86 protein-coding genes, 1 rRNA gene and 1 pseudogene are annotated in these 99,380 nt (G+C 70.2%); 39 read left to right on the plus strand and 49 right to left on the minus strand.

Features of this window, described 5'->3' with window-relative positions:
- Positions 1-42: 42 nt before the first annotated feature.
- The 8 genes from KBC94_RS21895 (at position 43) to KBC94_RS21930 (ending at position 7,207) form a co-directional block, all read left to right on the plus strand.
- Positions 43-588: a DUF3304 domain-containing protein gene (locus tag KBC94_RS21895; protein WP_294375114.1), complete on the plus strand. Its 546-nt coding sequence runs from the start codon at positions 43-45 to the stop codon at positions 586-588.
- 23 nt (positions 589-611) lie between these two features.
- Entirely contained in the window at positions 612-830 is a 219-nt protein-coding gene (locus KBC94_RS21900) for a hypothetical protein (protein ID WP_294375116.1), read from the plus strand.
- Complete coding sequence (locus KBC94_RS21905; protein ID WP_294375119.1) at positions 827-1,369, plus strand: DUF3304 domain-containing protein; 543 nt, start codon at positions 827-829, stop codon at positions 1,367-1,369. Before KBC94_RS21900 ends, KBC94_RS21905 begins: the two co-directional genes overlap by 4 nt.
- Positions 1,370-1,391: 22 nt before the next feature.
- Positions 1,392-3,224 carry a DUF2235 domain-containing protein gene (locus tag KBC94_RS21910; protein ID WP_294375121.1) on the plus strand — a complete coding sequence of 611 codons (1,833 nt, stop codon included), beginning with the start codon at positions 1,392-1,394 and terminating at the stop codon, positions 3,222-3,224.
- Between the two features lie 54 nt (positions 3,225-3,278).
- A complete protein-coding gene (locus tag KBC94_RS21915) occupies positions 3,279-3,542 on the plus strand; it encodes a PAAR domain-containing protein (RefSeq protein ID WP_294375124.1) in 264 nt (87 codons plus the stop codon).
- Positions 3,543-3,868: 326 nt separating this feature from the next.
- On the plus strand, positions 3,869-4,843 hold the full coding sequence (locus KBC94_RS21920; protein WP_294375128.1) for a tripartite tricarboxylate transporter substrate binding protein: 975 nt from the start codon (positions 3,869-3,871) through the stop codon (positions 4,841-4,843).
- Between the two features lie 9 nt (positions 4,844-4,852).
- A complete protein-coding gene (locus KBC94_RS21925) occupies positions 4,853-6,604 on the plus strand; it encodes a thiamine pyrophosphate-requiring protein (protein ID WP_294375130.1) in 1,752 nt (583 codons plus the stop codon).
- A gap of 84 nt (positions 6,605-6,688) precedes the next feature.
- Positions 6,689-7,207 carry a MarR family transcriptional regulator gene (locus KBC94_RS21930; RefSeq protein ID WP_294375132.1) on the plus strand — a complete coding sequence of 173 codons (519 nt, stop codon included), beginning with the start codon at positions 6,689-6,691 and terminating at the stop codon, positions 7,205-7,207.
- A gap of 87 nt (positions 7,208-7,294) precedes the next feature.
- On the opposite strand, the gene KBC94_RS21935 is transcribed toward KBC94_RS21930, so the two are convergent.
- Positions 7,295-8,155, minus strand: a complete 861-nt coding sequence (locus KBC94_RS21935; protein ID WP_294375134.1) for a LysR family transcriptional regulator — start codon at positions 8,153-8,155, stop codon at positions 7,295-7,297.
- 123 nt (positions 8,156-8,278) lie between these two features.
- Here KBC94_RS21935 and KBC94_RS21940 point away from each other — a divergent pair, with 123 nt between their 5' ends.
- Positions 8,279-9,121: an oxidoreductase gene (locus KBC94_RS21940; protein WP_294375137.1), complete on the plus strand. Its 843-nt coding sequence runs from the start codon at positions 8,279-8,281 to the stop codon at positions 9,119-9,121.
- 48 nt (positions 9,122-9,169) lie between these two features.
- Positions 9,170-10,579, plus strand: coding sequence for an MFS transporter (locus KBC94_RS21945; protein WP_294375141.1), 1,410 nt, complete (start codon positions 9,170-9,172; stop codon positions 10,577-10,579).
- 52 nt (positions 10,580-10,631) lie between these two features.
- Here the strand turns inward: KBC94_RS21945 and KBC94_RS21950 are convergent, their stop codons facing one another.
- The 7 genes from KBC94_RS21950 to KBC94_RS21980 form a co-directional block, all read right to left on the minus strand.
- Positions 10,632-11,870: a PrsW family intramembrane metalloprotease gene (locus KBC94_RS21950; RefSeq protein WP_294375144.1), complete on the minus strand. Its 1,239-nt coding sequence runs from the start codon at positions 11,868-11,870 to the stop codon at positions 10,632-10,634.
- Positions 11,867-12,487 carry a hypothetical protein gene (locus tag KBC94_RS21955; RefSeq protein ID WP_294375147.1) on the minus strand — a complete coding sequence of 207 codons (621 nt, stop codon included), beginning with the start codon at positions 12,485-12,487 and terminating at the stop codon, positions 11,867-11,869. The genes KBC94_RS21950 and KBC94_RS21955 overlap by 4 nt, the downstream gene beginning before the upstream one ends.
- A 106-nt stretch (positions 12,488-12,593) precedes the next feature.
- Positions 12,594-12,926 (minus strand): hypothetical protein, encoded by a 333-nt coding sequence (locus KBC94_RS21960; RefSeq protein WP_294375149.1) that lies wholly within the window; start codon positions 12,924-12,926, stop codon positions 12,594-12,596.
- Between the two features lie 60 nt (positions 12,927-12,986).
- Positions 12,987-13,685, minus strand: coding sequence for an HAD family phosphatase (locus tag KBC94_RS21965; RefSeq protein ID WP_294375151.1), 699 nt, complete (start codon positions 13,683-13,685; stop codon positions 12,987-12,989).
- Positions 13,686-13,840: 155 nt separating this feature from the next.
- Positions 13,841-14,614: a citryl-CoA lyase gene (locus tag KBC94_RS21970; RefSeq protein ID WP_294375344.1), complete on the minus strand. Its 774-nt coding sequence runs from the start codon at positions 14,612-14,614 to the stop codon at positions 13,841-13,843.
- A 104-nt stretch (positions 14,615-14,718) separates the two neighbouring features.
- Entirely contained in the window at positions 14,719-15,918 is a 1,200-nt protein-coding gene (locus tag KBC94_RS21975) for a CoA transferase (RefSeq protein WP_294375153.1), read from the minus strand.
- A 3-nt stretch (positions 15,919-15,921) separates the two neighbouring features.
- Complete coding sequence (locus KBC94_RS21980) at positions 15,922-16,890, minus strand: tripartite tricarboxylate transporter substrate binding protein (RefSeq protein WP_294375156.1); 969 nt, start codon at positions 16,888-16,890, stop codon at positions 15,922-15,924.
- A 185-nt stretch (positions 16,891-17,075) separates the two neighbouring features.
- Here KBC94_RS21980 and KBC94_RS21985 point away from each other — a divergent pair, with 185 nt between their 5' ends.
- Positions 17,076-17,978, plus strand: a complete 903-nt coding sequence (locus tag KBC94_RS21985) for an IclR family transcriptional regulator (protein WP_294375158.1) — start codon at positions 17,076-17,078, stop codon at positions 17,976-17,978.
- 60 nt (positions 17,979-18,038) lie between these two features.
- On the opposite strand, the gene KBC94_RS21990 is transcribed toward KBC94_RS21985, so the two are convergent.
- The 10 genes and pseudogenes from KBC94_RS21990 to KBC94_RS22035 all read right to left on the minus strand — a co-directional run bounded on the left by KBC94_RS21990 (position 18,039) and on the right by KBC94_RS22035 (position 36,696).
- Positions 18,039-18,815: an alpha/beta fold hydrolase gene (locus KBC94_RS21990; protein WP_294375160.1), complete on the minus strand. Its 777-nt coding sequence runs from the start codon at positions 18,813-18,815 to the stop codon at positions 18,039-18,041.
- The gene (locus KBC94_RS21995) at positions 18,799-19,965 is read right to left on the minus strand and encodes a DUF3182 family protein (protein WP_294375163.1); all 1,167 of its coding nucleotides are present in this window, start codon (positions 19,963-19,965) and stop codon (positions 18,799-18,801) included. The genes KBC94_RS21990 and KBC94_RS21995 overlap by 17 nt, the downstream gene beginning before the upstream one ends.
- Before the next feature lie 70 nt (positions 19,966-20,035).
- Positions 20,036-20,275, minus strand: a complete 240-nt coding sequence (locus KBC94_RS22000; protein WP_234197810.1) for a DUF3606 domain-containing protein — start codon at positions 20,273-20,275, stop codon at positions 20,036-20,038.
- Between the two features lie 95 nt (positions 20,276-20,370).
- Entirely contained in the window at positions 20,371-25,470 is a 5,100-nt protein-coding gene (treY, locus tag KBC94_RS22005) for a malto-oligosyltrehalose synthase (protein ID WP_294375168.1), read from the minus strand.
- A 189-nt stretch (positions 25,471-25,659) separates the two neighbouring features.
- Positions 25,660-27,570: a malto-oligosyltrehalose trehalohydrolase gene (gene treZ / locus KBC94_RS22010; protein WP_294375171.1), complete on the minus strand. Its 1,911-nt coding sequence runs from the start codon at positions 27,568-27,570 to the stop codon at positions 25,660-25,662.
- Positions 27,571-27,853: 283 nt separating this feature from the next.
- A pseudogene (locus tag KBC94_RS22015) lies at positions 27,854-28,510 on the minus strand (hypothetical protein); the annotation flags it as partial.
- A complete protein-coding gene (gene treS / locus KBC94_RS22020) occupies positions 28,507-31,860 on the minus strand; it encodes a maltose alpha-D-glucosyltransferase (protein ID WP_294375174.1) in 3,354 nt (1,117 codons plus the stop codon). The pseudogene KBC94_RS22015 and the gene treS, both read right to left, overlap by 4 nt.
- A 33-nt stretch (positions 31,861-31,893) precedes the next feature.
- On the minus strand, positions 31,894-33,963 hold the full coding sequence (locus tag KBC94_RS22025) for an alpha-1,4-glucan--maltose-1-phosphate maltosyltransferase (protein WP_294375177.1): 2,070 nt from the start codon (positions 33,961-33,963) through the stop codon (positions 31,894-31,896).
- Positions 33,960-35,894: a 1,4-alpha-glucan branching protein GlgB gene (gene glgB / locus KBC94_RS22030; RefSeq protein ID WP_294375179.1), complete on the minus strand. Its 1,935-nt coding sequence runs from the start codon at positions 35,892-35,894 to the stop codon at positions 33,960-33,962. Before glgB ends, KBC94_RS22025 begins: the two co-directional genes overlap by 4 nt.
- Positions 35,895-36,147: 253 nt before the next feature.
- Positions 36,148-36,696: a DUF3455 domain-containing protein gene (locus KBC94_RS22035; protein WP_294375181.1), complete on the minus strand. Its 549-nt coding sequence runs from the start codon at positions 36,694-36,696 to the stop codon at positions 36,148-36,150.
- 236 nt (positions 36,697-36,932) lie between these two features.
- Here KBC94_RS22035 and KBC94_RS22040 point away from each other — a divergent pair, with 236 nt between their 5' ends.
- From KBC94_RS22040 to KBC94_RS22050, 3 genes are all read left to right on the plus strand, one after another.
- Positions 36,933-37,511 (plus strand): sigma-70 family RNA polymerase sigma factor, encoded by a 579-nt coding sequence (locus KBC94_RS22040; protein WP_294375182.1) that lies wholly within the window; start codon positions 36,933-36,935, stop codon positions 37,509-37,511.
- Between the two features lie 43 nt (positions 37,512-37,554).
- The gene (locus tag KBC94_RS22045) at positions 37,555-38,310 is read left to right on the plus strand and encodes an anti-sigma factor (protein ID WP_294375184.1); all 756 of its coding nucleotides are present in this window, start codon (positions 37,555-37,557) and stop codon (positions 38,308-38,310) included.
- A 765-nt stretch (positions 38,311-39,075) separates the two neighbouring features.
- Positions 39,076-39,642 carry a fasciclin domain-containing protein gene (locus KBC94_RS22050; protein ID WP_294375187.1) on the plus strand — a complete coding sequence of 189 codons (567 nt, stop codon included), beginning with the start codon at positions 39,076-39,078 and terminating at the stop codon, positions 39,640-39,642.
- Between the two features lie 178 nt (positions 39,643-39,820).
- Here the strand turns inward: KBC94_RS22050 and KBC94_RS22055 are convergent, their stop codons facing one another.
- Both KBC94_RS22055 and KBC94_RS22060 read right to left on the minus strand, forming a co-directional pair.
- Positions 39,821-42,355, minus strand: a complete 2,535-nt coding sequence (locus KBC94_RS22055) for a YbcC family protein (protein WP_294375189.1) — start codon at positions 42,353-42,355, stop codon at positions 39,821-39,823.
- Between the two features lie 35 nt (positions 42,356-42,390).
- Entirely contained in the window at positions 42,391-43,944 is a 1,554-nt protein-coding gene (locus KBC94_RS22060; protein ID WP_294375192.1) for an NADH-quinone oxidoreductase subunit L, read from the minus strand.
- Positions 43,945-44,041: 97 nt separating this feature from the next.
- Here KBC94_RS22060 and KBC94_RS22065 point away from each other — a divergent pair, with 97 nt between their 5' ends.
- Positions 44,042-44,950: a LysR substrate-binding domain-containing protein gene (locus KBC94_RS22065; protein ID WP_294375198.1), complete on the plus strand. Its 909-nt coding sequence runs from the start codon at positions 44,042-44,044 to the stop codon at positions 44,948-44,950.
- 21 nt (positions 44,951-44,971) lie between these two features.
- Here the strand turns inward: KBC94_RS22065 and KBC94_RS22070 are convergent, their stop codons facing one another.
- From KBC94_RS22070 to KBC94_RS22090, 5 genes are all read right to left on the minus strand, one after another.
- Positions 44,972-45,238 carry a hypothetical protein gene (locus KBC94_RS22070; RefSeq protein WP_294375201.1) on the minus strand — a complete coding sequence of 89 codons (267 nt, stop codon included), beginning with the start codon at positions 45,236-45,238 and terminating at the stop codon, positions 44,972-44,974.
- 105 nt (positions 45,239-45,343) lie between these two features.
- A complete protein-coding gene (locus KBC94_RS22075) occupies positions 45,344-46,342 on the minus strand; it encodes a TRAP transporter substrate-binding protein (protein ID WP_294375204.1) in 999 nt (332 codons plus the stop codon).
- Between the two features lie 56 nt (positions 46,343-46,398).
- Positions 46,399-47,679 carry a TRAP transporter large permease subunit gene (locus tag KBC94_RS22080; protein ID WP_294375207.1) on the minus strand — a complete coding sequence of 427 codons (1,281 nt, stop codon included), beginning with the start codon at positions 47,677-47,679 and terminating at the stop codon, positions 46,399-46,401.
- Positions 47,680-47,689: 10 nt separating this feature from the next.
- Positions 47,690-48,184 carry a TRAP transporter small permease gene (locus KBC94_RS22085; RefSeq protein WP_294375211.1) on the minus strand — a complete coding sequence of 165 codons (495 nt, stop codon included), beginning with the start codon at positions 48,182-48,184 and terminating at the stop codon, positions 47,690-47,692.
- A gap of 131 nt (positions 48,185-48,315) precedes the next feature.
- Positions 48,316-48,993, minus strand: a complete 678-nt coding sequence (locus tag KBC94_RS22090) for a TetR/AcrR family transcriptional regulator (protein WP_294375214.1) — start codon at positions 48,991-48,993, stop codon at positions 48,316-48,318.
- 61 nt (positions 48,994-49,054) lie between these two features.
- Between KBC94_RS22090 and KBC94_RS22095 the strand changes: the two genes are divergently transcribed.
- Entirely contained in the window at positions 49,055-49,366 is a 312-nt protein-coding gene (locus tag KBC94_RS22095; RefSeq protein WP_294375216.1) for a 4Fe-4S dicluster domain-containing protein, read from the plus strand.
- Here KBC94_RS22095 and KBC94_RS22100 read toward each other — a convergent pair.
- The 9 genes from KBC94_RS22100 to KBC94_RS22140 form a co-directional block, all read right to left on the minus strand.
- A complete protein-coding gene (locus KBC94_RS22100) occupies positions 49,342-49,791 on the minus strand; it encodes a YchJ family metal-binding protein (protein ID WP_294375219.1) in 450 nt (149 codons plus the stop codon). The two genes, KBC94_RS22095 and KBC94_RS22100, sit on opposite strands and share 25 nt — an antisense overlap.
- An 11-nt stretch (positions 49,792-49,802) precedes the next feature.
- Positions 49,803-51,605 (minus strand): hybrid sensor histidine kinase/response regulator, encoded by a 1,803-nt coding sequence (locus tag KBC94_RS22105; RefSeq protein WP_294375222.1) that lies wholly within the window; start codon positions 51,603-51,605, stop codon positions 49,803-49,805.
- A 30-nt stretch (positions 51,606-51,635) separates the two neighbouring features.
- Positions 51,636-52,766, minus strand: coding sequence for an acyl-CoA dehydrogenase family protein (locus tag KBC94_RS22110; RefSeq protein ID WP_294375225.1), 1,131 nt, complete (start codon positions 52,764-52,766; stop codon positions 51,636-51,638).
- Positions 52,767-52,815: 49 nt separating this feature from the next.
- Positions 52,816-53,448 (minus strand): pyridoxamine 5'-phosphate oxidase family protein, encoded by a 633-nt coding sequence (locus tag KBC94_RS22115; protein ID WP_294375228.1) that lies wholly within the window; start codon positions 53,446-53,448, stop codon positions 52,816-52,818.
- 13 nt (positions 53,449-53,461) lie between these two features.
- On the minus strand, positions 53,462-54,712 hold the full coding sequence (locus KBC94_RS22120) for a glutamate carboxypeptidase (protein ID WP_294375230.1): 1,251 nt from the start codon (positions 54,710-54,712) through the stop codon (positions 53,462-53,464).
- A 252-nt stretch (positions 54,713-54,964) separates the two neighbouring features.
- Positions 54,965-56,149: an acetyl-CoA C-acyltransferase gene (locus KBC94_RS22125; RefSeq protein WP_294375233.1), complete on the minus strand. Its 1,185-nt coding sequence runs from the start codon at positions 56,147-56,149 to the stop codon at positions 54,965-54,967.
- A gap of 35 nt (positions 56,150-56,184) precedes the next feature.
- Positions 56,185-58,101: a bifunctional isocitrate dehydrogenase kinase/phosphatase gene (gene aceK / locus KBC94_RS22130; RefSeq protein WP_294375236.1), complete on the minus strand. Its 1,917-nt coding sequence runs from the start codon at positions 58,099-58,101 to the stop codon at positions 56,185-56,187.
- Positions 58,102-58,135: 34 nt separating this feature from the next.
- Entirely contained in the window at positions 58,136-58,846 is a 711-nt protein-coding gene (can, locus tag KBC94_RS22135) for a carbonate dehydratase (protein WP_294375238.1), read from the minus strand.
- Between the two features lie 33 nt (positions 58,847-58,879).
- Entirely contained in the window at positions 58,880-59,284 is a 405-nt protein-coding gene (locus KBC94_RS22140; RefSeq protein ID WP_294375239.1) for a MerR family DNA-binding transcriptional regulator, read from the minus strand.
- Positions 59,285-59,423: 139 nt separating this feature from the next.
- Here KBC94_RS22140 and KBC94_RS22145 point away from each other — a divergent pair, with 139 nt between their 5' ends.
- Both KBC94_RS22145 and KBC94_RS22150 read left to right on the plus strand, forming a co-directional pair.
- Positions 59,424-60,512: an MBL fold metallo-hydrolase gene (locus KBC94_RS22145; protein ID WP_294375241.1), complete on the plus strand. Its 1,089-nt coding sequence runs from the start codon at positions 59,424-59,426 to the stop codon at positions 60,510-60,512.
- A 106-nt stretch (positions 60,513-60,618) separates the two neighbouring features.
- Entirely contained in the window at positions 60,619-61,941 is a 1,323-nt protein-coding gene (locus KBC94_RS22150; RefSeq protein WP_294375244.1) for a leucine-rich repeat-containing protein kinase family protein, read from the plus strand.
- 51 nt (positions 61,942-61,992) lie between these two features.
- Here KBC94_RS22150 and KBC94_RS22155 read toward each other — a convergent pair whose 3' ends face one another.
- Positions 61,993-62,637 (minus strand): MSMEG_1061 family FMN-dependent PPOX-type flavoprotein, encoded by a 645-nt coding sequence (locus tag KBC94_RS22155; protein WP_294375246.1) that lies wholly within the window; start codon positions 62,635-62,637, stop codon positions 61,993-61,995.
- Positions 62,638-62,707: 70 nt separating this feature from the next.
- Here KBC94_RS22155 and KBC94_RS22160 point away from each other — a divergent pair, with 70 nt between their 5' ends.
- Complete coding sequence (locus tag KBC94_RS22160) at positions 62,708-63,484, plus strand: helix-turn-helix transcriptional regulator (RefSeq protein WP_294375249.1); 777 nt, start codon at positions 62,708-62,710, stop codon at positions 63,482-63,484.
- 40 nt (positions 63,485-63,524) lie between these two features.
- On the opposite strand, the gene KBC94_RS22165 is transcribed toward KBC94_RS22160, so the two are convergent.
- Complete coding sequence (locus KBC94_RS22165) at positions 63,525-65,123, minus strand: glucan biosynthesis protein (RefSeq protein ID WP_294375251.1); 1,599 nt, start codon at positions 65,121-65,123, stop codon at positions 63,525-63,527.
- A gap of 169 nt (positions 65,124-65,292) precedes the next feature.
- On the opposite strand from KBC94_RS22165, the gene KBC94_RS22170 reads away from it, so the two are divergent.
- Positions 65,293-66,063: an SDR family oxidoreductase gene (locus KBC94_RS22170; RefSeq protein WP_294375254.1), complete on the plus strand. Its 771-nt coding sequence runs from the start codon at positions 65,293-65,295 to the stop codon at positions 66,061-66,063.
- On the opposite strand, the gene KBC94_RS22175 is transcribed toward KBC94_RS22170, so the two are convergent.
- Complete coding sequence (locus KBC94_RS22175) at positions 66,009-66,983, minus strand: DMT family transporter (RefSeq protein ID WP_294375256.1); 975 nt, start codon at positions 66,981-66,983, stop codon at positions 66,009-66,011. The genes KBC94_RS22170 and KBC94_RS22175 overlap by 55 nt on opposite strands.
- A 66-nt stretch (positions 66,984-67,049) precedes the next feature.
- On the opposite strand from KBC94_RS22175, the gene KBC94_RS22180 reads away from it, so the two are divergent.
- From KBC94_RS22180 to KBC94_RS22195, 4 genes are all read left to right on the plus strand, one after another.
- On the plus strand, positions 67,050-67,973 hold the full coding sequence (locus KBC94_RS22180) for a LysR family transcriptional regulator (RefSeq protein WP_294375259.1): 924 nt from the start codon (positions 67,050-67,052) through the stop codon (positions 67,971-67,973).
- Positions 67,974-67,980: 7 nt separating this feature from the next.
- Positions 67,981-68,874 carry a LysR substrate-binding domain-containing protein gene (locus tag KBC94_RS22185; protein WP_114804658.1) on the plus strand — a complete coding sequence of 298 codons (894 nt, stop codon included), beginning with the start codon at positions 67,981-67,983 and terminating at the stop codon, positions 68,872-68,874.
- Positions 68,875-69,164: 290 nt separating this feature from the next.
- The gene (locus tag KBC94_RS22190) at positions 69,165-70,826 is read left to right on the plus strand and encodes an L-lactate permease (protein ID WP_017760114.1); all 1,662 of its coding nucleotides are present in this window, start codon (positions 69,165-69,167) and stop codon (positions 70,824-70,826) included.
- 54 nt (positions 70,827-70,880) lie between these two features.
- On the plus strand, positions 70,881-72,035 hold the full coding sequence (locus tag KBC94_RS22195) for an alpha-hydroxy acid oxidase (RefSeq protein ID WP_294375271.1): 1,155 nt from the start codon (positions 70,881-70,883) through the stop codon (positions 72,033-72,035).
- Between the two features lie 645 nt (positions 72,036-72,680).
- On the opposite strand, the gene KBC94_RS22200 is transcribed toward KBC94_RS22195, so the two are convergent.
- The 5 genes from KBC94_RS22200 to glyQ all read right to left on the minus strand — a co-directional run bounded on the left by KBC94_RS22200 (position 72,681) and on the right by glyQ (position 78,261).
- Entirely contained in the window at positions 72,681-73,610 is a 930-nt protein-coding gene (locus tag KBC94_RS22200; RefSeq protein ID WP_294375278.1) for a SprT family zinc-dependent metalloprotease, read from the minus strand.
- Between the two features lie 26 nt (positions 73,611-73,636).
- Complete coding sequence (locus KBC94_RS22205) at positions 73,637-74,371, minus strand: 1-acyl-sn-glycerol-3-phosphate acyltransferase (RefSeq protein ID WP_294375280.1); 735 nt, start codon at positions 74,369-74,371, stop codon at positions 73,637-73,639.
- Between the two features lie 118 nt (positions 74,372-74,489).
- Complete coding sequence (gene gmhB / locus KBC94_RS22210; RefSeq protein WP_294375282.1) at positions 74,490-75,137, minus strand: D-glycero-beta-D-manno-heptose 1,7-bisphosphate 7-phosphatase; 648 nt, start codon at positions 75,135-75,137, stop codon at positions 74,490-74,492.
- 43 nt (positions 75,138-75,180) lie between these two features.
- Positions 75,181-77,319 (minus strand): glycine--tRNA ligase subunit beta, encoded by a 2,139-nt coding sequence (glyS, locus tag KBC94_RS22215; RefSeq protein WP_294375285.1) that lies wholly within the window; start codon positions 77,317-77,319, stop codon positions 75,181-75,183.
- A 3-nt stretch (positions 77,320-77,322) separates the two neighbouring features.
- Positions 77,323-78,261 (minus strand): glycine--tRNA ligase subunit alpha, encoded by a 939-nt coding sequence (gene glyQ, locus KBC94_RS22220; protein ID WP_294375287.1) that lies wholly within the window; start codon positions 78,259-78,261, stop codon positions 77,323-77,325.
- Between the two features lie 200 nt (positions 78,262-78,461).
- On the opposite strand from glyQ, the gene KBC94_RS22225 reads away from it, so the two are divergent.
- From KBC94_RS22225 to KBC94_RS22245, 5 genes are all read left to right on the plus strand, one after another.
- The gene (locus KBC94_RS22225) at positions 78,462-79,430 is read left to right on the plus strand and encodes a diacylglycerol kinase family protein (RefSeq protein ID WP_294375289.1); all 969 of its coding nucleotides are present in this window, start codon (positions 78,462-78,464) and stop codon (positions 79,428-79,430) included.
- A 17-nt stretch (positions 79,431-79,447) separates the two neighbouring features.
- The gene (locus KBC94_RS22230; RefSeq protein WP_294375297.1) at positions 79,448-80,296 is read left to right on the plus strand and encodes a metallophosphoesterase; all 849 of its coding nucleotides are present in this window, start codon (positions 79,448-79,450) and stop codon (positions 80,294-80,296) included.
- A gap of 39 nt (positions 80,297-80,335) precedes the next feature.
- The gene (locus KBC94_RS22235) at positions 80,336-81,166 is read left to right on the plus strand and encodes a phosphatase PAP2 family protein (protein WP_294375300.1); all 831 of its coding nucleotides are present in this window, start codon (positions 80,336-80,338) and stop codon (positions 81,164-81,166) included.
- An 84-nt stretch (positions 81,167-81,250) separates the two neighbouring features.
- On the plus strand, positions 81,251-81,550 hold the full coding sequence (locus KBC94_RS22240; protein ID WP_294375303.1) for a type II toxin-antitoxin system RelE/ParE family toxin: 300 nt from the start codon (positions 81,251-81,253) through the stop codon (positions 81,548-81,550).
- A complete protein-coding gene (locus KBC94_RS22245; RefSeq protein WP_294375305.1) occupies positions 81,547-81,864 on the plus strand; it encodes an addiction module antidote protein in 318 nt (105 codons plus the stop codon). The genes KBC94_RS22240 and KBC94_RS22245 overlap by 4 nt, the downstream gene beginning before the upstream one ends.
- Before the next feature lie 289 nt (positions 81,865-82,153).
- On the opposite strand, the gene KBC94_RS22250 is transcribed toward KBC94_RS22245, so the two are convergent.
- Positions 82,154-83,224, minus strand: a complete 1,071-nt coding sequence (locus KBC94_RS22250) for a type II asparaginase (RefSeq protein ID WP_294375308.1) — start codon at positions 83,222-83,224, stop codon at positions 82,154-82,156.
- Between the two features lie 231 nt (positions 83,225-83,455).
- Between KBC94_RS22250 and KBC94_RS22255 the strand changes: the two genes are divergently transcribed.
- From KBC94_RS22255 to KBC94_RS22290, 8 genes are all read left to right on the plus strand, one after another.
- Complete coding sequence (locus tag KBC94_RS22255) at positions 83,456-84,136, plus strand: TetR/AcrR family transcriptional regulator (protein ID WP_294375310.1); 681 nt, start codon at positions 83,456-83,458, stop codon at positions 84,134-84,136.
- A 124-nt stretch (positions 84,137-84,260) separates the two neighbouring features.
- Positions 84,261-84,848: an NAD(P)H-dependent oxidoreductase gene (locus tag KBC94_RS22260; RefSeq protein WP_294375313.1), complete on the plus strand. Its 588-nt coding sequence runs from the start codon at positions 84,261-84,263 to the stop codon at positions 84,846-84,848.
- 81 nt (positions 84,849-84,929) lie between these two features.
- Positions 84,930-86,225 carry an amidohydrolase family protein gene (locus KBC94_RS22265; protein ID WP_294375316.1) on the plus strand — a complete coding sequence of 432 codons (1,296 nt, stop codon included), beginning with the start codon at positions 84,930-84,932 and terminating at the stop codon, positions 86,223-86,225.
- Positions 86,226-86,256: 31 nt separating this feature from the next.
- Positions 86,257-87,111: a creatininase family protein gene (locus tag KBC94_RS22270; protein WP_294375319.1), complete on the plus strand. Its 855-nt coding sequence runs from the start codon at positions 86,257-86,259 to the stop codon at positions 87,109-87,111.
- A gap of 311 nt (positions 87,112-87,422) precedes the next feature.
- Positions 87,423-88,385, plus strand: a complete 963-nt coding sequence (locus KBC94_RS22275) for an ABC transporter substrate-binding protein (protein ID WP_294375346.1) — start codon at positions 87,423-87,425, stop codon at positions 88,383-88,385.
- Positions 88,382-89,200, plus strand: coding sequence for an ABC transporter ATP-binding protein (locus tag KBC94_RS22280; protein WP_294375320.1), 819 nt, complete (start codon positions 88,382-88,384; stop codon positions 89,198-89,200). Before KBC94_RS22275 ends, KBC94_RS22280 begins: the two co-directional genes overlap by 4 nt.
- Positions 89,201-89,274: 74 nt before the next feature.
- A complete protein-coding gene (locus KBC94_RS22285) occupies positions 89,275-90,198 on the plus strand; it encodes an ABC transporter permease (RefSeq protein WP_294375322.1) in 924 nt (307 codons plus the stop codon).
- Positions 90,199-90,223: 25 nt separating this feature from the next.
- On the plus strand, positions 90,224-91,582 hold the full coding sequence (locus KBC94_RS22290) for an FAD-binding oxidoreductase (protein WP_294375324.1): 1,359 nt from the start codon (positions 90,224-90,226) through the stop codon (positions 91,580-91,582).
- 27 nt (positions 91,583-91,609) lie between these two features.
- Here KBC94_RS22290 and lnt read toward each other — a convergent pair whose 3' ends face one another.
- From lnt to KBC94_RS22315, 5 genes are all read right to left on the minus strand, one after another.
- Positions 91,610-93,154 (minus strand): apolipoprotein N-acyltransferase, encoded by a 1,545-nt coding sequence (gene lnt, locus KBC94_RS22295; protein ID WP_294375326.1) that lies wholly within the window; start codon positions 93,152-93,154, stop codon positions 91,610-91,612.
- A complete protein-coding gene (locus KBC94_RS22300) occupies positions 93,154-94,032 on the minus strand; it encodes a transporter associated domain-containing protein (protein ID WP_017758362.1) in 879 nt (292 codons plus the stop codon). Before KBC94_RS22300 ends, lnt begins: the two co-directional genes overlap by 1 nt.
- Before the next feature lie 97 nt (positions 94,033-94,129).
- Complete coding sequence (locus tag KBC94_RS22305) at positions 94,130-94,876, minus strand: GNAT family N-acetyltransferase (RefSeq protein WP_294375330.1); 747 nt, start codon at positions 94,874-94,876, stop codon at positions 94,130-94,132.
- A 110-nt stretch (positions 94,877-94,986) separates the two neighbouring features.
- Positions 94,987-95,460: an Lrp/AsnC family transcriptional regulator gene (locus KBC94_RS22310; protein ID WP_017758360.1), complete on the minus strand. Its 474-nt coding sequence runs from the start codon at positions 95,458-95,460 to the stop codon at positions 94,987-94,989.
- Positions 95,461-95,565: 105 nt separating this feature from the next.
- The gene (locus KBC94_RS22315; protein WP_294375332.1) at positions 95,566-96,516 is read right to left on the minus strand and encodes an alpha/beta fold hydrolase; all 951 of its coding nucleotides are present in this window, start codon (positions 96,514-96,516) and stop codon (positions 95,566-95,568) included.
- A gap of 33 nt (positions 96,517-96,549) precedes the next feature.
- On the opposite strand from KBC94_RS22315, the gene KBC94_RS22320 reads away from it, so the two are divergent.
- Both KBC94_RS22320 and KBC94_RS22325 read left to right on the plus strand, forming a co-directional pair.
- Positions 96,550-98,256 carry an AMP-binding protein gene (locus tag KBC94_RS22320; protein ID WP_294375335.1) on the plus strand — a complete coding sequence of 569 codons (1,707 nt, stop codon included), beginning with the start codon at positions 96,550-96,552 and terminating at the stop codon, positions 98,254-98,256.
- 11 nt (positions 98,257-98,267) lie between these two features.
- A complete protein-coding gene (locus tag KBC94_RS22325; protein WP_294375337.1) occupies positions 98,268-99,260 on the plus strand; it encodes an MBL fold metallo-hydrolase in 993 nt (330 codons plus the stop codon).
- Positions 99,261-99,283: 23 nt separating this feature from the next.
- Here KBC94_RS22325 and rrf read toward each other — a convergent pair.
- Positions 99,284-99,380 (minus strand): 5S ribosomal RNA (rrf, locus tag KBC94_RS22330); the annotation flags it as partial.

The following is a 99,380-nucleotide window of genomic DNA, read 5'->3' on the forward strand; positions in this document are numbered from 1 at the left end:
TGTCGCGTCTTCGCCGCGCTCGACGCCCAGCCAGGAGACCGCATGAAGCTCGCACGACGTCTTGCGCACGTACTGGCCGCCCTTGCCCTGGCCCTGCTCGCCGCCGGCTGTGCAGGCTCCTCCGAAGACCTCTTTCCCGACAAGCGGACCATCGGCGTGCCCGTGGGCGCCGTGGGGCACTACGGCAAGGGCATCGGCGTCCCTCTCTACACCATCAACGACAGGTTCAAGGATGGCGGCGTCTCGACCTGGGGCGGCGGCGGCGCGGGCAATTGCTGCGTGCTTCTCCCACGCAAGATCACCGGACCTGTGATGGTCACCATCCGCTGGCAGACCTACCGCAGCAGCGTCGACGAACTCCTCGAACACGAAGCCACCGTCCCCATCCACTTCGCCGTTGACCCAGGCGAAGGCGGCTCCGGACTCTATGTCCACTTTCTGCCGGGGCACACGGTGGCGGTCTGGTATGCCGAGCCAACCCCACTCAGCTCTGAGTACCCCGGCCCAGCGTTCCCTCGCGGCCCCGCCCCGCCCTACCGCCCACTACCCGGAGAAAAGCCCTCACCCCAGCCCACCAAAGCCAACTGATCAGCATCCACAGGGAGAACAACATGAGCACCTACAAGACCATCCTCGAACCCGCCACGATGCAGTACGCCAAGCCATTGGCGTTCCCACAGGCCGCCTTCTGCGAGCAGATCATCAACATCGGCCTGTTCTTCGACGGCACCGACAACAAGCTCCGCCTGCGCGCCGCCCGGCATCACAGCGTGCCTGCGCAACCCGCCTCAGGTCAGCCGCACTCGACACCCTGCCAGGAGGCCGCATGAACCTCGCACGCTGCCTGACCCGCGCACTGGCAGCCCTTGCCCTGGCCCTGCTCGCCGCCGGCTGTGCAGGCTCCTCCGAAGACCTCTTTCCCGACAAGCGGACCATCGGCGTGCCCGTGGGCGCCGTGGGGCACTACGGGGACGGCATCGGCATACCACGGTTCTCCATCAACAACCAATTTCGCGGCCCCGGCATCTTGGGCTGGGGCGGCGGCGGCGCAGGCGATTGCTGCGTCCTGCTTCCTCTCCATATCACCAAGCCCATCCTCGCCACCGTCCGCTGGCAGACCTACCGGGACGACGTCGACGAACTCCTCGAACACGAAGCCACCGTCCCCATCCACTTCGCCGTTGAGCCTGGCGATAGCTCCGGCATGTACGTGCACTTCCTGCCAGGGCATCAAGTCCAGGTGTGGGTTAGCCGCCCATATCCCAACAGCTCGATCTATCCGGGACCTGCCTTTCCAAGAGGGCCTGCCCCTTCTTACAGCCCACTACCTGGAGAAAAGCCCTCACCCCAGCCCATCAAAGCTAACTGACAGCACCCACAGGGAGAACAACATGAGCGCTTACAAAACCATCCTCGAACCCGCCACGATGCAGTACGCCAAGCCATTGGCGTTCCCACAGGCCGCCTTCTGCGAGCAGATCATCAACATCGGCCTGTTCTTCGACGGCACCGACAACAACCACAGCTTTCACCCCTCCAAGTTCGACACGAACGTCTGGAAACTTTCCCTGGCCTATCGCAACGCCCCAGAGGACGGTTGCTTCCGTTACTACGTATCCGGCGTGGGCACCCCGTTCACCGAGATCGCACAGGAGGCGGCCGACGCAATGGGTGGTCCCTTTGGCGCAGGAGGTGAGGCGCGGATCGTCTATGGGCTGCTGCAGGTGTGCAACGCGCTTCATCGAGTCATCAATGCCGACGCCCCAAGGTTCGACGGAAAGGCCCTCGCCGCCCTCTGCTCGGAAACCCGACTCCCCGATACCAACGCCGGCGATGCCAGCACCGCACCCCCTCGCCTGACGCCCGAGCAGAAGATCCTCGAGCAACTCGGCCTGCCCTGCGGCCTCGTCGGCGCCAGCGACCGCAGCTTCCTGGGCGCCTCCATCGCCGGCGAGCGCCGCAAGTTCCTCTCTCGCATCTGCGGCGAGTTGCGCCAGCAGATCGCCCAGCGCGCCACCCGGCCTCGGCCCAAGGCCATCTACCTGGACGTCTTCGGCTTCTCCCGCGGCGCCGCCCAGGCCCGCGTCTTCGTCTCCTGGCTGCACCAGTACCTCATGCTCCAGGGCCAGCTCTTCGGCGTGCCCGCCTATGTGCGCATGCTCGGCATCTTCGACACCGTCGCCTCCGTCGGCCTGACCGATGCCATCGGCTCCGACGGCCACAACGCATGGGCCACCGCCGAGGACCTGCGCATCCACCCCGAGGTGCGCAATTGCCTGCATCACGTCGCGCTGCATGAGCTGCGGACCAACTTCCCTTCGGACAGCGTGGCGCAGGCCGGCGGCCTTCCGCTCAACTGCCAGGAGCACCACTGCCCCGGCGCGCACAGCGACGTGGGGGGCGGCTACGCCGCGGGCGAGCAGGGCAAGGGCATTCGTTTCAAGCGCCAGCGCGACCAGTTGGGCCAGTTCTTCGAGCAGCCGGAGCTGGCCGACGACCTGCGCCTGTCAAACCTGACGCTCAAGCACATGTACGACGCGGCCGTGCAAGCCTGCGATGGGCATGTCTTCGTGCCTTGGATCGCGCTCGACAGTTCTGCGGCTGCACGCCTTATGCTGCCGTCGCAGTTCGGCCTCGACTCCCAACCCCAGATCCGCAAGGCCGTAGAAACCTACTTCTCCACCTGCGGCGTCCCCACCGGCCTGGACACCCGCGAGGCCCTGCGCCGCCACGGCCAGTGCTACCTGGCCTGGCGCTATGCCGTCACCCGCCGCAAGAACGGCTTTGCCGAGCTGGCCAGCGTCAAGCAGGCCCGCCGGTTCGACGCCGAGGGCCTGGACTACTACCTGCGCGGCCAGCAGATCTTCGAGCAGCAGGTCGACCTGCTGGAGCGCCCGCCCGGACCCATCGACTTCATGGGCAACCGCGAGGTGATCCGCGGCTTCCACGCCAAGGCCTTGCAGATCTACAAGGAGATCAAGACGGGCACCGTCTCCTACGACCTGGGGCGCTTCTTCGACGAATGGGTGCACGACTCCTACGCCGGCTTCATCGGCAAGTTCCGCAGCCCCGGTGTCAACTGGGTTCAGGCCACCGGCAGCAACATGATTCACCTCGTCGCCGAGGGCCAGCGCTACATCCGCTGGCGCCAGATCTACCAGGGCAGCAACCAGGGGCTCAATGCCCAGCGCCAGATGAGCGTCGAGGAGGGGGCGGTTGCATGAGGCGCGGACCGGAAGATTCCGAGAGCGTCGTGATCGTCAAGACGGGGGGCGCCAATGCGTGATTCGCGAAACCGGCCCGTGGTCCGCCTGGGCGACCCCACCGACCACGGCGGGGAAGTGCTGACCGCGCTGGACATGATGGTGCTGGGCAAGCCGGTGACCGGCGAAGGATGTGTGGCGCGCTGCCCCAGCTGCGGTGGCATCTTCCGGATCGTGCCGGCGCACACCGAGCGGCGCCACCGCGGGCGCGTCGTTGCCTTCGAGGGCGACCTGACCGAATGCGGGGCCCGGCTGCTGTCGACCTTGCCGGGGAGCTAGCCAGAAGGGCTGACCGACAGGCAGATGGTTGCGACGCTGTCGCAACCATCGAATAGCACCTGCGGCCTCGACATGGTTTCGGCCCGCCTCATGGCGGCCGCCCACCCTCGGCTCCACCACCACCCGGAGCGTCTGCCGCAAGCGGCGGATCCGCCGCTCGTTGTGGAGCATCCCCCGCCCATTCAGCCCCGAGCAAAGAACGCTCTGCGGGTAACTGCTGAACCTGTCTCCCCCCTTCCCCCCTAGCATCCCCAAATCGCTCACATATTAGTGATCTGCCCCCCCGAGCGACGCCCCAGGCAGTCACGACTCAGGAGACAGACATGGTGAAGCTAGTTCGTTGCGTCCTCGCGGTCGCGCTGTCCGTGGTCGCGGGGGCCAGCCTGGCCCAGGAGGCCTATCCGTCCAAGCCCGTGCGCATCCTCATTCCCTACGCCCCCGGCGGCGGCGTGGATGCCGCCGCCCGCCTGGTGGCCCAGTCCCTGGGGACGGCGATGGGCCAGAGCTTCGTCGTCGAGTCCAAGCCCGGCGGCAACACCGTGATCGCGGCCGAGGCGGTGGCTCGCGCGGCGCCGGATGGCTACACGCTGCTGCTGACGGGCGGCTCCACCATGACGCTGCTGCCGCTCACGCAGGCCAAGCTGCCCTTCGTGCCGCTCAACGACTTCGTGCCGGTGGGCCAGGTGTCGCGCCTGCCCTACTTCCTCGCGGTGTCGGCCACGCAGCCCTACAGGAGCGCGAAGGACCTGCTCGCCGACCCGAAGGCGCGCGACGGCGCGCTGGCCTATGCGAGCAACGGTATCGGCTCGATGGCGCACATCGGCACCGAGATGCTGATCCAGCGCGCCGGTGCCAGGATGATCCACGTGCCCTACAACGGCTTCACGCCCGCCATCGCCGATCTGGTGACGGGACGGACGGTGATGGTGATGGCCGACCTGGCCCCGCTCAATGCGCAACTCCAGGACGGCAAGCTGCGCCCGCTGGCCGTCGCGTCCGAGAAGCGCTCGCCCTTCCTGCCGGACGTGCCGACCCTGGCCGAAGCCGGCTTCCCCGGCACCGAGTTCGAGGTGTGGCTCGCGCTCTACGCACCGGCCAAGACACCGCGGGCCGTGGTCGACAAGCTGTCCGCCGAGCTGAACAAGGTGCTCGCCAACCCCGCCACGCGCGAGGCCTTCGTGCGCCTGGGCCATGAGGCCGACTACGCCGCACCCGATGCCGTGCGCAAGCGCATCCAGGCCGAGCAGAGTGCCTTCGCGCCGGCCGTGCGGGCCGCCGGACTGGCCGCGCAGACCAACTGACCACGCCCCATGGAATTCCAACGCTCCCCCGACGACGACAACACCACCCCCCACACCGCCTCGCACCACCTGCTGCAGGCGCTGCTGGACCACGGCGTCGAGTACCTGTTCTGCAACCTCGGGACGGACCACGCGCCGCTCATCGAAGAGATGGCGAGGTGGCGCGAGCAAGGGCGGGCGTTGCCCCAGGTGGTGCTCTGCCCGCACGAGAACACGGCCCTGCACATGGCCGGCGGCTACGCCATCGCCACCGGCCGCGGCCAGGCGGTGCTGGTGCATGTGGATGCCGGCACGGCCAACTCGGCCATGGCCATGCACAACCTGTTTCGCGCGCGCGTGCCGGTGCTGCTGATGGCCGGCCGTGCGCCGGCCACCACCTTCAACCAGGTGGAGGGCGGGCGCGACACCTATGTGCACTTCGTGCAGGAGCCCTTCGACCAGGGAAGCGTGGTGCGCCCCTACGTCAAGTGGGAATACACGTTGCCCTGGCCGTCGATGGCGGCCGAAGTCATCGCCCGCGCGCACTCGGTGATGCAGAGCGATCCACCGGGCCCCGTGTACCTGATGCTGCCGCGCGAGATGCTGGCCGCGCCCTGCCCGCCGCAGGAGCTGCATCCCTTTCCGGCGGCCAGCCACAGGCCCGTCAAGGCCGGCGGCGCGCATCCGGCGCCGATCCAGCAGATCGCGGAAAAGCTCGTCGCCAGCGAAGACCCGCTGCTCGTCACCGCCTACGCGGGCCGCCATCCGCGCACGCCCGCCCTGGTCGACGCGCTGGCGCGGCTCATCGGCATGCGCGTGTGCGAGTTCAACAGCGTGCACCTGAACATCCGCCGCGACAGCCCCTGCTTTGCCGGCTACCTGCCCGGCCCCTTCGCCGAGAAGGCCGACGTCGGCCTGATGCTGGACGTCGACGTGCCCTGGGTGCCCAAGACCACGCGCGTCAACCCGAACGCCTGGTGGGCGCAGATGGACCTCGACGCCATCAAGCGCGACATGCCGATGTGGGGCTTTGCGACCCACGCACGCATCGAGGGCGACAGCGAACTGCTGCTGGCCCAGCTCATCGACGCCGTGAAGTCGCTCGCCACACCGGCCTTCGAGGCAAGGGCGGCCGAGCGGATGAGGAAGCTCGAACGCGAACATGCCGAGCGCCAGCGCAGGATCGACGCCGCGGCGCAGGCGCCCGGCGAACGCGGTGCCATCAACCCGGCCTACCTGTGCGCCGCCATCCACCGGGCGCTGGACAGCCGCGACACCGTGATCAACGAAGGCATCCGCAACACGCTCACGGTGTTCGACCAGGTGCCGCGCAACGAGCCCGGCACGCTGCTGGGCCTGCCGGGCGGGGGGCTGGGCTTTTCGGCCGGCACGGCGCTGGGCGTCAAGCTGGCGCGGCCCGACGCCCGCGTGGTGCATTTCGTGGGCGACGGCACCTTCTACTTCAGCAATGCCACCTCCACGCTGGCCGTGGCGCGGGAGTGCGGCCTGCCGATCTTCACCGTCGTGCTCGACAACGGCGGCTGGTCCGCGGTGAAGGAAGCCACCCTGCGCATGTACCCCAAGGGCCGGGCCTTCGCGACGGACGAGTACGCCTCGGTGCTGCCCACCGGCATGGACTTCGCCGGCGTGGCCGAGGCCGCCGGTGCGCATGGCGAGCGGCTGGTCGATCCGGCCGATGTCGAGGCGGCCATCGCCCGCTGCATCCGCGCGCTGGACGAAGGGCGCAGCGCCTTGCTGCACGCGCGCATCGCGCCGCTCTGAGGGGTGCTGGACAAGGGGGCTCCAGTACCATCCGGGCGACCCGCAGGCCGCCCCATCGGGAGGCCGCCCGACCGAAGCCGCATCTTGACGAACAAGCCCGCCGCGCGCAGCCGCCAGCGTCGACCCTCCCCCGCCCCTTCAGCCCGTGCGCAGCCGCGGCGCAACCTTCCCTTGCTGCTGCTGCAGGTGCGCGCCGCCGTCGTGGGCCGCTTCCGCCATGTGCTCAAGAAGACGGGCCTGACGGAGCAGCAGTTCCGCATCCTTCGCGCGCTCCATGTGCGCGGCACGCTGGAGCCGCGGGAGCTCTGTGCCATCTGCCATATCTCCAGCCCCAGCCTGAGCGGCGTGCTCGCGCGCATGGACAGCATGGGACTGGTGCAGCGCGAGCGACACAAGGACGACCAGCGCCGGCAGCATGTGTCGCTCTCGCGCCGGGCGCAGCAGATGTTCGCGGACGTGAGCGAGGACATGGAGGCCGTCTACCAGGAACTCGAAGCGGCCCTGGGACCGGCCTTCGTGGACCAGATGTACGCCATGTGCGACACGGTGCTCGAGGTGCTCAAGGGTCCGGAGGGCGAGGCCCCGGCCGAGGACGACGCCTGAAGACGGCACCGGCCTGATCTGCCCGCCTCGATAAGGACAAGCCGCAACGTACCGCCGCCGGCGGCCGCTCGGCAAGTGCGCGGCGCCTCAGCCCTGCAGCCCCGCCACGTGCTCATTCACGATCGCAATGAACGCCCGCAACCGGTTCAGCCGCCGCAGGTCGCGGTGGTAGCCCATCCAGATCTCCCGCGCGGGCGGCTCCTCCGGCAGGCTCAGCCGGCGCAGGCCGCCCACCTGGTTGCCCACCACCTGCGGCAGCACGGCGATGCCGATGCCGTGGCTGCTCATGCGGGCCTGCACGTTGCGGTTGTTGGACGCCAGCAGCGGCCGGGCATTGGGAAAGCGGCTCTTCAGCCACGCGATGTCCGGGAACTGGCCGGTCGAGGTGTCGTGCGTGATGAGCCGAAAGCCCGCGCCGTCGCCGAACACCGGGTCGGGTGAGGCCGTGGCGACATAGACGCCGTAGGGCAGGCGCACCAGCTTTCGCTGCACCACGTCGGGCGCATTGAAGGGGACGATGCGGAACGCGATGTCGGCCTCCCGCTGCGCCAGGTTGAACAGGCGCGTGCCGGTCAGCACTTCGAGATCGACGCGCGGGTACGACCGGGCGTAGTCCGCAATGATGGGCGGCAGGACGAAGGCGCCGAACCAGTCGGCCGACGAGATGCGCAGGCTGCCCTGCAGCTTCTCTTCCCCGCCTGCCAGGCGCCGCTGCATGGCGAGCGCGCCCTCCTCCATCTGCTCGGCCAGCGCCACGATGCCGGCGCCCTCGTCCGTGGGCACAAAGCCGTCCGCGGTGCGCTGGAACAGCGTGTGGCCCACGGCCTGCTCCAGCGCCCGGAGCCGGCGCCCGATGGTCGGATGGCTCAGCTGCAAGGCGCGTGCGGCACCGCCCAGGGTGCCCGCGCGCACCACGGCCAGGAAGATGCGGACATCGCTCCACTCCACGGCACGACCCCTTTCAGAAATGAACGGGCAGCGTACAGCACTGTCAGTTGTCGAACAGATTCAGATCGCTAGATTCCTTCCATGCCGGCGCCTCGGCCGGCACACCGCATCGAAAGGAAAAGCATGCAGAAGAAGACCTGGTTGATCACGGGCTGTTCGGCGGGCCTGGGCCGCGCATTGGCCGAAGCAGTGGCCGCGCGCGGCGACCGGCTGGTGGCCACCGCGCGGTCCGTCGCTGCGCTGGACGACCTGCGCCAGCGCTACCCGCAGACCGTGCAGGTGGTCGCGCTCGACGTCACCCGCCCCGGCGACGCCGCGCAGGCTGTCGCGCTGGCCGAGCGCACCTTCGGTGGCCTGGACGTTCTGGTCAACAACGCGGGCATCGGCTTCATCGGGGCCATCGAGGAAGGCGAGCCCCACGAGTACCGGCCGGTCTTCGAGATCAATGTGTTCGGCCTGATCGAGACCACCCGCGCCGCGTTGCCCGCGCTGCGCCAGCGCCAGGGGGCGCGCATCGTCAACCTGTCGTCCGGCGCCGGCATCGCGGGCTCGGCCGGCTCGGGCTTCTACAACGCGACCAAGTTCGCGGTGGAAGGGCTCTCCGAAGCGCTGGCCGAGGAACTCGCGCCCCTGGGCGTGAAGGTGATCATCGTGGAGCCCGGGCCCTTCCGCACCGAGTTCCTGGGGCGCTCGATGGCCACGGCGGCCCGCCGGATCGACGCCTACGCGCAGACGGCCCATGCCCGGCACGACTACCGCGAACGCAACGATGGCAGGCAGGCCGGCGATCCGGCCAAGGCCGTCGCCGTCATGCTGCAGGCCGTCGACGCCGGCAACCCCCCGCTGCACCTGCCCCTGGGGCCGGCGGCGCACCGGACGGCCGCGCGCAAGCTGGAGGCCTTCCGCGCGGACATCGCTGCCTGGCGCGACCTGTCCATCGCGACCGACTTCACGCAGCAAGACTGAGGGCCGGGTCATGACAGTCACAAAGGCTCGGTCCTCATGAAGGCGGCCATGAACCTTTCGACATCCGGGCGAGGCGACGGCGCCGATGCCCGCCGATGGCTGGCCCTGTGCGTGCTGCTGGCCGGCACGCTGCTGCCGCCGCTGGACTTCTTCATCGTCAACGTGGCGCTGCCCGCCATCCAGTCCGACCTGCAGGCGACGCCTTCGCTGGCCCAGCTGGTCGTGTCGGTGTATGCGGCGGCCTATGCCGTGACCCTGATCCTTGGCGGGCGGCTGGGCGACCTGTATGGGCGCAAGCGCATGTTCATCGCCGGGATGCTGGGCTTCGGCGTGGCGTCGGCGCTGTGCGGCTGCGCGCCCTCGCCGGGCGTGCTGGTCGCGGGCCGGCTCCTGCAAGGCATCAGCGCGGCGGTGATGGCGCCGCAGTCGCTGGCGTCCATCCATGCCATCTTCCCGGCCGGGGAGAAGTCGCGTGCCCTCGGCATGTACGGCGCCACCTTCGGCGCGGCCTCGGTGGCCGGCCAGTTGCTGGGCGGCCTGCTGGTGTCGGCCGATCTGTTCGGGCTGGGGTGGCGCACGGTCTTCCTGATCAACCTGCCGATCATCGCGCTGGCCATTCCGGCGGCCGTCGCCTGGGTGCGCGACAGCCGCTCCGAGCAGGCGGCGCGCCTGGACATCGTGGGCGCGCTGCTGCTGGCCGCCGGCCTGCTGGCGCTGGTGGTACCGCTCATCGAAGGGCGCGAGCGAGGCTGGCCCGCGTGGTGTATCGGCGTTCTCGCGCTCACGCCGCCGCTCCTGCTTGTGTTCTGGCGTTGGGAACAGCGGCAGGAGCGGGGCAGCGGCACGCCGCTGGTGCCGCCCGCTGCGCTGGCCTCGCCGGGCCTGCGGCGCAGCCTGGCCGCCGCGTTCTTCTTCTACACGCTGGCGCCCTTCTTTCTGGTGTTCGCCGTCTACGAACAGAGAGGGCTGGGCCACGACCCGTTGACCGCGGGGCTGGCCGTGCTGCCGTTGGGCGTCGGCTTCCTGCTCGGACCACTGAGCGGCGCGACCCTGGCGCGACGGCTGGGCGCTGACACCGCGGCATTCGGCATGGGCCTGGAGGTGGTGGGCGTGCTGGCTGCCGCGGGCCTGGCCTGGGTCGATGCGCCAGGATGGCTGCCGGGGCCGCTGTTCCTTATCGGACTCGGCCAGGGCATCGCGCTGCCTGCGCTGGTGCGGCTGAACGTGGACCAGGTGGATGCACGCTGGGCCGGGCTGGCGGCCGGCATGGTCAATGCCACGCTGCAGATCAGCGCGGCGGTGTCGACCGCCGTCATCGGCGGCCTGTTCTTTGCGCTGTCCTCGCACGGCGCCGGGCCGGCGGCGGTGAAGGCGGCCTTTCCGGTGGCGCTGCTGGTGATCGCTGCGGGACTGGCGCTGGCGGTGGTCTTGAGCCGGAAGACCCGGGCGATGCCTTGAGGTCAGGCCGGGCGCCCGCTCATCAACGGCACAGGCCCGGGCGCCGCCCGGATCACGGCAGGCGCCCCACCCGCGGCTCCATCAGCACGCCGAGCGTCTCGCGCAGGCGCCGGATTCGCCGCTCGTTCTTCAGCGTCCTGCGCCCCCGCCCATAGATGGAGGCCTTGAGCACCAGCCGCAGTTGCTCGCGCTGCAGCCGGCGCTTGAGCCGCCGCGCGCGGCGGCCGTATTCGCGGCCGATGGCACGCCGGGCGCGCAGGCGCTCCAGCGGGTTGCCCAGCCGCTCGCGCTCGTCGTCGGCCAGCAGGTCGCGCTCGGGCACCAGCGCCTCGGCCTGGGCATGCAGGTAGGCGCCGGTCTCGCGCGTGGCGGCGCGCCAGATCAGGACCGCGGCCAGCAGCAGGGGCAGGCCCTTGGTCACCATCAGCAAGCTGACGCCCAGGTTGCTGTTGGGAAACCAGCTTTCGAGCCAGGGCGAATTCCAGACGAAGTGCATGGCCCAGGCCAGCCCGAAGCAGGCCACGGCCACGCCCACGCGCACCGGCCGGCTGCGCTCGGTGTGCCGCAGGTACCAGGCCACGCCATAGGCCGCCACCGCGCTGAAGGCGGCATGGGTCCACGGGCCCGACAGCACCCCGCGGCTGAGCAGGTTCCACAGTACCGGGTAGACCTGGTTCTCCAGCGGGAAGTTGATGGCCGCGCGCACGGTGTACGCCAGGTTCTCCACCACCTGGAAGCCCAGCCCGGCCATGGCGCCGACGATGAGCACCGACAGCTCGGTGCGGAACTGCCGGCGCGCCATCTGCACCAGCAGCAGCACGCCCGCGAGCTTGAGGAACTCCTCGGTGATGGGGCCGGCCAGGGCCGGTCCCCAGGTGGCGGCGAATTCGGGCGAGACCTGCTTGGCCGCCAGACTCTGGATGGCGCGGTTGGCCGGCGCCGCCAGCGTGGGCGCGGCCAGGCCGCCCCAGGCGAAAGCGAGGCCATAGGCCGCGGGCCGGTGCTGCGCCAGCAGGTCCATGGCGCCGAAGGCGGCCATGAACAGGCGCGCATACAGCGCCCAGGCCAGCGTGGCCAGCAGCGCGGCGACGGGCACCACGCGCAGGCCCGACAGGTAGAGCTGGCCCATGGACCACAGCCCGAGCAGCAGCAGCGCCACCATCAGCCAGAAGGCGGCCCGCCGCGGCTGGAAGAAGGGCTCCTCGGCCTCGAAGGCGTGCAGGCGCGCCAGGGCCTTGGGCTCGTGGGCGGATGGGGGTGAAGGCGCGGCCGGCACGACCAGCGGTCTCATGCGGCGCCCAGGTCCATCGAGGCCAGCATGTCCTGCGCCTCGGTCAGCGCCTGCGCGCCGGCGTCGGTGTCCTGGTTGGGGCCGTAGAAGTCGACGGTGACGACGGTGGCGCGCGCCTCGTCCATCACCAGCCAGAGCCGACCGCTCGTGCGCGCCCCGTAGTAGGCGAAGGTGGTGCCCTGCAGGCCCCAGTCGGTGAAGAAGTCCGAGGGCTCGCCTTCCACGCGCAGGCGGTAGCCGCGCTCCAGCAGCCGCTGTTCGCGCCGCAGCAGGCCGTCGGCGTCGCCATGCCAGGCAGCGGTCTGCACCGAAAAGCTGTGGCCGCTCTTGACCAGCACCAGCGACTGGCCGGGCCGCGAGCGGGCCACGTCCATCTGCCAGCCGGGCGCCGGCACGAAGCGGGCCGGGCCGATGGTGAGCGGCTGTCCCTGGGCCACGGCCCGCGCGCTCGGCGTGAGCTGGTCCCACAGCTGCAGCCCGCCCACGTACAGCACCATGGCGGCCGCCAGGGCGAGCGTGGCGGGCCAGGTGGACTGGCCAGGACGAGGAGCGGCAGGCATGCCGGCGATGCTGCCATGGCCGGACTGCACGGCGCTGACACGGGATGGCGAGGTCATGGGGGCAAGCGTGCAACGCGCATGCCAGCGGCCGGGCGGGCGAGCATTCGGACGCCTTCGGCTTCGCCCGCGGTGCGAGCGCCCTTCGGAGTGGCCGTGCGGGCGCTCATTCCTTCTCGGTCTCCAGGTGCGCGTCGCAGCCCTGGCCCGCGGCGATGTAGCGCCGGGCCAGGCGCGCCAGCAGCGGGGCGGCGCGCCGCAGTGGGCGCGGCAGCCAGCGCTCGGGTTGCACGATCAGCCCGCAGCGGTAGACCTGCGCCTCGGCCTGCCAGACCAGCGCGGCGCAGGCGCCCTGCGTGCGACGGCTGGCCACGATGCCCAGCGGACAGGGCGCATGCGCACAGCACACGCCGCAGCCGTTGCACGGGGCGCCGTAGGGCGGCTTCTCCGGCGCCTCGGGCTGCAGGTGGATGACGCGGTGGGATCGGGGGTCGCCCATGGTGGCAGGGGGCAAGGCGGCGAGGGCGGCGGCGCGACGGACGCAGGGCAGAGGCCGGGCTCAGCGCCCGGTCCACGCGGCCAGCAGAGCGGGCAGCCGAGCCATGTCCTCGAACGTGGTCGCCGCGCCGACCGACAGCAAGGCCTGGCTGCCGCTGTGGCCCGGCCCGCCCGGGCTGTAGCCGAAGACAGTCGCGCCCGCGGCCACGCCGGCCGTGGCGCCGGTGACGGTGTCTTCCACCACGGCGCAGCGCCCGGCCGGCACGCCCAGGGCGGCGGCGGCGGCCAGGTACACGTCGGGATGCGGCTTGCTGCGCGGCGTCTCATGGCCGCTGAAGATGCGGCCTTCGAACAGCTCCAGCAGTCCCACCTTGGCCAGCTGCAGCTCGACCTTGCGCCGATCGGCGCCCGAGGCGCAGGCGATGCGGCCGTCCAGCCGCTGGTGCAGGTCACGCACGGCCTCCACCGCACCGGGAATGGCGACCAGCTCGCGCTCCAGCGCCTCGTTGCGACGGGCCCAGAAGCGGTCGAGCCAGGCGCGATCGATGCGCACGCCGGTCTCCTGGAAGATGCGCTCGGCCTCGTCCTTCACGGCCTTGCCGATGAAGACCTGCATCGCCTCTTCCTCGGTGATGGCCCAGCCCAGCTCGTGGAGCATCGTCACCAGCACGCGGTGGGTGATCGGCTCGGAATCGACCAGAACGCCGTCGCAGTCGAAGAGCACGGCGTCGAAGGGGAACGGGGAGGCGGCAGAGGACATGCGGGCTGGGGGAAAGGAAGACGACGGAAAGCCGACGAGCATAGCCGCCGGCCTCCGTCACCGCCCTGCCCCGCGCCGCCGACCCCGGCGCTGGCGCGACCACGGCGCGTCGACGGACCGACTGCCGCACATGCCGGCCCGTCGACGCGCCAGCCTCAGCGCTGCGCCGGCACCTCGCGCGGCGGCGGCCCGTCGTAGGTGGGCTGGTACTGCCGCGGGATGGGGCCCTTGATGCGCACGTCCTGCGCGGTCTGCTCCCACGCATGCGCCAGCACGCCCACCGAGCGCGACAGGCAGAACAGCCCGCGCGCCAGCGGCGCCGCAAAGCCCAGCTCGGCATAGATGACGGCCGTGGCGCCGTCGATGTTCATGGGAATGGGCTTGCCCTTCGCGGCCGACAGGCGCGCCTCGACCGCGCGGCCGATGCGGGCGAAACGCCCATCAACCTCGCCGGCCGCCGCGGCCTCGTCCACCAGCGCCAGCAGCGGCGCCGAGCGCGGGTCCACCGGATGGAAGCGGTGGCCGAAGCCCGCCACCACCTTGCCGCGCGCGGCGATGAAGGCGTCCAGGCCGTCCTGCACGGCGCGGTCCTCGTCGGCGCCGGCGTCGATGCGGGCGGCGATGTCCTCGTACAGCTCCACCGCCTGCTCGCCCGCGCCGCCGTGCACGTCGCCCAGCACGTTCACGGCCGAGGCCATGGCGCTGTTCAGGCCCACACCGCAGGTGGCGGCCATGCGCGCGATGGCGATGCTGGGCGCCTGCGGGCCGTGGTCCACGGCGGCCATCAGCGCGGCCTCCAGCAGCGCGGCCTGGCCGGGCGTGGGCAGGTCGCCGCGGGTCATCAGCCAGATCATCTGGGCCAGGCTCACCCGCTCGCGGATCAGGTCCTGGATCGGGTAGCCGCGGTAGCGGATCACGCCCGGCGACATGTCGATGATCGAGGTGCGCCACCAGTCCTCGGTGGTGCGGCGGGCATCGGGGGCAGGCTTGGCGCCGCCGGCGGAAGCACCAGCCGGCAGGGATGCGGGATCGGTCATATGGCTTGTTCGTCTTGCAGTTGTGCGATCTCCTCAGCCGAGTAGCCGAGGCTGGCCAGGATCTCCGTGGAATGCTGGCCCAGCGTGGGCGGCGGCGTGTCGACGCGCGGCGCCTGGCCGTCGATCTTGAAGCCGGTGCGCACCACGCGGATGTCGCGGCCCACGCCCGGCACGTCGTCGAAGCGGCCGATCATGCCGCGGCCGGCCACCTGCGGATGCGCCAGCGCCTCGCCCACGGTGTAGACCGGCCCGGCCGGCACGCCGGCCTGGTTGAGCAGCGGCCACCAGGCCTCGGTGGTGCGCGCAGCCAGCGCCGCTTCGAGCTGGGCCTTGAGTTCGGCGCGGTGCTGCAGGCGGCCCTGGCGCTCGCGGAAGCGCGGGTCCTGCGGCAGGTCGGGCCGCCCCACCACGCGGCACAGGGCCTCGAACTGCTCCTGCTTGTTGGCGGCAATGTTGAGCAGCCCGTCCGCCGTGCGGAAGGTGCCCGAGGGGCTGGCCGTGAAGTTGTCGTTGCCCATGGGCTGCGGCGCGCGGCCGGCGATCAGGTGGTTGGAGACCACCCAGCCCATGGTCGCCATCACCGCCTCGAGCATGGAGACGTCGATGAAGGTGCCGCCGGTGCGCTGCCGGTCGGCCAGTGCCGCGGCGATGGCGAAGGCCGCCGTCATGCCGCCGATGGTGTCGGCCATGGGGTAGCCCACGCGGTAGGGCGCGTTGTCGGGCGCACCGGTGATGCTCATGGTGCCAGACATGCCCTGGATGATCTGGTCATAGGCCGGCAGGTCGCGCAGCGGCCCGTCCTGGCCGAAGCCGGAGATGGCGCAGTAGACGAGCCGCGGGTTCTCGGCCAGCAGTTCGTCGTAGCCCAGGCCCAGGCGCTGCATCACGCCGGGGCGGAAGTTCTCCACCAGCACGTCGGCCGTGCGCACCAGGCGGCGCAGCACCTCCTTGCCCTCGGGCTTCTTGAGGTCGACGGTGATGGAGCGCTTGCCCGCGTTCTGCGCCAGGAAGGACACGCCCATGTGGCGGCGGTTGAGCTCGGCATCGGCACCCAGTTGCCGGGCCAGGTCGCCGCCCTGGCGGCTCTCCACCTTGACGACGTCGGCGCCCATGTGGGCCAGCTGGTGGCAGGCGAAGGGCCCGGCCAGCACATTGGTGAGATCGAGGACGCGGATGCACTGCAACGAAGCACCCATCCTTCAATCCACCCGCGCGCCGGACTCGCGCACGGCCGTGCCCCAGCGCGTCTGCTCGCTCTTCATGAAGGCGCCCAGCTCGGCCGCCGTGCCGCCGCGGGCCGCGCTGCCCTCGTCGCGCAGGCGGGCGATCACGTCGGGGCGCTTGAGCGCGGCATTGGCCACGGCATTGAGCGCATCCACCGCCTCGGCCGGCGTGCCGGCGGGCGCCACCAGGGCCTTCCAGTCCTCGGCGACGAAGCCGGGGTAGCCGGACTCGGCCACCGTCGGCACGTCGGGCAGCACCTCGATGCGCTGGCCCGAGGTCACGGCCACGGCGCGCAGCTTGCCGGCCTTGACCATCGAGATGACGCTGGGCGGCGTGGCGAAGTAGATGTCGGTCTGCCCGCCCAGCATGTCGGTGATGGCCGGGCCGGCGCCCTTGTACGGCACATGCATCACCTGGATGCCGGCGCGGCGCGCGAACATTTCGCCGGCCACATGGCCCACCGTGCCGGTGCCGGCGGAGGCCATGGTCAGCTGGCGGGTCTTGGATTGGGTCTTGAGGTCGGCCAGGGTGTGGATGGCGGAGTCGGCCCGCACCACCAGCACCACCGGCTGCGAGGCCAGCAGCACCACCGGCGCGAAGTCCTTGGCTGCGTCGAAGGGCATGCGGCTGTAGAGCGCGGGGTTGATGGCCAGGTTGGCCGTCTGGCCGGCGCCGAAGGTGTAGCCGTCCTTGCGGGCCTTGGCCACGGCGTCGAGGCCGATGTTGCCGCCGGCGCCCGGCTTGTTGTCGATGACGAAGTTCCAGCGCGTGTCCTTGGCCGTGATCTCGTTGACCACGAGCCGCGTGAGCACGTCCGTGCCGCCGGCCGGCGGGAAGGGCACCACGATCTTGATGGGCTGGGTGGGAAAGCCGGCCTGCGCGGCGGCCAGGGCGCCGTGCAGGGCGAGCGTGGCGCACAGCGCCAGACGGTGGAAGGGTTTCACAGGGGTCTCCTTTGCTTGATGCCGTTCTACTGAACAGAACAGCACTCTGTTGGATAGAACTGTAGTCCGGTCGCAGCGCCAAGACGCATCGGGTTAACCCTGGCATTCCCGGCGCGTCGGGCGCGCAGTTCGGCCATGTCACACTGCGGCCGCTCCCGCGAACCGACCTTCCTCCCGCCGCCGCCATGACCGACGCCGCCCCCTCGCCTGCCGACCCCGCCGCCGACGCCGCTGCCTCCGACTCCAGCGGCGTGGCCGTGCTCGACCGGGCCTTCGCGCTGCTGGCCGCCTTCGACGCCGACAGCGCGCGGCTCACGCTGTCGGAGCTGTCGCGCCGCACGGGCCTGTACAAGAGCACGGTGCTGCGGCTGCTGGGCGCGCTGGAGCACGGCGGCTTCGTGCGGCGACTGCCCGACGGGCAGTACGCCATCGGGCCGCAGCCGCTGCGGCTGGCGGCGGTGTACCAGCGCTCCTTCCAGGTAGGGCATGTGATCGAGCCGCTGCTGGAGCAGCTGAGCGCCGCCAGCGGCGAGACGGCCTCCTTCTACGTGCGGCATGGCCTGCAGCGGGTGGCGCTGTTCCGCGTGGAGCCCGCGCGCTCGGTGCGCGCCTCGGTGCAGGTCGGCCAGGGCTATGCCATCGGCCAGGGCGCCTCGGGCAAGGTGCTGATGGCCTTCGGCCTGCAAGGCGAGCCCGACCTTCCCGAGCTGCCGGAAGCCGACGCCATCCGCGCCCAGTTCTGGGCCACCTCCTGGGGCGAGCGCGACCCCGAGACGGCCTCCGCCGCCGCGCCGGTGTTCGGCGTGGGCGGCGCGCTGCAGGGCGTGCTGGCCATCTCCGGCCCGCGCCAGCGGCTCGAACAGGGCGACACCATGCGCACCGCCTGCCGCCAGGTGCTGGAGGCCGCGCGCAACGCCACCGCGGCGCTGGGCGGCAACGTGAGCGGCTTTACCGCCAGCCTGGCTGCGCTGGCCGTGACTGGAGACACCGCCCACCTTCCGCGCAACCCAACCAATGCACAACACCTTCTCGGCGCTATCGAACAACTCGACGGCGAACGTGCCAAGCGTCTCTCACCGAAGGAGTGAGGTGGGTCCGGACCCATACGGTCGTCCGGCACTGAACGGAACGCCGCACGGGCGCCTGCCTCAGGGCGGGCTGACCGGCGCCCGCGAGGCCGCCATGTCGGGCGCCACATGCAGCCCGCGCATCATCTCGGTCATCCACGTCACCAGCAGCGCGCCGTAGGCCTTGCGCCAGGCTTCCTTCGACAGCGCATGGTCCGCGCCCGACAGCACCCGGTAGGTGACCGAGCGCACGGCGCGGAAGGAGCCCAGGTAGTTGGCGATGACCGGATGCGGCACGGTGCTGTCGTGCTCCGACTCCACCACCAGCACGTCGCCACGGAAGGCCTCGCAGGCGCCCAGCGCGCGGTTGGCCTCCGGCGCGATGGAGGTCAGGCGATAGGCGGCCAGATCGCTGCGGCTGAGTTGGCCCTTGGGCACTTCCCAGTCCTCGTCGCGGTAGAGCGCGGGCGCGCGCATGGCCAGCCAGCGCACCGGCCGCAGGCCCGTGACCAGCGCCGCCAGGTAGCCGCCGTAGCTGCTGCCGACGATGGCGATGGCGGTGGGGTCGACGGCGGGGTGGCCGGCCAGCGTGTCGTAGGCGGCCAGCACGTCGCGCAGGTTGTCCTCGCGCGTCACGTCCAGCCGCTGCGCCGCATGGCGCGCGTGGCCGCGCAGGTCGAAGGTCAGGCACACGCAGCCGAGTGCGGCGATCTCGCGGGCCCGGGCCAGGTACTGCGCCTGGCTGCCGTCCCAGCCATGCACCAGGAGCACGCCGGGCACCTTGGCCGCGGCCACCAGGGTGCCGTCGATCTTCTGGTCGTCGACGGCGATCTGCAGGGTCTCAAGCTGGGTCTGCATCGGGAAGGATCAGCGCATAGCGGGTGATGAGGCCCACGCTCGGGTCCACATCGCGGTAGTAGATCTGCGCGCCCTCGGGCGGTTGCTCCTCGCCATAGCACTCGCCGCTGGCGGCGCGCAGCCGCTGCAGGGTGGGGTCGGCATGGAAGCGCTCCAGCGCGGCGATCTCGGCGCTGGTAGCGCCGCCCAGGCGCCAGGACTGCTCCAGCACGCCCGATCGCCACTGGCCGTGCACGTCCATGCCCTGCGCCACGTCGTAGTTGATGCGCGAAGCGAAGAAGCCGGCATAGCTGCGCTCCACCGCCGCGTGGTAGCTGCGCGCCTGGGCCACGGCCAGGCGCAGCGCGTCGGGCAGGAAGGGCTCGGCCATCAGCACGTCCAGGCCGCCGCGCACCAGCGTGAGCTGCGAGCCGCCATACACCGCCTCGCCCTGGTTGTCGTAGGTCAGCCGCTGATGGCCGTGGTAGCTGAGCACCAGGCTGCCGACGATCACCTGGCCCACGCTCACGGTATCGGGATGGCGCAGGTTCTCTTCCAGCACCACGCCATCGGCGGCGAGGGCGGGCTCGCCCAGCGCCTCCAGCTGGCGGTCCAGCGATTCGGTGTCGTGGGCTACGCTCTGCCCCCGGCCGGCGGTGCCGCGCACGGCCTTCACGCGCACGGGTCCGCGGGCCAGCAACATCCGGCCAGCTCGCTGCGCCTCCGCCAGGCTGAAGGCGGTGTAGCCGTGCAGCACCGCATCGGCCGATTGCGCGGCAAAGTCGGCCGACCAGCCTTCGGGCCGCGCCGCATCCGCATCGACCAGCGGATGGGTGATGGCCTTGGTGGCGACGAAGGAATAGGGAACGACGCCGCCGAACAGGTCGTGCGGGCCTTGGATGCCGGCGACGCGGGCGTCAGCAGCGGTGAGGGTGTCGTTGGGCACCACGTACTGGGGTGCACCGGCGGGCCGCTGCGGATTGAAGTCGCCGGCAAAACGGTGGCCCTTGAGGGCCGCCAGCCGCTCAGCGAAGTCGGTACGGGCAGCACGCTCGTGGGCGCTGTCGTAGCCTCGGCCGGCCACATGCCAGAGCCAGGTTTCACCCGGCGGGCTGCCCGGCGCGGGCATCAACGCAGGGGCCAGGCCCTCCTCGAAATCCAGTGGGGGCATCGGTGCTCTCCAGTGTCCGGTGGCCATGGAGCGATGCTGCGAAGGCGGCCGGGCGGCCGCGTAGGTGCTTTCAGGCAGTGAGCGTCGGCCACGGCGCGGCGGCGGGAGGCCGGGCGCCCCAGCCGTCGCGCATGAGGCGGCGCACGGCGCCGGGCGAATCGCCCACGCGCTCCACGGCCAGGCGCAGCAGCGATTCGGTGACGCCGAATTCGCCCATCCAATAGCTCACGTCGTCCCGGCAGTCGAGGTGGATGCGCTCGGGGTGCTGGAGCACGCTGCCGGGGAACACGGCGCTTTGCAGGGTAGTCATGGCTGTCTCCGTCGGACCTGGATGTGGAGCACCATGATGAGGCGCGACGCCTCCAAAAGCAGCAGGCATCAGCCGGCCGCCATGAAGGACGCCGCCTACACCGCGTGTTCCGCGGGCACCAGCACCGCGCAGGGCAGCGTCTGCAGCAGCGCGTCGACGGCCACCCAACCGCCCTCGACATGGCGCCCGCTGAGCACGTCGCGCCAGCCGCCCGGGCGCTGCGGCAGCGCCAGCGTGGTCGACGCCCAGGCCTGCGCGTCCCAGCCCTCAGGCGGCGGCGCGTCGCGCCGGTCGTCATCCTGTTCGGCAAAGAAGCGGCCCGCGACGAAGACGAGCGCATCGTCCCCGACCTGCCGGGTGAAGGCGACGACGGCCTCGTCGGCCGGCCCATTGGCGTAAAGGGGCTGGTGGTCGCCGTCGCGCACCAGGGCGGCATGTTCGCGGCGCATTTGCAGCAGGCGCCAGGCCGTCCACAGCTTGGCTTCGCCCAGGCGCGCGGGCGTCATGCGCTCGGCCAGGCCCTCGGCCATGCGCTCCGGACGGGCGGCCAGGGCCTCCAGGCCGGCCAGCAGCTCGCTGCGCGCCGCGTAGTCGACCGGGCGGCGGTTGTCGGGATCGACCAGGCTGAAGTCCAGGCACTCGGTGCCCTGGTAGGTGTCGGGCACGCCAGCCGAGCAGAACTTGAGCGCCGTGAACACCAGCGAATTGAGGCCGCCCCACCAGGCCAGCCGCGCGGCCAGCGGCTCGAAGTCGGCGCGGAACTCCTCGCTGTCCACCACGCCGCGCACGAACTGCGCCAGCGCGCCTTCGTAGGCCTCGTCGCGCATCACCCAGCTGGTGTGGCGCTTGCCCTCGCGCGCGGCCTTGTGCATGTAGCGCACCAGCCGCTCGGCCAGCTCCTCGCGGGCCTCTTCGTCGGCGCCTCCGGCGGGCCAGATGCCCAGCATGGTCTGGTAGAGCAGGTATTCGTCGGCGCGCGACGGCGTCACGCCGTGGTCGAGCAGCGCGACCTGCGCCTCCGGCTCGGCCAGCGCATGCCAGCGGCGCAACGCCAGGCGCCAGGTGGCCGGCATCTCCGAGAGCACATGCAGGCGCATGCGCACGTCCTCGGCGCGCTTGTTGTCGTGGGTGGAGCTGGCCAGCAGCGTGTGCGGCCAGCGGCGGGCGCGGTCGGCGCTGGCCTCGTGGAACTGCTCCAGCGTGAAGCCGAAGGTGGCCGGATCGCCCCCCACCTCGTTGAGCGAGGCGAGCGGATACCAGCGGTAGAAGGCCGTGTCCTCCACGCCCTTGGCGGCCACCGGCGCACTGAACTGCTGGAAGCGCGCCGCCAGCCGCAGCACCTGCGGATGCAGCACCGGGTCGCCCGCATGCAGCTCGCCGCGCAGCGCCTGGCCGACGAAGTCGTAGATGCTGTCGTCGGCCAGCTCGCCCCGCTCGCGCGCGGCGGCGATGGCATCGTCGATGTAGCGCTGGTCCTGCGCGGAAAGGCCGCGGTCGGTCACGTAGCTGCGGTAGACGCGCATGCAGGTGGCCACCTCGGCCAGCGCGCGGCGCAGGTTGTTGAGCGTGTAGTCGCGCGTGCGGCGGTCGGCGCGGGCGATGCGCAGCGCGGCCGTGGCGATCATGGTCAGGTCCGAGGCCAGCGCATTGCGGGTGACGGCCCGCTTGCCCAGGTACTCGACCTCGTGGAAGGGCGCGTCCTCGCCCGTGAAGCCACGCCAGATGCGGTCGAAGGCGGCGTCCGATTCGGTCTGCACCAGCACGCCCGCGGCCACATTGGCGAAGCGGTAGCCGGTGGTGCCGTGGATGGCCCAGGCCTCGGGCACCTCCTCGTGGCCGGCGGCGATCTTCTCGGCGACCACGTAGAGCGGCCGCTCGGGCCGCCCGCTGCCGTCATCGGCCGCCAGGCGCCGGCCGGTGCGCCGCGCAAAGCCCTGCTGCAGCCGGTCGAAGTACGCGGCCGGGTCGTGCAGGCCGTCGGGATGGTCGATGCGCAGGCCGTCCACCAGGCCGCGCGCAGCCAGGTCCAGCGGCAGGGCATGCGTGGCCTCGAAGACCTCGGGCCGCTCCATGCGCAGCGCGGCCAGCTCGTTGACGTCGAAGAAACGGCGGTAGTTGATCTCGTCCGAGGCCACGCGCCAGAAGGCCAGGCGGTAGTGCTGCGCCTCCAGCAGCTGGTGCAGCGCCTCGCGGTGGCGCGGATGGTTCCAGCGCGCCACGGCCGCCTGCACGGCGCTGCCGAAGGCGGCCGATTCGCCGATCAGCGCGGCCAGACGGGCCTGGGCGGCGGTCTTGTCGCGGGCGCGCCGCGCGGCGTCGTCCGCGCCGGCGGGCAGCGACTCGAAGGCCTGCGCCACGCCGGCCAGGGCGGCCGCGTCCTCGGGACCGGCCATCAGCGGCTCGGCCGAGCGAAGCACGGGCGCATAGCTTTCGGGCGCGACCGGGAAGCAATGGTCGTGGTAGTGGATGGCCAGCCGACCGCCCGTGGCGTCCAGGCCCAGCTTCAGCTCGCCGTCGTCCAGTACCTGTCCGTAGGCGCCGCCCAGGACGGCCAGCAGCACCTTGCCGGCCAGCTCCGGGTCGGCGGGCTGCCATTCGATGTCGAAGTGGCTGGCGTAGAGGGAGGCGGGGCCGTTTTCCAGCACGTCTTCCCACCAGGGGTTGTCGCCGCCGAGCACGCCCATGTGGTTGGGCACCAGGTCCAGGATCTGGCCCATGCCGTGGCGCTGCAGCGCGGCGCAGAAGCGCATGAAGCCGGCCTCGCCGCCCAGCTCGGGGTTGATCTGGTCATGCGCCACCACGTCGTAGCCGTGGGTGCTGCCCGGGCGCGCACGCTGCAGCGGCGAGCAATAGACATGGCTGATGCCCAGCCGCTGCAGGTAGGGCAGGATGGCGATGGCATCGTCGAAGGTGAAGCCGGCATGGAACTGCAGCCGGTAGGTGGCCCGCGGCAGGCGCAGCGGATGGCGCACCGGGCCCTCGGCCGCAGCCGCACCGCCCACGGCCGGCCGTTCGGCGGCCACGGCGGCGGCGATGGCGGCCACGCGCGGCGCCTGCGCCCACTGCTCCACCGGCAACGCCAGCCGCCGGCGCCAGTTGGGATGCTCGTTCACCGTGCCCGGCAGGTTGGCCTGGCCGCGCTCGCCCAGCAGATCCTCGGCCTGCACCATCAGCAGCCGCGACGGCGCCTGGGCCAGCCAGCCGTGCACCGCAGCGGCCGCATCGGTGCCGAAGTCGCCGCTGCCCAGCAGGCGCGCACCCGCCTCGGCATCGAGCCGGCCGGCATCCTCCAGCGCGAAGGCCAGTTGCACCCGGTCGGCCGCGCGTTCCGCCAGTTGCTGGCGCGCCATCTCGTCGCTGGGGTAGAGCTGCAGGCGGATGCGCTCGCCCAGGTCGGCCCCCGACCACCAGCCTTCGAGCGTGGCAAGGTCGTGCGTGCTCACCGCCGCCAGCGCCTGGGCCGGGTAGGCCGCGGGGCGCTTGAAGGCGGCGCCCTCGCGCTCGAACACCATCAGCCGGTACGACAGCAGGCCGTAGCGCTGCATGAGCGCCCGCGTGGCGTCGGTGACGGTGCCCAGGTCCTCGCCGATGACGACGCAGCGCTGGCGCCGGCTTTCGAGGGCGACGATGGCCATCATCTCCTCGGCCGGATAGGCCACGTAGGCGCCGCTGGCGGCCTTCTCGCCGGGCGGAATCCAGAACAGGCGGGTCAGTCCCATCACATGGTCGATGCGCACCGCGCCGGCGTTGCGCATGCTGGCGCGCAGCGCCTCGATGAACAGGCCGTAGCCGCTGGCGCGCAGGGCCGCGGGCCGCATGGGCGGCAGGCCCCAGTCCTGGCCCAGCAGGTTGAGTGCATCGGGCGGCGCACCCACGCTGGCGCCGGGCGCGAAGACGTCGCCGCCGGCCCAGGCGTCGGCGCCGTGACGGTCCACCGAGACGGCCAGGTCCAGGTACAGGCCGATGGCCATGCCGCGGCTGCGGCACTGGCGTGCGGCGGCCTCGAGCTGGCTGGCGGCCAGCCACTGCAGCCAGGCCTGGAACTCGACCTGCGCCGCATGCTGCTGCGCGAAGGCCTTCACCTCGGCCGAGCCCGGTTCGCGGTAGGCCGCAGGCCAGCAGGGCGGGCCCCAGCAGTCGGGATCGCGGGCACGCAGGTGACGGCGCAGGGCCTCGAAGGTGGCATGGCGCTGCAGCGCCTCGCCACGCTGCTGGCAGAAGGCCCGGAAGGCGTCATCGCGCTGGCGCGCGACCAGGCCGGGCTCGGGCACCTGGCGCCGGGCCTGCACATGCGCGTGCAGCAACGCCAGCACTTCCAGCTTGGCGGCGGCCACGCCTTCGTGGTCCACCAGCGACTGGGCGCGCAGGTGGCCCAGCCGGGCCTGGAACTCGTCGGACTCCACCAGACGCCGCGCCTCCAGGCAGTCGGCATATTCGGGCAGGGCCTCGACGGCGATGTACAGCGGATTGAGGAAGAGCCGCGAGGACGGGCTGTACGGGCTGCACTGGCCGGGATCGTCCGGGAACAGCGCATGCAAGGGATTGAGGCCCACGGCCTGCGCACCCAGGCCGGCGGCCTGTTCGACCAGGCGGCCCAGGTCGGCGAAGTCGCCGATGCCCCATTGCGTGTCCGAGCGCAGGCCATAGAGCTGCGCGGCCACACCCCAGTGCCGCACGCCCTCGGCATCGCCGGGTGGCGGCTGGCACGAGGCCGGCGCGGCGATCACCAGCAACTCGGCCGTGCCGACGCGCAGGCGGTGGTAGCCCATGGGCAGGGCGTCGGGCAGCTCCAGCACGGCATGGCGCTCGACGACCATGCGCCCGTCGACCTGCCGGCGCGCGCCCTCGCCCTGGCCGAAGTCGATCAGGCCCTCGTGGGCGCCGCCCTGCTCCAGTTGGAGGGTCCAGGGCGGCGCGGACTCGCCCTCGGGCCAGCGCAGGCTGAGGGGCACGCGCAGGCTGTCGGCCTGGGCCAGCAGCACCGGCGGCAATGCCGTGCGCCATTCGGCCTCGTCCATGCGTTCGATCTCGGCCTGCCACGCGGCCTCGTCCTGCGGGTCATGGCGCCCCAGGCCCAGCTCGTGCAACAGGCTGGCCAGGTGCCGCGGCTCCACCGCCACCTCGCGGCCCCAGACATCGTGGTAACGGGGGGACAGGCCGCAGCGGGCGCAGGCGCGATAGAGGGCTTCGGACATGGCGGGACAGTCGCAGGAGAAAAAGGAAAAGGCTCACCCAGTGTGGACCAATCCGCCGTGGCTGGGTGGATTGCCTGGGCATGGGCGGCGCCGGCGCAACGCGCAACCCGGGGCCGGGCACGCCCACGCAGTACCGGGGAATGGGCCGGGGCACGGCAGGGCGGGCACGGCGGCGGTGGTCACACCTCGTCAGGGCGCCTCGAACACGGACAGGGTGTCGTCGTCCTCGTCGAAGACCGGCAACTGCAGCAGGGCCGCACATCCGCCGCCCGGCGACAGCGCCAGCAGGGGCAGGCGCGGGCTCGGCCCGGCTGCCAGGTGGCAGCCCCAGCTGTGGAACACGCGGCCGGTGGGTGCGGCGCCCAATTGCTCGGTATCGCCCAGGTTGATGACCATCTGCAGCCAGCATAGACCGTCCGGCAGCGACGGCGTCATTTCCCACTGCAGGAAGAGCAGGTCGCCAGACAGTTGCCAGCGGCCGCTGCCCGGCCTGGCCGGCAGGTGCGGCACCACGCGGCGCTTGCGCACCGCCAGCAGCGTGCGCACCTCGTGCACGCGCTCGCGATGGCCGGGCTGCTCGCGCTCGGCCCAGTCGAGCCGGCTGGCGGTGAAGGTGCTTTCGGCATTCGGGTCGGGGATGCGGGCCCGCGCCTCGGCACTGGTGAAGCCTTCGAAACGGCCGAACTCGCGCCGGCGGCCATCGGTCACCGCCTGGGCCAGCTCAGGCCCGAAGTCGCAGAAGTACAGGAAGGGCGCGGTGGCCGCCCATTCCTCCCCCATGAACATCAGCGGCACATGGGGCGACAGCAGCAGCGCCGCGCGCAGCGCCCGCAGCCGGTGGGCCGGCGCCAGTGCCTCGATGCGCTCGCCGAAGGCGCGGTTGCCGATCTGGTCGTGGTTCTGCAGGAAGGAGACGAAGGCCGTGGGCGGCAGCGTGTCGGTGGGCTCGCCGCGCGGGTCGCCGTCGCGCATTACCGAGGGCTGGCCGGTGTAGATGAAGCCGCCCGCCAGCGCCCGGCCGACCAGGGCCTTGGGCTCGCTCGCGTAATCGAGGTAGTAGCCGTCGATCTCGCCCGTGGCCTGCACATGCGCGGCATGGTGGAAGTCGTCGTTCCACTGCGCCGTGGCGTCGTGTGGGCGGCCCTCGGCGTCGCGGGTGAGCAGGTGGACGTGGTTGTGCTCGTTCTCCAGCACCACGTGGATGGCACGCTCGCGGCCGGGGCCCTTGCGCAGCGCCTCGGTGATCTCGCACACGATGTGCAGCTCGGAGTCATCGCGGATGGCATGCACCGCGTCCATGCGCAGGCCGTCGAAGCGGAATTCCTCGATCCAGTAGAGCGCGTTGTGCACGAAGAAGTCGCGCACCGGCCGCGAGTGGTCGCCGTCGTAGTTGATGGCCGCGCCCCAGGGCGTCTGATGCGCAGGGTTGAAGAACTGCGGGCAGTAGGCGTGCAGGTAGTTGCCTTCGGGGCCGAAGTGGTTGTAGACCACGTCCAGCAGCACCATCAGGCCCAGGCCGTGGGCCGTGTCGACGAAGGCCTTGAGCGCCTCGGGCCGGCCGTAGCTGGCCTCGGGCGCGAACTGCAGCACGCCGTCGTAGCCCCAGCCGCGGGTGCCGGGGAAATCGGCCACCGGCATCATCTCGATGGCCGTGATGCCCAGCGCCGCCAGTTCGGGCAGCTTCTTGCGGGCGGCGTCGAAGGTGCCCTCGGGCGTGAAGCTGCCGATGTGCAGCTCATAGACCACCGCTTCGCGCCAGGGGCGGCCCTGCCAGTCATCGTCGTGCCATTCGTAGGCGGCCGGGGCCACCACGCGGCTCGGGCCGTGCACATCGTCGGGGTTGTGGCGCGAAGCCGGGTCGGGCACCTTCAGGCCGTCGGGCAGCACGAACCGGTAGTCGTCGCCGGCGGCGGCCATGGGCACGTCGCAGCCGAACCAGCCCTCGTCGCCGACCGCCTTCATGGGGTGCGTGGCCCAGCCGGTGCCCCGCGCACGCCGCTCCAGCACCACGTCCGCCACGCCGGGCGCCCACAGGCGAAAACGAACGCCCCCGCCCTCCAGCACCGTGGCGCCGAAGGGCATCTTGTGCTCACGTCTCATCGTTCGCTTTCAGCTTTCCATGTCAAAGAGGGGGCGGCGGATCGACCGGCCGGCGCGGGATCAGCGGATCGTCCGCGCCGCGGGCCGAGGCCGGGCGAGGCAGCGTCTCGCCATCGACCTGGGGCGCGGGCGGCGTGGCCGTGGCCGGCACCTCGGGCAGCGGGTCGAGCACCGTGGTGGGTGCAGCGGCATCGGCCGCAGTCGCCTGGACCGCCGCGGCCGCTGGCGAGGCCACGGCAGGCCCCGCAGCGCTGCCCGTGCGGGGCACACCCTCGGTCTCCGGCGGCAGCCATTGCTGGATGTGGCGCGACGCCCAATCCTTGCCGGCCAGCCCGAAAGCCAGTGCCAGCGCAAAGACGAAGCCGGCCAGGATCACCAGGAAGCTCTCGCGCACGATGTCGCCGCCGATGCGCAGGTGGTCCAGCGCGATGAGGATGACGAACACCAGGATGGCGTACTGCGCGATGCGCGAGAAGAAGGTCGCGTCGGGCATGCCCACGTTGCGGCCGTAGGTGCGCACGGCATCGCCCACGAAGCGGGCGAAGTAGGCGCCGAAGGCCAGCACCAGCAGTGCGACGAACACGTTGGGCACGAACCAGATCACCCGGCCCAGCAGGTCGGTGATGTAGGTCAGCCCCAGGCCGTTGAAGGCGATGATCAGCGCCGCCAGGATGACGGCCCAGTAGGCCAGCAGGCCCACGAGCCCCGTGGTGTCCACCCGCACCCCGCCCTGGCGCAAAAAGCCGTCCAGCCCCGCCCTTTCGGTCAGCACCGGGAAGTTGACGGCCCGCAGCGCCTTGGTGACGGCGAAGCGCACCACCTTGGCGACGAGCCAGCCGCCCACCAGCACCAGTGCCGCGAACAGCAGCCGCGGCAGGAAGGCCGCGATCTGGTACAGGAAGGCCCGCAGGGGCAACAGCTGCATGCTGAAGTCGTTCATGGATGCTCACCTCCTCGTGATGCCTCGGACACCCCCGGCGCGCGTGCCAGGGCCAGCAGCCCCTGAAGCGGCACCTGGGCCCAGTCGATGCGGTTGTTGAGTTCGTAGCGCAGCTCGTACAAGGCCTTGTCGATCTCGAAGAGCGACATCAGCGCCTCGTCCGGTGCCCCGGCGCCGGCATGGGCCAGCGTGTCGCGGTAGCCACCCAGGTAGGCGGCGCGCACGGCCGCCTCCCAGTCGGCGGCCACGGCGTTCAGGCGGGCCAGCTCGTCCACGTTCTGCGCCACCCGCTTGAGGGCCGACCAGCGCGCGTAGTTGAAGGAGCGCAGCATGCCCGCCACGTCGCGCAGGGCCGGGCCCTTGGCGCGGCGCTCGTCGATGCTGCGCGCCGGCTCGCCCTCGAAGTCGATGAGGATGAAGTCGTTGCGCGAGACCAGCACCTGGCCCAGGTGGTAGTCGCCATGCAGGCGCGTCTTGATGCCGCCGGTGCCCACGCCGTCGAAGGCGGCAATGCGCTCCAGCAGCTGCGCCTGGCGTTCGATGAGCTGCCGCGCATCGCCCTGCGCGCCCTCGCCCAGCGTGGGCAGGCGCTCGGCCAGCAGGCTCATCGTGGCACGCGCATCGTCGTGGGCGCGAAGGCGCAGGGCCTCGCGGTCTTCCGACGTGAGCGGCTCGGGCGCGAAGGCCGGGTCGTCCGCCGGTGCCGACGCGAAGGCCAGGTGCATCTCGGCCGTGCGCTGGCCCAGCAGGCGCATCAGCGTGAGGAAGGCGCCGTGGTCCACCTGCGCGGCCTCGGGCGCGGCCTGGTGCTCGGCCAGGGCGCGCTCCAGGTAGGCCAGCGTGTAGTCCCAGGCATCGCCCTGGTTGGGCACGAAGGCCTGCAGCAGGCCCAGCGTCATGACGGTGCCGTCGTTGCCGTGGTACTCGATCGCACCGGCCACCGGCACGCAGTTGGCAAAGCGCACCGTCTCCGTGAGGAAGCGGCCGATCTCCAGCTCGGGGTTGATGCCCGGCTGCACGCGGCGATAGCACTTGAAGAAGAGCTGGTCGCCAAAGGTGAGCGCGGTATTGCTGCTCGCCACGCTGGGCCGGCTCACGGCCAGGGCCTCGATGGCCGCGGCGTCCACGCCGGCCAGGTCGCGGCTGCCGGTGAAGCGGATCTCGCCGCCGGTGGCCGGCAGCACCAGCCCCTGTGCCATGGCCACCGCCACCGCATGGGCGAAGGCGGGGTCGAACATGGCGTCGCCCATCACGCCCACCTGGGCCTGTTGGCGCACCTTTGCGACAACGGCGGGGGCGTACTGCTTGATGGTCTCCTCGTCCAGGTCTTCCCAGGCGATGCCCAGCGGCATGAAGTAGCGGCCGCTGCCGCTGCCCGCCTGCACATCCAGCAGCGGCAGCACATAGGCGCGCTCGCCGCGGTCCCAGGTCGCATGGTCGGCGATGCCCACGCGCTGGATCGGCTCGCCCTTGGCGCCATACCAGCGCTGCACCTCCAGGTGGCGCGGCATGACGTCGACTTCGAACTGCTCGCGCAGCCGGTCGGCCATGCCGATGCGCCAGGGCATGACGCGCTCGCGGAACAGGCTGGACCAGCCGTCGAACAGCACCAGCACCGGCCGGTCGCGCAGTTGCAGGCCTTCCTGGTGCCAGCTGGGCACGTCCACGTCGGTGGCCAGGCGGAACCAGAAGAAGCCGTACGAGGGCATCGTCAGCATGTACGGCAGCTCGCCGATGGGCGGGAAGGTGGTGCGGCCCAGCATCTCCACCGGCACGCGGCCCTTGAAGGCGCCCAGGTCCAGCTCCACCGGCTGGGCCGCGCGCGAGAGGTTGAAGACGGTGAGGATCACCTCGCCCTCGTACTCGCTCAGGTAGGCGAGCACCTTGCGGTTGCCGGGCTTGAGGAAGGTCTTGCGGCCACGCCCGAACGCGCGGCTGGTCTTGCGCACGGCCAGCATGCGGCGCGTCCAGTGCAGCAGCGAGCTCTGGTCGCGCAGCTGCGACTCGACGTTCACGGCCTCGTAGCCGTAGATCGGGTCCATGATGGGCTGCAGGTACAGCCGCTGCGGGTCGGCGCGCGAGAAGCCGGCGTTGCGCTCGTTGCTCCACTGCATGGGCGTGCGCACGCCATTGCGGTCGCCGACGAACACGTTGTCGCCCATGCCGATCTCGTCACCGTAGTAGATGATGGGCGAGCCGGGCATGGACAGCAGCATGCCGTTCATGAGCTTGATGCGGTCCTTGTCGTTGCCCATCAGCGGCGCCAGCCGGCGGCGGATGCCGAGGTTGATGCGCGCCTGCTTGTCCGCCGCGTATGTGCTGTACATGTAGTCGCGTTCGCGGTTGGTGACCATCTCCAGCGTCAGCTCGTCGTGGTTGCGCAGGAAGATGGCCCACTGGCAGCCCTCGGGGATGTCGGGCGTCTGCTGCAGGATCTCGACGATGGGGTCGCGGTCTTCCTGCGCGATGGCCATGTACATGCGCGGCATCAGCGGGAAGTGATAGCACATGTGGCATTCGTCGCCGGTGCCGAAGTACTCGCGCACGTCCTCGGGCCACATGTTGGCCTCGGCCAGCAGGAAGCGGTTGGTGTAGTTGGCGTCGATGGCGGCGCGCAGCTTCTTGATGACGTCGTGCGTCTCGGGCAGGTTCTCGTTGCTGGTGCCGTCGCGCTCGATCAGGTAGGGGATGGCGTCCAGGCGAAAACCGTCCACGCCCATGTCGAGCCAGAAGCGCATGATGCCGAACACCGCCTCCAGCACGTCGGGGTTGTCGAAATTGAGGTCGGGCTGGTGGCTGAAGAAGCGGTGCCAGTAGTACTGCTTGGCCACCGGGTCCCAGGCCCAGTTGCTGGTCTCGGTGTCGGTGAAGATGATCCGCGTGCCCTGGTAGATCTGGTCGGTGTCGCTCCAGACATAGAAGTTGCGCTCGGGCGAGCCGGCCGGGGCCTGGCGCGCACGCTGGAACCAGGGATGGTCGCTGGAGGTGTGGTTGATGACCAGCTCGGTGATCACCCGCAGGCCGCGGGCATGGGCCGCGTCCAGCATTTCCTTGAAGTCCTCCAGCGTGCCGTACTGCGGATTCACGGCGCAGTACTCGCTGATGTCGTAGCCGTCGTCGCGCAGCGGCGACGGGTAGAAGGGCATCAGCCAGATGGTGTTGACGCCCAGCTCCTTCACATAGTCCAGGCGCTCGGTCACGCCCTTGAAGTCGCCGATGCCGTCACCGTTGGTGTCGTTGAAGGCCTTGACGTTGAGCTGGTAGATGACCGCGTCGCGGTACCAGGTGGGATCCTCGGAGCTGTCGATCTCGACGTTCTCCAGGGCCAGGCGGGGTGCGGTCTGCGTCATGCGGCGCGCCTCCTCAGAAGTGACTTGTTGCTGTTATTGGTAGTAGTCGAAGTCGCGCTCGCTGCGCGTCTTGCGCAGCAGATGCATGACATGGGCCACGCTGACGGCCGGGTCGAGCCGGATGAAGTGGCGCGCGCCCTGGCACATGAAGCGCTCACCGCCGAGCAGGTCGTGCATCTGGAAGGTCTGGCCGGGCTCCACGCCGAAGCCCATGGCCGCGGGGTCGAACTGCAGCCAGCCCCACTGGGCATGGTGCGGGTCCAGGTTGACCACGGTGACGATCACGTCCTGCCCATCGGGCGACTGCTTGGCCCAGGCGATGAGCTGGTCGTTGTCGATGGGCAGGAAGACCAGGCCATCGTTGCGCTGCAGCGCGGGGTGGGCGCGGCGGATGGCATTGAGGTGCGCGATGTAGGGCGCCAGGCTGTCGGCGCGGTCGCGGTCCCAGTGGCGCAGCTGGTATTTCTCGGAGTCGAGGTATTCCTCGCTGCCCTCGTGCCGCGGCAGGTGCTCCTTGAGCTCGTAGGCCGGGCCATAGATGCCGTAGCTGGCGCTGAGCATCGCCGCCAGCACCAGGCGCAGGCGGAACATGGCGTCCGAGCCGGTCTGCAGCTGCGCGTGCAGGATGTCGGGCGTGTTGGGCCAGACATTGGGGCGGAAGTAGTCCAGCCCCGGCCGGCTGGACAGCTCGGTGAAGTACGCCACCAGCTCTTCCTTGGTGTTGCGCCAGGTGAAGTAGGTGTACGACTGCGAGAAGCCCAGCTTGGCCAGCCGGTGCATCACCTTCGGCCGGGTGAAGGCCTCGGCCAGGAAGATGACCTGCGGATGGCTGCGCTTGACCTCGCCGATGGCCCACTCCCAGAACGGGAAGGCCTTGGTGTGCGGGTTGTCGACGCGGAACACCGTCACACCCTGCGCGATCCAGTGGTCGAGCACGCCCTTGAGGGCAAGCCACATGCCTTCCCAGTCCTCGCTCTCGAAGTTGAAGGGATAGATGTCCTGGTACTTCTTGGGCGGGTTCTCGGCGTACTGCACGGTGCCGTCGGGCCGCCACTTGAACCAGGCCGGATGTTCCTTGACCCAGGGATGGTCCGGCGCGCACTGGAAGGCGATGTCCAGCGCGATCTCCAGACCATGCCCACGCGCGGCCTTGACCAGCGCGCGGAAGTCCTCGTGCGTGCCCAGCGCGGGCAGGATCGCGTCATGGCCGCCCTCCTCCGCGCCGATGGCCCAGGGGCTTCCGACGTCACCGTCTTCCGTCACCAGCGCGTTGTTGCGGCCCTTGCGCTGCATCCGCCCCACCGGATGGATGGGCGGGAAGTACAGCACGTCGAAGCCCATCTTCGCAATGCCGGGCAGCAGGGCCTGCACATCGGCGAAGGTGCCGTGCCGGCCCGGCTCGGGCGAGGCGGAGCGCGGAAAGAGTTCGTACCAGGTCGAGTAGCGCGCCAGCGGCCGGTCGACCACCAGCGGAAAGCCGGGCTTGAGCGCCGTGGCATGGCGCCGGTCGGGATAGCGGCGCACGATGGCCGACAGGCCCTCGTCCAGCGCCTGGGCCTTGAGCAGGGCGGCGTCCTCGCCGGCATCGGCGGCGCGGGCCTCCAGCGCGATGGCCCAGCCCTGCAGGCGGGTCGCGTCCTGGGCCTGGCCGGCATCGCGTGCCCGGCCGGCGGCGGCCAGGATCTCGGCCGCGCCCACCCGGGCGGCGATGCGGATGTCGGCCGCATCCACGCGACGCTCCAGCTCGTGGTGCCAAGACTCGAAGGCGTCCACCCAGGCCTCGACGGTGTAGCGATAGCGCCCGGGCACCGGCGGCACGAACTGGGCATGCCATTCGTCGTTCCACTTCAGCGCCATCTCGACCTCGGTCCAGGTGGCCTCGCCCTCGTGCTGCCAGTGCAGCATGACGCGCAGCATGTCATGGCCCTCGGCGAAGCAATGGGCCTCGACCGCGAAGGACTCGCCGGCCACGCACTTGGCGGCGAAGCGGCCGTTGTCCACGCAGGGCAGCACGGCATCGATGACGGCACGCTGCCGCCCATCGGCCAGGCCGATCGGGCGCACCAGCGGCTGGGCACTGAGCAGGGAGGCCGGAGCGCTCATCGGAGGAGACCTTTCTCGGATTCGGTGTCGGGCGAAAGCGGTGCGCGCAGGTAGAGCGTGGACAGCGGCGGCACCGCCAGCACCAGCGACTGCGCCTGGCGGTGGGCCGGCACCGGCACGGTGTCGACGCCGCCCAGGTTGCCCCAGCCGCTGCCGTCGAACTCCTGCGCATCGCTGTTGAGCAGCTCCGTCCAGGTGCCGGCCACCGGAACGCCCACGCGCAGGCCGGGGCGCGGCACCGGCGTCATGTTGCACACGACCAGCACGGGCGCGCCGCCTTCCTTGGGCTTGCGCAGGAAGATGTAGAGACTGCGCTCGGCATCGTCGGCGTCCAGCCACTGGAAGCCGGCCGGGTCGAAGTCGATCTGGTGCAGCGCCGGCTCCTCGCGCAGCAGCCGGTTGAGCTGGCGCACGAAGCGCTGCACGCCGCGGTGGCCCCACTGGTCGCTGACCCACCATTCCAGCTCGCCTTCGTGCGTCCATTCGCGGCGCTGGCCGAACTCGCCGCCCATGAAGAGCAGCTTCTTGCCCGGATGGGCCCACATGTAGCCGAACAGCGCGCGCAGATTGGCGAACTGCTGCCACTCGTCGCCGGGCATCTTGCCGATCAGCGAGCCCTTGCCGTAGACCACTTCGTCGTGCGAGAACGGCAGCACGAAGTTCTCGGTGAAGGCATAGACCAGCGAGAAGGTCAGCCGGTGGTGGTGGTAGCGGCGGTGGATCGGGTCGTCGTGCACGTAGTCGAGCGTGTCGTGCATCCAGCCCATGTTCCACTTCATGCCGAAGCCCAGCCCGCCCATCTCGATGGGGCGGGACACGCGCGGCCAGGCGGTCGATTCCTCGGCCACCGTGAAGGTGTCGGGATGCTCGCGGTAGACGGCGCGGTTGAGGTCCTGCAGGAAGGAGACGGCCTCCAGGTTCTCGCGGCCGCCGTGCACGTTGGGCACCCACTCGCCGGGCTGGCGCGCGTAGTCCAGGTAGAGCATCGAAGCCACGGCGTCGACGCGGATGCCGTCGATGTGGAAGCGGTCGAGCCAAAAGAGCGCCGACGAGATCAGGAAGGCCCGCACCTCGTTGCGGCCGTAGTTGAAGATGGCCGAGTTCCATTCGGGATGGAAGCCCTGCCGCGCATCCGCGTGCTCGTACAGGTGCGTGCCGTCGAACTCGGCCAGGCCGTGCGCGTCGGTGGGGAAGTGCGAGGGAACCCAGTCCAGGATGACGCCGATGCCCTGCTGGTGCAGGTGGTCGACGAAGTACATGAAGTCTTCCGGCGAGCCGTAGCGCGAAGTGGGCGCGAAGTAGCCGGTGGTCTGGTAACCCCAGGAGCCGTAGAAGGGATGCTCGGTGACCGGCATCAGCTCCACATGCGTGAAGCCCATCCAGCCGATGTATTCGGCCAGGGCGTGCGCCAGTTCGCGGTAGCCCATGAATTGCCCGTCGCGGCGGCGCCAGGAGCCCATGTGCAGCTCGTAGGTGCTCATGGGGGCGTCGAGGGCGTTGCGCGCGGCGCGGCTGGCCATCCATGCCGAGTCGCCCCATTCGTGCGTGCCGGCCCAGACGCGCGAGCCCGTGGCGGGCGGCAGTTCGGCGCTGAAGGCGAAGGGGTCGGCCTTCTCGCCCACGTAGCGGCCGTCCGGGCCCCAGATGCGGTACTTGTAGGCCTGCCCAGGCTGCGCCGGGATGCCCTCGCCCTCCCACACGCCGCTGCCGTCGGGCCGGGGCTGAAGGGGGTCGGCCTCGTCGTTCCAGCCGTTCCAGTCGCCGATCACCGCGACGCGGCTGGCATTGGGCGCCCAGACGGCGAAGTGGAAGGTGCCGTCATCGTCGGGATGCGCGCCCAGCCGTTCATACAGGCGGGCGTGGCTTCCCTCGCGCAGCAGGTGCACATCCAGGGGACCGAATCGGGACGACGGAGCAGGGAGTTGGGACATGGGACCGGCGGACTTGATGGGCAGCGTATGTTGTACCCCGCTGCCCCGGCAGCGCCCGGACGGCAAAGCCGCGGTGCCTTGTCGGACGGATGCCCACGTCCTTCGCGAGCGACGGGCATGGTCCCACTCCCACCCCGTCTTGAGCCCCTCTCCTGCGAGGGGAGAGGGAGCAGGGGCGCGCATGCCAGCCTCCCATCCTGGCCAGTGCGCCAGGTTCCATAAAAGGCAGGTGGCCCGCCGCGCCCCGCGGGGCTTACATCGCCGGCTTGTAGAAGATGTAGTCCGCCTGGTAGTTGACGACCTGCTTCTGGCCCAGGCTGGCCTGACCGCAGGGCAGCATGGGGGCGACGCCACCCTTGGTGGCCACGCGCTGGATGTAGCTCACGCCCTGCATGGCGCCCATGCCCATGGCCGGGTTGGCCTTGACCAGCTGCAGCGGGATGTTGCCGGCGCCGCCCGGCGCGACCGCGACCTGGGTGGCGGTGACCTTGGAGCCGTCCATGCTCTCCCAGGTGGCCGGCGGGCCGTAATAGCGGCCGATGGCCTTGCCGCTGCGGTCCATCAGGCGCGCATCGGGGCCGACGAAGAACCACTCGTACTGGCCTGCCATGTCGGCCTTGGCGCGGCATTCGTAGGTGATGGTGCCGGCGCCCACGGTCTCGAGCGCGACGCGCTGGCCGGCGGGCACCTGGACGGGGGCGGGCAGGCCGGCCTGCGAGTACGGGGCCGGCATGGGCGCGGTGGCACAGGCGGACAACAGGACGGCGGCGGCCACGGTGGCCAGGGGGGCGGTCATGCGCATGGAATGCTCCTTTCGATGGGCAACAACGGGTTGAGGTTCGGGGTGGCAGTCGGCGGTCGCCCTCCGCGACCTGTCCTTGCTGCCTGCCCCGTTCGACTTACGGCCCCGTTCATGAACCGGATGCATACCCGGCGAAAGTTGAAGGACTTGTGAATTCATCGCCGCCCACCGCGCGCATCCGGCAGCCGGGAACGCGCGTACCCACCAGATGGCCGCCGCTCCCGCACAATGTCCCGATGCCTTCCGCCACGACGCCCGACGACGAGCTGCTGGGTCTGCTCGATCGTGTCGCCCGCCGCGACGCCTCCGCCCTCCAGGCGCTGTACGAACGCACCTCGTCCCGGCTCTTCGGCCTGGCGATGCGCGTGGTGCGGCAACACGAATGGGCGGAGGACGTGCTGCAGGAGGCCTTCCTCACCATCTGGCGCTCGGCGCCCGATTACCGCGCGACGCTGAGCCCGCCGATGGCCTGGATGTCGCTGATCGTGCGCAGCCGCGCCCTCGACCTGCTGCGCCGCCAGACCAGCCAGGGCGCCGACGTGACGCAGGAATTCAGCGAGACACTGGCCGACACCCTGCCCGCGTCCGGGCCCGGCCCGCAGGAGCTGGCCGATGCCAGCGAGCAGGCCTGGCTGCTGCACCAGTGCCTGCAGCAGCTGCCCAACGCGCAGCGCGAGGCGCTGTCGCTGGCCTACCTGCGCGACCTGAGCCACAGCGAGCTGGCCGCGCGCCTGGCGCAGCCGCTGGGCACCATCAAGACCTGGATCCGGCGCGGGCTGGACAAGCTGCGCGGCTGCATGGAGCAGGCGGCATGACGCGGCCCCGTCCTTCCGCCGCCACCGGCCCGAGGAGACTCGCATGAACATCGCCGCCAATGCCCGCCTGCTGGCCCTGCTGTCGGCCGCCCATGCCCTGGGCACCCTGCGGGGCGGCGCCCGCCGGCGCTTCGAGGCTCTGGCCCGCGAGCAGCCGGCGGTGCGCGCGAGCGCGCTGCTGTGGCGCGAGCGACTGACGGGCTTCGTCGAACTCGCGCCTGCGGTGAACCCGCCGGCCGCGGTGTGGACGCGCATCCGCAACCTGGTGGACGCCGACCTGCAGGAGGCCCGCCTGGCCCAGCAGAAGGCGGCGCCGTCCACCATGCCGCCGACACGCACAACGGGCTGGTGGGGCAGCCTGGCGCTGTGGCGCGGGGCCTCGGCCGCCGGCGTGGCGGCCACGGTGCTGGCCGGGGTGATCGGCCTGCAGTTCTGGCAGCAGGCACGCGAGGCGCAGCAGGTCAAGTACGTGGCGGTGCTGAACGACGACCGTTCGGCCGCATCGATGCTGGTGACCTTCGATGCGAAGCACCGCCAGCTCACGCTGCAGCGGGTGGGCGACTTCAACGTGGCGCCCGACCGCTCGCTGCAGCTGTGGGCCTTGCCGCCCGGTCGCACGCCGCAGTCGCTGGGGGTGGTGGACTCGCCCGAAGGCATGCGCCTGGCGGCCAGTGCGCAGGTGCTGCAGCAGGCGCCGGCACTCGCCGTCAGCCTGGAGCCCAAGGGCGGCGTGCCGGGCGACCGCGGGCCCACGGGGCCGGTGCTGTTCCATGGGGCGTTGATCGAGAAGACGCTGTGATGGGTCTGCCCTGCATGTGCGTTCACAGCTGACAAAGGACGCACGAGGGCTGGACCGCTAACCCGGCAGAGGACGCCGGCATGCGCCTCGACGCTGTGCGCGAACCCATCCCTTTCCGCGCAGTGGGGTCTTGGGCTCGGCGCCACACAGGGGAGCCGACCCTGGACCATTCGGGCCGAGCCAACCGACTACCGTTCGGGCTGAGCCTGTCGAAGCCCCGCCCCACGGGGGTGGTGATGTATCGATCGGGGAAACATCGGGCATTCGCGAAGCGCGCCGTTCCGCCCTTCGACAGGATCAGAACGAACGGATTCGGAAGCCCTGAGCGCCAAACCCGGCCATTCGGACACACCGTCGAGGTGGAGGGCGCCGGTGTGCGTGCGGAGGTGCCATTCGCGGCGCCGTGCAGTGCGCAAGGCACGTCGGTGGAGGGCGAGCACATCACGGGTGCAACAAGCCGGTCAGCGCGAGCGTGCACCGGGAGCGCGCATGCCGGCGCCCTCTGCCGGTTAGCGGCGCAGCACTTGTGCCCCATCAACCAACGCAAGCGCAAGCCCACTCCAGAGCACCCAACCGCACAGCACAGCACGCACAGCACCTGCGAACGCCAACGTGCACCCGCAGTGCGCGCGCATCTACGCAAAAGAACGCGTGCCGGATGCATTCCCCGACGCCGCGCAGGCCGATGCCATCCAGCCTAGCCACAGGCCCGTATCTGAAGAGCCTGCCGCATATCCGGCGGTACAACAGCCCAAGGAGCCTTGCATGACTTTCTCGAAGAAGACCACCCGCATCCTCGCCGCCACCCTCACCGTCTTCGCACTCGGCGGTGCAGCCATCGGCGCATCGGCCCAGGTGACCGTGGGCGGCGCACCGATGTACGCCACCAAGGACATCATCGACAACGCCGTCAACTCCAAGGACCACACCACGCTGGTCGCCGCCGTCAAGGCCGCCGGCCTGGTCGACACCCTCAAGGGCCCGGGCCCCTTCACCGTCTTCGCGCCCACCAACGCAGCCTTCGCGGCACTGCCCGCCGGCACCGTCGACACGCTGCTCAAGCCCGAGAACAAGGGCCAGCTGACGACCATCCTGACCTACCACGTCGTGCCCGGCAAGGTCGACTCGGCAGCCCTCGTGAAGATGATCGACGACGGCAAGGGCCAGGCCATGCTCAAGACCGTGGCGGGCGGCAGCCTCAAGGCCACGCGCAGCGGCAGCACCGTGAAGATCACCGACGAGAAGGGCGGCTCGGCCGATGTGACCATCGCCGACGTCTACCAGTCCAACGGCGTGATCCACGTCGTCGACAAGGTCCTGCTGCCCAAGTAACGAAGGCCGCGAACGGTCCGTTACCTTTGCGTGCGGACCGTCAGGTGCCACTCAGGGCACCGCTACATACTTCGTTCTCGGCAGTCCGATCTTCTCCGACTCTTGCTTCCCCTCCACACCCGGACTGTCTTGGGGCCCGCTTTACGGCGGGCCCTTTTTCTTTTCAGGGCCCGCATCTTCAGGCCAGCATGTGCCACCGGCCTTCCGCCAGACGCTGCAAGGCCTGCCCCTCGAAGCGCCACAGGTGCAGCCAGCCGTTGACCAGCAGGTCGCGCACCACGGCATGCTCGGCGACCACCGCATCGATGGCCGCCTGCGGCGCATCGATGACCACGGTGAGCCGCAGCGGCTCATGCACCCAGCGTTGGCCATCGTGCAGCGACTGACGCGCGAGGCCGATGCGCAGGTCGCCGCCATTGCCCTCGAACACCCCCAGCGTGCCGCCCACCACGTTGTGCAGCAGCTTGTTGCCACTGCCCATCCGCACGGGGTCGCAGGTGGAGGCGTGGTACTGCCAGTTGATCCAGTGCGTGACCAGCATGGGCGCGGTCATCAACTGGGTCAGCAACTGGCCTTGCGGGTCCAGCGCGGCGTCGTAGTCGTGCAGGAAGACGCGCCCGCCCAGGTCCACGTTCTGGCTGCGATGGCGTGGCGCGATCAGGAAGGCGGCATTGCCCGCGAGACCCCATTCCGGACGCGTCTGCGCCCCGTCGTTGGCGCGGCGGCGCAGCTGGCGATGCAGCACCTCCGCCGGCGCCCTCGGATCCAGGCCCAGGCGCGGCGCGCGCTCGCGGCGCACCTGGTCCGCGGCGGCCTCGATGACGGGCTGCAGCCGGTCCCAGCGGGTGCGGGCGTCGGGTGAGAGCCGGTCGAGGTCGAAGCCCTCGATCTCGTCGGTCGAGGTGTTGTGCAGCGCGGCCACGAACACCGTGGACGCGGGCACGTCGATGCCCTGCGCCTTCAGGCCTTCGCGCACCGCAGCATCGTTGAGCAGCTGCGCCAGGCTGCGCGCATTGACTTCGCCCGTCTGGCCGCAGCACGCGCCGCAGTCGAGCGCCGCCGCATGCGCGTTGTTGGCCGACTGGCTGCCGTGGCCCACCAGCAGCACCAGCGGCGCGAGCCCCCGCACGAGGCCCATGGACTGCAGCACGCGCGCCGCCAGCGTCACGCGCGCCTCGTCATCCAGGCCGAGCAGCTGCGGCCGGCACACCGACCGGTAGCGCGCGGGCAGGCCGTCCAGATCGTCGCGCGCGCGGTCCTGCACGCCAGGGCGCAGCCAGCGGCCCAGCCGGCCCAGGTAGCCCAGGCCGGCGGCCTCGACGAAGGAGAAGGCCGCGCCCGGCCAGCGGCTGGCGGCATGCCACTGGTCGCCCAGCGCGAAGCGATGCTGGCGGGCCTGTTCGGCCTGCCGCTGCAGCTGCGCCGCTGCGGCTGCGTCGCGGGCATCGGCCGGCACCAGGACATCGCCCACCGTCACGGCGGGCGCCAGGAGCCCGGGCAGCTGCGGCCGCTGCGCGGCGGTGCCCAGCGGCGTGTACGCGAGCGGCAGGCCGAAGAAGCCGGCCACGCCCAGGGTCTGCATGCCGGGACAGGCCGCTTCCAGCGCGCGGCGCAGGGGCTCGCTGCGCACGTCGATGCAGAAGGCGGCCTGTACCTCGGGCGTCGGCACCGCAGGCGACGACGCACGGCCGGCCAGCGACGCCGCAAGGCCACGCTGGTAACCGGCCTCCAGGGCCACCTGCCAGACCTCGTCCACGCGCAGCGCCTGCTCGGCCTGCGCCAGCACCTCCGGCGCACGGCCCCACTCGCGCTGCACGGTCGCGAAGGCCTGCCGGGCGGCGAGGTCGTCCTTGCAATCCAGCAGCAGCGCGCCCCAGGCCAGGCGGATGGCCAGCAGCTCGCGCAGGTGCGGGTCCTCTCGGCCCGCCAGCCGGGCCTGCCAGCCCAGGTAGGCGCACCACGACGCCCAGCCATTGACGGTGAGCAGCACCGACTCCAGGTAGTCGGCCCACACGGCCGGCGGCAGGCCCAGGCGCTCGATCACCCAGTGCTCGGCCTCGCGGGCCGTGGGTGGCAGGGCGTCGATGCTGCGGCCGATCTGCGGCAGGCCCATGAGCAGGCCGATGCCGTGGTCGTGCTGCAGCGTCTCGCGCCAGAAGGCATAGAGGTCTTGCGCGCGCGCCGGCTGCCAGTCGGCCTGGTGCCGGTCGAACCACGCGGCGCAGGTCTGGCTGACCTGGTGGGTGATGGCCTGCCGCCAAGCCAGGCGCGCGTGCCGCTGCGGGTCGTTGTCGAGCACGTCGATCAGCAGCGGCAGTGGCTGCACCGGCAGGGGCCGCGCCAGCGCGGCCACGCAGGCCTCGGGCGTGAGTTCCGCTTCATGCAACTGCTGCAGGGCCTGCTGCAGGTCGGCGGCCTTGATGCGGCCTTCGGTCCAGGCCTGCGCCTGCCGCTCGCGCGGCGGGAAGACCTGAATGCCGCCCAGCACGGCCATGCGCGCCGCCACCCGGCGCACCGGCATGCCGATGCGCGACCAGTGCGGGTTGACGGCGATGGCACTGTCCAGCGGCCAGGCGGGCGCGATGGCCTCGCAGGCGCGGCGGCAGGCGGCGTCGATCCGGTCGGCCTGCAGGCCGCCGGGTGGGGGCCGCGTCGTGGCATCGATGGATGCCGCGGCAGAGGCAACGCGTGGAGGATTCAGGACATCCGTCATGGTGTTCTCCGTGTGAGGGATGGGATCGGGCGCACTCAGGCGGCGGGCACCGACAGCTGGCCGGCCTGCGCAGTACGACGCGCCTCGGGCGTCCACCTGGCCGGCCACAGCCGCAGGGCGAGGCGGGTGTAAACCTCATCGACATAGAAGCCGGCATAGCTCCAGCGCCGCGCGCGTGCCAGGGCCTGGGGCCGCCATTGCAGCGTGGCGAGGCCCAGGTAGAGCAGGACCATGCCCAGCAGCGCCACGGGGCCGGCCAGCGCCTGCGGCGCATCCTGCAGCCCCAGCGGCAGCGCATGCATCAGGCGCGCGGCCAGGGCCAGGCCGCCGATCATCAGCAGGCCCCAGAGCAGGGCCCGCACACGGGCACCGACCGACGCCGGGGCAGCCGGCAACCACAGCATGGGCGCCCAGGCCAGGCCGAGCAGCGCGCTCCACCAGAGCGGCCAGGCCGGGCCGCCCATGGCGGCGAGCACGACGAGCACCATGCCGATGGCCAGCACCGGCGCCAGCAGCAGGCTGAGCGCCGTGGGCACGGCCGGCGCATGCAGCGCCTGCCGCCGCGTGTCGCGCACCACACCCGAGGCCGACAGGAAGGCATGCGCCTTGTAGAGCGAGTGGCCCATCAGGTGCAGCGCCGCCAGCGTGTACAGGCCCACCGCGCATTCCAGCAGCATGAAGCCCATCTGCGCCACGGTGGACCAGGCCAGCCGCACCTTGATGCTGATGCGCGTGAGCATGACCAGGCCCGCCAGCACCGCGGTGGCCAGGCCGAAGCCCAGCAGCAGCCAGCGCGCCGGTGCCGCCGCGTCCAGCAGCGGCGCGAAGCGGATCAGCACGAAGCCGCCCAGGTTGACCACGCCCGCATGCAGCAGGGCCGACACCGGCGTCGGCGCCTCCATCACCTGGATGAGCCAGCCATGCACCGGCAGCAGCGCCGTGCGCAACACCACCGCCAGGATCAGCGCCACGGCAGCCCACTGCAAAGGCATGGACAGGCCGTGCTGCGCGACATGCGCCCACAGCGCCGACAGCGAGCCGCTGCCCACCTCGCGCCAGGCCAGGCCCGCGGCCAGAAGCAGCAGCCCGTCGGCGACCCGGTCGGCGATGCGCTTCTTATGCGCGGCCAGCAGCGCGAAGGGACGGTCCGGGTAGAAGCACAGCAGCGACTGCAGGGCGACGCCGACGGCGGCCCAGGCGGCGATCAGCACCAGCCAGTGGTCGGCCATCAGCAGCAGGTGCACGGCCGCCAGCACGCCGCCCAGCGCGGCGGCATAGCGGCGCTGGCCGGCCTCGCCTTCCAGGTAGCGGGCCGAGAAGCCGGCGATCACGGTGCCCAGGCCCTGCACCAGCAGCGCCAGCACGAGGCCGAGCACCGTGGGCTGCAGGCCGGGTAAGCCCTGCAGCCGCACCGGGCCGGCCAGCAGCGCCAGCGCCGCAGCCGCCAGCGCCAGGACGCACAGCGCCTGGAAGCCGCGCCAGCTGGCCGCCACGGCCAGCCGGCCCGACAGGGCGAGCGCTGCGGCCAGCGCCATGGCGAGGGGCGGCAGCAGCGACAGGGCCGGCCCCGGGATGTGTGCGAAGTCCATCGCGAACCCTCCGAAGAAAACTGGGCGCGATGATGCTTGGCGGATTTCGTTCTGTAAATTACATTGATACGAACCAATCGATCTTCAAAAAGGAACGATGCAGCTGGAGCAGCTTAACTTCCACCACCTGTTCTATTTCTGGCGCGTGGCCATCCTGGGCCACCTGACGCGGGCGGCCGAGGAACTGCACACCTCCCAGTCGGCCGTATCGGCGCAGATCCGGCAGCTGGAGGACCGGCTGGGCGAGGCGCTGTTCACGCGCGAGGGCCGGCGGCTGGTGCTCACCGACACCGGCCAGCTGGTGCTGGCCTATGCCGAGAACATCTTCGGCCTGGGCCAGGAGATGCTCGGCCGGCTGCAGGGCCGCAGCGCCGGCGTCACGCGCCTGCGTGTCGGCGCCGTGGCCACGCTGTCGCGCAACTACCAGGAGAACTGGCTGCGCCCGCTGCTGGCCGATCCGGCGGTGGTGCTCACGCTGGAGTCGGGCCTGCTCGAAGGCCTGGTCGAGCGCCTGGTGCAGCACCAGCTCGACGTGGTGCTGGCCACCGAGACCGTGCCGGCCGACCCTGACCGGCCGCTGCACTGCCGGCTGCTGGGCAGCCAGTCGATCTCGCTGGTGGGCCCGGCCAGCCGCTGGCAGGGCCGGCCGCTGCGCATCCCGGAGGACCTCGATGGGCTGGAGATCGCCCTGCCCGGCCCACGCCACGCGCTGCGTGGGCAGTTCGACGGCCTGTGCGCCTCGGCCGGCGTGACGCCCCGGCTGCGCGCCGAGGTGGACGACATGGCCATGCTGCGACTGATCGCGCGCGACAGCGGCTGGCTCACGGTGCTGCCCGAGGTGGTGGTACAGGACGAGTTGCGCAACGGCACGCTGGCGATCGTGGGGCGCTCCGACGCGCTGCAGGAGCGCTTCTACGCGATCACCACGCCGCACCGGCACCGCATCGAGGTGCTGGAACGGCTGATGGCGCAGGCGCCGGCGCAGCGCGGACCCGGCGCTGCATAGGTTTGGTCGGACGAGGCGGCGTCAAACGCCGGCCAGCGGCCACTCCTGCCCGTCCGCCGTCACCAGCACGCCGAGGGTGGTGTCGCTCTGCGCCAGCGGCACGCCCATGAAGCGTTCCTTGTCCAGCCCTTCGTCGCCCATGTTGATGGCGATGCGGCCATTGCGCCGGGCCTGGATCAGCGCGTCGTACTGGGCCGGCGTGAGCAGCAGCTTCTGCGGGTAAGCGTTGTCGTGCTCGGCCCAGTGCTTGCGGATGGCGTGGAGGGCGAGGTCGTAGAGAGTGGCCATGGCGGGATCATAGAAAACATGGGCACCGGGCCCTGCGGGCCCAAAGAAAAAGGCGGCCCGCAGGCCGCCTCGATGGACAGGGCCACACGCGCGGCCCTGCCGCCATCACTTCCGCAGCTTGGCCAGCTCGGCCATCATGGCCTGCACGGTGCCCTCGCCCACGCTGGCCGAGTTCTTGTCGATCACGGGCTTCATCTTCTCGCGCAGCTTGGTCACCTCGGCGGCGGACAACTCGTTCACTTCCATGCCGGCCTTCTTCAGGTCTTCCAGGCCGCTTTGCAGAATGGCGCGCGACTGGGTGCGCTCGTACTGGGCCGACTCGACCGCGGCCTCCTTCAGGATCTTCTGGTCGGCCGGCGGCAGCTGGTCCCAGAACTTCTTGCTGATCACCACCGACTGCGGGTTGTACTGGTGGTTGGTGATCGTCATGTACTTCTGCACTTCGTAGAGTTTGGCGGCCTTGATGGTGGCCACCGGGTTCTCCTGGCCGTCCACCGCCTTCTGCTCCAGCGCGGCATACACCTCCGGGAAGGGCAGCGGGGTGGGGTTGGCACCCAGCGCCTTGACCCAGTCCACATTGATCGGACTGGGGATCACGCGCAGCTTGAGGCCCGCAATGTCTTCCACCTTCTGGATCGGGCGCTTGCTGTTGGTGATCTGGCGGAAGCCCAGCTCGTAATAGGCCAGGCCGACCAGGCCCTTGTCTTCCAGCTTCTTGTGCAGGTTCTGGCCGAAGGGGCCGTCCACCACCGCATCGGCCTCGCGCGCGTTGCCGAAGAGGAAGGGGAAGTCGTAGATCGCGAAGTCCTTCACCAGGCTGGAGAAGATGCCCGAGTTCATCGACGCCATCTCGAGCGTGCCGCCCTGCAGGGCCGACACGTTGGCCTGGTCGCTGCCCAGCACGCCGCCGGGGAAGACCTGCACCTTCAGGCGGCCGGCGGACTTCTTGTCCACCAGCTCCGCGAACTTCTCCATGCCCAGCACGATGGGGTGGCCCTTGGCGTTCTGGTTGGCGAACTTGATGGTGCGCGTCTGCGCGGGCGCCATGCCGGCGGCGGCGAGGGCCACGGCGGCCACGATGGTCTTGAGGAAGAGTCGCTTCATGTCGGGGGTCTCCTGGGTCGCGAGAAGAAAAACGGAAAGAAGAAAGGAGCGGTCGCTCAGCCGTGGAACCAGCGCGCAGGCACGATCACCAGGGCGGGGAAGAACACCATCAGGAACATCACGCCGAACTGCGCCACCATGAAGGGCCACACGCCCTTGGTGACCTCGTCCATGCTCACCTTGCCCACGCCGGCCACGGTGCTGAGCACCGTGCCCACCGGCGGCGTGATCAGGCCGATGGCGTTGTTGATGATGAACAGCACGCCGAAGTACACCGGGTCGATGCCGGCGGCCTTGACGATGGGCATGAACACCGGCGTGAGGATCAGGATGGTGGGCGTCATGTCCATGGCCGTGCCCACCAGCATGGTGATGACCATGATCACGAACATCAGCAGGATCGGGCGGTCGAGCAGGGGCTGCAGCACGGCCACCAGTTCGGCCGGCAGGTTGGCCACGGTGATCATCCAGGCCGACACCATCGCTGCGGCCACCAGGAACATGATCACCGCCGTGGTGCGCGCCGCGGCCTCGAACAGGCCATAGAGCTGCGAGAGCTTGAGCTCCTTGTAGACCACGGTGGACACGAAGAGCGCGTACACCGCGGCCACCACGGCGGCCTCGGTGGGCGTGAAGACGCCGAACTTCAGGCCCACGATCACGATCACCGGCAGCACCAGCGCGAAGGTGGCGTCCTTGAGGGCGGTGAGCACTTCGGCGCGGCTGGCACGCGGTGCGGGCTGGATGTTCTCCTTGCGCACCAGCCACCACCAGGTGAGCCACAGCGCCGCGCCCAGCATGACGCCCGGCGCAATGCCGGCCATGAAGAGCTTGGAGATCGACACGTTGGCCGCCACGCCGAAGACCACGAAGCCGATGGAGGGCGGGATGATGGGCGCAATGATCGAGGCCGCCGACAGCAGGCCCGCCGAGCGCGCCTTGTCGTAGCCGGCGCGGTTCATCATGGGCAGCAGCAGCGCCGCCAGCGCGGCGGCATCGGCCACGGCCGAGCCCGACAGCGAGGCCATGATGATGGCCGCCATGATGCCCACGTAGCCCAGGCCGCCGCGCACATGGCCCACCAGCGTCATCGCGAAGTTGACGATGCGCCGAGACAGGCCGCCGGCATTCATGATCTCGCCGGCCAGCATGAAGAAGGGCACGGCCAGCAGCGGGAAGCTGTTGGCGCCCTCCAGCGTGTTCTGCGCCAGGATCTGCGGATCGAACATGTCCATGTGCCACATCAGCGCCGCGCCGCAGGCCAGCAGCGAGAAGGCGATGGGCACGCCCACGGCCATGGCGCCGAGCAGGGCGCCGAGGAAGATCGCGATGGTCATGGCCGTCCTTTCAGCGCGAGGGTTGGGAGGCGGCCTCGTGCGGCGCATCCTCGGATTCGGTCACGCCGATCAGCTCGGACTCGGCGAGCCGGCCCGCCAGCAGCGCCACGAACTCGGTGGCGATGAAGACCATGGCGATGGCCGAGAAGAACACGCCCGCGCCGTAGAACCAGGCCATGGAGACCTCCATGACGGCGCTGGTGCTCTCGCGGTTGATCTGCATCTGCACCCACGAGCCCTGCAGCATGAAGAAGCACAGCATCAGCATGAGCAGGTGGCTGGCGCCCAGGCACAGCTTCTTGCCCACGCGCGGCAGGCGCGACACCAGCGTGTCTGTGCCCAGGTGCTGGTGCGAGCGCAGCGCCACCAGCGCGCCCAGGAAGGTCATCCACACGAAGAGCCAGCGCGACAGCTCCTCGGAGATCAGCAGGCCGTCGTTGAAGCCATAGCGCAGCACGACGTTGCCGAACACCATGACCACCATCAGCGCCAGGCAGACGACCATGGCGAAGGAGAAAAACCGGCACAGCCGATCGAGACAGTTCCCCCACATACACGCTCCTTGAAGAAGGGCGGAGTTTGTACGAACTGGTTAGTTTTTCGCTCCCGGAGAAACCCGAGGCCGGGGGGCGGCGGTCAGGGCGCGCTGACGAAGCGCACCACCATGTCGATCACGCTTTCCCGGCGGTGCGCCATGTAGGCGGCGGAGGTGGTGTCGAGCTTGAACAGCGCCCCGAATGTATGCCGGTTCGAGACGTTGAAGAAGCTCAGCGCCGAAATAGAGGCATGGATGTCCACCGCGTCGAGCCCGGGCCGGAAGACGCCGCTGGCGAGGCCCCTCGCATACAGCCGCTCGATGGCCGCAATGGCCGGCACGTTCAGCTCCTGGATGCGCTGCGAGGCGGCGATGTACTGGCCGCGGTGGATGTTCTCGCTCATCACCAGGCGAATGAAGCGTTCGTGCTGCAGGTGGTGGTCGAAGGTGAAGGCCACCAGGCGGCGCAGTGCGGTCTCGGGCTCCAGGTCCTCCAGGCGCAGGTCGGCCTCGATCTCGCGGACCTGCCGGTACGACTCTTCCAGCACGGCAAGGTACAGGCCCTCCTTGCTGCCGAAGTAGTAGTAGATCATCCGCTTGCTCGTCTGCGTCAGCGCGGCGATCTCGTCGATGCGGGCCCCGGCCAGGCCCTTTTCAGCAAACTCCTCGGCCGCCACTTCAAGGATGTTGGCGCGCGTGCGCTCCGGATCGTTGGTGCGGCTGGCGGCAGGCTTCGCGGCGGCACTGCGGCGCACGCGCGAATGGACGAGTTCGTTCATTTTTTCAGTATAGGGCGCGGCCCTGCCTCGGCGAGCGAACGTAGACTGGGCCAGGAACACCATGGCCAGCGACGCCCCTCCCGCTTCATCGCGCGACAGCCGCCACCGCCCCGGCTGGCTGCCCCTGGTCGACGCCGCGCGCTGCACCGGCTGCGGCTGGTGCGTGGCGGCCTGCCCACCGCATGTGCTCAGTCTCGAAAGCCGCGACTGGAAGAAGCAGGCGGTGTTGCATGACGCCCCCGCCTGCACCGGCTGCAGCGATTGCGCGGTGGTGTGTCCTTTCCATGCCATCGCCATGCGGCGGGTGGCTGCGGCGGGTCCACGGGTGGACGCGCCAAGCGAGGCAGATCAGCGCAGGTCGCCGTCCACGTAATACCAGCGGCCGTCTTCGCGCACGAAGCGGCTGCGCTCGTGCAGGCGCGAAGCCCGGCCGGGGGCATCGCGCGAACGGGCGACGAATTCCACCTCGGCCCGGTCTGCGCCCAGCGGCAGGTGCGCCCGCACATCCAGGCCCAGCCATTGCACCGAAGGCGACTCGGACAACTGCAGCATGGCGGGCCGCGTTCGCGGATGCCAGGTGGCCAGCAGGTAGGCCTCATCGCCCAGGCCATAGGCGGTGTAGCGCGAACGCATGAGCGTCTCCGCATCGGACACGCGCGCGGCACGCTCGTCGGCAGGCGTCTGCGCATCGGCCAGGAAGCGACCGCAGCAGTCGGCGAAGGCGATTGAACGGCCTCGCGCCTTGCGGCCGCAGGGGCAGGGTTGCGAGGACGCGGGCAGCGTCGCGGGTGCGGGCATGGGAAGAGGCATCAGGAAAAGACAGGGCCGGCAGCGGCGGCACCACCGGCTTCCAGGCAGGGGCCGACGGCGCGCACGATGGCGGCCCGCAGCGCAGCCGACGACACGGGCTTGTACAGCAGCTGGAAGCCGGCCGCCTCGACCTGGGCCCGGTCGGCCTGCGCGGTCTCGCCGGTCACCACGACCACCTCGCGCACCTTGCCCAGGCCATGGAGCGTGCGTGCCGCGGCCAGGCCCGACAGGCCCTCGCCCAGGCGAAGATCGCTCAGCAGCAGGTCGAAGCGACCGGGCAGCGCCAACGCCTCGCCGGGTGAGGCGGCGACCACCACGTCGTGGCCCCAGCCGCCCAGCAGCGCACGCATGCCCTCGCGCACGGGCGCCTCGTCGTCCAGCACCAGGATGCGTGCCGGTGTACAGGGCGGCAGCGCTTCGGCGGCCGGCGCCTCGGGTAGCGGCGGCGCGGCCGCGAGCCAGAGCGAGAAGGTGCTGCCCTGCCCCGGCGCGCTGCGCAGTGCGATGCGGCTGCCCAGCGTGCGGGCCATGCTGGCCACCAGCGCCAGGCCCAGGCCCAGCCCGCGCGAACGGTCGCGGCCCGGGTTGTCGACCTGGAAGAACTCCTCGAAGACCTGCTCGCGGTGCTCCGGCGCAATGCCGATGCCACTGTCGCGCACCTCGATGCGCCAACCTGCCTCGCCGTCCTGCGTGGACGCACGCGCCGCCATCAGCACGCTGCCCTGAGCGGTGTACTTGAGCGCGTTGTCCACCAGGTTGGCGAGCAGGCGGGAGAGCATCTGCGCATCCGCATTCACGCGGGCGGCGGTGGGGCGCGCCCGCAGCCGCAGCCCCTTGGCCGCTGCCGCCGTCGCGAAGCGTCCATGAAGGGCGTCGAACAATTCGCCCAGGTCCACCGGCGCCAGCTGCACGGCCACAGCACCGCGGTCCAGTTGCGCGATGTCGAGCAGCGCATCGACCGAGCCGCGCAGGGCCTCGATGCTGCCCTGCATATGGCGCACGGCGGCCGGTGCGGCGGGACGGCCGCCTTCCAGCGCATCGATGAAGACGGCCAGGGCATGCATGGGCTGGCGCAGGTCGTGGTTGGCCGCGGCAAAGATGCGCGCGCGCTGCGCCGCCAGCTGGGCCACGCGGTCGAGCTCGGTCTGCAGCGCCTCGGCGAGGCGTGCGTTCTCGAGGCCCGACTCGATGGCGCCGACGATCAGCAGGTTCTGCTTGCGGGCGTAGTGCAGCGTGGCCAGCAGCTGCGACAGCGCCAGCACGCCCATCAGCACGGCCGGGCCGCCCTCACCGGCCGTCATCAGCCGCACGGCGATGCTGAGGTACAGCGGCACGCCGAAGCACAGCGTGGCCAGCCACCACTGCGCCAGCGCAGCGATCGAGACGCTGGCCACGCCACTGATGAAGAAGTACTGCAGCAGGATAAGCGCCAGGTCGCCGCGCGGAAAGAACAGCCAGGGCGCCGCCGCCCAGACCAGGCCCGGCAGCAGCATGCGCCACTCCAGCCGGCGGCGCCAGCGGGCGGCGTCCTCGGGGCGGAAGGTGGCCGGATCCACGCCGTGCAGGTGGCGGTACATGTGCCACTGCATGCCGTGGACCATCGCGGCCCAGACGAACACGCCCGCCTGCCGCGTGAGCACGGCGAAGGTGATCCAGAAGACGGCCGCCGTGAGCGCCGCCACGAAGGGCGTGTCGCGGGTGTCGAGGATGTAGGCCCGCGCCAGCGTGAGGTCCACGCGCGCATCGGCATGGGGCGCATCGCCCCACCATCGCCGAAGCCGTTGAAGCCTGTCGCCCGTCATCCGGGCAGGATAGCAGCGGCCCGTGACGGCTCAGGCCAGCGCGCGCTGGATCAGCAGCTTCTGGATGTCCGAGGTGCCTTCGTAGATCTGGCACACGCGCACGTCGCGGTAGATGCGCTCCAGCGGAAAGTCCTTCACGTAGCCGTAGCCACCCAGCGTCTGGATGGCGGCGCTGCACACGCGCTCGGCCATTTCGCTGGCGAAGAGCTTGGCCATGGCGGCCTCCTTGAGGCAGGGCTGGCCGGCATCGCGCAGGCTGGCCGCATGCCAGATGAGCTGGCGCGCGGCCTCCAGTTGCGTGGCGCAGTCGGCCAGGCGAAAGCCCACGGCCTGCTGGTCGAAGATGGGGCCGCCGAAGGCCGTGCGGTCCTTGGCGTACTGCAGCGCGAAGTCGAAGGCGCTGCGGGCCATGCCCACGCTCTGCGCCGCGATGCCGATGCGCCCGCCTTCCAGCGCGCCCAGGGCGATTTTGTAGCCCTCGCCTTCGGCGCCGATGAGGTTCTCGGCCGGGATGCGGCAGCCGTCGAACTGGATCAGCGCGGTGTCGCTGCTGTGCTGGCCCAGTTTGTCCTCCAGGCGTGCCACGGTATAGCCCGGCGCATCGGTGGGCACGAGGAAGGCGCTCATGCCCTTCTTGCCGGCGGCCTTGTCGGTCATGGCGATGACGATGGCCACCTGGCCGTTCTTGCCGCTCGTGATGAACTGCTTGGTGCCGTCGATCACCCAGCCGTCGGCGTCTTTCCTGGCCGTGGTGCGCAGGCTGCTGGCATCGCTGCCGGCCTGCGGCTCGGTCAGGCAGAAGGCACCCAGCATGCGGCCCTGCGCCAGCGGCTCCAGCCATTGCTTCTTCTGCTGCGCACTGCCGTAGCGCATCAGGATGGCGTTGACCGGGCAGTTGGTGACGCTGATGGCGGTGCTGGTGCCGCCGTCACCGGCGGCGATCTCTTCCAGCACCAGCGCGAGCGTGAGGTAGTCCAGGCCGGCGCCGCCGTGTTCCTCCGGCACGCAGATGCCATAGGCGCCCAGTTGCGCCAGGCCCTGGTGAACATCCTTGGGGAAATGGTGGTCGCGGTCCCACTGCGCCGCGTGGGGCCACAGCTCGGCCTGGGCGAACTCGCGCACGGCGTCGCGGATGGCTTCCTGGTCGGGGGTGAGCAGCATGGGTCGAGTCTCCTGTCGTTGTCGTGTGCGGTCGTGAGCCCGCGGAAGATCAGGTGCCGGGGCGCCCTTCCTCGTCGAGCTGCGTGCGGTAGCGGGCCAGCATCTGGTCCTGCGACTCCGCCGGGGCAGCCGTGCCGATCTGGTCGTGGATCATCTGGTTGAGCGTGGGCAGGGCCGAGCGCGGTCCCCAGGTGGTCGCATCCCACAGCTGCGAGCGCATGAAGGCCTTCGGGCAGTGCAGGTAGGCCTCGTGCACCTGCACCTCGACCACCAGCCTGGGTCTCTGGCGCTCGCCCTCGAACTGGCCGGTGAACGCCGGCTCGTCGCGAAGCCGGGCACGGCCGTTGACGCGCAGCGTCTCGTCCACGCCGGGCACCAGGAAGATCAGCGCGATGCGCGGATCGGCCAGCAGGTTCTCGAAGGTGTCGAGCCGGTTGTTGCCGCCGGAATCGGGCAGCAGCAGCGTGCGGCCGTCCTCGCTGGCCTTGACGAAACCGGGCGCACCGCCGCGCGGCGAGGCATCGAGCAGCGCGCCATGCACGCCGCCGCTCGCCACCACGCAGAAGGGCGACAAGGCCACGAAGCGCCGGCCGTGCACGTCAAGGTGGTCGAGTTGCTTGCGCAGCGCGCGCTCGCCGGGGGCGGCATAGAGCGCGCGGAGTTGTTCGGCGTTCTGGATCATGGTGGCGTGCGCTTCAGCGGCCTGCGCCAAGGTCCATGATGAGTCGGGTCGCCATGTACAGGCGGCGCGGGATCGCGTCGATCTGCACATACTCGGCCTTGTCGCTGTGGTAGTTGAAGCCGGGCAGGCCCAGGCTCTCGATCACCGGTTTGCCGGCCAGCGCGGCGTAGGCCGCATCGGTACCGCCGCCGGAGCGTTCTTCGATGACCAGGTTGCCGCCGGCCTCGGTGTAGTAGCCCACGGCCTTGTCGATCAGCACCTTGCCCGCCTCGCCGGCGTTGAAGGCCGGCCGGCCGCGGGTGACCAGCACCTGCACGTCGGCGTTGGGCAGCTTCTTCTTCTGCGCGCGGGCCTCCAGCTCCTTCATGGCCGCCTCGAAGTCCTCGTTGCGGGCGTAGCGCACGTCGGCATTGAGCGTAGCGCTGTCGGGAATGATGTTGGACACGGCGCCGGCCTTGGCGATGGTCCAGTTGAATCGCAGGCCGCGGGCCTTGTCGTCGATGTCCATGGTGCGAAGCACCAGATCGGACGCCTCGACCAGCGCGTTGACACCCAACTCGGGCGCGGCGCCTGCATGCGAGGCCTTGCCCTTGATGTTGACCTGCACGTAGGCAATGCCCGAGGTGCCCAGTGTGAAGCCTTCCTTGATGGCCGACGAGGGCTCGAAGGACAGCACATAGTCGGCCTTGGCCGCCTCCTGCTGGATCAGGTCGCGCGAGCCGAAGGAGCCCTTCTCCTCGTCGGTGTTGAACAGCACCGTGATGCTGCCGAAGTCCTGAAAGCCACGCGCCTTGAGCAACTGCAGCGCATGCAGGATGACGGCGTTGCCGCCCTTGTCGTCGGCGATGCCGGGACCATAGGCCTTGTCGCCTTCGATCTTGAACGGCGATTTGGCCAGCGTGCCCTTGGGATACACGGTATCCATGTGCGAGATCAGCAGCAGTCGCTTGCCGCCCTTGCCCTTGAGCGTGCCGACGATGTTGTCACCCACCACCGGGCCGGCCGCCGCGCTGCGCGTCACCGTGAAGCCCAGGGCCTTGAGGCGCTCTTCCAGGTAGGCACCGGCCGCCGCCATGCCGTCGGCATTGCCGGTGCCGGTCTCGATGTTGACGAGCTGCTCCAGCGTCTTGACCACCGCCGGCTGCTCGGCCGTTGCGGCCTGGAGCAGCGCCTCGTCACGGGCATGGGCCGGCGCGGCGGCGAGGAAGGAGGCAGCCATCAGGCCGGCGAGCAGGGGACGGAGCTTGAAGGAAGACGAAGTCACAGGGAGTCGATAAAAGAAAAGGAACGAGTGGGTCATCCTGCATCCGCGCACATCGAGGGGCCGCGGAGCAGGCCATGTCAAGGCACCCGAGGAACTGGCTTTGCCAGGCCTCCGGGTGCGCCCCCCTCCAAGCCGAAGGCGCAAGAGAGGGGCTGAGGGCCGCGGCTCCGAGCCTGCCTGCGCAGCTTGGACGTGCCCGAAGAGCAGCCGCCTCTGGCGGCCGCCTGGAGCCGCGAAGCGGCTTGGGGGGTGTCATAGCAGTTCAATGGCGACCGCGGTGCCTTCGCCGCCGCCGATGCACAGCGTCGCCACGCCGCGCTTCCTGCCGCGCTGCTGCAGCGCGTGGATCAGCGTGACCATGATGCGCGCGCCGCTGGCGCCGATGGGGTGGCCCAGCGCGCAGGCGCCGCCGTGGACGTTGACGATGTCGTGCGACACGCCCAGCTCGTGCATCAGCGCCATGGGCACCACGGCGAAGGCCTCGTTGACCTCCCACAGGTCCACGTCCTTGACCGTCCAGCCGGTCTTGGCGAAGAGCTTCTGCACGGCCCCCACCGGTGCGGTGGAGAACCACTCGGGCTGCTGCGCATGCGTGGCATGGGCCACCAGGCGGGCGATGGGCCTGGCGCCGATCTTCTTCGCATGCGACTCGGTGCTCATCACCAGCGCCGCAGCGCCGTCGTTGATCGAGGAACTGGAGGCGGCGGTGATGGTGCCGCCATCCTTCTTGAAGGCGGGCTTGAGCGTGGGGATCTTGTCGAGCTTGACCTTTCCCGGGCCTTCGTCCAGCGCGATCACGGTCTCGCCGGCGCGGCCCCTGACGGTGACGGGCGCGATCTCGGCCTGGAACAGGCCGTCGCGGCTCGCATGCTGGGCGCGCTGCACGCTGGCGATGGCGAAGGCGTCCTGCTGCTCGCGGGTGAAGTGGTACTTGGCGGCGCAGTCCTCGCCGAAGGTGCCCATGCTGCGGCCGGGCTGGTAGGCGTCCTCGAGGCCGTCGAGCATCATGTGGTCGAAGATGCGGTCATGGCCCATGCGGTAGCCGCCGCGGCCCTTGAGCATCAGGTAGGGCGCATTGGTCATGCTCTCCATGCCGCCGGCCACCATCACCTCGTGGGTGCCGGCCAGCAGCAGGTCGTGCGCCAGCATGGCGGCCTTCATGGCCGAGCCGCACATCTTGCTGAGCGTGACGGCACCTGCGCTGTCGGGCAGGCCGCCCTTGTAGGCCGCCTGGCGGGCCGGCGCCTGGCCCTGGCCGGCCATCAGGCAGTTGCCGAACAGCACCTCGCCCACGGCATCGGGTGCGATGCCGGCGCGTTCGACGGCCGCCTTGATGGCAACACCGCCCAGGTCGTGCGCGGCGAGCGAGGCGAAATCGCCCTGGAAGGCACCCATGGGCGTGCGGGCGGCGCCGAGGATGACGATGGAGTCGGACATGGCGGGGGTCTCCTTGTGCAAGTGGGTGGAAAGGATCAGGGCGTTGCGGCGGCAGCCCGGGCGTTCGGTACCGGGGCCGGACCGGCAGCAGCAGCGGCGGGCATCTCGGCGGCGTCGTCGGCATCGCTCGCACCGACGCTCTCGCCGCGCTGGGCACGACTGAAGCGCCGCCGCTCGTCGTAGGGAAACACGTCCAGCATGTGGCCGGCCAGGATGCGTTCCTTGTGGCGCTGCCAGAAGGCGGCGTCGAGCAGGTCGGCGTGGTGCGCCATGAAGGCGGCGCGCACATGGTCGTTGGCCAGCAGGAAGGGCTCGAAGGTCTCGGGGAACACGTCGCGCGGGCCCACGCTGTACCAGGGCTCGCCGCTCAGCTCGTCCTCCTCGCAGCGAGGCGGCGGCACGCGGCGGAACTGGCAGTCGGTGAGGTATTCGATCTCGTCGTAGTCGTAGAACACCACCTTGCCGCCGCGCGTGAGGCCGAAGTTCTTCCACAGCATGTCGCCGGGGAAGATGTTGGCGGCCACCATGTCCTTGATGGCATGGCCGTACTCCACCACGGCCTGCGTCAGCTGCTGCTGCGCCCGCTCGGCCGCGGCCGGCGACTCGGGCTGCGCGATCTGCTCCAGGCATTCGGCCAGCAGGATGTTCAACGGGATCATGCGCCGCTCGATGTAGACATGCTTGATGACGAGCTCCATCTCGCCGTTGCCGTCGCGGTCGCCGATCTCGACCTGGCTCGGCGCGAAGCGTTGCAGCTCATCCACCAGTGCGGGCTCGAAGCGGTCGAGCGGGAAGCCGACCCCGCTGTACTCGAGCGTGTCGGCCATGCGCCCCACGCGGTCATGCTGCTTGACCAGCTGGTACTTGCGCTTGACCTGCTCGCGCGTGGTGTCCTTGGGCGGCGGGTAGAAGTCCTTGATGACCTTGAAGACGTACGGAAAGGACGGCAGGTCGAACACCAGCATCACCATGCCCGGAATGCCCGGCGCCAGGCGGAATCGGTCGCTGCTGTAGTTCAGGTGCGAGAGGAAGTCGCGGTAGAACAGCGTCTTGCCCTGCTTGGCCAGGCCCAGGGCGCTGTAGAGCTCGGCCCGCGGCTTGTGCGGCATGAGCGCGCGCAGGAAGCGCACCCAGGCGCTGGGCACTTCCATGTCGACCATGAAGTAGGCCCGCGCGAAGGAGAACAGCATCTGCAGCTCGTCCTCGCCGAACAGGGCCGCGTCGATCACCAGGCGCCCGTTCGCGTCATGCAGGATGGGCAGGGCGAAGGGCAGCTCGGTGAAGCCGTTCTGCACGCGGCCCACCACGTAGGCGCCCTTGTTGCGGAAGAACAGCCCCGACAGCACCTGCAGCTGGAAGTTGGCCCGTAGCCGCACCGGCCCCAGCGCGCCCAGCACGGCCTGCGCCACCTGCTGCGCGTCGCCCGCCAGATCGGCGAAGGGCACGATCAGGCCGAACCCGTTCACCAACTGCATCACGCTGCCAGCCAGCGAACCATCCCGCGGGTAGTAGGCGCGGTAGGTGGGCGCGCCCTGCGGCTCGATGTACTCGGTGCTGATGGCCGGCCGCACGAAGATGAAGTCGTTCTGGAAGTAGGCCCGGTGCAGGATCTTGATGGTGACCGAGTTGAAGAAGCTCTCGGCCAGCTCGGGCTGGTGATGGTCCACCAGCAGGCCGATGTAGTGCAGCTTGACCTGCTGCCACACATCCATGGGCTGGGTGCCCGCGCTGAACTCCTTTTCGAGCCGGGCGACGGCCTCGGCGACGCGCAGGGCGTAGAACTCGATGCGCTCGCGCTGCGCGCGCTGCTGGCCGGCCCAGTCGGCGGTCTCGAAGCGGTGCTTGGCGCGGGCCGACTCGGCGCGGAACAGCCGGTAATGCCGGTTGAAGCCGTCGATCAGCGCCTTGGCGATGCCATAGGCGAGCGGCGAATCCAGGCGCTGGGGAAACATGACGGCCGCGCCCTTCCTGCCCCTGCGCCCGGCCTCACTGGCCCTGGATGACCGCCTGTGCGCGCGGCTGCGGCGTGGCGGCGGCGGGCGCACTCCACTTGGCACGGATTCGCTGAACCGCCGCCTTGTAGATGCCGTCGAGCGGCTTGCCGCCGTCGACGCTGATGCCCAGGTCCTGCAGCAGGCCGTCGTGCACACCGAAGGCCCAGCCGTGGATGGTGACCTTCTGGCCGCGGCTCCAGGCGTCGACCATGACGGTGCTCACCGCCACGTTGACCACCTGTTCGGCCACGTTCAGCTCGCATAGCGCATCGTCGCGCACGGCCTCGGGCAGGCTCTCCAGCATGACATGGTGTCGATCGCGCACGTCCTGGATGTGGCGGATCCAGTTGTCGGCCAGGCCCACGCGGGTGCCGTTCATCGCCGCCTTGACGCCGGCGCAGCCGTAGTGGCCGACCACCATGATGTGCTCCACCTTGAGCAGGTCGACCGCGAACTGGATGGTGGACAGCGCATTGAGGTCGGAATGGACCACCACGTTGGCCACGTTGCGGTGCACGAACACCTCGCCCGGCTCCAGGCCGGTGATCTGGTTCGCGGGCACGCGGCTGTCGGAGCAGCCGATCCACATGAACTTGGGCGTCTGCTGCTTGACCAGGCTGGTGAAGAAGCCGGGGCGGTCGCGCTCCATCTGGGCAGACCAGGCGCGGTTGTGGGCGAACAGTTCTTGGATCGGGTCGGTCATGGCGGGCATTGTGTCAGCGGGCGGCGTGCCGTCCTACGCGGTGGCCTTGGTGGCGGCCTTGCGGGCGCGGGCCAGCGCCGAGCGGCTGGCAGTCTCCTGCGCGCGCACCTCGGCCAGGTTGGCCTGCAACTCGGCCATCTGGGCCTCCAGCCGCTCGCGGTGGGCGCCCAGCACGCGCAGAAAGGCCTCGAGCTGGGGCACGGTGTCGCGCGGGCTGTCGTACATGTCGAGCACGTCGCGCGCCTCGGTCAGGCTCAGGCCGAGCCGCTTGGCGCGCAGCGTGAGCAGCAGCCGCGCCCGGTCGCGCGCGGTGTAGACGCGGTTGCGGCCCTGGCGCTCCGGCGTGAGCAGACCCATGTCCTCGTAGAAGCGGATGGCCCGCGTCGTGAGGTCGAATTCCTTGGCCAGTTCGCCGATGGTGTAGGTGGTGTTGGACATGCCAGAGGGATCGCCGCGCCCGGCGAAGGGTCGCGCACCGGTGACAGCGCCATCTGAAGGCGCTGCCTACAATGAGCGCAACTCTTACGTTGACGTAAACGTCAATACTAGCCGAGCCGGCCGCCACCGGCAATGCCGCATGAACCTCCTCGAACGCGAACTCCACTACCCCCTGGGCGACGCCCTGCCCGAGCCCGGCAAGACCATCGAGGTCGCGCCCGGCGTGCGCTGGATCCGCATGCGCCTGCCCTTCGCGCTGGACCACATCAACCTCTGGCTGCTGCGCGACTGCATCGACGGCCGCGAGGGCTGGAGCGTGGTGGACTGCTGCATCGCCCGCGACGAGGCGCGCCAGCAGTGGGAACAGGTGTTCGAGACCGAACTGCAAGGCCTGCCGATCCTGCGCGTGATCGTCACCCACATGCACCCGGACCACATCGGCCTCGCGCACTGGTTGTGCGAGCGCTGGGACGCGCCGCTGTGGATCAGCTCCACCGACTATCACGTGGCCCGCGTGCTCAGCACCGCCGGCGACACGCTGGCCGGCGGCGAGGCCGCCGCGGCCTTCTTCGCGTCTCATGGCATGAACGACCCCGAGGCGCTGGCCAAGCTGCGGGCGCGCACGAGCTACTACAGCAACATGGTGCCCGCCGTGCCGGACCGCTTCGTGCGCATGATGGACGGCGACGTCATCCGCATCGGCGACCATAACTGGCGCTGCATCGCCGGCTACGGCCACGCGCCCGAGCACATCTCGCTGTTCTGCGAATCGCTGCAATGGCAGGACGAGACCGGCCGCCACGCCGGCGTTCTGCTGGGAGGCGACATGATGCTGCCGCGCATCTCCACCAACGTGAGCGTGCATGCGGGCGAGCCCGAGGCCAATTCGCTGCGACTCTTCCTCGACAGCATCGAACGCTTCAACGCCCTGCCTGCCGAGACTCTGGGGCTGCCGGCCCACGGCAAGCCCTTCCGCGGCATCCACCGCCGCGTGGAGCAGCTGCAGGAGCACCACCGCGACCGTCTGGCCGAACTGCAGGCTGCCTGCGCGCAGAAGCCGCACACGGCGGCCGAGGCCCTGCCCATCCTGTTCAAGCGCGAGCTGGACCTGCACCAGATGACCTTCGCCCTGGGCGAGACCATCGCCCACCTGCACTGCCTCTGGTTCGCAGGCCAGTTGCGGCGCGAGCGAGGCGAGGACGGCATCTACCGCTTCCGTCTGGCCTGAGGCGCGGCCCGAACGAAACCCTCGCGCCCGACCTGAGGCGCGGCACGGATGAGGCCCCCTCCCCTCGCGGGAGAGGGAGCCACCCCCTCCCGCCTAAACTGCCACGATGACCGACGACCTGCGACGGCTGCGCGCCGGCGAACTGACTGGCGCGAGTCGGCTGCGCATCGCGGCCGACCTCGACACCTTCCCGCGCGAGGTCTTCGATCTGGCCGACACGCTGGAGGTGCTGGACCTGTCCGGCAACTGCCTGAACACGCTGCCCGACGACCTGCACCGGCTGCACCGGCTGCGCGTCCTCTTCGCCTCATCCAACCGCTTCACTGAACTGCCCACCGCGCTGGGCACCTGCCCGCAGCTGGAGATGGTGGGCTTCAAGGGCAACCGCATCGCCCATGTGCCCGCCGAGGCGTTGCCCACGCGGTTGCGCTGGTTGATCCTGACCGACAACGACCTCGCCGAACTGCCTGCCGAACTGGGCCGGCGCCCGCGGCTGCAGAAGCTGATGCTGGCCGGCAACCGGCTCGCGGCCCTGCCCGACCTGCGACAGTGCCAGGCGCTGGAACTGCTGCGCCTTGCGGCCAATCGCTTCGGTGCGCTGCCGGGCTGGCTGGCCGAGCTGCCGGCCCTGTCGTGGCTGGCCGTGGGCGGCAACGCCTTCAACGCAGCGGTCGAGGACGCGGCACGCCATGGCCTGGCCTCGGACGCCATCGACTGGTCGGCGCTGCACATGGGCGAACTGCTCGGCGAAGGCGCCTCGGGCCGCATCCATGCCGGCATGCTGGGCGAAGGCGCGGCGGCACGGCCAGTGGCGATCAAGCTCTTCAAGGGCGAGGTCACCAGCGACGGTTGGCCACTGACCGAGATGGCGGCCAGCCTGGCGGCGGGTACGCATCCCCGGCTCATTCCGGTGCTGGGGCGGCTGCAGGGCCATCCCGAGGCTACGCAGGGCCTGGTGATGGCGCGCATCGCCCCGCACTACCGCACGCTGGCCGGCCCGCCCAGCTTCGACAGCTGCACGCGCGACGTGTATCCGGCCGATCTTCAGCTGACTGTCGATGTGGCCCTGCGCATCGCGGCCGACGTGGCCTCGGCGTTGGCCCACCTGCATGCGCGCGGCCTGGTGCACGGCGACCTGTATGCCCACAACCTGCTGTGGCGCCCCGATGCGCCGGCCGGTGAAGCGACCGCGCTGCTCGGCGACTTCGGCGCCGCCGCCTTCGCGCCGGAAGGCGCGCTGAGCGAGGCCCTGCGTCACATGGACGTGCGCGCCTTCGGCGTGCTGCTGTCGGAGCTGTGCGCGCTTGCCGAAGGCCCCGCGCCGGACGACGCGGCAGCCCTGGCCGAACGCTGCATGCAGCCCCACCCCGCGCAGCGGCCGGGCGCGCCGGCGCTCGCCGCCGCGACGGCCGCCTGGGCCTCTCGCTGACCCACCGCGAGGACCACAAAGACTGCTTGCAGCACGGGACGGGGCCGCGGGTCAGTACAGGTCGTGGCGCACAGCGTGCGTGTAGTGCGCGTCCACCTGCGCCACCTGCCCCTCGTCCAGCCCCATCACCGCCGCCTTCATGCGGCCGATGGACGGCAGCACCGCGCGGTCCAGCTGCGACTCGGGCGCCCACAGCCGGGCCCGGTTGATCGCCTTGCCGCAGTGGAACAGCGTCTCGTCGATGTCGACCACGACCCCGAGCTTCGGTGTCTTGCCGCTTTCCGCGAGGCGCGCCAGCAACTCCGACGCGCGGGACAGGCGCGCCCGGCCGTTGATGCGCAGGAACACCTCCAGGCCCGGAAAAAGGAAGAGCAGGGCCACCCGCGCGTCTTCCTCCAGGTTGCGCAACGAGGCCAGCCGGTTGTTGCCGGGCCAGTCGGCGAAGGCGACGGTCCGCGCGTCGAGTACCTGTACGAAGCCCGGTGGCCCGCCGCGCGGCGAAGCGTCCAGGCCGCCGCTGCTGCCCGTGGCCAGGCAGAAGAACGTGGCCGCGCGCAGGTAGTCGGCATGGAAGTCGGTCAGCTCCGGCAGCACGCCCTTGAGGATGGATTCGGCGGGCGGAGCATAGAGCCGGTCGAGGTCGATGGCCTCGGTGCCGTGCGGCGCGCCGGCCTGAGAAGGGTTGTGTGAAGTCATGCGGCCCATGCTAGGGCGCGCCAAACGCCGGTGCTAAGCTCGCCGCGCCATTCGATAGCGCGATCACGCCATGCTCCACCACGGCCCCTGGCTCGACCTGCACGACGACGACGGCGGCCCCCTGGTGGTGGGCCGCGCCGGGACCGAAGCGGACCATGACACCGCCCCGCATCGCCATGTACGCGGCCAGTTGATCGGCTGCGGCCGAGGCGTGCTCAGCGTGGGCACCGACGCCGGCAACTGGGTGGTGCCGGCGCGCCATGCCGTGTGGATACCGCCGCGCGAGCAACATGCCGCCCGCATGCATGGCGCCTTCACCGGCTGGTCGCTGTACGTGGCGAGTCCGGCCTGCGATGGGCTGCCGGCCGTTCCGTGCACGCTGTCCGTCACACCGCTGCTGTGGGAAGCTGCACTGCGCTGCGCCGGACGCACGAGCGCCGGACCCGATGCCGCGCAGGACCGCTTGGCCGTGGTGATCGTGGACGAGATCCGGGGCCTGACACTGCAGCCACTGGGCCTGCCGATGCCGCGCGATGCAAGGCTGCTGCGCATCGCCCGCGCCCTGCTGGCCGCGCCCGGCGAACGCCGTTCCCTGGTGGACTGGGCGGCCTGGGCCGGACTGTCGGACCGCAGCCTCAGCCGCCGCTTCGTCGCCGAGACCAGCCTGAGCTTCACTGCCTGGGTGCAGCGTGCACGTGTGCTGCGCTCGCTGGAATGGCTGGCCGAGGGCAGGCCTGTCACGCAGGTGGCGCTGGACCTGGGCTACGACAGCGTCAGTGCCTTCATCGCGCTGTTCAAGCGGCAACTGGGCCGCACGCCGGCAACGTACTTCGACCGCAACGCCTGAAGCGCGTCGCCGCGCCTGGCCCGGCGACCTCGCCGCCCGCTCAACCCGGCTGCAGCTGGTACAGCCAGGTCTCCGTCAGCGTGACGCCGCCGTTGCGCAGGTACAGGCGCATGTCCACCGGCTCGTTGTTGCCGGGCGCGGGCGTGAAGTCGAACTGCGCACGCCAGTGGCCCGGCACGCCGTTGGGCACGGCCTCGGTGAAGACGTACGAGAAGCTGCCGCTCGACGCCGTGAGCACCGCCTCGGGCTTGACGCCGAAGGGAATGTCCTTGAGCGTGCCGCCCACGAACTCCACCATGAACTTGCGCACGCCCTGCGGACGCGGCTGACCCGGCTGGCCGCCGCGTCCGATGCGCGTGGCCACGCAGCGTGCCAGCGGGCCGGGGAAGGGCTCATCGGCCTGCCAGTACAGGCGGTAGCGCAGGCTGTAGCTGCTGCCCTTGGTGGCGGGCGCGGCCGGCACCCAGAAGGCGACGATGTTGTCGTGGATCTCGTCGTCGGTCGGGATCTCGATCAATTGCACCGAGCCATCGCCCCAATCGCCGAGCGGCTCCACCCACAGGCTCGGACGCTTGTCGTACATCACGCCGTCCTGGTAATGGTCGAAGGCGCGGTCGCGCTGCAGCAGGCCGAAGCCCTTGGGCGCGCGGTCGTTGAACTGCGAGGCGCGCGTGACGGCCGGGTTGTTGAGCGGGCGCCAGATGCGCTCGCCACCGCCCGTCCACAGCGCCAGGCCGTCGGAGTCGTGCACCTCGGGCCGCCAGTCGATGCCGCGGGCGCCCAGCGTCTCGGAGTACCAGTACATCGAGGTCAGCGGCACCAGGCCCAGGCGGCCCACATCGCGGCGCAGGAAGAGGCGCTGCTCGATGTCCATGATGACCGCCGCCTTGCGCTGCATGACGAAGCGGAAGGCGCCGGTGACGCTCGGGCCTTCCAGCAGCGCATAGACCACGACCGTGGTGTCGTCCTTGGGCGGCTCGAACCAGAAGCGGGTGAAGTTGGGGAATTCCTCCGGCCGGTCGGCCAGGGCCACATCCAGCGCGATACCGCGGGCCGAGAGGCCGTACTGGTAGAGCTCGCCGATGGCGCGGAAGTACGAAGCGCCCAGGAAGGCCACCCAGTCGTTCTTGCGCCAGTCCAGCTTGGCCTGGTCGCCCAGGCGGCTTTCCTGGAAGCGGAAGCCGGCAAAACCTGCGCCGTCGGGCAACTGCTTGGCCGGGCTGTCGGCGGGCATGTCGAAGTAGGCGCTGTCGTAGACGATCTCGCGCGAGAAGACATCGCCGCCCGCGTTCTCCAGCACATGCATGTGCACCGGCACCTGGAAGAAGCGGCCCAGGTGGAAGAAGGTGACCGGGAAGGCGCCGGGCCCGTCCTTGAACAGCGCGTAGTCGGTGTCGAAGCGAATCTTGCCGTGGGCGTCGTAGTCGATGCGCTCCAGCACGTCCTTCGGCAGGCGGTTCTCCTGTGCATAGGGCCGGCCGGCCAGGGCCTGGGCGTCGGCCACGAGGCCGTCCCACGAGAAGGGCCGCGGCTGGCTCAGCTGCAGGGCCTTGGCGTTCTGTGCGGAGGCAGGCCGGCCCAGAAGACCCAGGGCGAAGGCGGCGGCGCCGGAAGAGACGAAGGAGCGTCGGTCGAGCATAGGCAGAGGCAGGCGTTGTTCTTGTGAAGGCCGCAACCATACCGCGCTCCGGGATTCCCCTCATGTCGGAAATCCGCTTCGATGCATCCCGTTGCGTTTGGCGCCTTGGCGACGGCCCCGCGCGGCAGGCGCTCTTAAGCTGCCGCACCGAAGGAGACAGACACGCACCATGGACACCTCGAACCTCTTCTCGCTCAAGGGCCGCACGGCCCTCGTCACCGGCGGCTCGCGCGGCATCGGCCGCATGATCGCCGAGGGCTACCTGGCGCAGGGCGCCCGGGTCTACATCTCGGCCCGCAAGGCCGACGCGTGCGACCAGACGGCGAAGGAGCTGTCGGCGCTGGGCCACTGCGTCTCGCTGCCGGCGGACGTGTCGACGATGGAAGGCGTACAGGCGCTGGTCGCCGCCTATGCCAAGCACGAGGACTCGCTCGACATTCTGGTCAACAACGCCGGCGCGGCGTGGGGCGCGCCCTATGAAGAGTTTCCCGAGAGCGGCTGGGACAAGGTGGTGGACCTCAACATGAAGTCGCCCTTCTTCCTGACGCAGGCGCTGACGCCCATGCTCAAGAAGGCGGCCACCGACCACCTGGCGAAGGTGATCCACATCGCCTCCATCGACGGCATCTCGGTCAACCCCTGGGAAACGTATTCGTACGCCGCCAGCAAGGCCGGCCTGATCCACCTGACCAAGCGCATGGCGCTGCACCTGGCACCGCAGCGCATCGTGGTCAGCGCCATCGCGCCGGGCCCCTTCGCCTCCAGCATGAACAAGGAGGCCCGCGACCACGCCGAGGAGGTGGCCGACCGCGTGCCGCTGCGCCGTGTGGGCACACCGGAGGACATGGCCGGCGCCGCCATCTACCTGGCCTCGCGCGCGGGCGACTACGTGGTCGGCTCCACGCTGGTGGTGGACGGCGGCTGCGCCTGGGGGCGCTGAGGCCGCTCACGGCGCGGCAACCCGGCCCACGCCGCGGCACCGGCGATGAGCAGGCCGCCGAGCCAGCCCGCCGCATCCAGCCGCTCGCCCAGCAGGGCGACGGCGATCAGCGCGCCGAACAGCGGCTCGCTGCCCATCAGCAGCGCAGCCCGGCTGGGCGGCATGCGCTGCACCGCATGGTTCTGCGCGAAGAAGGCGAACACGGTGCAGCCCAGCACCAGGAAGGCCATCGCGGCCCAGAAAGCCACGGACGCGGGCGGCGGCACCCAGCCGCCTGACCCCGGCCGCAGCGCCAGCACCGAGGCCCCCAGCGCCACCACGCCGCACTGCACGGCCGTGAGCGACAGCGCCGGCAGCGCATGGCACGAGGCCAGGCGCCGCGTCAGGCACACCATGCAGGCACGCAGCAGCGCGGCCGCCAGCATCAGCGCCGCGCCCGTGGCATGGCCCGCCGGCGCCTGGCCATCGAGCGCCAGCAAAGCGGTGCCCGCCACGCACAAACCGGTGGCCGCAAAGAGCCGCAGCGCCGGCCGGTGGCCGGACAACGCCCAGTCCACCCAGGGCGTGAAAGCCACGCACAGGCTGATCAGGAAGGCGGCCTGACCGGCCGGCGTGCGCCGCAGGCCCTCTGTCTCGCAGACGAAGATGGCCAGCAGCAACAGCCCCAGCACCCCGCCCACCGCCAGCCCGGCCGCCCCGCCCGGGCGCCGCAGCGGTCGCAACGCGGGCGCCAGTACCGCGAAGGTGAGCGCAAAGCGCAGCGCCAGGAAGGCGGCCACGGGCATCTGGCCCAGCACCGGCTTGGTGACGGCATAGCTCGCGCCCCAGACGGCGGCCACGGCGAGCAGCAGCAGTTCAGGTGCGGCCAGGGCACCGGTGACCCGGTGGGCGCGCAGGCGGGAAGAGAACGTGATCGGCATGGCGGTGATTCTTGGGCGCCATCTTTCCCACGACCAGCCGCTGCGCCGGAACAAAATCCCTTCCCCATGGGAATCAATGCGCCACTGCACCTGCTGTCCGAGATGGTGGCGTTCGCCCAGGTGGCGGAGCGCGGCAGCTTCTCGGCCGCCGCCCGCGCGCTGGGCATGACGCCCTCGGCCGTGAGCCGCCAAGTGGCGCGGCTGGAGGAGGCCCTGGGCGTGCGCCTGCTGGCCCGCACCACCCGCCAGCAGCGGCTGACCGAGGCAGGCCGCGAGGCCTTCGCCCATTGCGCCGAACTGGCGGCCGCAGCCCAGGCCACGCTGCAGGTCGGCCAGCGCTTCGCGGCGGCGCCGGCCGGCGTGGTGCGGCTGAGCGCGCCCAAGGCCCTGGCCCATCAGGTGCTGCATCCGCTGGTGCTGGAGCTGCTGGCCACGCAGCCCAACCTGGAGGTGCATCTGGTCGCCGACGACCGCGACATCGACCCGGTGCGCGAGGAGGTCGACCTGGTCGTGCGCATCACCCGCCAGCCCCCCGAAGGCCTGGCCGGCCGGCCGCTGATGCCGGTGCGCCACCTGCTGTGCGCCGCGCCCGCCTACCTGGCAGCGGCCGGCATGCCCGCGCATCCGCAGGACCTGTCCGGCCACAGCTGCCTGTGGCTGGGCGAGCATCCGCGCGACCACCACTGGCGCTTTCGCCGCGGCGACGAGCAGGCGGAGGTGGCGGTGCATGGCCGCTATGCCGTCAACCACAGCGGCGCGCGGCTGGCCGCGGCGCGCCGCGGCCTGGGCATCGCCTGCCTGCCCGATTTCAGTGCCCGCGCCGCCCTGGCCGCCGGCGAACTGCAGCAGGTGCTGGGCGACTGGGAGTTCCTCGGCCCCTACACCGGCCAGGCCTGGCTGCTGTATCCGCCGGACCGGCACCTGCCGCCCAAATGCCGCACCGTGATCGACCATCTCGCGGCCCGCCTCTCGCCCACGCCCGATCCGTGACCACCCCATGACCGCCGTCCGCATTCCGCCCATCCAGTCCCTCCTGGCCTTCGAGGCCGTCGCGCGCCTGCGCAGCGTGACGCAGGCGGCGGCCGAGCTGTCGGTCACGCCCAGTGCGGTGAGCCACCGCATCCGTCAGCTGGAGACGCAACTGGGGCTCAAGCTCTTCGCGGCGCGCGGCGAGTTCCTGCCTTCGGCCGAGGGCGCGGCCTATCTGCTGCGGGTGCGCGAAGCCATGGCGGCGCTGCAGGACGCACCGCGCCCGGCCCGGGCAGCGCCCGCCTCCACGCGGCTGCGCGTGGCCGTGACGCCCACCTTCTCGCGCCAGTTGCTGTTGCCGCGGCTGGCGCTGTTCCGCCATGCCTACCCCGACATCGAGCTGATGCTGCAGGTGGCAATTCCCATCCACAACGTGACGGCCGAGGAGGCCGACATCGAGCTGCGCTTCGGCGTCGGCCCCTTTCCGGACCGGGAGTCGATGCACCTGCTCTCCGACGAGGTCTGCCCTGTGTGCAGCCCCGAGTACCTGGGCGAGGCCGGCCCCTTCGAGGGCGACTTCGACACCGAGGCCGAGATCGGCCGCGCCCACCTGATCCGCTCGCCGCTGGAGCCCTGGCGTACCTGGTTCCGCGCCTGCGGCATCGGCCTGCCCGAGCCCGCCTCGGGCAACCAGTTCAACGACCTGGGCCTGGTGCTGGACGCCGCCGTCGCCGGCTTCGGCGTGGCGCTGATGCGCCTCCGGCTTGGACAGGGCTGGCTGGACAGCGGCCGGCTGGTGCGCCTGTCGCGACGCAGCGTGCGTTCGCCGCACGACTACTTCCTGTGCTGGAAGCCGGGCACGCTGGAACGCTGGGAGTGCGCCGCCTTCGTCGACTGGATCCGGCAGGCGATGCGGGACTGAGGGCGCGCTGCGCGCCGGCCGTCCGCGGGCACCTTCGCCGAGGCCCGCCGCCCCCCGTCCGGCCGGGGCAGCTTCGCCGACGCCTGCCGCACCCCAGACCGTTCGCGCTGAGCTTGTCGAAGCCCCGTCCCGCTCCTTGCCGGCCGGCCGTGAAAAAGATTCACGCCCGCCGCGCATCGTTTTCAGCCCCCCGGCCGCCGCCCGCTCCTAAAGTCGCGTCCCGTTGCGTGGCAGCCGCACGACAGGCAGCATGCCCGCACCGTCCACAACAACACGCAAGGAGACACGCCATGCCCTGGCAGCAGATCTACGACCCGTTCGGCAACATGTTCATCTCCACCGCCCTCGCGGCGATCCCAGTGGTGGTGATGCTGGCCGCCTTGGGCTTCTTCCACATCAAGGCGCACATCGCCGCCGGCATGGGCCTCGTCGCCGCGCTGCTGGTGGCCGTCTTCGCCTACGGCATGCCCGCCGACCTGGCCGGGCGCGCGGCGCTCTTCGGTGCCTTCACCGGCCTGCTGCCCATCGGCTGGATCGTGCTGAACATCATCTTCCTGCACCAGCTGACCGAGCAGAACGGCAGCTTCGCGGTGCTGCAGGATTCGCTCTCGGGCATCACCGAGGACCGGCGCATCCAGCTGCTGCTGATCGCCTTCTGCTTCGGCGCCTTCTTCGAGGGCGCGGCCGGCTTCGGCACGCCGGTGGCGGTGACGGCGGCGATCCTGATCGGGCTGGGCTTCTCGCCGCTGGCGGCCTCGGGTCTCTCGCTGATCGCCAACACGGCGCCGGTGGCCTTCGGCGCGCTGGGCACGCCGGTGATCACGCTGGCCAAGGTGCACGGCTACGACCTGATGGAGGTGACGGCCATGATCGGCCGGCAACTGCCCTTCTTCTCGCTGATGGTGCCCTTCTGGCTGATCTGGGCCTTCGCCGGCCGCAAGGCCATGATGGAGATCTGGCCCGCCATCCTGGTCACGGGCGTGAGCTTCGCGGTGCCGCAGTTCCTGGTCTCCAACTTCATCGGGCCGGAGCTGGTGGACATCATCGCGGCCGTCGTCTCGATGCTGAGCCTGGTGGCCTTCCTGCGCGTGTGGCAGCCCAAGCGCATCTGGACCTCGCCCTCGATGCGCGGCAACGACCCCAGCGCCGCCGAGGCCAAGCCGCCGCAGCCGGTGCGCCAGCACAGCCGCGCCGCGCTGGTGCGGGCCTGGATGCCGTGGCTCATCCTGTCGGTGTTCGTCTTCGTCTGGGGCCTGCCGGCGGTCAAGACCTGGCTCAACGGCCTGTTCGCGCCCAGCTTCCCGATGCCGGGCCTGCACAACATGATCGACAAGATGCCGCCCGTGGTGACCACGCCCCACAAGGAGGCCGCCGTCTACGTGCTGAACCTGCTGTCGGCCACCGGCAGCGGCATCCTGCTGGCGGCCGTGCTCAGCGCCCTGCTGATGAAGTACAGCCCGGTGGCCATCGTGGGTACCTTCTTCCGCACGCTGTGGATGGTGCGCTACTCGCTGCTGACCATCGTGCTGATGCTGGCGCTGGGCACGCTCACGCGCTTCTCGGGCACCGACACCACGCTGGGCCTGGCCTTCGCCAACACCGGCGTGCTGTATCCCTTCTTCGGCACGCTGATGGGCTGGATCGGTGTGGCGCTCACGGGTTCGGACACCGCCTCGAACGTGCTCTTCGGCGGCATGCAGAAGGTGGCGGCCGAGCAACTGGGCCTGTCGGCCAACCTGATGGGCGCGGCCAACAGCTCGGGCGGCGTGATGGGCAAGATGATCGACGCGCAGTCCATCGTCGTCGCCTCCACGGCAACACGCTGGTTCAATCACGAAGGCGATATCCTCCGTTACGTTTTCTTCCACTCGATCGCGCTCGCGGCACTGGTGGGCCTTTACGTCACGCTGCAGGCGTATGTCTGGCCCTTCACCCTGACCGTGGTCCATTGACTAGGCCGAAGGCCGGCGCGCCCGTCGCGCCGCGCCGGCCCTTCCGAAGCATCCATGACCGTCATCACCAACATCGAAGACCTGCGCGTGCTGGCGCAGAAGCGCGTGCCGCGCATGTTCTACGACTACGCCGACTCCGGCGCCTGGACCGAAGGCACCTACCGCGCCAACGAGGAGGACTTCCACAAGATCAAGCTGCGCCAGCGCGTGGCCGTCAACCTGGAGAACCGCAGCACCGCCACCACCATGGTGGGCGTGCCCGCGAAGATGCCGGTGGCCATCGCGCCGGTGGGCCTGACGGGCATGCAGCATGCCGACGGCGAGATCCATGCGGCGCGGGCGGCCGAGAAGTTCGGCATTCCGTTCACGCTGTCGACCATGAGCATCTGCTCCATCGAGGACATCGCGCAGAACACGACGGCACCCTTCTGGTTCCAGCTGTACATGATGCGCGACCGCGACGCCATGGCCCGCATGATCGACCGCTGCAAGGCGGCCAAGTGCAGCGCGCTGGTGCTCACGCTCGACCTGCAGGTGATCGGCCAGCGCCACAAGGACCTCAAGAACGGCCTGACGGCGCCGCCCCGGCCGACGCTCAAGAACATCCTCAACCTGGCGACGAAGCCGCGCTGGGTGCTGGGCATGGCGCAGACGAAGCGTCGCACCTTCCGCAACCTGGTGGGCCATGTGAAGGGCGTGAGCGACATGAGCTCTCTGGCCGCCTGGACCAACGAGCAGTTCGATCCGCGCCTGTCGTGGGCCGACATCGAATGGGTCAAGCAGCAATGGGGCGGCAAGCTGATCCTGAAGGGGATCATGGTCGAGGAAGACGCTCGCATGGCCGCCGATGCCGGTGCCGACGCCATCGTGGTGAGCAACCACGGCGGCCGCCAGCTCGACGGCGCGCCCAGCAGCATCTCGGCCCTGCCTGCCATCGTGGACGCGGTGGGCCACCGGCTGGAGGTGTGGATGGACGGCGGCATCCGCAGCGGCCAGGACGTGCTCAAGGCCTGGGCCCTGGGTGCCCGCGGCACGATGATCGGCCGCTCGATGGTCTACGGCCTGGGCGCGATGGGCGAGGCGGGCGTGTCGCGGGCGCTGCAGATCATCCACAAGGAGCTGGACACCACGATGGCCTTCTGCGGGCACACGCAGTTGCAGAACGTGGATCGGAGCATTCTGTTGCCGGGGACGTATCCCATCGCCTGATGGGTGGTTGCTCAGGGTCTTGGATGTGCCTGGGGCTTTGAGGCTTTGACACTTTGAGGTGCTGCTTCGGCAAGGGCCGGGAGGTTCCGCCGTTGTCGATGGTCCGGCCCTGGCGCCGGTGAGGGCGTGTCGGCGCTTCAAGTGGGGCGGTCGGCGCTGCGCGCCGACTTCCCTGCGGTGCTCGGGCAGACGGGCCGCGGCAGAACTCGCTACGCGCTTCGCGCTGCGCTCAAACAACTGCCGCGAGTCAGTTCACGAAGCGGGCCTGTCCTTCGGCAGGCCCGCAGCCCGTCCGTCCTGCGCTCCTCGGCGCCCCACAGGCGCGCCGCCACACCCTCACCGGCACCAGGGCCTGCGTGATGGTTGATCGGCTGGCATGAGCGCCCTGCCAGCCTCAGGAGGACGTTTGCTGGTCGAGCGCCCGTCTTGCACCGGCTCTCTTAGTGCACCCCGCGGTGTCACGCGCGGCGGGGTCGGGGCCTGGGGGCCGCGGGCGATTTCTGAAAAAGTATGAGCCCGCGGCCCCCAGGCCCCGGCCCCGGCGCGCGCCCCCTGGCGCCAACACCCCGGCGCCCAAACCCCGATCCGAGCACAACCGAACCGACCCCGGACTAGAACCAGTTCAGGCGGGCCTCAAACCCAGCCTCACCCCCAGCGCGGCGCCGGCTCGTCCTTCAGCACCTGCCGCCGCTGCGCGTAGTCCGGCAGCACGCGCCCCACCTCGTCCCAGAAGCGCGGACTGTGGTCCATCACCCGCAGATGCGCGAGTTCGTGCACCACCACGTAGTCGATGATCGGCAGCCGATAGTGGATCAGCCGCCAGTTGAGGCGGATCGAGCCGTCCGCGCTCGCGCTTCCCCAGCGGGTGGCGGCGTTGGACAGCGACAGTTTGGTCCACTGCACGCCCAGCTGCGGCGCGAAGTGCGCCAGCCGCTCGGTGAAGACGCGTCGCGCCTGCCGCGTCAGCCAGGCCTGCGCCGCGTCGCGGATGCGGGCCTCGCCCACGTCCGGCGAGAGTGCCAGCCGCAGCACCTGCGGCGCATCGGCGCTGCCGTCGCCCACGTCCAGCAGGCCGCCCGTGCCGGCCTGGCGGTCGGTGGAGTCCAGGCGCAAGGTGACCATGCGCCCCAGGAAAGGCAACTGCGCCCCCTCGCGCCAGTCGATGCGGCCAGCCTCCCGCTGCGACTCGCGCTGGCGGGCCTCCGACAGCTTTCGCAGGATCCAGCCTGCCTTCTCCTGCAGGGCCGCCTCCACGTCGCGGATGGCCGCCCAGCGCGGCGCGCGCACTGCCAGACCCTCGCCGCTCACCGAGAAGCCGATGGTGCGGCGATGGCCCCGGTCGAAGGCATAGGCGATGCGCACGTCGCCCAGCACGATCTCGCGCGAGGCGCGCGGATGGGTGAAGACGAGGGTGCGGCTGTCCGGCGCGCGAAGCGGCTGCGCCGGCGCAGCCACGCCCTGGGGGGTCGGCGCAACGCCGCGCGCCTTCGCAGGCGGGAGGGGCGGCTCGACCGCCGGCGCTGGCGCCGGCGAATCGCCGAACAGGTCCAGCGTCAGCTGCAACAGCCGGTGCATGCCTGCGCCCTGCTTGCCAGCCGCCTTCAGTGGTAGGCCTCCGGGTCCAGGCGACGCATCTCGGCCTCGATCCAGGCCTGCACCTCGACCATGAGTTCGTCCGCCTTGCGGCCCGCGCTCGGGATGGCCGGGCCGATGGACACATGCACCGTACCCGGCGTCTTGACGAAGGCCTTGCGCGGCCAGCAGCGGGCGGAGGTCACGGCGATGGGAACGACAGGCACACCAGTCTCGATAGCCAGCCGCGTGCCGCCCGTCTTGTACTGGCCCACCTCGCCGCGCGGGATGCGCGTGCCTTCGGGGAACATGATGATCCACACGCCCTTGGCCAGCAGCTTCTTGCCCTGCGCCACCACCTTCTGGAAGGCCTGCGTGCGCTGCTTGCGGTCGATGTGCACCATGTCCAGCCGCGACATGGCCCAGCCGAAGAAGGGCACGTACAGCAGCTCCTTCTTGAACACGTAGGCCAGCGGATGCGGCATGAGCGTGGGCATCAGGAAGGTTTCGTAGGTGGACTGGTGCTTGACCAGCAGCACGGCACCGGCCTCCTTGTCCTGCGGCAGGTTCTCCATGCCGATGACCACGGGCCGGATGCCGAGGATCCAGCGCGCGCCGCCGATGGCCACGCCCAGCCAGCCGGCGGCGATGCGGTAGAGCGGCTCGCCGCGCACGAAGAGCGAGGCCAGCAGCAGCACGATGGCGTAGGGGACGACGGTGACCGCCATCCACAACACGTGAAGGGTCGAACGGAGAAAGGCCATCGGAACGAGGAAGGAGGAGGAGAAGGGAGGAGGAAGCGCCGCGCCCGGCAAGTCGGACCGGATCAGGGACGGGGCCAGCCGCCGCGGCGGTTGGACAGGGTCGATGCCGGACGGATCATCAGCTGCGCGGCGCCGCGGGCGCGCCGGCCGGGGCCGGAGGCGCGGGCGCCGCATGGGCCTCGCGCGCCAGCAGGAAGCGGACGAAGTCGGCCAGGTCCTCGTGCACCTGGGTGCCGGGCGGAAACTCCGGCGGCAGCGGATGCACGCCCCGGCAGGCCGCGCCCATGCCGGTGAGCAGCAGGTGTGGCTCGCAGCCGGCGGCAGCGCCGGCCTGCAGATCGCGCAGGCTGTCGCCCACCGTGGGCACGCCGCGCAGGTCGATGCCGAAGCGCTCGCCGATCTGCGTGAACAGGCCGGGCCTGGGTTTGCGGCAGTCGCAGTCGTCCTCGGGACTGTGCGGGCAGTAGAAGATGGCGTCGACGCGGCCGCCGAAGGTGGCCAGCATCTTCTGCATCTTGGCGTGCATGGCGTTGAGCGAGGCCACGTCGAACAGGCCGCGGCCCAGGCCCGACTGGTTGGAGGCGATCACCACATGCCAGCCGGCCTGGTTGAGCCGCGCGATGGCTTCGAGCGCGCCGGGCAGCGGCGTCCACTCGGTGTCGCTCTTGACGAAGTCGTCGCGGTGCTCGTTGATGCTGCCGTTGCGATCCAGGATCACCAGCTTGAGGGCCTGGCTGCGCTGCTGCTGGCGGGCGTTCTCGGGCATGGGGATGGACTCGCGGGTTGAAAGACGGACAGCAGTGGGGTGCTCAGGCCGCCAGGCGCTCCAGCAGCGCCACGCGGTTCATCGCCCGGTGCAGCGCGGCCAGCAGGCCCAGGCGGTTCAGGCGCAGGTCGGCCTCGTCGGCATTGACCATCACGCCGTCGAAGAAGGCATCGACCGGCGCGCGCAGCGCGGCCAGGGTCTGCAGCGAGGCGGTGTAATCACCGGCGGCGAACTGCGCGTCGGCCTGCGGCACCACCTGCTGCATGGCCTGGTAGAGCGCCTGCTCGGCCGGCTCGCGCAGCAGGCCTTCGGTGACGTGGGCGTCGGCCTCGGGCGACTTCTTGAGGATGTTGCCGATGCGCTTGTTGGCGGCCGCCAGGGCCGGCGCCTCGGGCAGACGGGCGAAGGCGCGCACGGCGGCGAGCAGGCGCGGCACCTCGGCCAGGCGCGGCGGGCGTTGGCCCAGCACGGCGTCGACTTCCTGGGCGCTGGCGCCCTGCTCGCGCAGGCTGCCAGCCAGGCGGTCCTGGATGAAGTCCAGCAGCTGGGCGCGGGCATTGGGCTCGGTGGCCAGCGCACCCATGGCGCCGAGTGCGATGTCGATCAGCGCGGGCAGTTCCAGCGGAAGGTCGCGCTCGATCAGCATGCGCACCACGCCCAGCGCATGGCGGCGCAGCGCGAAGGGGTCGCGGTCGCCGGTCGGCAGGTTGCCGATGCCGAACATGCCGGCCAGCGTCTCCAGCTTGTCGGCCAGCGCCACCGCCAGGCCGACCGTGCCGCGCGGCAGCTCGTCGCCGGCGAAGCGGGGCTTGTAGTGATCCTCGATGGCGTCGGCCACGGCCGCGGGCAGGCCGTCGTTGAGCGCGTAGTAGCGCCCCATGATGCCCTGCAGCTCGGGGAACTCGCCGACCATGTCGGTGACCAGGTCGGTCTTGGCCAGCCGGGCGGCCTGCTCGGCCTGGGCCGCCAGCGCGCCGTCGCCCAACTGGGCGGCGATGGCCTTGGCGATGGCCACGACGCGCTGCACGCGCTCGCCCTGGGTGCCAAGCTTGTTGTGATAGACCACCTTGTCCAGCAGCGGCAGGCGCGATTCGAGGCTCTTCTTGCGGTCCTGGTCGAAGAAGAACTTGGCGTCGGCCAGGCGCGGGCGCACCACGCGCTCGTTGCCGCCGGTGACGGCGCTGGCATCGTCGGGACGGATGTTGCTCACCACCAGGAAGCGGTGCGTGAGCCGGCCCTGCGCGTCCAGCAGCGGGAAGTACTTCTGGTTGGCCTTCATCGTCAGGATGAGGCATTCCTGCGGCACGCCCAGGAACTCCTGTTCGAAGCTGCAGGTGAGCACCTTGGGCCGCTCGACCAGGGCCGTGACCTCGTCCAGCAGCGCGTCGTCGCGGATCGGCTCGCAGCCGTTGCCCACAGCCACCGCGGCAGCGGCCAGCTGGCGGGCGATCTCGGCGCGGCGGGCCTCGAAGCCGGCGATGACGGCGCCCTCTTCCTCCAGCTGCAGCGCGTAGTGGTCGGCATCGCGCAGCACGACCGGGTCGACCGCGGCCTCGAAGCGGTGGCCGTGCGTGTCGCGGCCGGCTTCCAGGCCCAGGGCGGAGACGGGCACCACCTCGGTGCCATGCAGCGCCACCAGGCCGTGCGCCGGGCGCACGAAGCTCACGCTGCTCCAGCCGGGCAGCTCGCAGCGGGCTTCCAGCTGGTAGCTCATGACCTTGGGGATGGGCAGCTTGGCGATGGCCTCGGCCAGGGCCTTCTGCAGGCCCTCGGCCAGGGTGGCGCCAGCCACGGTGCTGTCATGGAACAGGGCCTCGGCCTTGCCATCCGGCGCGCGGCGCAGGCCGGCAGCGGCGGAGGCATCCAGGCCCAGCGCGGCCAGCTTCTTGGCCAGCGCGGGCATGGGTTGGCCGGCGGCGTCCAGGCCGACGCTCACCGGCATCAGCTTCTGCGACACGGCCTTGTCGGCGGCGCGCGGCGCCACATTCGTGAGGTGCGCGGCCAGGCGGCGCGGCGAGGCATAGGCCGTGAGCACCGAGGCGCCGCCGGCCAGACCTTGCGCAACGAGCTGATCGCGCAGCACGCCGGCGAAGGCGTCGCCGAGCTTCTTGAGCGCCTTGGGCGGCAGTTCCTCGACGAAGAGTTCGACGAGCAGGCTGGGATGCGAGGACGTGGCGTTCATGGCTCAGGCGGCAGCTTTCTCGCCGGCGGCGGTGGACTCGTTGTTCTTCTTGGGGATCTGCGCGACCCATTCGCGCGGCGCCAGCGGGAAGCCCAGGCGCTCGCGGCTGTCGTAGTAGCTCTGCGCCACCGACCGGGCCAGGTTGCGGATGCGGCCGATGTAGGCGGCGCGTTCGGTCACGCTGATGGCGCCGCGCGCATCCAGCAGGTTGAAGGTGTGGGCCGCCTTGAGCACCTGCTCGTAGGCCGGCAGCGCCAGCTGCTCCTGCATGAGGTGCCTGGCCTGCTTCTCGTGCGCACCGAAGGCGGTGAACAGGAAGTCGGCGTCGGACTGCTCGAAGTTGTAGGTGGACTGTTCCACCTCGTTCTGGTGGTAGATGTCGCCGTAGGTGACGCCCGGGGCGTACTCCAGGTCGAAGATGCTTTCCTTGCCCTGGATGTACATGGCCAGGCGCTCCAGGCCGTAGGTGATCTCGCCGGTGATCGGCCGGCAGTCGATGCCGCCCACCTGCTGGAAGTAGGTGAACTGCGTCACCTCCATGCCGTTGAGCCAGACCTCCCAGCCCAGGCCCCAGGCGCCGAGCGTGGGGTTCTCCCAGTCGTCCTCGACGAAGCGCACGTCGTTCTTCTTGAGGTCGAAGCCCAGGGCCTCCAGGCTGCCCAGGTAGAGCTCGAGGATGTTGGAGGGCGCCGGCTTGAGCACCACCTGGAACTGGTAGTAGTGCTGCAGGCGGTTGGGGTTCTCGCCGTAGCGGCCGTCCTTGGGGCGGCGGCTGGGCTGCACGTAGGCGGCCTTCCACGGCTCGGGGCCCAGGGCGCGCAGGAAGGTGGCGGTGTGGCTGGTGCCGGCGCCCACTTCCATGTCGTAGGGTTGCAGCAGGGCGCAGCCCTGGGCGTCCCAGTAGGCCTGGAGCTTGAGGATGATCTGTTGGAAGGTCAGCATGGTGCGGGAAGAAGGCAGGCCGGAGGCAGTCGCAGCGCCGGCGCAGGGAACCGCGCATTTTATGGGCGTGCCCGCCGTGCGGCGCCGCGGCGGGCATGCGAGGCCGGCGGACGACTACACGGGCTGGCGGCGCGCGGGCCTGGCGAAGTCGGCTTGCCATCAGCAGCATGTCGGCTTCGCCCGACACACCGCCTGCCCCCATGCCCGCAGCCCCTGCCCTTGCCCCTGCCGCACCGCTCTTCGTGGTGCTCAACCGTGGATCGGGCCGAGGCAGCGCCGACGAGGCGCGCCAGGCCATCGAGGCCGCCTGCCGCGCCGCCGGTAGGGCGCTCTCGCTGCGCGTCGTCGGCCGGGGGCATCGCCTGCCCGACCTGGCGCGGGAGGCGGTCGAATCGGCCCTGGCCCAGGGCGGCATCGCCGTGGCGGCCGGCGGCGACGGCACCATCAATGCAGTGGCGCATGCGGCCCTGCGCGCCGGCTGCGCCTTCGGCGTGCTGCCGCAGGGCACCTTCAACTACTTCAGCCGGGTGCACGGCATCCCGGCGCCCATCGAGGAGTCGCTGCAGTCCCTGCTGACCGGCACGCCGCAGCCCGTGCAGGCCGGCGAGGTGAACGACCGCGCCTTCCTTGTCAATGCCAGCCTGGGCCTGTATGCCCGCATGCTGGAAGAGCGCGAGGACTTCAAGGCCCGCTTCGGTCGCCGACGCTGGGTGGCCTTCGGCGCCGCGCTGGCCACGCTGCTCAAGGGCTTTCGCACCTGGACGCTCCACGTGAGCGCGGGCGGCGGCACGCAGGTGCTGCGCACGCCCACGCTCTTCGTCGGCAACAACGCGCTGCAGTTCGAGCAGGTGGGCGTGGAGGAAGGCCAGGCCGTGGAAGAAGGCGGTGCCCTGGCCGCCATCGCGCTGGAGCCGCTGGGCCGGCTCGCCATGATCGGGCTGGTGCTGCGGGCGGCCATGGGCCGGCTGGGCAGCGCCTCCAAGGTGCGCAGCTTCACCTTCCGCGAGATCGAGGTGCAAGCGGCAACCGGCGCCTCCCCCGCGCGCCGACGCGTGCGCGTGGCCACCGACGGCGAGGTGCAGTGGATGGACATGCCGCTTCGCTTCCGCGTCTCGCCGCGGCCGCTGTGGCTGGTCAAGCGCCTGGATGCGAAGGCCGAGCGCGCATGAGGGATCGGCCCGCGCCCATGCCTCACGCCTTGCCACCCGGGAACCTGCCCGTCGAGCGTGACTGCGTGCTGCTGCACCTGTCGGACCCGCACTTCGGCACTGAGCAGCCCTCTGTCGTCGAGGCCCTGGTGCGCTGGGTACGCGCGCAGGCAGCCGACGCGGTGCTCGTGACCGGCGACATCACCCAGCGCGCCACGCGGGCGCAGTTCGCAGCGGCGCGCGCATTCCTGCAGCGCCTGGATGCGCCACGCGTGCTCGTCGTCCCCGGCAACCACGACATTCCGCTCTTCGACCTCGGCACGCGGCTGCTTGCGCCCTACCGCCGCTACCAGGCGGCGCTGGGGGACGACCTGGAGCCCACGCTGGACCTGCCGCACTGCCTGGTGCTGGGCGCCAAGACCACACGCCGCTGGCGCCACAGCGATGGCGAGATCAGCCCTGCGCAGATCGAGCGCATCGCCCGCCGGCTGGCAGACGCCGGACCGGCGCAGTTGCGCGTGGTGATGGTGCACCAGCCGGTGGCCGTCACCCGGCCGGAGGACCACGAGAACCTGCTGCACGGCCGCGAAGCCGCACTGGCCCGCTGGGCAGAGGCCGGCGTGGACCTGGTGCTGGGCGGCCACATCCACCTGCCCTTTGCCGTGCCGCTGCCCCAGGCCGGCGGCGCCTGGGCCGTGCAGGCGGGGACGGCCGTGTCCTCGCGGGTACGATCCGGCGCCCCGAACTCGGTCAACCTGCTGCGCTGGCCCGGGGCGGACGATGACGGACGGCGCTGCTGCACACTGGAGCGCTGGGACTTCGACGCCCGCCTCGAGGCCTTCGCGCTGGCACTGACCGACACCCTGGAACTCCCGGCCCGCGGTTGACACCACCGGGGCTGGACCTGCACCCGACCCCAAGGATCGATGACCCCTGACGACTGGAGCGCGCTCGGTGCGCGCATGGGCAGCCTGGCCTGGACGGCCTTTCCCTTCATCGTGCTCGCGGCCATGCTGCTGGCACTGCTCGCAGGCAGCCTGGGCCTGGCCTGGCGCCGCCGCACCCGGCCAGAACCCGATGCGCCGCCACAGCTGGGGCGCATCGTGCCCGGGCTCGTGATCGGCTTCCTGTTGATCGTCGGCCTGGCCAGCCTGTTCACCCTCTTCGCCCGACACCTGGGCGAGGGCCGCCCCATGGGCCGCATGGACGACGCCCTGAGCATGGCCGTGGGCACTCACACGCCCGACTGGGCGAGGCAGGCCTTCTCCGTCTTCACGCACATCGGCGACCCGCTGCCGGTCGCCACCTTCGTGCTGCTCTTCGCCCTGTTCCTGCGGCTGCGCGGCCACCCGGGCTTCGCCTGGGGCTGGCTGCTGGCGAACGCGGGGAATGCGGTCCTCAACTATTCCCTCAAGCAGATCTTCGAGCGCGTGCGGCCGGTGCACGACACGCTGCTGGTGAATGCGCCAGGCTTCAGCTTTCCCAGCGGCCACAGCTCGGCCGCGATCGTGCTGTGGGGCATGCTGGCCTACCTGTGCCTGCGCATCGGACCCAAGGGCCTGCGCCTGCCGATGCTGGCACTGGCTGCGGCGATGGCCGTGGCGATTCCGGCCAGCCGCGTGTTCCTGCAGGCGCACTTCCTGACGGACGTGGTCGCAGGCCTGTGCTCGGGCGCGGCCTGGCTGGCGATCAGCATCGTCAGTGCCGAATCGGCGCGTCACCGGCGGCGCGCGCGGCTATACGTGCGCACCGCCTGAGCCCAACGATGATGGCGCGCCCACAGCGGCTCTGCAGCCCAGCGGACCACCTTGGATTCTGTCGCTCACAGGCTACAATCCGGCATGCGCGTCGAGCAGACAGACGAGTACAGGGAGTGGATCGGTGACCTGAAGGATGTGGTCGGTCGTGCGCGAATCCTGATGCGCGTAGACCGGCTCATTCATGGCAATCCGGGCACGCATCGCCATCTGACGGGTGGCGTATCTGAACTGAAGATCGACGTCGGCCCTGGCTACCGCGTCTACTACTGCCAGCGCGGCGACCGTCTTCTGCTGCTTCTTGCAGGCGGCGCCGGCCTCCCAGAGCCGGGACATCGCCACCGCGCTCCAACTGGCGAAGGACTACGAAGGGTAAGCGCATGACCAATGCACACGCTGGCAAGACATCGAGGACCAGAACTTCCGCCTATGACGTGGCGGAGCACCTGCGTACGCCTGAGGAGATGGCGGCCTACCTCGACGCGTGGCTGGACGAAGCGCCCGACGATAGCGCCGGTATCGCACGCGCTTTGGGTGACATCGCGCGTGCCAAGGGCATGAGCCACGTCGCCAGGGAGGCGGGCCTCAGCCGCGAGAGCCTGTACCGCGCGCTGAGCGCGGACGGCAACCCCAGCTTCGCCACCGTGCTCAAGGTGGCCAAGGCCCTCGGCCTGCGGCTGCATGCCCAGCCGGCTTGAGACACAGGACTTGCATTCGCCCCTGCCCCGTCAGAGAGAACTGACCCCAGAGCAGCCCAGCGCCGGCCCGGCACACGCCGCCACTGATCGAAAGGCCGCGGAGCAGCCAAGCCAGCAGGCCGCGCGGAAACGGCTCCGCCGGGCCGCCGGAGCGTCTTGCAGACCGCGCTGCGCCAGTGGCGCAGCCCCTCGCCAGTCGCAAAAGGTCCACCAGACCTTTTGTGTACGGGCTCGGCCCCTTGAGGGGAGTGCGGGCCACACGCAGGGAGGCCCGCACACGGGGTGGGTGTCAATACTCCCAGAAGATCCGCTGCAGCTCCTTCGTGTCGCGCGTCTTGGTCAGCGCCACCATCGCCAGGATGCGGGCCTTCTGCGGGTTCAGGTCGTGCGCCACCACCCAGTCGTACTTGTCGTCGGGCTGCTCGGCATTGCGCAGCACGAAGCCGCCGGTATTCACGCGCGAGCTGCGGATGATCTGCACGCCTTCGCTGCGCAGCTTCTGCAGCGCGGGCACGGCGCGGTCGGCCACCGAGCCGTTGCCGGTGCCGGCATGGACGAGCGCGGCCTTGCCCTTGCCGATGGCCTCGTACTGGTCGGCGGGCACGTTGCCGTAGCCGTAGGCGATGTCCACCGCAGGCAAGGCGGTGATCTGGTCGATGTCGAACTCCGATTGCATGGTGTGCTTCTTCACCGGCGCGCGGAACCAGTAGCTCTTGCCCTCGACGATCATGCCCAGCGGGCCCCACTGACTCTTGAAGGCCTCGGTCTTGATGTTGATGGCCTTGGCCACGTCGCGGCCCGACTGGATCTCGTCGTTCATCGTCACCAGCACGCCCTTGCCGGATGCGTCCTTGCTGGCGGCCACGTTGACGGCGTCGTACAGGTTTAGCGCGCCGTCGGCCGACAGCGCCGTGCCGGGGCGCATGGAACCGACCACCACGATGGGCTTGGCCGTGTGCACCGTCAGGTTGAGGAAGTACGCGGTCTCTTCCAGCGTGTCGGTGCCGTGGGTGACGACGATGCCGTCCACGTCGGCCTGCTTGGCCAGGGCCGAGACGCGCTTGGCCAGGGTCAGCAGGTTGTCGTTGGTGAAGCTTTCCGACGCGATCTGGAACACCTGCTCGCCACGCACGGTGGCCACCTTGGACAGCTCGGGCAGGCCGGCGATCAGCTTGTCCACTGGCACCTTGGCGGCGGCATAGGTGGCGCTGTTGGCCGCCGAGGCGCCCGCGCCGGCGATGGTGCCGCCGGTGGCCAGGATCACCACATTGGGCAGGGCCTGCTGGGCCTGGGCAAGGGCAGCGCCGGCCATGAGCGCGGTGCCGGCAGCCAGGGCACGAAGACGGTAGGAAAGGTACATGCGGAAACTCCGTTATCGATATGTGGTCACACGGCCTGCACGGTCCTCAAGGAGGCTCTCGACCTTCCTGCAGGACCACCGATGCGGCCGCCCGCAACGCTAATCAGGATTTGTGCCGAGGCCCGCCGCGTTCGATGCCGAAGCGGCATCCGGCCATGCCCCGCAGTACCATCGCGCGACTCTCGACCGCCCTCGCGCTGCGCCTTGCCTCCCCATCTCTCCGATCCCGATATGCCTGCCGACGGCACCTCGCCCCCGCAGGAGATGCCCGCGCCCGACGGGCCTCTGTCGCGCGCACGCCCCGGGCGCGAGCGCATCCTGGCGGCCATCCGCGCGGCGGCCATCACCGAGTTCAGCCTCCACGGCCTCAAGGGCACCTCGACCCAGGCCATCGCCCAGCGCGCGGGCCTGACCAAGCCGCAATTGCACTACTACATCGCCGGCAAGGAAGAGCTCTACTCCGAGCTGCTGATGCAGGTGCTGCACGAGTGGAAGGTGGTCTTCTCCTTCGACGAGCATGCCAACGACCCGGCCCGGGTGCTGGCGGCCTACGTGCGGCAGAAGCTGGACCATGCCTTCGACAAGCCGGAGATGTCGCGCATCTTCACGCGCGAGGTGCTGGACGGCGGCCGCAACCTGGAGCGCTTCTGGCCCATGTCGCGCCAGTGGACGCAGAAGAAGATCGACATCATCGATGGCTGGATCGCCCGCGGCCTGATGCGCCCGCTCGATGGCCGGCTGCTGCTGCAGCACATCTGGGCCATGACGCAGTACCACGCCGACTACGCGCTGCAGGTGCGCTCGATGGGCGGCCTGCCCGAGGACGCGCACATCGACCGCGAGCCCATCGCGCGCGAGCTGATCGGCTTCGTACTCGCCGGCTGCGGCATGGCGGTACCGGCCGACGCCTGACGGCGGCCCGTCTCGCGCCCCCTCTTTCTCCTGCCTCCGGCCTGCTCGCACCGCCCCGGTGCGTCCGCCCTGGCACGCCACGTGCTTAATTTGACCGATTGCTCTGACTCATCGGTCAAACACCATGCGCGTGCTCGTCGTCTACTGCCATCCAGTCGAAACCAGCTTCGCTTCGGCCATGCACCAGGAGGTGCTGCGCAACCTGCGCGCCGCGGGCCACGAGGTGGACGACTGCGACCTGTATGCGGAAGGCTTCAACCCGGTGATGTCGCGCGAGGAGCGCCTGGGCTACCACGACGTGCCCGCCAACCGCGCGCCGCTGCAGTCCTATGTGGATCGGCTGGAGCGGGCCGAAGCCATCGTGTTCTGCTTCCCGACCTGGTGCTTCGGCCTGCCCGCCATGCTCAAAGGCTGGTTCGACCGGCTGCTGATGCCGGGCGTGGCCTTCGACATCAGCGACCCGGCCAACGTCCGGCCCATGCTGCGCAACATCAAGCGCATCAGCGCCGTGGTCACCTACGGGCGGCCGCGCTGGATGGCCTGGTACATGGGCGACCCGCCGCGCAAGATCATCACGCGCTACATGAAGCGGCTCACGGCCGCGCAGGCGCGGGTGGACTACCACGCGCACTACCACATGAACGTGGCGACCGAGGCACAGCTCGGCCGCTTCAAGGCCCGCGTGGGCGCCGCCATGGCGGCCTTCCGCTGACCCCGAACCGGCCGACGCCATGCCTGCCTGTCTCGCCACCCGCCCCTCCGGCCCCGTGCGCCGTGCGCCGAAGGTCTGGCCATGACCACGCATTCCACCCCCGCCGTCCTGCGCCATGCCCGCCTGCCGGCCTGGCTGCTGGGCGACGCCTGGCCGCGCGCCGGCACCGCGCCGGCGCTCGCGCGCATCGAGCTGGCGCACGGCCGGGTGCAGGCCGTGGTGCCCGAAGATGGCAGTCCCATCGAGCCCGGCGCCTGGCAACTGCACGGCGCGCTGGTGCTGCCTGGCCTGGTCGATGCCCACGTGCACCTGGACAAGACCTTCACCCTGGCCCGCATCCCCGAGGTGCAACCCGGCCTGCTGGGTGCCATCGAGGCCTCGGTGGCCGACATGGCCCGCTGGACCCCTGAGGACATCCGCACCCGCGCCAGCCAGGGCCTGCAGTGGGCCTGGGAGGCCGGCACGACGCTGCTGCGCACCCACGTCAACTGGCCCGAGATCGGCCCGCTGCCCTGCGCCTGGCCAGTGCTCGACCGGCTGGCGCACGACTGGGCCGACCGCCTCACCCTGCAGTTGGTGAGCCTGACAAAGCTCGACAGCTTTGCCGACCCCGCCGCCGCGCGCACCGTGGCGGCGCAGGTCAAGGCCAGCGGCGCGCATGCGCTGATGGGCGGCTTCGTGCACTCCACCAACTGGAACGCACAGGCCATGCGCCACCTGCTGCAGGCGGCCCAGGCGCAGGATCTGGACGTCGACCTGCATGTGGACGAGGAGCTGCACCCGACGGCCGAAGGTCTGCTGGGCACGGCGCGCATCGCCCGCGAACTGGGCTTTGCCGGCCGCATCGTCTGCGGCCATGTCTGCGCGCTGGCCGCCATGCCCGAATCCCGCGCCCTCGCCATCCTGGATGAGGTGGCACGCGCGCCCATCACGCTGGTCAGCCTGCCCATCACCAACCTGCTGCTGCAGGACGCCAGCACCGGCCGCACGCCGCGACAGCGCGGCCTGACGCTGGTGAAGGAGGCGCGCGCCCGCGGCATTCCGCTGCTCTTCGCCAGCGACAACGTGCAGGACCCGTTCTGCCCCGTCGGCAGCTACGACCCGCTCGAAGGCATGGCCGCGGCGGTGCTGGCCGGCCAGCTCGATGCGCCCTTCGACCGCTGGTCCGACACGCTGTGCCGCGCGGACTTCCTGGCGCGCGGCATGCCAGGCGCGCCGCGGATGGTGGATGGGCCGGCCGACCTGCTGATCTTTACGCAGGCTGACGCCACCGCCTGGCCCTCGCGCACCGGCGCGCGCGTGCTGCTGCGCACGGGCGTGGCCCACGGCGCACCGCCAGCGGCCTGGATCGCACCCACGGCCGCGGCCACCGCCTGAACACGCTCCTCACGAACCAGGACTCCTTGCCATGCTGCACGGCTATATCCCTCCGCACCGCTTCCTGCCCTACCTGAGCTGGACCGAGATCGACCAGTTGCCCGACCGCGAGAACACCGTGATCGTGCTGCCCTGCGGCGCCATCGAGCAGCATGGCCCTCATCTGCCCTGCTCGGTGGACAGCGTGATCGCCTCCGGCGTGATGGGCGAGGCGCTGCGCCGGCTGCCCGCCTCGGTGCGTGCCTTCGCGCTGCCGCCCATCACCTACGGCAAGTCGGAAGAGCACCTGCACTTTCCCGGCACCGTCACGCTCACCGGCACCACGCTGCTGGCCACCGTCACCGAGATCGGCGAGTCGGTCTACCGCGCGGGCTTCCGCAAGCTGCTGCTGGCCAACGGCCATGGCGGCCAGCCGCAGGTGCTGGAGATGGCCGCGCGCGAGCTACGTCTGCGCCATGGCGACTACGTGGTCGTGCCGCACGGCGTGAGCCGGCTGCCCAGCGCCGCGAGCCGGCAGGTCAGCGAGCAGGAGAAGAGGCTCGCCATGCATGCCGGCCATTCCGAGACCGCGCTCATGCTGGCCCTGGCGCCCGAGACGGTGCACATGGAGCGCGCCGCGGCCAACTTTCCACCGCCCTTCCCCATCAAGCTGCTGTCGCCCGACGGCCGCCCGGCCTGCGCCTGGACGGCGCGCGACTTCGGTCCCAGCGGCGTCATCGGCGACCCCACCAGCGCCACGCGCGAGCAGGGCCAGGAGATCCTGGACACGCTGGCCGACAGCTGGGTGCAGGCACTGACCGAGCTCTACCAGCTGCGCTGGCTGGTGCGCGAAGAAGCCACCTGGGAGCGCGGCCATTTCACCGGTCACATCGAAAGCGCCCGCTGAAATGAACCCACCCCGTTTGGACTTCCTCACTGCGTATGGAAGTCCCATCCCCCTCAAGGGGCGCACCCGGCGGCCGGGCCAAGCCCGTTCCGCGGGTGCCCTGGCGCGGCCTGCTCCGCGGCCTTTCGATCAGGAGGGTGGCGCCTGTGTCGTCGAAAACCGAAATGACTTTTCAAACGGTGCGGCTCTTGCTTGGGCAACGCACCGGCCCACGCCCCTTTTTCGTCCCCCGTCCCCGCACTGATTTGTCCGACCTTTCCAGGAGCCCTGCCTTGAACCACCGCTTCACCCGCCTCGCTTCGCAATCCGCCCTGGCCCTGGGCGCCGCCGTCCTGGGACTCGCCGCCACCGGCGCCCGGGCCGAGGAAAAGTTCACCTACATGACCAACTGGTACGCGCAGGCCGAACACGGCGGCTTCTACCAGGCGGTGGCCACGGGCATCTACAAGAAGTACGGCCTGGACGTGACCATCAAGATGGGCGGTCCGCAGGTCAACATCCTGCAGATCATGGGCGCCGGCCAGGCCGACTGCATCATGGGCTCCAGCGACCTGCAGATGATGCGGGCCCGCGACAACGGCCTGCCGGTGGTCACGGTGGCCGCGCTGTTCCAGAAGGACCCGCAGGTGCTCATCGCCCACGAGGACGTGAAGTCCATGGAGGAGATGAAGACCAAGACGGTGCTCATCGCGGCCAGCGCGCAGCAGGGCTACTGGGCCTGGGTCAAGGCCAAGTACGGCCTGACCGATTCGCAGACCAAGCCCTACACCTTCAACATCCAGCCCTTCCTGGCCGACAAGAACATGGTGCAGCAGGGCTACCTCACCTCCGAGCCCTACGCGATCCAGAAGGCTGGCGCCAAGGCCAACACCTTCCTGCTGGCCGACCTGGGCTACCCCTCCTACGCCACCACCATCTCCTGCATGGAGAAGACGGTGACCGACCGCGCCAAGGCCGTGGCCGACTTCGTCAAGGCCAGTGCCGAGGGCTGGAAGAGCTACCTGGCCGACCCGGCCCCGGGCAATGCCCTCATCAAGAAGGACAACCCGAACATGACCGACGACCAGCTCGCCTACAGCGTGGCCAAGATGAAGGAAATGGGCATCGTCGGCTCCGGCGATGCCGTGAAGAACGGCATCGGCACCATGACCGAGGCCCGCATCAAGGCCAACTACGACTTCCTGGTCGGCCAGAAATTCATCGACCCGGCCAAGGTGGACGTGAGCAAGGCCTACAAGCTGGACCTGGCCCGCAACGCCAAGGTGCTGCCGTGACGGACCTCGTCCACGCGCCCGCCGCGGGCGTGCCGGCGATCGAGGTGCTGTCGGCGCAGAAGACCTACCCCAACGGCACGGTCGCGCTGCAGCCGGTGGACCTCACGATCCAGGAGGGCGAGTTCGTCACGCTGCTCGGCCCTTCGGGCTGCGGCAAGAGCACGCTGCTGAAGATGGTCGCGGGCCTGCTGGAGCCCAGCGACGGCCGGCTGCTGCTGTGGCGCAAGCCGGTGCAGCAGCTGCACGAGAGCACACAGAAGATGTCCTTCGTCTTCCAGTCGCCCACGCTGATGCCCTGGGCGACGGTGCAGGCCAACGTTCGGCTGCCGCTGGACCTGGCCAAGGTGCCGCGCGCCGAGGCCGATGCGCGCGTAGCCGAGGCGCTCGAACTGGTGGGCTTGGCCAAGTTCGCCAACGCCCTGCCGCGGGCGTTGTCGGGCGGCATGCAGATGCGCGTCTCCATCGCCCGCGGGCTGGTGGTGCAGCCCAACCTGCTGCTGATGGACGAGCCCTTCGGCGCGCTGGACGAGATCACCCGCCACAAGCTCGATGCCGACCTGCTCGAACTCTGGCGCAAGAAGAAGCTGACAGTGGTGTTCGTCACCCACTCCATCCACGAGGCGGTGTTCCTGTCCAGCCGCGTGGTGATGATGGCCGCGCGCCCGGGCCGCATCGTGGAAGAAGTGCGCATCGACGAGCCCTATCCGCGCAGCGCGGAGTTCATGGTGTCTTCGCAGTTCCAGCACTACGCCAAGCACCTGCAGCGCAGCCTGCTGGCGGCCAGCCAGTACAGCGACGAGGAACACGCGGCCTGACCGCGGCGGGCCCATGCGCCCGTCGCTTTCGCCACAGCAGACCGGCGGCCTAGGCCGCCACGGAGATCGACCCCATGAGCATCACCTGGAACGCCGCCGCGCCGGCGCCTTCCGACGCCCCGTCCGCCGCGCACGCCGTTGCCGCGCCGGCACCCGCGGCCTTCGCACCCGCGCCCCAACGCCCGCCCGCGCGCGAGGCCCGCGTGCCGCTGCTGCGCCAGCCGCGCGTGCAGCGCATCCTGCTGCCGCTGATCGTCGGCCTGGTGCTGCTCGGCGGTTGGCAGGCGCTGGTGGTCGGGATGGAACTGCCGCCCTACCTCGTGCCCTCGCCGGTGCTGATGCTGCAGACGCTCTTCACCGACTGGGCCGTGCTGGGCGGCGCACTGCTGGTCACGCTCAAGATCACCGTGCTGTCCTTCGTGGTGGCCACGGTGGTGGGCGTGCTGATCTCCTTCCTCTTCGTGCAGAGCCGGCTGATCGAGACGGCGCTGTTTCCCTACGCGGTGCTGCTGCAGGTCACGCCGATCGTGGCGGTGGCGCCGCTGATCATCATCTGGGTGAAGGAGCCCACGGCCTCGCTGGTGATCTGCGCGGCGCTGGTGGCGCTGTTCCCGATCATCTCCAACACCACGCTGGGCCTGCGCAGCATCGACCCCGACCTGCAGGCCTATTTCCGCATGAACCGCGCGACGCGGCTGCAGACGCTGGTGCGCCTGCGCATCCCGAGCGCGTTGCCCTACTTCTTCGGCGGCCTGCGCATCTCCAGCGGCCTGGCGCTGATCGGCGCCGTGGTGGCGGAGTTCGTCGCCGGCACCGGCGGCAACGCCACCGGCCTGGCCTACCAGATCCTGATGGCGGGCTATCAGCTGAACATTCCGCGCATGTTCGCTGCCCTGCTGCTCATCTCCCTGACCGGCGTCGCTCTCTTTGCCGCCATGGCCTGGCTCACGCGCGTGGCGCTGGGCGGCTGGCACGCCAGCGAGCTGTCGCACGACTGAACCTGATTCCGAGGAAATCTTGACCATGAACGCCCGCCTGCGTGACATCGAACAGCTGCACCTGGAACTGCCCGACCTCGACTGGATCACCGACCCGAACCGCATCGAGCGGCTGTCGCAGGACTTCTCCTGGTTCAGCCCAGTGCTGAAGCGCCAGCTCGAAGGCAAGGTGGCCGACAGCGTGGTGCGGCCCCGCACCGAGGACGAGATCCGCCGCCTGGTGGCCGCCTGCGCGCGTCTCAAGCTGCCGCTTACCATCCGCGGCAGCGGCACCGGCAACTACGGACAGACCACGCCGCTGGCCGGTGGCGTGGTGCTGGACATGACGGGCTACAACGGCGTGCTCTGGACGCGCCCCGGCGTGGCACGCGCCCAGGCCGGCATCCGGCTGAACGAGCTGGAGAAGGCCACGCGCCCCACGGGCTGGGAGCTGCGCTGCGTGCCCTCCACCTTCCGCAGCGCCACGCTCGGCGGCCTCTTCGGCGGCGGCTTCGGCGGCGTGGGCTCGATCAACCACGGCCCGCTGGCCGCGCCCGGCAATGTGCTGGGGATCAAGGCCATGACCATCGAGTCGGAGCCGCAGATCGTCGAGCTGCGCGGCGCCGAGGCGATGCGCATGCACCACCTGTGGGGCACCAACGGCCTGGTGCTGGAGATCGAGGTCGGCCTCGCGCCCTGCCAGCCCTGGCTGGAGACGCTGGTTACCTTCACCGACTTCGACCAGGCCATCGCCTTCGCCGACGAGCTGGCGCGTGCGCCCGGCCTGGCCAAGCGCGAAGTCGCCTTCTTCGCCAGCCCCGTGCCGGACTACCTCTCGCAGCTGGCCGAGCACCTGCCCAAGGGCTGCCATGCCGTGCTCTCGCTGGTGGCCGAGCCGGGCGACGAAGCGATGAAGGAAATGGTGGCGGCCCGAGGTGGCACCGTCAGCTACCGCCGCACCGCCGACGAGGTGGCGCGCAGCCACAAGACGCTGATGGAGTTCACCTGGAACCACACCACGCTGCATGCGCTGAAGGTGGACAAGACCCTCACTTACCTGCAGACCAGCTTCACCCCCGGCCAGCATGTGCAGCAGATCACCGAGCTGACGAAGCGCTATGCCAGCGAGGTGTTCATGCACGCCGAGTTCCTGCGCACGATGGACGGCCAGATGAGCTGCAGCGCGCTACAGCTGGTGCGCTTCACGACCGAGGCACGCCTGGCCGAGATCATCCGCGAGCACCGCGAATTCGGCGTGCGCATCAACAACCCGCACACCTTCATCGTCGAGGACGGCAAGGCGGGCGGCGACCTGCCGGAGGAGGTGGTGGCGGTGAAGCGGCGCTTCGATCCGCTAGGCCTGCTCAATCCCGGGAAGCTCCGGCACCATCCCGTCGCGGGCTGAGGCGCCGGGTCTTCCGGCGCCGCGGCGTCAACGGCGCTTTCGCACGCGCCAGACCGAGAACGCCAGCACTGCCAGCGACAGCAGCCACAGTGGCGCCAGGCCGAAGCGCGACACCCACCAGGCGAAGGGCGTGATGCCGGTGCGGCCTTCCACCTCGGCCTCCAGCACGCCGCGCGTGAGGCGGGGCAGTTCGTGCGTCACACGGCCGCGGTGGTCGATCACCACGGTCGCGCCCGTGTTGGTCGCGCGCAGCATGGGCCGCTCGAACTCCAGCGCCCGCATGCGTGAGATGGCACGGTGCTGATCGATGGCCACCGTGTCGCCGAACCAGGCGATGTTGCTCACGTTGAGCAGCATGGTGGGCGCGGTGGCCGCATCGCGGAAGCCGGCGCCGATCTCGTCGCCGAACAAATCCTCGTAGCAGATGTTCGGCGCGATGCGCTGGCCCTGCCAGTCGAAGCTGCGCTGGGGCAACCCGCCGCGGCCGAAATCGGCCAGCGGAATGTTCATCATGTCGGTGAACCAGCGGAAGCCGAAGGGGATGAACTCGCCGAAGGGCACCAGGTGGTGCTTGTCGTAGCGGTACGGCCGCTCGGCGAGCCCGGGGCCGAAGCCCAGCAGCGAATTGGCATAGCGGCCCGGACCATCCTCCATCGGTACGCCGACGATGGCGGCCTGCCCGCCCTGCGAATAGCGCGCGGCGATGGCGGACAGGTAGCCTTCGGGCAATTGGCGCGGCAGCAGGGGCAGCGCCGTCTCGGGCGTGACCACCAGGGCAGCACGGTTCTTTTGCAGTTGCTCGCCATACCACCGCAGCGCGGTGTCGATGCCGCTGCCGCTGCCTGGGACGAACTTCTCGTCCTGCGGAATGTTGCCCTGGAGCAGTGCGACCGACAGGCGACCGGTGCTGGCCCCGGGCCCGCCGTCGCTGTGCATGAAGCCCAGACCCGACGGCAACGCGAGCAGGACTGCAGCGGCCAGCGGCAGCATCCCTGTGCGACGCTGCCTCTTCCACAGGCCCACACAGGCCGCCGAGGCGGCCGCTGCGGCGCCGAGGCCATAGACGCCCAGCCATGGCGCATAGCCAGCCAGCGGGCCGTCCACATGGGCATAGCCGCCAGCGCCCCAGGGGAAGCCGGTGAACAGGCTTCCGCGGACCAGCTCGGCCAGCGTCCAGACGGCAGCGAAGAGCAGCACCCGGCTACCTGCAGAGAGCCGCGGCGCCAGCCAGCCCCACAGTCCGCCGGCCACGCCGTAGTAGATGGCGAGCCCGCCGCCCAGGAACAGCACGGCCAGCGCCGCCAACGGGGCCGGCAGCCCGCCGTAGGTGTTCATCGAAATGAAGAGCCACCAGAAGGTGCCACACAGCCAGGTGGTGGCGAAGACCCAGGCGCCCAGGGCCGGCCTGCGCCAGCCGGGCGCCTGGCGTTGCTCGCCGTCGAGCAAAGCGGTCAGCGCGGCCAGGGACAGCAGTTGCAGCCACCACAGCGGCTCGCCACCCCAGGGCCAGGCCATGGACGCCGCCTGGGCCAGGCCGGCCAGTGCGTAGGCCGGAAGGCGGCGCGCGCGCATCAGGCGGCGGTGTCTTCGGCCCGGGCGGGCGAGACCTTGAACCAGCGCACCGCGCCGCCGCGGGTGTGCATCACGACAAAGTCGAAGCCGCCCACCTCGTGGCGTTCGCCGCGCTTGGGCACATGGCCCATCTCGTGCGCGATGAGGCCACCGATGGTCTCGAAGTCCTCGGACTGCTGCTCTTCGCTGAACTGGATGCCGAAGGCTTCGGCCACACGCTCGATGGGCGTGTCGCCGCTCACGCGGTAGGTGTGGTCGGCCAGGCCGAAGATGTCGCCTTCGTCCTCGGCGACGTCGAACTCGTCCTCGATCTCGCCGACGATCTGCTCCAGCACGTCCTCGATGGTGATCAGGCCGGCCACCCGGCCGAATTCGTCGATCACCACGGCAAGGTGATTGCGGTTGCCGCGGAACTCGCGCAGCAGGTCGTTCAGGCCCTTGCTCTCGGGCACGAAGGTGGCGGGCCGCAGCAGGGCGCGGATGTTCAGCTCCGGCGAGCGCTGCAGCTTGAGCAGGTCCTTCGCCAGCAGGATGCCGATGATGTTTTCCTTCTCGCCCTCGTAGACCGGGAAGCGCGAGTGCGCGGTGTCGATGACGAGGTAGAGGATGTCCTCGTAGGCCGCATCGATGTCGATGAGGTCCATGCGCGGAGCGGCCACCATCACGTCGCCGGCCGTCATGTCGGCCATGCGCAGCACGCCTTCGAGCATCACCCGCGAGTCGGGTCCGATGATGTCGTTGTCTTCGGCGTCGGCGAGGGTTTCGATCAGTTCGTCGCGCGAATCCGGTCCGGGGTGGATGAATTCGGCGATCTTCTGGAGGAGGCCGCGCTTGTCGTCCCGGGGATGGGAGGCGCGTTCAGGGTGGGGGTCGGCCACTGCGTGAGGGCGGGAGTTGAGGGAGGCCTAGGATACCGGAATGCCTTGGCGGCATGATGTCAGCCGCCATCTGCGCGCTTGCGCAACCCTTGCCTGCTCAGGGGGCCGAGCGCTGGCGCGCCTCGCGCACGCCCGAGCGCACTTCCTGCAGGCCGGCCAGGAAGGACCAGAACTGGTGGGCCCGCGCCTTCAGCTGGAAGTCGACTTCCCCGAACTGGTCCAGCGCGATGCCGGACATCCGGCTGTCGAAATCGGCGGCGGGCAGTTCGAGGTGGGCTTCGGATTCGGAGCCGCTGCGCACCACGGTCGCGCCGGCATGGCGGGCGATCTTGAGCATGGCGGTGTTCTCGCTCAGGGCATGGATGAACAGCATGCTCACGCCCTCGTTGCGGGCCACCATGACGGCGCGCTCGAAGAGCCGGCCCCCGTAGCCACGGCCCCGCGCGTGCTCGGACACCGAGACGCCGAACTCGGCGCAGCTGCCGTCCTGCCCGGTGGGCGCGAAGGCCAAGTGCGCCATGGCGATGATCTCGAGCCGGCGGTTGTAGATGCCGAAGATCTCGTCGCGCTGGAAGTCCAGCCCGTCCACGTAGCGTTGAACCTGCTCGTCGGATGCGGCATAGCCGAAGCGCAGGTAGCGGTCGCGCTGGGAGAGCGCCAGCAGATGGGCCAGGATGCGGTGACGCTCGCGCGGTCCGACAGAACGGATGGGAACCAGCCCCGCGGCGGCACGGGGACGCAACGGACGCGCAGTGCCCGTCGGCGCGGGATCGGCGGCGACCACGCCGGGGCGCAGCAGTTGCACGCCGGCACGCACGGTCTGGACAAGGGCCTTGGGGAACATGGGGTCGATCATAAGGGTTTTCCCTATAACTACCGATGAGGCGCTGTCACCGACCGGTCACGGGCACGGGGCATTCGCTGAAATGTTGCGGCGCAGCAACCTTTGAGCACTCAGACCGGCACGGCGGTCGTCGCCTTGACCCTGTCGAGCACGAAGCTGGTCTTGCAATCCTGCACGCTGGGGTGTTTGAGCAGGGTGTCCATGATGAAGCGGCTGTAGTGCGCCATGTCGGCCACGACGACACGCAGCAGGTAGTCCATCTCTCCCGTGAGCGCGCTGCATTCGACGACCTCGGGCCAGGCCTGGATGCTGGCGCGGAACAGGTCCATCGGGTTGCGCTTGTGGCTTTCGGTGTGTTTTTCGAGACGCACATTGAGGTAGGCGGTCAGGCCCAGGCCGACGGCTTCGGGCCGGACCAATGCGACATAGCGGTCGACCACGCCACTTTCCTCCAGCCGCCGCACACGCCGCAGCACCGCACTGGGCGAGAGGCTGACCTGCTCGGCGATCTGTTCGTAGGTGGCCCGGCCGTCGGCCTGGAGCAGTTGCAGGATGAGCCGGTCCTGCTTGTCGAGTGCGTGCATGGGGCAATTCTTGCCGCGATCGGCCGCGATGGCGAACGACGGCGCCCGGGCACCCTGCGTGGGACGGGCCCATCGCGACGCCTGCCGAGTGTGTTCGATGCCGCCTCAGTCTTCGTCCAGCAACGCCAGTGTCTCGGCCATGACGACCGTGTCGAAGGCCAGCTCCACATGGGCCAGGCCGTGGGCCGGCCGGTTGTCGGCGCCGGACAAGGTGGCGGTGTGCATGGGGAACACCATGTTGTCGCAGTTGGAGTACCAGCAGGTGAAGCGCGCGGGCGGGCAGGCGCGCTGAGCGACATCCAGCGCTCGCAGCCAGGCGCTGCCGATGCGCATCTCATGGCTGCTGGCGGCGCGGCCGACGCGCGCCGTCCAGGTTCCTGCATGCGGCGTGCCCAGCGTGACGATCCGGTGGATCGGCACGCGTCCGCCGGTACGGCACCACCAGGCGCGGGCAACCAGCCCGCCCATGCTGTGCGCCACGAGCATCGGCGCCTGGCCGGTGGCGGCATGCACACGTCGCACTGCGGCGTCGAGCGTGTCGATGAAACCGTCCAGGCCGCCCAGCGGCGGCTCCAGATCGACGGCGACGACGCATCGGCCTTGCGCCACGAGGCGGCTCAGCCAGGGGAGCCAGAAGCCCCGATTGCACGAAAAGCCATGAACGAGGACGACGCCTCGCCGGCCGTCCGGCGGCGGGACATGGTCCGGAATGCGGTTCGCGCGGAACGGCTGGCGCCACGCCCAGATTCGCGGCGACAACAGGCATTCGGCCCACCAGGCGCGCAGGAGCTGGGCGAGCGTCGCATGGGGCCCTTGGCCGCGTCGATTGACGACATTCGAGGCGAGGAATTCGGCGGCCAGCACCACGCCGTGCCCGCCCAGCAGCACCGCCCAGCCGCCGATGAGCCAGGACAGGGAACGGGCTGCCGCAAAGCCGGTCCATGCCAGCGCCGTGAGGCACCACGCGGCGACGAACCACCGCTGCCATCTCGCGATCATCGGCGCATGATCGCATGCGCCCCGGGCAAGCCCGGGGACCTCGGGCCAGGAGGCCATCCCACAATGCGGCAAGCAGAACCCGGAGACCGCATGCATCCCTCCCACCTTCCCAGCTATCCGCCCGGCGTCCCCTTCGAGATCGATCCGGAGCAGTACCAATCACTGAACGCGTTGTTCGAGGCATCGTTCAAGACGCATGCCGAGCGCCCGTTCTCGGTCTGCATGGAACGCTGGATGAGCTACGGCGAACTGGACCGCCTGTCGCGCACGCTGGGCTGCTGGCTGCAGTCGCTGGGGCTTGAGCCGGGCGCGCGCGTGGCCCTGATGCTGCCGAACATCCCGCAGTTCGCCATCGCCATGGTGGCCGTGCTCCGGGCGGGCTACACCTGTGTCAACGTCAACCCGCTCTACACGCCGCGCGAGCTGGAGCACCAGCTGAGCGACTCGGGCGCGAGCGCCATCATCCTGCTGGAGAACTTCGCAGCGACGCTGGAACCTGTGCTGCTGCGCACGCCGGTCCGGCATGTGCTGCTGACCGCCATGGGCGATCAGCTGGGCGGCCTGTACGGCGTCTGGATCACCACGGCCGTACGCCATCTCGCCAAGATGGTGCCGCCCTTCAAGCTGCCCATCGACAGCGGCCACAGCGTCACCACCTGGTCAGACGCGATGGCCAGCGGCCGTGACCGCACCCTTGCCGCTGACGGGTGCACGCTCGATTCCATCGCCTTTCTGCAGTACACCGGCGGCACGACGGGGCGATCCAAGGGGGCCATCCTCACGCACCGCAACATCATTGCCGCGACGCTGCAGGCCGAGGCCTGGTTCGCCCCGGCCATGACCAAGGTGGGGGATCCGGCGCGCATCAACGGCATCGCGGCGCTGCCGCTGTATCACATCTTTGCGCTGACGCTGTGCCTGCTGGCCATCCGGCAGGGATCGCACATGACGCTCGTGCCCAATCCGCGGGACATCGGCAAGTTTGTCGAGGTGCTCAGAAAGCGGCCCTTCCATGTGCTGCCGGCGGTGAACACGCTGTTCAATGCCTTGCTGGCCCATCCGGCGTTCAAGAGCGTGGACTGCTCGCAGCTCGTGATCTCCCAGGCCGGAGGCATGGCGGCGTCGGAGGGCACAGCGCGTGCGTGGTTCGAAGCCACGGGCTGCGCGATGATCGAAGGCTGGGGCATGAGCGAGACCTGCGCCATCGGCACCAACAATCCGGTCACCAACACCACTTTCTCCGGCACCATCGGCGTGCCGTTGCCGAGCATCGAGATCGCGATCAAGGACGACGAGGGACGCACCCTGCCGGAGGGTGCGTCCGGGGAGTTGTGCATCAAGGGCCCCAACGTGATGGTCGGCTATTACGGCCAGCCCGAGGAGACCGCGGCCGCCTTCACGCCAGACGGTTTCATGCGCACGGGCGACATCGCCGTCATGCTGCCGGATGGGCAGACGCGGATCATCGACCGCAAGAAGGACATGATTCTCGTCAGCGGCTTCAATGTCTTTCCGAACGAGCTGGAGAACGTGATTTCCCTGTGCCCTGGCGTGCTCGAGTGCGCAGCAGTCGGCGTGGCGGACGACAAGCAGGGCGAGGCGATCAAGGTGTTCGTCGTGCGCAAGGACGCCCAGCTAGACGAGGAGGCCCTCATGCGCTACTGCCACGCCGAACTCACCGGCTACAAGCGGCCCAAGTACATCGAGTTTCGCGACGCCTTGCCCAAGACCAACGTGGGCAAGATCCTACGGCGCGAACTGAGGCAGGACATTCGCAGCACCGCCGCGCATCATTGAAGGCGACTCGCATGGCGATTGAGTTGCCGGTCCAGATCACCGTCTTCGAGCGCGGCTGGCTGTCGTCCAACAACATCCTCCTGACCGGCGGGCGAGAGACGGTGCTGGTCGATACGGGCTACTGCACCCACGCGGACCAGACCCTTGCGCTGGTGCAGGACGCGCTCGCAGGTCGGACGCTCGACCGCATCGTCAACACCCATCTGCACAGCGACCATTGCGGCGGCAATGCGCAGCTGCAGGAGGCCTATCCCAGCGTACGGATCGGCATTGCGCGATCACAACTGGACAATGTGCGGTACTGGCGGGAAGAGGCGTTGACCTACCGAGCCACCGGTCAGCAATGCCCCCGCTTTGTTGCTCACGATGCGCTGAGCCCGGGTGACGTGATGGAGATGGGGGACCTCGCCTGGTCGGTGGTCGCCGGTGCCGGGCACGACCCCCACGAATTTCTGCTCTTCGAGCCGGAGCACCGCATCCTGATCTCGGCGGATGCCCTGTGGCAGCACGGCTACGGGGTCGTCTTTCCGGAGTTGGAGGGCGAGGACGGCTTCGCCGACGTGGCCGCCACACTGGACCGGATCGAGGCCCTGGCGCCTCGGATCGTGATTCCAGGTCACGGCGCGGCATTCCTGGATGTTGAGGAAGCGCTGGTGCGTGCCCGGCGTCGCCTGGCGCAGCAGCGTGACGATCCTCGATCCCATGCCTGGCATGCACTGAAGGTCCTGCTGAAGTTCAAGCTGCTGGAGCAGCGCCGTGTCGAGCGCACGGCCTTGCTGGAGTGGGCATCCACCATGCCCTATGCAACAGCGCTGGGGATGATGCACTTCGCCGACGAGCCGCTGTCGGCGCTCATGGAGCGCGCCCTGGGCAGCCTGCTCAAGAGCGGCGCGGCTCACCAACATGAAGAGTGGGTCGAGGACGGCGGCCGAATTAGCGCTCGCACGATTGCAATGACGGCTGTTACGGCTGCCCAAAACAAAAAGCCCCGCAGCGATTGCTGAGGGGCTTTTTGAGGGCTGTAAGAGCCTGACGATGACCTACTTTCACACGGGAGTCCGCACTATCATCGGCGCTGAGTCGTTTCACTGTCCTGTTCGGGATGGGAAGGAGTGGTACCAACT

This window comes from Pseudacidovorax sp. (genome assembly GCF_017991995.1).
GTDB lineage: Bacteria > Pseudomonadota > Gammaproteobacteria > Burkholderiales > Burkholderiaceae_C > Xenophilus.

Coding starts and splice junctions, on each gene's coding strand:
- glgB (WP_294375179.1), bottom strand. CDS start 35,894: ATGTCCCAACTCCCTGCTCCGTCGTCCCGATTCGGTCCCCTGGATGTG.
- KBC94_RS22090 (WP_294375214.1), bottom strand. CDS start 48,993: ATGAACGAACTCGTCCATTCGCGCGTGCGCCGCAGTGCCGCCGCGAAG.
- glyQ (WP_294375287.1), bottom strand. CDS start 78,261: ATGCTGACCTTCCAACAGATCATCCTCAAGCTCCAGGCCTACTGGGAC.
- KBC94_RS22290 (WP_294375324.1), top strand. CDS start 90,224: ATGAACGCCCGCCTGCGTGACATCGAACAGCTGCACCTGGAACTGCCC.
- KBC94_RS21950 (WP_294375144.1), bottom strand. CDS start 11,870: ATGAGACCGCTGGTCGTGCCGGCCGCGCCTTCACCCCCATCCGCCCAC.
- KBC94_RS22260 (WP_294375313.1), top strand. CDS start 84,261: ATGCGCGTGCTCGTCGTCTACTGCCATCCAGTCGAAACCAGCTTCGCT.
- KBC94_RS22080 (WP_294375207.1), bottom strand. CDS start 47,679: ATGACCATCGCGATCTTCCTCGGCGCCCTGCTCGGCGCCATGGCCGTG.
- KBC94_RS22055 (WP_294375189.1), bottom strand. CDS start 42,355: ATGACGGATGTCCTGAATCCTCCACGCGTTGCCTCTGCCGCGGCATCC.
- KBC94_RS22000 (WP_234197810.1), bottom strand. CDS start 20,275: ATGACTACCCTGCAAAGCGCCGTGTTCCCCGGCAGCGTGCTCCAGCAC.
- KBC94_RS21995 (WP_294375163.1), bottom strand. CDS start 19,965: ATGCCCCCACTGGATTTCGAGGAGGGCCTGGCCCCTGCGTTGATGCCC.
- KBC94_RS21925 (WP_294375130.1), top strand. CDS start 4,853: ATGGAATTCCAACGCTCCCCCGACGACGACAACACCACCCCCCACACC.
- KBC94_RS22315 (WP_294375332.1), bottom strand. CDS start 96,516: ATGGCCTCCTGGCCCGAGGTCCCCGGGCTTGCCCGGGGCGCATGCGAT.
- KBC94_RS21965 (WP_294375151.1), bottom strand. CDS start 13,685: ATGTCCTCTGCCGCCTCCCCGTTCCCCTTCGACGCCGTGCTCTTCGAC.
- KBC94_RS22125 (WP_294375233.1), bottom strand. CDS start 56,149: ATGTCCGACTCCATCGTCATCCTCGGCGCCGCCCGCACGCCCATGGGT.
- KBC94_RS21990 (WP_294375160.1), bottom strand. CDS start 18,815: ATGCAGACCCAGCTTGAGACCCTGCAGATCGCCGTCGACGACCAGAAG.
- KBC94_RS22040 (WP_294375182.1), top strand. CDS start 36,933: ATGCCTTCCGCCACGACGCCCGACGACGAGCTGCTGGGTCTGCTCGAT.
- KBC94_RS21940 (WP_294375137.1), top strand. CDS start 8,279: ATGCAGAAGAAGACCTGGTTGATCACGGGCTGTTCGGCGGGCCTGGGC.
- treZ (WP_294375171.1), bottom strand. CDS start 27,570: ATGAGACGTGAGCACAAGATGCCCTTCGGCGCCACGGTGCTGGAGGGC.
- KBC94_RS22200 (WP_294375278.1), bottom strand. CDS start 73,610: ATGCACCGGCTGTTGCAGCTGACGCTGGACCTGTTCGGCGATTCGCCG.
- KBC94_RS21985 (WP_294375158.1), top strand. CDS start 17,076: ATGACCGACGCCGCCCCCTCGCCTGCCGACCCCGCCGCCGACGCCGCT.
- KBC94_RS22065 (WP_294375198.1), top strand. CDS start 44,042: ATGCAGCTGGAGCAGCTTAACTTCCACCACCTGTTCTATTTCTGGCGC.
- KBC94_RS21900 (WP_294375116.1), top strand. CDS start 612: ATGAGCACCTACAAGACCATCCTCGAACCCGCCACGATGCAGTACGCC.
- KBC94_RS21895 (WP_294375114.1), top strand. CDS start 43: ATGAAGCTCGCACGACGTCTTGCGCACGTACTGGCCGCCCTTGCCCTG.
- KBC94_RS22285 (WP_294375322.1), top strand. CDS start 89,275: ATGAGCATCACCTGGAACGCCGCCGCGCCGGCGCCTTCCGACGCCCCG.
- KBC94_RS22160 (WP_294375249.1), top strand. CDS start 62,708: ATGCTCCACCACGGCCCCTGGCTCGACCTGCACGACGACGACGGCGGC.
- KBC94_RS22195 (WP_294375271.1), top strand. CDS start 70,881: ATGACCGTCATCACCAACATCGAAGACCTGCGCGTGCTGGCGCAGAAG.
- KBC94_RS22070 (WP_294375201.1), bottom strand. CDS start 45,238: ATGGCCACTCTCTACGACCTCGCCCTCCACGCCATCCGCAAGCACTGG.
- treS (WP_294375174.1), bottom strand. CDS start 31,860: ATGACGCAGACCGCACCCCGCCTGGCCCTGGAGAACGTCGAGATCGAC.
- KBC94_RS22050 (WP_294375187.1), top strand. CDS start 39,076: ATGACTTTCTCGAAGAAGACCACCCGCATCCTCGCCGCCACCCTCACC.
- KBC94_RS22115 (WP_294375228.1), bottom strand. CDS start 53,448: ATGATCCAGAACGCCGAACAACTCCGCGCGCTCTATGCCGCCCCCGGC.
- KBC94_RS22190 (WP_017760114.1), top strand. CDS start 69,165: ATGCCCTGGCAGCAGATCTACGACCCGTTCGGCAACATGTTCATCTCC.
- KBC94_RS21975 (WP_294375153.1), bottom strand. CDS start 15,918: ATGGGTGCTTCGTTGCAGTGCATCCGCGTCCTCGATCTCACCAATGTG.
- KBC94_RS22105 (WP_294375222.1), bottom strand. CDS start 51,605: ATGACGGGCGACAGGCTTCAACGGCTTCGGCGATGGTGGGGCGATGCG.
- KBC94_RS22180 (WP_294375259.1), top strand. CDS start 67,050: ATGGGAATCAATGCGCCACTGCACCTGCTGTCCGAGATGGTGGCGTTC.
- KBC94_RS22175 (WP_294375256.1), bottom strand. CDS start 66,983: ATGCCGATCACGTTCTCTTCCCGCCTGCGCGCCCACCGGGTCACCGGT.
- KBC94_RS22205 (WP_294375280.1), bottom strand. CDS start 74,371: ATGGCCTTTCTCCGTTCGACCCTTCACGTGTTGTGGATGGCGGTCACC.
- gmhB (WP_294375282.1), bottom strand. CDS start 75,137: ATGCCCGAGAACGCCCGCCAGCAGCAGCGCAGCCAGGCCCTCAAGCTG.
- KBC94_RS22225 (WP_294375289.1), top strand. CDS start 78,462: ATGCCCGCAGCCCCTGCCCTTGCCCCTGCCGCACCGCTCTTCGTGGTG.
- KBC94_RS22170 (WP_294375254.1), top strand. CDS start 65,293: ATGGACACCTCGAACCTCTTCTCGCTCAAGGGCCGCACGGCCCTCGTC.
- KBC94_RS22310 (WP_017758360.1), bottom strand. CDS start 95,460: ATGCACGCACTCGACAAGCAGGACCGGCTCATCCTGCAACTGCTCCAG.
- KBC94_RS22145 (WP_294375241.1), top strand. CDS start 59,424: ATGAACCTCCTCGAACGCGAACTCCACTACCCCCTGGGCGACGCCCTG.
- KBC94_RS21910 (WP_294375121.1), top strand. CDS start 1,392: ATGAGCGCTTACAAAACCATCCTCGAACCCGCCACGATGCAGTACGCC.
- KBC94_RS21945 (WP_294375141.1), top strand. CDS start 9,170: ATGAACCTTTCGACATCCGGGCGAGGCGACGGCGCCGATGCCCGCCGA.
- KBC94_RS22265 (WP_294375316.1), top strand. CDS start 84,930: ATGACCACGCATTCCACCCCCGCCGTCCTGCGCCATGCCCGCCTGCCG.
- KBC94_RS22140 (WP_294375239.1), bottom strand. CDS start 59,284: ATGTCCAACACCACCTACACCATCGGCGAACTGGCCAAGGAATTCGAC.
- KBC94_RS21915 (WP_294375124.1), top strand. CDS start 3,279: ATGCGTGATTCGCGAAACCGGCCCGTGGTCCGCCTGGGCGACCCCACC.
- KBC94_RS21970 (WP_294375344.1), bottom strand. CDS start 14,614: ATGTCGCCGGGCGTGATCCGCTACCGCGGCTACCCGATCCAGGACCTG.
- can (WP_294375238.1), bottom strand. CDS start 58,846: ATGACCGACCCGATCCAAGAACTGTTCGCCCACAACCGCGCCTGGTCT.
- KBC94_RS22320 (WP_294375335.1), top strand. CDS start 96,550: ATGCATCCCTCCCACCTTCCCAGCTATCCGCCCGGCGTCCCCTTCGAG.
- KBC94_RS22035 (WP_294375181.1), bottom strand. CDS start 36,696: ATGCGCATGACCGCCCCCCTGGCCACCGTGGCCGCCGCCGTCCTGTTG.
- KBC94_RS22305 (WP_294375330.1), bottom strand. CDS start 94,876: ATGTTCCCCAAGGCCCTTGTCCAGACCGTGCGTGCCGGCGTGCAACTG.
- treY (WP_294375168.1), bottom strand. CDS start 25,470: ATGTCCGAAGCCCTCTATCGCGCCTGCGCCCGCTGCGGCCTGTCCCCC.
- KBC94_RS22095 (WP_294375216.1), top strand. CDS start 49,055: ATGGCCAGCGACGCCCCTCCCGCTTCATCGCGCGACAGCCGCCACCGC.
- KBC94_RS22245 (WP_294375305.1), top strand. CDS start 81,547: ATGACCAATGCACACGCTGGCAAGACATCGAGGACCAGAACTTCCGCC.
- KBC94_RS22155 (WP_294375246.1), bottom strand. CDS start 62,637: ATGACTTCACACAACCCTTCTCAGGCCGGCGCGCCGCACGGCACCGAG.
- glyS (WP_294375285.1), bottom strand. CDS start 77,319: ATGAACGCCACGTCCTCGCATCCCAGCCTGCTCGTCGAACTCTTCGTC.
- KBC94_RS22255 (WP_294375310.1), top strand. CDS start 83,456: ATGCCTGCCGACGGCACCTCGCCCCCGCAGGAGATGCCCGCGCCCGAC.
- KBC94_RS21905 (WP_294375119.1), top strand. CDS start 827: ATGAACCTCGCACGCTGCCTGACCCGCGCACTGGCAGCCCTTGCCCTG.
- KBC94_RS22270 (WP_294375319.1), top strand. CDS start 86,257: ATGCTGCACGGCTATATCCCTCCGCACCGCTTCCTGCCCTACCTGAGC.
- aceK (WP_294375236.1), bottom strand. CDS start 58,101: ATGTTTCCCCAGCGCCTGGATTCGCCGCTCGCCTATGGCATCGCCAAG.
- KBC94_RS22235 (WP_294375300.1), top strand. CDS start 80,336: ATGACCCCTGACGACTGGAGCGCGCTCGGTGCGCGCATGGGCAGCCTG.
- KBC94_RS21955 (WP_294375147.1), bottom strand. CDS start 12,487: ATGACCTCGCCATCCCGTGTCAGCGCCGTGCAGTCCGGCCATGGCAGC.
- KBC94_RS22060 (WP_294375192.1), bottom strand. CDS start 43,944: ATGGACTTCGCACACATCCCGGGGCCGGCCCTGTCGCTGCTGCCGCCC.
- KBC94_RS22085 (WP_294375211.1), bottom strand. CDS start 48,184: ATGGTCGTCTGCCTGGCGCTGATGGTGGTCATGGTGTTCGGCAACGTC.
- KBC94_RS22250 (WP_294375308.1), bottom strand. CDS start 83,224: ATGTACCTTTCCTACCGTCTTCGTGCCCTGGCTGCCGGCACCGCGCTC.
- KBC94_RS22075 (WP_294375204.1), bottom strand. CDS start 46,342: ATGAAGCGACTCTTCCTCAAGACCATCGTGGCCGCCGTGGCCCTCGCC.
- KBC94_RS22325 (WP_294375337.1), top strand. CDS start 98,268: ATGGCGATTGAGTTGCCGGTCCAGATCACCGTCTTCGAGCGCGGCTGG.
- KBC94_RS22240 (WP_294375303.1), top strand. CDS start 81,251: ATGCGCGTCGAGCAGACAGACGAGTACAGGGAGTGGATCGGTGACCTG.
- KBC94_RS22045 (WP_294375184.1), top strand. CDS start 37,555: ATGAACATCGCCGCCAATGCCCGCCTGCTGGCCCTGCTGTCGGCCGCC.
- lnt (WP_294375326.1), bottom strand. CDS start 93,154: ATGCGCGCGCGCCGCCTTCCGGCCTACGCACTGGCCGGCCTGGCCCAG.
- KBC94_RS22110 (WP_294375225.1), bottom strand. CDS start 52,766: ATGCTGCTCACCCCCGACCAGGAAGCCATCCGCGACGCCGTGCGCGAG.
- KBC94_RS22165 (WP_294375251.1), bottom strand. CDS start 65,123: ATGCTCGACCGACGCTCCTTCGTCTCTTCCGGCGCCGCCGCCTTCGCC.
- KBC94_RS22100 (WP_294375219.1), bottom strand. CDS start 49,791: ATGCCCGCACCCGCGACGCTGCCCGCGTCCTCGCAACCCTGCCCCTGC.
- KBC94_RS22185 (WP_114804658.1), top strand. CDS start 67,981: ATGACCGCCGTCCGCATTCCGCCCATCCAGTCCCTCCTGGCCTTCGAG.
- KBC94_RS22230 (WP_294375297.1), top strand. CDS start 79,448: ATGCCTCACGCCTTGCCACCCGGGAACCTGCCCGTCGAGCGTGACTGC.
- KBC94_RS22025 (WP_294375177.1), bottom strand. CDS start 33,963: ATGAGCGCTCCGGCCTCCCTGCTCAGTGCCCAGCCGCTGGTGCGCCCG.
- KBC94_RS21960 (WP_294375149.1), bottom strand. CDS start 12,926: ATGGGCGACCCCCGATCCCACCGCGTCATCCACCTGCAGCCCGAGGCG.
- KBC94_RS22150 (WP_294375244.1), top strand. CDS start 60,619: ATGACCGACGACCTGCGACGGCTGCGCGCCGGCGAACTGACTGGCGCG.